The organism is Streptomyces albofaciens JCM 4342 (assembly GCF_008634025.1).
GTDB lineage: Bacteria > Actinomycetota > Actinomycetes > Streptomycetales > Streptomycetaceae > Streptomyces > Streptomyces albofaciens.
Genome location: NZ_PDCM01000001.1, coordinates 3,336,807 through 3,450,092, shown reverse-complemented (window position 1 = coordinate 3,450,092; position 113,286 = coordinate 3,336,807). Strand labels below are relative to the sequence as shown.

Below are 113,286 nucleotides of genomic sequence, written 5' to 3'. Positions count from 1 at the left end.
ACGACCACCTCTTCCTGCGCAGCCCGCAGCTCCCCGGCCAGGAACTGGCCGACACCGGCGCGGCGGCTGCCGAGCTGCGGGCCTTCCGGGAGGCGGGCGGCGGCACCGTGGTCCAGTGGACGCCGTACGGGATGGGGCGGCGCGCGGCGGAACTGCCGCGGCTGGCCGCGGAGTCGGGCGTACGGATCGTCGCCGCGACCGGGCTGCACCAGGCGGTGCACTACGCGCCCGAGGTGCTGGAGCGGGTGAGGGGGACGGCGACCGGAACCGCCGCCGCCTGCGATCTCGCCGGGTTGTTCGTGGCGGAGCTGACGGCCGGGATCGGCACGGGGCGCGGGGGCTCGGGCGGTTCCGGGCGTACCGGCCCGGGAACGGCGGCCGGGGGCGCCGTGCGGGCCGGGATGATCAAGGTCGCCGGCGGTTTCCACGGCCTGGACGCGCACGCCCGGTACACCATGGCCGCCGCGGCCGAGGCCCACCACGCCACCGGCGCCCCCATCGGCGTCCACCTGGAGCTGGGCACCGGCGCCGCGGACGTGCTCGACCTGCTGTGCGGGGAGTCGGCGGTACCGCCGGAGCGGGTGATCCTGGGTCACCTCAACCGCTCGCCCGACCTCGTCGTCCACCGGCAGGCCGCCGCGGCCGGGGCCTACCTGGCCTTCGACGGGCCCTCGCGCGCCCACCACGCCACGGACTGGCGGCTCCCGGACGCCCTGGCCGCGCTCGCCGACGCCGGGTACGGGGACCGGCTGCTGATCGGCGGCGACACGACGACCGCGGCGGCCCGCTCGGTGAACGGCGGTCCCGGCATGCCCCACCTGCTGCGCCGGCTGCGTCCGCGGCTCGAACTCGCCCTGGACGCGGCGCTGGTACGGCGCCTCTTCACGGCGAACCCGGCGCGCGCGTTCGCGGTGGCGTGGAAGTGAGCGGACGGACGGGAAGTGTCGGCGGAAGCGCGGGGAGTGTCCTGGTGCCGCGGTCCGGGTGACAATGGCGGCGGGCACACCCACCGGCCCCGGGCCGACGGGCACCCCCACCGACCCCGGGAGGCAGCGTGCGGCACCTCGGCATCCTCGCGCACAGCACCGAAGGCGCCGCCCTGTGCTTCCGGGCGTTCTGCCAGGAGGGCTTCGCCGAACTGGGGCCGTACGACCATCCGGACGTGACGCTGGACTGCATCAGCATGGCCCGCTCCATGCCCGCCTGGGAGACCGGTGATCACCATGCGGTCCGCGGGATCCTCCTGGAGAGCGCGGTGCGGCTCGCCCGCGCGGGCGCGGACTTCTTCGTCTGTCCCGACAACACCGCCCACCTGGCCCTCGGCCTGCCCGGCGCGGAACTGCCGCTGCCCGGCCTGCACATCGCCGAGGTGGTCGCCGAACGCGCCGCCCACGAGGGGTACCGGCGCGTCGGCGTGCTGGGGACCGCGTACACCATGGAAAGTCCGCTCTACCGGGACGCGCTGGGCGCCCGGGACATCACGGCCGACGTACCGGACGAGCGCGACCGCCGCACCGTGCACGGGATCATCTTCGCGGAGCTGGTCAACGGCGTGTTCTCCGCGGCCGCGCGCGAGGAGTACGTCCGCGTCATCGAGCGGCTGGCGGCACGCGGGTGCGACGCGGTCGCCCTCGTCTGTACGGAGATCCCGCTGCTGGTGCCCCCGGAGGCGGCGCCGCTGCCGACGCTGGACTCGACGCGGCTGCTGGCGCGCGCCGCCTTCGAAGCCGCCGCCGGCCGGCGGCCCGCGCCGGTGTGGCGCGGGGGGCCGCTGGGCGGGTGAGGCGCCCGCTCAGCTTTTCCCGGCGTCCGTCCCCTCTCCCTCCAGAACCACCAGCGGATCGTCCAGCACCGGCTGCCAGGCCAGCTCCGCCGCGCCGACCAGGCTGTTGTGGTCGAGCGTGCACGGCAGGATCGGTACGCCGCCGCTGCGTCCCCACAGGCTGCGGTCGGCGACCACGGCCCGCAGCCGTTCCGGGTCGGCCGCCAGGAGTTCGCGGTGCAGGCCGCCGAGGATGATGCGGTCCGGGTTGAGGATGTTGACGAGCCCGGCGATCCCCAGGCCCAGCCGGTCGATCAGCAGGTCGGCGGCGGCCCGTACGGACGGGTCGTGGTACTCCTCGCGCAGCAGGTCGGTGGCCTGGCGCAGCAGCGAGCCCTCCGGTCCGGGCGCGCGGCGCGCGGCGCCGAGGAAGGCGAGCGGGTCCGCCTCGACGTCCAGGCAGCCGCGGCTGCCGCAGTGGCAGGGTGCGCCTTCCGGGTTGACGGTCAGGTGGCCGACCTCCAGGGCCAGGCCCGAACTGCCGCTGTGCAGCCGCCCGTCCAGCACCAGCGCGCCGCCGACGCCCCGGTGCCCGGAGGCGACGCACAGCAGGTGGCGGGCGCCGCGGCCGGCGCCGTGCCGGTGTTCGGCCAGGGCGACGAGGTTGACATCGTTGCCCGTGAAGCCGACCGCCGGGGTGACCCCGGGGATGCGGGCCTCGGCGAGCGCGCGCCGGAAGAGGCGGCGTACGGGGGCGCCCGTGGGCCAGGCCAGGTGCAGCGGGTTGAGCGCCTCGCCGTCGGGTTCGGCGACGGCGGACGGGATGGCGAGCGCCGCGCCCAGGCAGCGCCGCCCGGTCCGTTCGAGCATCCCGGCCCCGGACGCCACGACTTCGGCAAGTACGTGGGCCGGGTCGGCGGGGATGGTGTCGCAGCCGCTCTCGGTGGCCACGATCCGTCCGCCGAGGCCGACCAGCGCGGTGCGGTAGCCGTCGGCGTGGATCTGCGCGGCGAACACGACCGGGCCGTTCCCGTTGAGGAACAGCCGGTGCGAGGGGCGGCCTTGGGACCCCGCCGAGGCGGTCGGGCGGGAGTCGACGGTGATCAGTCCGAGCGCTTCCAGCTCCGCCGCCACCGCGCCCGCGGTGGCCCGGGTCACGCCGAGTTCCGAGGTCAGCACGGCACGGGTGGGCGCGCGCCCGGTGTGTACGAGCTCCAGTGCGGGGCCGAGCGCGCTACGGCCCCGTTCCAGCCTGGTTGTCCGAGTGTGGGTCACGCCCCCATTCTTGCTTTGTACCGAGGGTGAACAAAACACGGGCCGACCTTCCGCGTGCCCGGAGGCGGGCGGCCGGCCCGCGCACGGGGGCGCGGCGGGTAGCGCGTACGGCCGGGAGCGGGGCGGCGGCTACCGCCGGTGGCCGGGTACGGCTACCGCAGGGCGCGTACCGCCCCGTACGCGGGAGTCGATACGCGGATGCCGGGTACCCGGCCTGCCGAAAGGGACCGACGGCGGACCATAATGGGCTACTTGGTCACGGATTCGGCCAGGGCATCCGGCCGGAGGGCGCCGGCGTGCGCGGCGCGCGCCACCCGGCCACCCGACACCTGGGGGCGGCATGAACACCACACCCCGGCTGCGCGGCCTGGCGCGGCTGACGTTCGGCAATCCGGTTTCGCTGGTCTATCTGGCCCTGGTGGTCGCGGCGGTGCTCTTCGCCTTGGTGGACATGGTCTTCGTCAAGCACCAGGACGCCTCCTTCGCGGGCATCTGGGCGGTGCTGCTCACCGCGCCCACGGTCTTCCCGCTGTGGATCGCCGGTGACGCGCTGTGGGACGGAAGCGGCACCCCCTCGTGGTACCTGGTCCTGACCCTGGTCGTCGCCGCGCTGGTCAACGCGCTGCTCCTCGGGCTGCTCCACCGGGGACTGCGCGGCCGGCCGGCCCACCGCGGGGCCGTTGTCAGTGGCGGCTGGCACACTCAGCGGCATGGAGACCACTGACCTCATCGACGCGCTCGCCCACGACGGCCAACTCCTCGCCGACGCCGCCGAGAAGGCCGGGGCGGACGCCCCGGTCCCCACCTGCCCGGAGTGGCGGGTGCGCGATCTGCTCGTCCACACGGGCCGGGTGCACCGCTGGGCCACGAACTTCGTGGCGAACGCCGTCCAGGAGAGGGTGACGCCGCCCGAGGCCCCGCAGCCGTCCGACGAGGCACTCGCCGACTGGCTGCGCGACGGCTGCCGGACGCTGGTGTCGACGCTGCGCGCCGCCCCGGCGGACCTGTCCTGCTGGACCTTCCTCCCCGCCCCGTCGCCCCTGGCCTTCTGGGCGCGGCGCCAGGCCCACGAGACGGCGGTCCACCGCGCCGATGCCGAGTCCGCGCTCGGCGCGGGCATCACCCCCTCCGCGCCCGCCTTCGCCGTGGACGGCATCGACGAACTGCTGATGGGCATGGTCGCGCGCAGGCACGAAGCGCTGCGGACGGACGCGCCGCGCACCCTTCGCATACGGGCCACCGGCGAGGCCACCGGGGACTGGACGATACGCCTGTCGGACACCCAGCCACACGTCGAGCGCACGGCGGACGCCCCGGCGCCGGACACCACCGCACCGGACTGCGTGATCGAGGGCCCCGCACCCGACCTGTACCTGGCCCTGTGGAACCGCCGCCCGCTGGAGGACCTCACGATCACGGGCGACACCGCCCTGGCCCGGCTGTGGCGGGAGCGCTTCACGATCTGAGGCCACACCGGCAACCGGACGTGACACGGCAGCACATGACTCGCTGTCACCCGTCCGGCGGGTGGTGCGCGTGCTGCGCCGGTTCACCGGGCGGCGGGCCGGGTAGCGCGCCGCTGCCCGGCGGTTGCGTCCTGCCGGGCGGTAAGGCCCTGACCGGAGGAACGTAACCGCCGGGCAGAACGTAACCGCCCGGCAGGTCCGCCCGCCCCGCCCGGCAGTTGCGCCCCGCCCGTCGGCCGCGCGGCCCCCCCCATTCGCTCGCCGCTACCCCAGCCACCCCGGCCGTACCAGCCCCGACTCGTAGGCCAGTACCACCAGTTGGGCCCGGTCCCGGGCGCCCAGCTTGGTCATCGTGCGGCTGACGTGGGTCTTGGCGGTGAGCGGGCTGACGACCAGACGGCGGGCGATCTCCTCGTTGGACATCCCGAGGCCGACGAGCGCCATCACCTCCCGCTCCCGCTCGGTGAGCACGGAGAGCGTGCCGTCCGCGGCCGGCTCCTTGGAGCGGGCGGCGAATTCGGCGATCAGCCGTCGGGTGACCCCCGGCGAGAGCAGCGCGTCGCCGTCGACCACGGCGCGTACAGCCCGTACCAGTTCCTCCGGTTCGGTGTCCTTGACGAGAAAGCCGGCGGCGCCCGCGCGGATCGCCTCGAAGACGTACTCGTCCATCTCGAAGGTGGTGAGCATGACGACCTTCATGGCGGACAGCCGGGGGTCCTCGGAGATCTGCCGGGTCGCGGCGAGCCCGTCCAGCACCGGCATCCGGATGTCCATCAGCACCACGTCGGGGCGCTGCTCGCGCAGGGCGATCAGCGCCTCCTCCCCGTCCGCCGCCTCGCCGACGACCTCGATGCCGGGCTGGGCGTCCAGCAGGGCCCGGAATCCGGCGCGGACCAGCAGCTGGTCGTCGGCGAGCAGTACCCGGATCACGACTCCTCCTCGGTGGCGGTGGACTTCACCGTATCCGCAGCGCGGGCGGAGCCGGGGGCGCCCGGCGCCGGTGTCGCCGGGCCCAGCGGGAGGCGGGCGTGCACCCGGAATCCCCCGTCCGGGCGGGGGCCCGCCTCGACGGTGCCGCCGAGGGCGGCGGCCCGTTCCCGCATGCCGACCAGGCCGTTGCCGCCTCCGGCGACCCCGGCGGTGCCCACGTCCCCGGCCCGCCCGGCGGCGGTCGCGGGCCCGTCGTCGTCGACCGTGATCTCCAGCGCGCCGGGGAGGTGGACGAGGCCGACCCGGGCCGTGCGCGAGCCGGAGTGCCGGACGATGTTGGTCAGTGCTTCCTGGACGATCCGGAAGGCGGCGAGGTCGGCACCCGGCGAGAGCCTGGGGCGGCGGCCCTGCTCGGTGACCCGTACGGCGAGTCCGGCCCCCTTCGCCTGCTCGCACAGTTCGGGCAGCCGGTCCAGTCCGGGCGCCGGGGAGCGCGGGGCGTCGCCCGGGGCCCGCAGCGTGGCGAGGACCTGCCGCACCTCGCCCAGCACCTCCTTGCTGGCGGCCTTGATGGTGGTCAGGGCCGTACGCGCCTGCTCGGGGTCCTCGTCCAGCAGGGCGAGTCCGACGCCCGCCTGGACGTTGATGACGGAGATGCTGTGCGCCAGCACATCGTGCAGCTCGCGGGCGATCCGCAGGCGCTCCTCGTCGGCCCGCCGCCGCGCGGCGGCCGCCCGCTCGGCGCGCATGCGGGCGAACTGTTCACGGCGTACGCGCGCCAGCTCGGAGACCGCCACGACGGCCACCACTAGGACCGTGATGAACAACTGCTCGCCCCAGGGCGCGGGCCCGTCGCCGGTGGGCGGCAGCCAGCGGTAGAGCACGTGCCCGACCAGCAGATGGCTCGCCCAGACGAGGCCGACGGCGGTCCAGGCCGTCACGCGCCGCCCCGCGACGACGGCCGCGAAGCAGCCGAGGGCGGCGGAGAGCAGGAAGGGGCCGTACGGATATCCGGCGGCAAGATAGCCGCTGGCGGCGACCGCGGTGCCGAGGGCGACCGTACGCGGGAAGCGGTGCCGCCAGAGCAGCGGCACCGTGCCCACGAGCAGCAGGGTGTACGCGAGCGCGTCGAGATCGGCGCGCTCCGGCTGGTTCCGCCCCGCGAACCGCATGCCGACCAGCACGAACACGGTGAGGACGGCCGTGGAGGCCCAGGGCAGCCGCGTACCGGCCGGGGAATCCCCGAGCAGCCGCGCGCCGAACCGGCGGCCCGGCAGCGGGTCGCCGTCGTCGTCCCGGGACCGCCACCGGTCCGGGCCGAGGCCGTGACGGGAGCCGTGGCCGTGACAGAGCCGCGCCCACGGCGGCCGTCCGTTCTCCATCCCGCCACGCTAGACCGGGACGCCGTACGGGCGCGTCAGCCCGACGCGGTGGCCGGGCGTACTCCACCGGGAGTAGCCGACGGCGGGGGCTCCGGGCCGCCGGCCCCGTGCCGCCCGCTGCTCACGGCCGGTCCATCGCCCCCAGCGCCCGCCGCGCGACCGGGTGCGTCCGGACGATCTCGGCCAGCGTCGTCGTCCCCCGGACGATCTTCGCGAAGGCGTGCCAGGCGGGCCGGAAGCCGGTCAGGGCGGCGTGGATCATGCCGGGGCGGCGGGAGAAGACGGTGAGCATCCGGCGGCCCACCCCCATCTCCACGCCCAGCCCCGCCTTGATCGCGAAGGCGTAGTTCAGCGCCTGGCGCCGCGCGTCCACCGCGTCGTGGGCCTCGGAGACGCGGACCGCCCACTCCCCCGCGAGCCGCCCGGAGCGCAGCGCGAAGGAGATGCCCTCACGGGTCCACGGCTCCAGCAGCCCGGCCGCGTCGCCGCACACCAGGACCCGGCCGCGGGAGAGCGGCGAGTCGTCGGCGCGGCAGCGGGTCAGGTGGCCGGAGGAGATGGCCGGCTCGAAGCCCGCCAGGCCGAGCCGGCCGATGAAGTCGTCCAGATAGCGCTTGGTCGCGGCGCCCTCGCCGCGGGCCGAGATCACGCCGACGGTGAGGGTGTCGCCCTTGGGGAAGACCCAGCCGTAGCTGCCCGGGATCGGGCCCCAGTCCACCAGCACCCGCCCGGACCAGTCCTCGGCGACCGTCGGCGGGACCGGGATTTCCGCCTCCAGGCCCAGGTCGACCTGGTCCATCTTCACGCCGACGTGTGCCCCTATCCGGCCGGCGCTGCCGTCCGCGCCGACCACCGCGCGGGCCAGCACCACCTCGCCGTCGCCCAGCACCACGGCGACGGTCCGCCGGTCCGGCACCTCCGGGCCGTGCTGTTCGACCCGGGAGACCGTGACGCCGGTGCGCAGCTCGGCGCCGGCGTCCTGGGCGGTCTTGACCAGCTGGGCGTCGAACTCGGGGCGGTTGATGAGCCCGAAGAGCATGTGCTTCGAGCGGCGGGTGCGGGTCAGCTTCCCGTTGAGCGAGAAGGTGACCGCGTGGACCCGGTCGCGCAGCGGCAGGTCGAAGCCGGGCGGCAGGGCGTCGCGGGACGGCCCGATGATGCCGCCGCCACAGGTCTTGTACCGGGGCAGTTCGGCTTTCTCCAGGAGCAGGACGCGGCGTCCCGTACACGCCGCGGCATAGGCGGCCGAGGCGCCTGCGGGCCCCGCGCCCACCACCACGACGTCCCACACCTGCTGGTTCCCCTCGGCTGCGTTGTCGCTGCTCACCTGTGCTTCTGCTCCCGTTCGATGCCGTGCCGCGTACCGCCCGCATCCTACGGGCCGCCCTTCGGCGAGCGTCCTGTGGGAAGATCGGCCCCACAATCGCCCGTACGTACGGTTGGTCCGGTGCGGTGCGCCGGACGGACCCGCACGTGAACCCACGTGTACAACGCCGCGCCCACAAGGAGCGTTCCATGCCCGACAGCCCGCTCGCGCACACCGTCGCCTCGCTGCAGTCCCGGGCCAGGTCCGAACTGGCGGAACTGGTGGCCTTCAAGTCCGTCGCGGATCCGGCGCAGTTCCCCCGCAGCGAATGCGAGGCCGCCGCCGGGTGGGTGGCGGGCGCGCTGCGGGCCGACGGCTTCACGGACGTGCAGCTGCTGGACACCCCGGACGGCACCCAGTCGGTGTACGGCTTCCTGCCGGGCCCGGCGGGCGCGCCGACCGTGCTGCTGTACGCCCACTACGACGTGCAGCCGCCGCTGGACGAGTCGGCCTGGATATCGCCGCCCTTCGAGCTGACCGAGCGGGACGGCCGCTGGTACGGACGCGGCGCCGCCGACTGCAAGGGCGGCCTGATCATGCACCTGACGGCGCTGCGGGCGCTGAAGGAGCACGGTGGCGTCCCGGTCAACGTCAAGGTGATCGTGGAGGGCTCGGAGGAGCAGGGCACCGGCGGCCTGGAGCGGTACGCCGAGGCCCACCCCGAGCTGCTGGCCGCGGACGCGGTCGTCATCGGGGACACCGGCAACTTCCGTGTCGGCCTGCCGACGGTCACGGCGACGCTGCGCGGCATGTCGCTGGTCCGCGTCCAGGTGGACACCCTGGCCGGCAACCTGCACTCCGGCCAGTTCGGCGGCGCCGCCCCGGACGCGCTGGCGGCGCTGATCCGCATCCTGGACTCGCTGCGCAGCGAGGACGGCTCGACGACGATCGACGGGCTGGCGGCCGACGCGGCCTGGGAGGGGCTGCAGTACCCGGAGGAGGAGTTCCGCAAGGACGCCAAGGTGCTCGACGGCGTCGGCCTGACCGGCAACGGCACGGTCGCCGACCGCATCTGGGCCCGGCCCGCCGTCACCGTCCTCGGCATCGACTGCCCGCCGGTGATCGGCGCCACGCCGTCCGTGCAGGCGGGCGCGCGGGCGCTGGTGAACCTGCGGGTTCCGCCGGGCACCGACACGGCGAAGGCGACCGAACTGCTGACCGCCCACCTGGAGAACGCCGCGCCGTGGGGCGCGCGGGTCTCGGTCGAGCAGGTCGGGCAGGGCCAGCCGTTCCGCGCGGACACCAGCAGCCCGGCGTACGCGTCGATGGCGTCGGCGATGCGTGAGGCGTACGACGGCACGGAGATGCAGACGGCCGGCATGGGCGGATCGATCCCGCTGTGCAACACCCTGGCGGCGCTCTACCCGGAGGCCGAGATCCTGCTCATCGGCCTCAGCGAGCCGGAGGCGCAGATCCACGCGGTCAACGAGAGCGTCTCGCCGCAGGAGCTGGAGCGCCTCTCGCTCGCCGAGGCGCTGTTCCTCCAGCGGTACGCCGAGCAGGCCGCGGCCGCCCGCGGCTGAGGCCCCGTACGGCACCGGCCGGGAGCGCTCCCGCCGCCCCCGGCCGGTGCCGCCGTCCCGGAGCCGGTGGCCGCCACCACGGCCCTCATCCCACAGGGACGCCCGCCTCAAGATTGAGCGGGCGTCCCTGTTCGCGTGCGCGCAGGGCCCAGCGGAGCCGGTTCCAGCGCACCGGGGGCAGCATGTCCGCCGCCTCCTCCTCGGTGGCGAACCGCCAGTCGCGCAGTTCGGGTCCCGGCAGGAGCAGGTCGCGGATCTGCTCGCCGGCCAGCCGGCCGCCGTCGAAGAGCATCCGCAGCCCGCCGAAGCCGGGCGGCCGGGGCGGCTCCCAGTCCAGCACCAGCAGGCGGGGCGCGCTGTCCAGCCGGATGCCCAGTTCCTCGGTCACCTCGCGGAGCCCGGCACGGGCCGGCGGCTCGCCGGGCTCGACCACACCGCCCGGGAACTCCCAGCCCGGCTTGTACGTCGGGTCCACCAGCAGCACCCGGTCGGCGTCGTCGAAGAGCAGCACCCCGGCCGCCAGGGTCTCCGCGGTGGGTTCCGGTGTCTGCACGATGTCGCAGGCCCCGGCCCCGGCGCGGACCGCCTCCGCGACCCGCTCGGCGGTCTCCCGGGGCGTCAGCCGGGCGGTGTCGATGACGTGCGCGTCCTGTTTGAGCCAGCCGAGGGCGTCCTCGTACGACTCCAGGTGCGCCAGGGCCCGTTCCCGCGCGGCCGGGTCGTCCGCGCCGTCCCGGGCCCGGTCGGTACGCCGCGCCAGACGCGCTCGGAGGATCGTTTCCTCGGCGTGCAGCAGAACGTGGCGCACGGGCACCCGGCGCGAGGCGAGGCCGCCGAATATCTCGTCCCGGTACTCCTGGCGCAGCAGCGGCATCGGTGTCACCAGCGGCCCCGGCACCTCGTGGAGCAGGGCCGCCGCGGTGTCCACGACGAGCCGGCGCCAGGCCGGCAGGTCCTGGTAGTCGCCGATCTCCTCCAGCCGCGCGGCGGGCAGCATCAGCCGCAGTTCACTTCCGACCAGCTCGGGGTCGTAGAGCGTGCTTCCGGGAAGCAGGTCCAGCAGGTACCGGGCCGCGGTGGACTTTCCCGCACCGGACGCGCCGTTCAGCCAGACGATCACATTGCCCCCTTGTCCCTAGACCCCTGTGAGTTGCCCGTAACACCCTGCCACGGAAACTTTTGCGGGGTCCCGGCCTAGCCGCGGGCGGCCGGGGACGTGGCCTTTTCCACCTTCGGCGCGATCCCGGCAGGTTTGAAGACGCCCTTGTACGCGCTGATGGCGGCGACGGCGGCGACCAGGACGCAGGTCACCACGTCCTTTCCGGCGAAGTCCCCGGCGAACAGCGCGCTCCCCAGGCCCACCAGCACCGACACCACCACCTGCACCAGTGTTCTGGCGGCCTGCGACCACTCGGGCCGGTTGATGACCGAGATGAGCACGGGCGACGCGAATCCCACGATCAGCGCCCACATCTGTGCGTTCGTCATGACGCTCCCCTTCCCGCTCGGGATGTAGCCGGAGCGTCGCCGCCCCGGCCGTGCCCGGCAAGGGCCCGCGCACGGATTCACCGCCCGCGCGCGGATTTCCCGTACGCGGGCGCGCGCGTTCCCGCACCGTCGCGTCACCCTTTGTTCGCGCCCAGGGTGAGCCCCGCGATGAAGTGCCGTTGCAGGAGGAGGAAGACGACGATCGTGGGCAGGGCGACGAGGACCGAGCCCGCGGCCAGCAGGTTGTGGTCGGTGAAGAACTGCCCGCGCAGATTGTTCAGGGCCGAGGTGACCGGGAGTTTGTCGCCGGTGGACAGGAAGACCAGGCCCCAGAGGAAATCGTTGTACATCCAGGTGAATTGCAGGGTTCCCAGGGCGGCGAGGGCCGGGCGGCACAACGGGAGCGTCACGTGCCGGTAGCGGGTCCACACCCCGGCGCCGTCCACGATCGCGGCCTCCAGAATCTCCGGTGGCAGGGTCCGCATGAAATTCGCCAGGACGAACACGCAGAAGCCCAGCTGGAAGGCGACCTGTACGGCGAGCACCGCCCACAGCGAGTCGTAGAGCGTCAGCGAGTCGGACATCCAGTACGGCAGCGGCACCTTGTTGAAGAGCGCGTACAGCGGGGTGACGATGACCTGTTGCGGCAGCAGGTTCCCGGCCGTGAAGACCATGAGCAGGACCAGGGAACCGCGCAGCCGCAGCCGGGCCACCGCGAAGGCGGTGAACGACGCCAGGAAGAGGGTGATCAGCACGCCCGGCACCGTGATCAGGAGCGAGTTCAGGAAATGCCGGCCCATGCCGGAATCGGTGAACGCCTGCCGGTAATAGTCGAAGGAGAGCCGGTCCGGCAGGGAGAAATAGCCGTCCCGGGCGGTCTCCTCGTACGGGCGCAGCGACGCGTAGACCGCCAGCAGCAGCGGGGCGAGGAAGGCGAGCGAGACGGCGAGCAGAAAGGCGTGCACACCGAAACGGCCGCGGCGGCCGGGCGGGCCGCCGGGCCGTGGCGGGCGCCGGACGCGTACCGCGGAAACGGTCATCGCCGCTGTTCCCCCCTCAGTTCCTGGACGAGATAGGTGATGATGAATCCGAGGGAGACCAGCAGCAGGACGACCGCGATGGCCGAGCCGAAGCCGATCCGGCTCGCCTCGCCGATGATGTTGTCGGTCACCAGCACGGACAGCAGTTCCAGGCCGTTGCGGCCCTTGTTGACGGCGTAGACGATGTCGAAGGCGCGCAGTGCCTCGATGACGGTGATGACGCCGACGATGACATTGACCGGGCGCAGCGCCGGCAGAACCACCCGGAAGAACGCCTGGCGTTCGTTCGCGCCGTCGATCGCCGCGGCCTCCTTGAGTTCCGGGTCGACGGATTTCAGCCCGGCGAGATAGAGGATCATCACATAGCCGGTGTGCCGCCAGCAGGCGGCCAGCAGGACCATCCAGATATTGAGATCCGGGTCGCCGAGCCAGTCGACGGGGTTGTCCTGACGGCCCAGCAGGGCGTTCAGCGCGCCCTGGTCGCGGGAGAGGATCAGCTGGGCGATGAAGCCGACGACGGCGAGCGAGAGCACCACCGGCATGTAGAGCGTGGACTGGTAGAAGCGGCTGAACCGCACCCCGCGGTCGATGAGGACGGCGAGCAGCAGCCCGAACGGCGTGGCGAGCAGCCCGAGGGCGGCCAGCCACAGCAGGTTGTTGCGGACCGCCGGCCAGAATCGCGGGTAATCGGCGAAGAGGTCCGCGTAATTGCCGAGGCCCGCCCACCGGATGTCGCCGACGCCGTCCCAGGTGGTGAAGGACAGGGCGACGGAGGCGAGGGTGGGCCCCCAGACCAGCGCGAGGTCGAGCAGGACCGGCAGGCCGAGGAGTACGCACAGGACGGCGAGGTCGCGGCGGGTGTGGCGGCGCGGGCCCCGGCGTCGCGCGGGGCGCGGGGCCACGGTCTTCGGCGGGGTCACCGGCCTGCCGCCGGTCGTCCGGTTCACGGTGGTCACGGCGTCAGTCCGCGGCGAATATCTGTTTCTTCTGCCGTTCGATGCCGTTCACCAGCCCGTCGATGTCGTCCGGGTCGCCGATGAACTGCTGGATCGCCTGGATCAGTACGGTCGAGGCGAAATCGGGGCGGGTGTCGCGGTCCATGAACTGCGATATCTGCCGGGCCCCGGACACCAGCCGGGCGGCTTTCTTCTGCAACGCGTCGTACGAACCGGTGCCGGCCCGGCTGTTGACCGCCACGTTGTTCGGGTCGCTTTTGAGGTAGATCAGCTCGGCCTGTGGGGTGGCGAGGTATTTCAGCAGGTCCTCGGCCGCCGCCCGGTTCCGCGCCTTCTTCGCCATGAGGAATCCGTCCACCGGTGCCTCGACCGCCTCCTTCCCGAATGCCGGATCGATCTCGGGGAACGGGAAGAAGTCCAGGTCCGCGCGGTTCTCGGCGGTGAACTGCTGGCCCGGGTGCGGCAGTCCGAGCACCGCCATGCCGGTCTTCTTCTGCTGGAGGGACTGCGCCGCCTCCTGCCAGGTCCGTCCGTTCGCGCCTTTCTGGTGGTACGGCAGCAGGCCGCGCCACAGGTCGAAGACCTGGCGTACCTGGGGGCTGGTCCAGGATTTCTCCCCGCGCATCAGGGCGATGTGGAAGTCGTAGCCGTTGGCCCGCATGTCCAGGTAGTCGAAGGTGCCCATGGCGGGCCAGCCCTCCTTGTCGCCCAGGGCGAATGGGGTGAGGCCGTCCTTCTGCATCCGCCGGGCGAGTGCGCGGTATTGATCGAAGTTCTCCGGGATCTCGTAACCCCGCGTCCGGAAAACGCTCTTACGGTGGAAGACCGCCCACGGGTAATAGTAGTACGGCACGAAGTACTGCTTGCCGTCCTCGCCCGTGGACTGTTTCCGCACCGCCTCGGAGAACCCGTCGAATCCCCTCCAGAGATCACTGATGTCGGCGAGCAGGCCCTTTCGCGCGAAGTACTGCATGCGGTAGCCGGCGAACCACGTGAAGACGTCATCGGGCGTGCCCTGGAGGTAGCGGTTGATGTTCTCCTGGAAGTTCTCGTGGTTGACCGTGTTGACCTTCACGTCCTTCTTCGACTTCTTCTCGTACGCCGCGAAGGCGTCGGCGTACGCCCGTTTCGGCACCGCGTCGGAGGCATTGGACCCGAGAGTGACGCCGTCGCCCGGCCCGTCGCCGCACGCGGTGAGCAGCGCCGGTACGGCGACCGCCCCCGCACCGGCCGCCGCGCCGCGCAACAGGGACCTCCGGGACACCCCGCGTACCGCCCGGTGCGCGCACCCGCCCGGACCGTTGTCCGATGAGTGGACCATGTCTCCCCCTCCTCAGCGATGGAACCGAACAGAACCGAACGCGAGTGCTGGGATCTCACTCCCAACGGGGTGGTTCGTCAAGGCTTTTGGCGGGCTGGTCCCCGACCGCCGCCTTTTGTCTTCCAACACAGTCCAACAAGCCTTACCGTAAACACTCGCTATTGACCGGTACATGACTTCACAGCTCTCTCCGAGAACGGAGGACGCGCATCATGCACCCGCACGCCCCCCTCACCACCCGGCGCGCCCGGCGAAGAGTCGTCGGAGCGCTCTCCGCGGCCTTCCTGTGCGCGGCGGGGGTGACGGCCCTGCCCGCCGCGGCCCGTACGGCCGGCACCGGGGCCGCACCCGCCGCCGAGCCCGCCGCCCGGCCCGCCGGAGCAGCCGCGTCCGCCGCCCCGCGGCTGCCCGACGGCCTGGCCAGGACGCCCCCGATGGGCTTCAACAACTGGAACTCCACCCACTGCGGAGCCGACTTCAACGAGGCGATGATCAAGGGGATCGCCGACCTCTTCGTCGAGAAGGGCCTCAAGGCCGCGGGCTACGAGTACGTCAACCTCGACGACTGCTGGGCCCGGAAGGACCGGGACGCGAACGGCAAACTCGTCCCGGACACCACCCGCTTCCCCAACGGCATCAAGGCACTGGCCGACTACGTCCACTCCAAGGGGCTGAAGCTCGGCATCTACACCAGCGCCGGCACCACGACCTGTGCCCGGGCCATGCCCGGCGCGCTGGGCCATGAGTACTCCGACGCGCGGCAGTTCGCCGACTGGGGAGTGGACTACCTGAAATACGACAACTGCAACAACCAGGGGGTGGACGCGAAGCAGCGCTACACCACCATGCGCGACGCCCTCAAGGCGACGGGCCGGCCCATCGTCTACAGCATTTGCGAGTGGGGCGAGAACAAGCCGTGGGAGTGGGCGGCGGACGTCGGGCACCTGTGGCGCACCACCGGCGACATCGGCGACGTGTGGGACAGCGTGGTGGGGATCTTCAAGGAGAACGCGCCGCTGGCCAAGTACGCCGGTCCCGGCCACTGGAACGACCCGGACATGCTGGAGGTCGGCAACGGCGGCATGACGGACACCGAGTACCGCAGCCACTTCTCCCTGTGGTCGATGATGGCCGCGCCGCTGCTGATCGGCACCGATCTGCGCAAGGCGTCCCAGGCGACGTACGACATCCTCGGCAACCGCGAGATCATCGGGCTCGACCAGGACCCGCTGGGCAAGCAGGCCGAGGTGCTGAAGTCGGCGGGCGGCCGGTGGGTGCTGAGCAAGCCGCTGGCCGACGGCGACCGGGCGGTGGCGCTGTTCAACGAGTCCGACCGGCCGCAGCGCATCACCACCACGGCCCGGGAGGCGGGCCTGCCGCAGGCGAGCGGCTACCGGCTGCGGGACCTGTGGAAGCACGAGGACACCCACACCGCCGGTGAGATCGCCGCGACCGTACCGGCGCACGGCACGCTGGTGTACCGCGTCTCCCCCGACCGCCGCTGGGCGCACTACCCACCTGCCGTCGAGACCGGCGCGGACGGCATCGAGCCGATCGAGGTCGGCAAGGAGGCCCGGGTCGCCACGCTCACCCGCAACCTCGGCCGGACCCCGGCGTTCGACGTCACGGTCTCCCTCAAGGGTCCGCAGGGCTGGCGGGTCGAGCCGGTCACGTCCACCGGGTCCCCCGCCCTGCCGCCGGACAAGGAACTGGTCACCGCCTGGAAGATCGCGCCGCTGGCGGGGACGAAGCCCGGCGCGTACGAACTGACGCTGACCACCGACTACCGGTCGGCGCGCGGGCAGCGGGTCACCCATACGCTGCCGCTGCCGGTCTTCGCCGTGCAGGCACCGCCCGCCGGGACCTCGTACGCCAGCGACCTGCCCTGGATCACCGCCACCAACGGCTACGGGCCGGTCGAACGGGACATGAGCGTGGGCGGGCCCCGGGCCGGCGACGGCACGCCGATCCGCATCGGCGGTGCGACCTACACCAAGGGGCTGGGCGCCCACGCGCCCAGTGAGATCACGTACTACACGGGCGGGCAGTGCTCGGCGTTCAGCGCGCAGGTCGGCGTGGACGACGAGACCGGCGACCAGGGATCGGTCGGCTTCGAGGTGTGGGCCGACGGGCAGCGGGTCGCCGAGAGCGGCAAGCTGACCGGCAAGGACCCGGCGAAGGCGATCAGCGCGCAGGTCGCCGGGGCGAGCACCGTACGGCTGGTGGTGCGGGACGTCGGTGACGGGCTCCAGTACGACCACGCCGACTGGGCCGACGCCAGGTTCAGCTGCTGACACACCGTCACGGCCGGCCGGGCGGGCCTCCGGGTCCGCCCGGCCATCGGCGTAAGGCCACCGGCGTACGGCCGTCCGCGCCAGGCCTTCCGCGCGGGACCCTCCGTATCAGGGCTTCCGTGCGGGACCGTCCGCGTCAGGCCTTCCGTGTCAGCAGGTCGGCAGCCCGGGCACCGGCCCGTCGTTCTTGCCGCCCTTGACGTACACGACGCTGACGTAGACCCCGGAGTTGCCGCTGTCGTCGTCCGTCTTCGCCCACCAGGTGTTCGTCCAGCGGCTGAAGGTCTCCCGGCGGCCCAGGTCCACCTGGCAGTAGAAGTAGTTGGTGCCCGCGTTCAGTGTGCCGACGCGCTGGAAGGAAGCGTCGTACGAGGCGGCGGTGCGCCACACCTGGCAGTCGAACTTGCCCCCGCCGATGGACGCGCACGCGCGGGGCTCTGGCCCGCCGCCTCCCGGAGCGGTGGCGCCACCGGTACCGCCCGGCCCGGCGGGAGCGCTGCTGCCCGCACCCTTTCCGGGGCTGCCGCCGCCGCTGGGCTTCCCGGACGGGGCGCCGCGCGTCGGCCCGGCGGAGGCGGCAGGCGCGGCACTCTCCTTCTCCGCACCGCCTCCGGCCGCTTTCCCCTTCCCCTCCGTTTTCGCCTTCCCCGTCTCCTCCGGGGCACCCGAGACCCCGGCGTGCGCGGCCTGTTCCTCCGGGGAGCCGGTCGACCGCCGCTCGGCGACCGTACGGCCGGAGTCCTGATCCATCAGCGCGTACGTCACTCCGCCGCCCGCCAGCAGGACGGCCACGGCGGCGGCGAGCACGGCGGGACGGCGCCCGCGCCCGGCCGGGCGCGGGCGGTCACCCGGCGCCGGGACGGCGCTGGTCTCCCGCTCCCCCAGGCTCGCCGCGGCGGGCGTCGGCACGCCGACCGGCCCTGGGGACACGGGACTTGAAGCCACACCGCCGGGCGGCGGAGGCAGCGGCGCGGACCGTACGTCCGGCGCGGTCGGTGTCCGCGTCGCGCCCAGCGCCATCGTGTCCCGCCCGTCGGCCACCGCCGTCAGCATCGCCCGCGCCTCGGCCGCGCTCGGCCGGGCGGCCGGGTCCTTGGCCATCAGCGCGTGCAGCACCGGCGTCAGCGGGCCGGCCCGGCGCGGCTCGGGCAGCGGTTCGGAGACGATCGCCGTCAGGGTCGACCACACCGACGTCCGGCGGAACGGCGCGCCGTTGCCCTCCACCGCCGCGTACAGCGTCATGCCGAGCGACCAGATGTCCGAGGCGGGCGAGGGCGGCTGCCCCTGGGCCCGCTCCGGCGGCAGGTAGTCGAGCGAGCCGACCAGTTCGCCGCTGCGGGTCAGACGGGTGGTGTTCCCGTCGTCCGGCGCCTCGATGCTGGCGATGCCGAAGTCGGTGAGCACCACGCGGCCCACCCCGGCGTCCGGGCGGCCCGCCCGCCGCGCCCAGCCCTCCAGCAGGACGTTGCCGGGCTTGACGTCCCGGTGCAGCACGCCCGCCTGGTGCGCGGCGTCCAGCGCGTCCATCACCTTGGCGCCGATGGCGGCGATGTCGCGCGGGCCGATGGCGCCGTACCGGTCGAGGGCGTCGTCCAGCGAGGGCCCGTCGACCAGCTCCATGACGATGACCGGGCGCCCGTCCTCGTCGATCACGTCGTGCACGGTGACCACGCCGGAGTGCCGGATGCGGGCGGCGGCACGCGCCTCGCGCTGCATACGGGTGCGCAGGTCGGCCAGCTCCGGCGGGGACGCGTCGGTGTAGGCCCGCAGCACCTTGACGGCGACCTCCCGGCCGAGCACCTCGTCCACGGCCCGGCACACGACGCCCATGCCGCCGCGCCCGATCTGCCCGGTGACCCGGTAACGCCCGCCGAGCACCCGCCCTGTCAGGTCCCCGCCGCCGGAGCCTCCGCCACGGGCGCCGCCGCCCACGTCACCCGGCTCGTCCACACCGTCCACGCCACTCGCCCCGTTCGCACCACTCGTCCCCGGTCATGGTCGGCAACAGCCTAGAGGCGGCACCGGGCCGTGCGAACCGTTCAGACCGTGGGGGCGAAGGCATCGAGACGGGACTGTTGCGCGGCCGCCGCCGCGGCGCCCACCACCCCCGCGTCCGTTCCGGTCTGTGCCGGTACGACCGTGATGCCGCGGACGAAGGAGAGCGTCGCGTAGTCGTCCAGGGCGCGGCGCAGCGGGACGAAGAGGGTGTCGCCCGCACCGGCCACGCCGCCGCCGATCACCGCGATCTCGATCTCGACCAGCGCCGCGGTGGCCGCGATCCCGGCGGCCAGCGCCTGCGCGGCCCGCTCGAAGGAGTGACGGGCCACCGGGTCACCCGCGCGGGCCGCCGCGGCCACGGCGGCGGCGCTGGTGTCCCCGTCGGGGCCGGGCCGCCAGCCGTTCTCCAAGGCGCGGCGGGCGATGTTGGGACCGCTGGCGAGACGCTCGACGCAGCCGCGGGCGCCGCACGGGCACGGGTCGCCGTCGAGGTCCACGCTGATGTGGCCGATGTGGCCCGCGTTGCCGGTCGGGCCGGGGTGCAACTGTCCGCCCAGCACCAGGCCGCCGCCGACACCCGTGGAGACCACCATGCACAGGGCGTTGGCGTAGCCGCGGGCGGCGCCCTGCCAGTGTTCGGCGGCGGTCATCGCCACACCGTCGCCCACCAGGACGACCGGGAGCGCGCCGACCAGCGCCTGGACTTCCGCGACGACCGGGAAGTCCCGCCAGCCGGGGATGTTGACCGGGCTGACCGTGCCGCGCCGGGCGTCCACCGGTCCCGCGCTGCCGATGCCGACGGCCGCCACCCCGGCCCACTCGGGGCGCGCGGTCAGGTCCGCCACCACCTCGGCCAGCGCGCGCAGGACGGTGGCGCCGTCCTGGTCGGCGGGGGTGGGCCGGGTGGTCCGTACGAGCAGTCTGCCGCGCCCGTCCACCAGCGCTCCGGCGATCTTGGTGCCGCCGATGTCCAGCGCTGCGCTGAGGTCCGTCTGCATCGGTGTCGAATCTCCTGGTGGGCGCGGGGGCCGGGGTGCGGGGCCCGGCACGGGAACGCCAGTCTCGTCGCCTTTGACAACGTTGTCCAGAGGTTATGCTCGTCGCCGTACCGCGCACCGTCGCACGGTACGGCCGGGCGTCCCGCCCGGCCGGCCCCACACGCCGGTCGCTCGGTCACGCCGAGACCCATCATCGGCGTACCGGACCGGGAACCGCCACACCGGTCCCGCCCGTCTCTCCAGCAACAGCCGGAGCGAGCGCCGGAGCCGCCGTGGCCGCACCGGGGCCGCCCGCCGCGCCCGCCCGACCGCCGCCACCGCCGACAGAATCAGGACCGCGCACCGTGACCGACACCGCCCGGGGCACCTCCCGCCGCTACGGCAGCCGGCCGACGATGAAGGATGTCGCGGCGCGCGCCGGCGTCGGCCTGAAAACGGTCTCCCGGGTGGTCAACGGCGAACCCGGCGTCACCCCCGACACCGAACGCCGCGTCCAGGATGCCATCACCGCCCTCGGCTTCCGCCGCAACGACTCCGCGCGCATCCTGCGCAAGGGCCGCACCGCCAGCATCGGCCTGGTCCTGGAGGACCTCGCCGACCCCTTCTACGGGCCGCTGAACCGCGCCGTCGAGGAGGTCGCCCGCGACCACGGCGCGCTGCTGATCAACGGGTCCAGCGCCGAGGACCCCGCGCGCGAACAGGAACTGGTGCTCGCGCTCTGCGCCCGCCGGGTGGACGGGCTGGTGATCATCCCGGCCGCGGACGACCACCGCTATCTGGAGCCGGAGATCGCGGCGGGCGTGGCGACCGTCTTCGTGGACCGCCCGGCGGGCCGGATCGAGGCGGACACGGTGCTCTCCGACAGCTTCGGCGGGGCCCGCGACGCGGTCGCGCACCTGATCGCGCACGGCCACCGCCGCATCGGCTTCCTCGGCGACCAGCCCCGCATCCATACCGCCGCCGAGCGGCTGCGCGGCTACCGCACCGCGATGGCCGAGGCCGGGCTCCCGGTGGACGAGGCGTGGGTGTCCCTCGGCTCGACCGCGCCGGACCGGGTGCGCTTCGCGGCCACCGCCATGCTCGACGGGCCGCGGCCGGTCACCGCGCTGTTCGCGGGCAACAACCGGGTGACGGTCACCGCGGTCCGGGTGCTCGCCGAACGCCCGCGCCCGGTCGCCCTGGTGGGCTTCGACGACTTCGAGCTGGCCGACCTGGTCTCCCCCGCGATCACGGTGGTGGCGCAGGACGCGGCGCGGCTCGGCCGTACCGCGGCCACGCTCCTCTTCCGCCGCCTCGACGGCGCCGACGGGCCGCCGCGGCGCGAGGAGATCCCCACCCGCCTCATCCCGCGCGGCTCGGGCGAACTGCCGCCCCCGGAGGGCGGCTGACCCCGTCGCCCTCGGGCGTCAGCCGTCGTCGTCCGGATCGTCCCGGGAGGCGCGCCGCCCCCGCGTGAACGCCAGGACGCTGCCGACGACGGCGATCAGGGCGATGGCCAGGGCGATGCTGACGCCGCCCTCGGTGTCCCAGTACACGTCCTCCAGGCTGATCAGCAGCGCGGCCTCGTCGACGACCAGGGCCAGGCCCACCCCGTAGGCCAGCCCCAGCCAGGCGCGTGCCCGCGCCGAGCGTTCGGCCAGGCTCGCCGCGCCCACCACCGCGAGCAGCAGGATCCCCCATACGTAGTGGTGCAGGTGCACCCCGCCGGCCTGTACGTCGCCGACCCCGGCCACGTCGATGTGGATGAGCCAGGTCAGCAGGCGCATCCCGCCGAAGGTGAGGGCGAAGCCCCACCAGGCCAGGACGAAGCCCCGGCGCTTCGGGGAGATGCCGGGCAGCAGGCGCAGCCACAGCGAGCGGCGCTCCTGGTGCCCGGTCGGTGCCCGGCCGGACGTCTTCGCGGAGTTCATCCGGCCTCTCCCACCGTGGATCTTCCGGGCTCTCCCACCGTGAACTTCTCGATCAGCGCCGCCATGGCGTCCGGCGCGCCGTAGTGGGCGGCGTGGGCCGCGCCCGGGATCTCCCCGGCGCGCCCGTCGGCGACCAGTCCCGCCACACGCCGGGTCCAGGTGCCGGAGGCGATGGTGTCACCCGCTCCCCGTACGACGAGCGTGGGCGCGCGGACGCGGGACAGGTTCCCCTCGAATGCCCCGGCCGCGTCCCGCAGCGCGTGGCCGAAGGAAGCGGCGCAGCGCAGGGGGCCGGTCACCAGGTAGTCGAACGCGGCCAGGCCGAGCAGGCCGAGGGGTTCCCTGGGGGCGTCCGCGACGAGCCGGGCGCACTGGCGCCATCCGGAGACCCCCGGTTCGAGCGCCGGGCCGACCAGCACCAGGCGCCCGACCAGGCGGGGGTGGCGGGCGGCCAGGGCCGCGGCCACCTGGCAGCCGACCGAGTTGGCGACCAGCACGCTCGGCCCCAGGGACAGCCGCCGGTGCAGCCGGGCCAGGGCCTCGGCGCACTGTCCGACACCGGGTGCGCGGTGCTCGGCGGCCCGCGAACGCGCGTTGCCCGGCAGGTCCGGCACCACCACGGTCGCCCCGCCCGCGGCCAGCCGGCGCGCGAGCGGCACGAAGTACCGTCCCGAGAGTCCGAGTCCGTGGACGAGCACCATGGCCGGGCGGCCCTCGCGTGGCGGCGGCCCGAAGCTGCGGGCGAAGAATCCGATGTCGGTCATGTGATCCGCATGCCCGCCATGACCTCCGGTACAACCTGGTCGCAACCGGGCGCAATCACCCCGGGCCGTCACTCCGCCCCGGCACCGAACCGCCGCACGAACACGTCGTACGCGCCATTGGTGTCCCCCGGCACCAGGTCCGGCAGGACCGAGCCGAAGACCACGCTCCGGCCGTCCCGGCTCAGCGCGTGCTGGGCGGCGTGGTTCAGATAGCCGTCCGCGACCGGGTGCTGCTCGCCGGTGCGCAGGTCGTGCAGCGTCAGCCGGCCGTCGTGGTTCTCCAGCACGCGCCGGCCGTCGCCGCTGACGGCCGTGGGGAAGCCGCGCTCCCGGCCCACCTGCCGGGTGTGCCGGGCGCGCAGGTCGTGTACGTAGCCGAACCAGCCGGGCGCTGCGGACCGGGCCGGTGCGCGAGGGGTGTCCGCGCCGAACGTCACGGCTCGGCCGTTGGCGCTCAGCTCGCCCAGGCGCAGGCGGCGGTCTTCCATCGGCGTACCGTCGGCATTCAGGTCGGCCCGGCGCACGGCGCCCGTCCGGCGGTCCCGTACGAAGAGGTCCTGCCCGCCGCCCTCCGCCTCGTCGAGCACGTACGCGATCCACCGGCCCGTCCCGCTCAGCGAGACACCGCGTACGATCCCGTACTTGGCGTTGCCCCCGGGCGCCTTGGGGGTGATCAGCTCGGTGCGGCCGGTGACCAGGTCGTGTACGTAGTCGAGCGCCGGGCCGTCCGGTGCGGGGCCGGTGGCCCGGAAGGCCACCGAACGACCGTGCGCGCTCAGCGAGGTGACCTCGCCGCTCCCGCCGCCGGCCGGGGAGCCGGGCGGCGGGACCAGGTGGGTGGTGCGGCCGGTGCGGCGGTCGTGCAGGTACGCGGAACGGTGCCCGACGTATCCGGTGGAGTACGCGACGAAGCGGCCGTCGGCGCTGACGCGCGGGACGTTGTCGATCCCGGCCCCGTCCTCGCGCCGGGCGTCCGGAATCCGCCCGACCCGCCCGGTGCGCAGGTCCTTGACGGCCAGTACGTGCGTCGAACCGCCTCCGCCGCCCAGCTCCGGCGCCCCCGTCCAGAAGGCGACGTACCGGCCGCCGGCGCTGATCGAGGCGATGTGCGACGGGCCGGTCAGCTGGCCGCCGTCCGCCGCCGTGCTCACCCGTACGACGGTGGACGCGGCTGCCTCACCGGCTCCTTCACCGGCCCACGCCGCCTCCCCCGACAACAGCACCCCGACCGCCACGGCCACGCCCAGCCCCGTACGTATCCGCTTCGCCATGCTTCCCCCTGGTCTCCGTCACCCCGCCCGTACGCGGTACGCGCATACAAGCGCGCCCGAAGGGACACCGGCAATCAGCCGTTCTCCGTACAACGTCCGGTGCGGGTGGAGCGTCCGCGACCCGGTCCGGCCGCCCGGTCTCAGGAGCTCGTCAGGATGACAAGTTGCTGCGTCGCGCGCGACATCGCGACATAGCGGTCGACCGCTCCCTGGACACCGTCGCCGAAGTTCTCCGGGTCGACGAGGACGACCAGGTCGAACTCCAGGCCCTTCGCCAGCTCCGGGGACAGCGACCGGACGCGCCGCGTCGCCCGGAACGTGGGGTCGCCGATGACGCAGGCGATGCCGTCGTCGTGGGTGGCGAGCCAGTCGCCGAGGACCGTGTCGCGGTCGGCGACGGAGCCGTGGACCACGGGAACGCCGCCGCGGCGGATGGAGACCGGCACGTTGGCGTCCGGGAGCGCGGCCCGGATGACCGGCTCGGCCGCCGCCATGACCTCTTCCGGCGTGCGGTAGTTGATGTTCAGGCAGGCCACGTCGATCCGGTCCAGGCCGATCCGTTCGAGCCGTTCCCGCCACGACTCGGTGAACCCGTGCCGGGCCTGGGCGCGGTCGCCGACGATGGTGAAGCTCCGGGACGGGCAGCGCGACAGCAGCATCTGCCATTCCGCGTCGGTCAGTTCCTGGGCCTCGTCCACGACGATGTGCGCGAACGGGCCGGCCAGCCGGTCCGGTTCCGCGACCGTCAGCTCGGCCTCGTCGACCAGGCTGACCTGGGCGTCCTGGCCGCGCAACATCGTCACCAGGCCCTCACCCTCGTCGAGGTCCGCGCCGGAGGCGGCCGCCGCGTCGATGAGGTTGTCGACCACCTGCGTCATGCGCTCGCGCTGGGCGGCGAGCACGGCCGCGTGCCGGCGCCTGGTGCGGGCCGCCTCCGGGTCGCCGAGGCGCTGCCGCGCCGCGTCCAGGAGCGGCAGGTCGGACACCGTCCATGCCTGGGGCGCGTCCTTGCGCTGGAGCCTGCGCACCTCGTCCGCGCTGAGCCAGGGGACGCACAGCCGCAGATAGGCGGGAACCGTCCACAGGTCCGAGACCAGGTCGGTGGCTTCGAGCAGCGGCCAGGCGCGGTGCAGGGCGGTGACCAGTTCCCCGTCGTACCGCAGCGACCGCTCGAAGGCGTGGCCGGGGACGTCGCCGTCGAGCTTGTCCAGCAGGATCGCGACGAGTTCCTCCCAGATCTGCTCGCGCGCCTCGTTGTGCGGGGTGCCGTGGTCCGGCGCGTCGAACGCCTCGGCCCAGTCGTCGGCGGTCAGCCGGACGTCGCCCCAGTCGGTCGAGACCGTCATCCCCCTGGTGGGCGGCTCCTCGTAGATGCCGACGGCCTTCTCGATGGCCTTCACCATGTCCGCGGAGGACTTCAGGCGGGCCACCTCCGGGTCGCTCTCGTCCGCCGCGTCCGCCCCCTCGGCGACGAGGTCGCGCAGGACGCAGGTCTGCACGCCTTCCTCGCCGAGGCTGGGCAGGACGTCGTCCACGTAGGCCAGGTAGGGCCGGTGCGGGCCGACGAACAGCACGCCGCCGCGGCCGTGTCCGAGGCGGGGGTCGGAGTACAGGAGGTAGGCGGAGCGGTGCAGGGCGACGACGGTCTTGCCCGTGCCCGGCCCGCCGTCGACCACGAGGGCGCCGCGGGATCCGGCCCGGATGACGGCGTCCTGGTCGGCCTGGATGGTGCCGAGCACGTCCCGCATCCGTGCCGACCGGTTGCCGCCCAGGCTGGCGATGAAGGCGGAGTGGTCGTCCAGCGCGGCGTGCCCTTCGAGCCCGTCGGCGGTGAAGACCTCGTCCCAGTAGTCGGTGATCCGGCCGTCGGTCCAGCGGTACCGGCGGCGGCTCGTCAGACCCATCGGGTCGGCGTGGGTGGCGCCGAAGAACGGCTCGGCCGCGGGGGACCGCCAGTCGACCAGCAGCCGGCGGCCCGTGCTGTCGGTGAGGCCGAGCCGTCCGACGTACACGGGCTCGGTGCCGTCCGCTCCGGCCATGCGGCCGAGGCACAGGTCGAGGCCGAAGCGGCGCAGAGCGCGCAGCCGTCCGGTCAGCCGGTGGACCTCCGCGTCGCGGTCCATCGCCTGCCGGCCGGTGCCGCCGGGCGCCTTGAGTTCGGCGTCGAGGCGGTCGGACAGTTCGGTGATCGTCCGGTCCAGGCTCTCCGCGATGGCCGCGAAGTGCCGTTCGTCGGCCGCCGTCAGCTTGGGGTCGGCCTTGGCGGCGAGGCGGTCGGGAAGGTCGAACACGCCGGTGGTCAGGGAATGCATGGTGTCAGCTCCGATCCTGGGCCGTCCCGCGGGGTGCTGCCGCGCGTACGCCCGCGCCGCGGCGCGTGCTGCGCGTGTCTCCCGTTCCCGCAGGTCCTGGCCTCGGCGAGCGATTGTGCGGCACGACCGGGGCCTTGCCGCAAGCCCCCCTGTGCGCTATATGTTGAGAGTGGCAAGGAGTGTGCGAACTCCTTGCTTCTTCTTTTTTCGGGACGGGCATCTCGGGGGCGGGCATGGGGTGGGGCATGTCGCGGTCGGTCCGCGCGGTCGCCGGAGCCAGTGCGGTGGGCGCGGTCGTGGCGGGGCTGTGCGCCCCGGGCCGGGCGCAGGCCGCCGGGCCCGCATCCGCCCGCCCCGCGTCCTCGGTCCAGCGGGTCAGCACGGCCTCCGACGGCACACAGGCCGACGGGGCGTCGGGGCCCGCCGCCGTCAGCGCGGACGGACGGTACGTCGTCTTCTGGTCGGCCGCCCCGAACCTCGGCGCCGGCTACTTCCCCGCGCTGCTGGTCAAGGACACGGTCACCAGGAAGCTCACCCAGGTGCCGAGGCCACAGGGGTACGGCGGCGGCCCCCTGGCGATCAGCGCGGACGGCCGGTACGTCGCGTTCTCGACGGGGACGCGCTATCCGCTCCCGTACGTCCACGACCGCCGCACCGGGACGACGGAGCAGGTCCGTCCGAAGGACCCGCCGATCGGCGGCGAGATCAGCGACGTCGCCGGGCTGAGCGCCGACGGGCGGCACCTCGCGTACACGATCACCAACCGGCACGGCAACGCCCCCGTCCTGCTGTACGTCCGCGACCTGGACAGCGGCACCGACGAACTCCTCACCCCCGCCGGCCCTTCGGGGTACCCGCTCGCCGACGGCGGCTCGCTCTCCCGGGACGGCCGGGTGGCGGCGTACGGCATCCGGCAGCGCGGCGGCAGCGGCCCGGACACGGGCGATGTGTTCGTCCGCGACCGGGACACCGGCGAGGTCGGGCAGGCGGACATCACGCACGACGGCTCCCCGGCCGACGGCCCGGCGCGGCTCGCGCAGCTCAGCGCCGACGGCCGGTACGCGGCCTTCACGTCCACCGCCACCAACGTCGTGCGCGGGGGCACCGCGGCCGGCTCGCACGCCTACGTCCGCGATCTGCGCGCCGGGCGGACCTGGCGGGTGGCGGGCGACGGCGCGGTGGCGAAGGCGGTCAGCGGGGACGGCCGGTGGGTGCTCGTCGCGGAGGGCGGCCGGCTGGTCCTCGTGCACGCGCGGAGCGGACAGCGCCGGGACGTGGGCCCGGGCGACCGGGCGGGCGGCGGGGCCGTCGACGGCGGGGGCCGGGCGGTGGCGTTCGCCTCGGACGCGGCCGATCTGGTGCCCGGGGACACCAACGCGGCGTACGACGTGTTCGTACGCCGCTGGTGACGGGGCGTCAGGCGGCCGGGGCGGGGCGGCCCGCGAGGGCGTCCAGGTCGGCGCGGGTGAGCCCGGTCAGGCGGGCGACCTCGGCCGGGTCCACGGCGCCGCAGTCCAGGCCGCGCAGCAGGTAGCCGCTGAGCGCCCTGGCCGTGGCGGGCTCGTCCAGCACGTCGCCGCCGGCCTTGGAGACGTACGCGGTGAGCCGGGCGGCGGCCTGCTCCAGGCCGCCGCGGTAGAAGGCGTAGACGGCGGCGTAGCGGGTGGGCAGGTGGGCCGGGTGCATGTCCCAGCCCTGGTAGTACGCGCGGGCCAGCGCGCGGGTGACCAGGCCGTGGTGCAGCCGCCAGGCGTCGTGCACCCGGGTGGTCGCGCCGATCGGCAGGACGTTGGTCGAGCCGTCGGACAGGCGCACGCCGGTGCCGGCCGCGGCGACCTGCATGACGGCCTTGGCGTGGTCGGCCGCCGGGTGGTCCGGGGCCTGGTGGGCGGCGCTGACGCCGCAGGAGGCGCTGTAGTCGAAGGTGCCGTAGTGCAGGGAGGTGGCGCGGCCCCCGGCGGCCTCGATCATGCGGGCGACGGTGGCGCGGCCGTCGGCGCCCAGGATCGACTGGGTGGTCTCGATCTGGATCTCGAAGCCGAGCCGGCCGGCCGGCAGGCCGTGGGTCTTCTCGAACGCCTCCAGCAGCCGCGCCATGGCGGCGACCTGCTCGGCGTAGCTGACCTTGGGCAGGGTCAGGACCAGGCCGTCGGGGAGGCCGCCGGCCGCCATCAGACCGGTGAGGAAGATGTCGAGGGTGCGGATGCCGCGGTCGCGGACGGCGGCCTCCATGCACTTCATGCGGATGCCCGTGTAGGGCGCCGCGGTGCCGTCCGCGCAGGCGGCCGCGACGAGGGCGGCGGCGCGGGCGGCCGCTTCGTCCTCCTCGGCGTCCGGGCGCGGGCCGTAGCCGTCCTCGAAGTCGATGCGCAGGTCCTCCACGGGCTCGCGCTCCAGCTTGGCCCGGACCCGCTCGTACACCGGCTCCGCCAGGTCGTCCGGGAGGCCGAGGACGCCGGCGAACGCCTCGGCGTCGGGTGCGTGCTCGTCGAGCGCGGCGAGGGCGGCGTCGCCCCACTCGCGGAGGGTGCCGGCGGTGACGGCGTCGCCGGGCACGTAGACCGTGTGGACCGGCTGCCGGGTGCCGGGATCGCCCGGGTAGCGCCGCGCGAGGTCCGCGTCCACGTCCGCGAGAGCGGCTCCGATCTCCTCGCGTACGGTGGGCGCGAGGCTCGTCGCCACCGTCTCGTGCTGCCCCATCCGACACCCTCCCAGTGGTCCGCACCCGCTCCGCGGCTTTTCCGTGTCGCGGAATCAACAATCCGTAGAGCGAAGCTATCCGGGCCGAGATCGCAGGTCAACACCCTTCGGGCCCCGGACCGGGCGGGCACCGCACGGGGAGCGTTCCCCATCGCGCGCGCCGTGCGCCCGCGCACCCGGGTATCCCGTTTCATCCCTTTCGGTAGTTCCCCGCCGATCGGCGGCCGGGCCCGAACCGCCGTGCGTAGCATCACCGGCGCGGTGCGGGCGGCCGGGAGCCCGGCCGCCCGCACGAGGCGTGGGGGGGGGCTGCATGCCGGAGGAGTTCGGGGACGCGCTGCGGCGGCTGCGGCGGGAGCGGGAGATCTCCCTCCGGTCTCTCGCCCAGCTGGTGCACTACAGCAAGGGCTATCTCAGCAAGATCGAGAACGGTGAGAAACCGCCGACCGCCGACGTGGCCCGCCGCTGCGACGCGGCCCTGGCGGCACAGGGCACGCTCGGCCGGCTGCTGGCCGCCCGTACCCCCGGCGACCGCTGCCCGTATCCGGGACTCGCCGCCTACACCGCCGCCGACGCCCCCTGGTTCTTCGGCCGGGAGCGGGCCACCGCCGCCCTGGTCGGCCGCCTCGCCGAGCGCGTGGACAGCGCGGGCCCGCTGGTCCTCGCGGCCCCGTCCGGCGCCGGCAAGTCCTCGCTGCTGCGGGCCGGGCTGCTGCCCGCCCTGCGCGCCGGCGCCCTGCCCGGCTCCCGGCACTGGCCGGTCCGCGTCCTGACACCCGGCGCGCGTCCGCTCACCGAACTGGCCGCGGCGCTGGCCGGACCGGGCGCCCCTGCCGCCACATCCGCCTCCGCGTCTGCCTCCGCCTCCGCCGAGGAACTGGCCGAAGCCCCCGAGCGGTGCGCCGCCGCCGTCCGCGCCGCGCTCGGCACCCGTTCCCGCCTGGTCCTCGTCGTCGACCAGTTCGAGGAGATCTTCACCGTCTGCGAGGACTCCCACGAGCGGCGCGCCTTCGTCACGGCGCTGTGCGCGGCCGCCCGGGACGCCCCCTGCGCCGTGGTCCTCGGTGTCCGCGCTGACTTCTACGGGCAGTGCCTGGACCACCCCGCGCTCGCCCCGGCCCTGTCCGCCGGGGTCTTCGCGCTGCGCCCGATGTCCGTACGGGAAGTCCGCGCGGCGATCACCCGCCCCGCCCGGGAGGCCGCGCTGGAGCTGGAGCCGGGCCTCGAAGAGCTGCTCCTGTCCGACCTGGGCATCCACGGGGACGACGAGCCGGTGGCCGGCGGCACGCTGCCGCTGCTGGCGCACGCCCTGCTCGCCACCTGGCAGCAGCGCTCCGGCCGCACCCTCACCGTCGCCGGCTACCGCCTCACCGGCGGCCTGCACGGCGCCGTCGCCACCACCGCCGAGCGGGTGCACGACGGGCTGGACCCGGCGGAGCGGCGCACGGCGCGGCAGGTGCTGCTGCGGCTGGTCCAGGTCGGCGAGATCGCGGGCGAGACGCGCCGCCGGGTGCCGCGCGAGCGGCTGCTGGAGCACCTGCCGGACCCGGAGAAGACCGCCGCCGTGATCGATGTCTTCGTCCGCGCCCGGCTGCTGACGCTCGACGCGGACACCGTGGAGATCACCCACGAGGCGCTGCTGCGGGCCTGGCCGCGGCTGCGCGGCTGGATCCGCGCCGACCGGGCCGGGCTCGTCGTCCACCAGCGGCTGACGGAGGCGGCCGGGGCCTGGAAGCGGGAGGGGCGGGACTCGGCGGCGCTCTACCGGGGCACACGGCTGGCGGTGGCGCGCGAGTGGGCCGGGCAGCAGGGCGAGAACGCCGGACTCAGCCCGCTGGAGGAGGAGTTCCTGCGCGCCTCGCAGGAGCGCGAGGCGGCCGCGGCCCGGGCCGCCCGGCGCCGGGTGCGGCGGCGCCGCAGGCTCGCGGGCACCCTCGCCGTGCTGCTCGTGCTCGCCGTGTGCGCGGGGGTGCTGGCGGTGCAGCAGTGGCGTACGGCGGAGGCCGGGCGACGTGACGCGTACGCCGGTGAACTGGCCGCCCGCTCCGGGCAGGTGGCCTCCGGGCAGCCGGAGGCGGCCATGCTGCTCGCCGCCGAGGCGTACCGGCTGCACCCCTCCCCCGCTTCCCGCAGCGCGCTGCTGAGCACCCAGGCGCGGCCGTTCGCGGGGCGCCTGACGGGGCATCAGGGCCCGGTCAACGGCGCCGCGTTCAGCCCGGACGGCAGGCTCCTGGCGGGCGGCGGTTCGGACGGCACGGTCCGGCTGTGGGACCCGCGTACCCGCCGCCCGCCGGTCACCGCGCTCACGGCCGGTACGACACGGATGCGCGGCGTCGCCTTCAGCCCGGACGGCCGCCTCCTGGCCGCGGGCGCCGCGGACGGCTCCGTACGGGTCCGGGACGCCGCCCGCCGTACGCCCGCCGTGACCGTGCCCGGCGGCGGTGACGGCGGCGAGGTGGCCTTCGCGCCCGCGGGCCGCGGCGGTCCGTCCGGTGGCGACGTGCTCGCCGCCACCGGCCCCGGCGGCAGCGTGACCCTGTGGGACGCGCCCCGGATGCGGCCGATGGCCCGGCTGCCCGGCCTCGGCGGCGCCGGGACCGGCAAGGTGGCGTTCAGCCCGGACGGCCGGCTGCTCGCCCGCGGTGACGCCAACGGCCGGGTCCGGGTCTGGCGGCTGCCGCCGTCGCTGACCGCGTCCGCCCCCGGCACCGCCCTGTCCGCCGCCGCCCGCCCCGCCTCCCCCACCGTCCTCGCCGACCGCTCCGGCCTCGGCGACGGCGTCGTGGCCGTGGCCTTCAGCCCGGACAGCGCGACGCTGGCCGTCGGCGGCACGGACCGTACGGTCACCCTGTACGACACCCGGCGGATGACCGTCCGGGCCCGCCTCACCGGCCACAACGACGACATCAACGCGCTGGCCTTCAGCCCCGACGGCGACACCCTCGCGTCCGCGTCCGGCGACGGCTCCGCGCGGCTGTGGGAGGTCGCCACCCTCCGTACCGTCGCCGCCTTCACCGGGCACAGCGACTACGTCCTCGCCGTCGCCTTCTCCCCGGACGGCCGCACGCTGGCCACCGGCAGCTTCGACCGGACGATCGCCCTGTGGAACCCGGCCGGCGCCGCGCTGACCGCCCGGCCGGTGTCCGGCCGGTCCGCCGTCGCCTTCGCCCCCGACGGGCGGCGGCTGGTCGCGGCGGGCGTCGACGGCACGGTCCAGCGGTGGGACGTCCGCACGCACACCCAGCTGGGGCCGCCGCTGCGCGCCCACCACGGGCCGGTCCGGGATCTGGCCTACGGCCCGGACGGCCGGACGTTCGCCACCGCGGGCGCCGACGGGACGGTGCGGCTGTGGGACGCGGCGAGCGGCGCCCGTGACCGGCTGCTGACGGGGCCGCGCGGCTCGGTGTTCGGGGTCGCCTTCGCCCCCGGCGGGGGGCTGCTGGCGGGGGCGAGCGAGGACGGCACGGTACGGCTGTGGGATCTCGCGCGGAGCCGTTCCACCGCCCTGACCGGCCACGACGACTTCGTCAACGGTGTGGCGTTCAGCCCGGACGGGCGGCTGCTGGCCAGCGCGAGCGACGACCGGACGGTCCGGCTGTGGGAGGTCGCCACGCACCGTCAGGTCGGGGTGCTGCGCGGGCATTCGGGCGCCGTGTGGGCGGTGGCGTTCAGCGCGGACGGGCGCACGCTCGCGTCGGCGGGCAACGACCGGACGGTGCGCCTGTGGGACGTGCGCGCCCTGAAGGCCGCCGGAGTGCTGCGCGGCCACACCGGGTCGGTGCGGGGCATCGCCTTCGCGCCGCACGGGCAGCAGCTGGCCACGGTCGGCTTCGACAGCACCGTACGGATCTGGGACACGGCCGCCCGTACGCAGACCGCCACGCTGACCGGGCACACGGACGTGGTGTGGTCGGTGGCCTACGCGCCGGACGGCAGGACCCTGGCGACCACCGGCGCGGACGGTTCGGTGCGCCTGTGGGACCTGGACGCGGGCCGGGTGGCCGGGCGCATCTGCCCGCTGGTGGGCAGTACCGGCCCCGCACGCTGGCGGGAGCTGCTGCCCGATGTGCCGTACGAGCCGATCTGCGACCGCTGAGAGTTTGTGCGCACCGCTGAATCCGGTGTGCCCCCTGAATCTGCGTGCACCTCTCCATCCCGTGTGCTCCCTGAATCCGGTGTGCACACCCGACCCGGGCCAGGTACCCAGGCTTTGACGCCACGGCAGCCCGGCTACCCCGGAAATAACGTGTAGCGCTCCCGGCGTCTGCCGGGTGACACTCCCCGGCATGACATGGACCGCACCGAAGACCGACCGCCGCACCGCACCGTACGTGGCGGACGAACGCGCGATGCTCCAGGGCTGGCTGGACCAGCACCGCGACACCCTGCTGAGCAAGTGCGCCGGCCTCACGCCGGAACAGCTCGTCCGGCCGAGCGCCGAACCCTCGAACCTCACGCTGCTCGGTCTCGTCCGGCACATGGCTGAGGTGGAGCGCAGCTGGTTCCGCTTCCGGGTCGCGGGCCAGAAGATCGGGCCCCTGTACTACTCCGAAGAGCAGCCCGACGCGGACTTCGAGGTGCTCGACACCGCCACCGCCGAGGCCGCGTTGGCCACGCTGCGCGCCGAGATCGACGCCGCCGACCAGGCCGTGGCCCACCGCGGTCTGGACGACACCTTCACCACGACGGACGGCCGGACGATCAGCCTCCGGTGGGTGTACGTCCACATGATCGAGGAGTACGCGCGGCACAACGGGCACGCGGACCTCCTGCGCGAGCGGATCGACGGCGCGACCGGCGAGTAGCGCCCGGACCGGTACGGGCGGGCCCGCTCACCCGGGGATCCGCTCGACGACGAGCAGCGCCGCGTCGTCGCGCAGCTCCCCGCCCGTGTGCCGGACCAGGTCCGCGCGGAGCCCGTCCACCAGATCGTCCAGGGGCGCGGCGGCCCGTTCCGCGACCCGCTCGGCGAACGGCTGGAAGCGCCCCGCCGCGTCCCGCGCCTCGGTGAACCCGTCGGAGTACAGCACCAGCCGCTCCCCCGCCCGGAACGGCAGCGTGTGCTCCGCGTGCCCGGCCCCCACCAGGTCGGCCATGCCGATGGGGGCGCCGGGCCGCTCCGGCGGGCAGACCCGTACCCGCCCGTCCCGGACCAGCAGGGGTTCCGGGTGCCCGCAGTGGACCACCCGGGCCACCGGCCCGGCCGGGACCTCCACCAGCAGGGCGGTGGCGAACCGTTCGGGCGTCTCCGCGCCCGGCAGCCCCGCGATGTGCCGCCGCGCGTCGTCCTCCAGCCGCCGGGCCACCCCGGTCAGCGTCTCCTCCTGGTACGCCGCTTCGCGGAACGAGCGCAGCAGCACCGCCGAGGCCTCCACCGCGAGCATCCCCTTGGCGCGCACGTCGCCGATGAGCAGCCGGGTGCCGTACGGGCTGCGCACCGCGTCGTAGAGATCGCCGCCGCTGCGGGGCGCGGTCCGGGCCGGGAGGTAGGTGCCGCGCAGGCGCAGGTCCCCGATCCGGCCGGGGAGCGGCCGCAGCAGGACCCGCTGCGCGGTCGCGGCCGAGGTGTCCGCCCGGTTCAGGGCGCGCCGCCGCCGCTGCCGTACCGCCTCGCCGACGACGGCCGCCGGCGCGGCGGCCAGTGCCGCGCTCACCGCCGCTCCGGAAACCGGCCCGGCGGCGAGCCGGCTCGGCGAGCCGGTCGACACGGCCACGACGGCCAGGACGAACAGGGCGAAGGCGAGGACGAACAGGGCGCGCGGCAGCAGCGCACACCGGTCGCACGCGGCCCGGGGGCATCCGGTCCGGCGGCGCCCGGTCCCGGTGGGGCGTTCAGCGGTGCTGGGCGGCTGCTCGCGCATGGGCTTCTTCCCCGGCGACGGCGGTGAGTTCGGTGATGGCGGTGCGGTTCCGGACGGTCTGCGCCGTACGGTGGCGGCCGCCCGCCACGTGCCGGAGCGACCGGTCGATGAGCATCAGGAGGCGGCACTCGGCCAGGCGCGCGTCCAGGCGGTCGTGCCGGTCGCCACAGCGTTCGGCGAGTTCCCGCCACACGCGGCGGGTGGCGGGCAGGACCGGGTGCGGGCTGCCGCCGCGGCAGCCGCGGACGCACAGCGCCAGACAGGTCAGCAGCCGCGCGCAGCCGGCCCGGAACTCCTGGTCCCAGGCGTCCGCCCCGGCGGCTCCGTCCGCGGCGTACGGGGCGGACTCCGCGCGGGGCGGCGGGCGTTGTGCCGCGAGGTCGTCGAGCGCGGCGACCACCGCTTCCGTGTCGTGCGCGACGCGCTCCAGGTTCTCCAGGACCCGCCGGTCCAGGTGCCAGACGGTGTGCCGCCTCGGAGCGCGTACGTTCCAGCGCAGGCTCTCGTGTGCCTGGCCGAGGGCGCTGCGCGCCTGGGCGATGAGGTCCGCCAGGCGGTCGCGCCAGTCCGGGTCCAGCACCTCGTCCGGGTGGCGGACCGCGCGTACCGCGTCGGCCACACCGTCCAGCACCCCGGCCAGTTCCGCGCGCAGCCGGTCGAGGGCGGCCTCGGCGGCGCGCAGCCGCAGCGGCGGGGGCAGCAGGGCGTTGAAGAGGACCGCGACGCAGATGCCCACCCCGATCTGGAGCAGGTGCGGCCCGATCTCCCGCGCGTGGCTCGGCCCGAGCAGCAGGACGAAGACCGCGGTGATCGGGACGTGCAGTCCGTGCGCGCCCAGCCGTTCGTGCCCGGCGGCCAGCAGGGACAGCAGCAGTACCGCACTCATGCTCAGCCAGGTCGGGCCGACGAGGACGGCGGCGGGCAGCGCGATCAGCGCGCCGAGCGTGCACCCGGCCGCGTACTGGAGGCCCGCCGCGCACGACCGGAACACCGTCGGGTGGACGACGAGCAGCGCGGCGACGACCGCCGGGGCGGGCCGCGGCGTCCCCCACACGCCGGCGCACAGCTGCCAGGCCAGGGCGGCCGCGACGCTCGCGCGGACCGCCACCAGCCACCGCACGGCCCAGGGCCCGTCCCGCAGCCGCGCCGGGCGCACGGCCGCGAGCGCGGCGCCGGCCCGGCGCACGGCCGCTCCCGTGGTCTCCTCCCGCACCTGCTCCCCTTCCGTTCGCCGCACCGGCCGATTCCGGTCTGTGACGGCCGCCGAAACCTTGTGATGTCCGTTACGGACACCGGTTATGCGGCCCTGGGAGACGAAATTCGGGCGCGGTGGAAAAAGGGGCCGTTGGGCCGCCCGGGACCGGCGGAAGTCCCGTACACCCGAGGCCGGAAGTCCCGCCGCTTCCCCACCCAGCGGGGCACCGGAAAAGCAGCGGGCGAATGGATCGGCATTCCCCGCGACGACCCCCGGTTCTCCGCACGGAAAAGGCCACCCCATGCGACTGATCAATTACCAGGTGCTGCGCGACCTCGTCCACGAACACCAGCGCCTCACCCGGGACGGCACCCCGGAAGCCGCCCGGCTCGACGACATCTCCTACACCCTCGGCGTCTACACCGGCCGCCGCGACCCGGCCGCCGCTCTGCACGAGGCCCGCCGCCTGCTGCGCGCGCATGACGCGGAGTACCGGCGGGCGGCCTGAGCGGACGGGAAAGGCCCGCCTTCCGCCGGACAGCAGGCGGAAGGCGGGCCTTTCCCGTGACGGGCGCGGCGCCTTTCCCGTGACGGGCGCGGCGCCTTTCCCGTGACGGGGCGCGGCGCCTTTCCCGTGACGGGGCGCGGCGCGCGTCCCAGAATGGGGCGCGTCCCTCAATTCGCCTCCAGCATCCCCTCCCGCAGGCTCGCGAGAATGCGGGTCAGCAGTCGCGACACCTGCATCTGGGAGATTCCGAGGGCCTGGCCGATCTGTGTCTGGGTCATTTCCGCGCCGAAGCGCATGTGCAGAATCCGCCGGTCGCGTTCTTCCAGGCCGTCCATCAGCGGTTTGAGCGCCTGGATGTTCTCGGCCTTTTCCAGGGCGGGGTCATCGCCGCCCAGGCGGGCGGCCAGGGTGCCGCCCGCGGACTGCGTATCGCCCTCCTCCGGCGGTGCGTCCAGGGAGTCCGCCGAGTAGCCGTTTCCGGCGTACAGGCCCTCGATGACCTCTTCCTCGTCGATTCCGAGGTGCCGGGCCAGTTCCGCCGCGGTGGGCGCGCGGTTCAGTTCGTGGGCGAGCCTTTCGCGTGCCCTGGCCAGGTCGATGCGCAGTTCCTGGAGGCGGCGCGGTACGTGGACCGCCCAGCTGGTGTCCCGGAAGAACCGCTTGATCTCACCGACGATGTACGGGACGGCGAAGGCGCTGAACGGGGTGCCGCGCCCGAGGTCGTACCGGTCGATCGCCTTGATCAGCCCGATGGTGCCGACCTGGACCATGTCCTCGGTCTCCTCGGCCCGGCCGCGGAACCGGCGGACCGCGTAGTGGACCAGGGACAGGTTCATCTCGATCAGGCAGTCGCGCGCGTACCGGTGGGCGGCGTCACCTTCCGGCAGCCCGGCCAGCCGCTCGAAGAAGAGCCGGGACACCTCGCGGGCGTCCTCCGGGGTGACCGCGCCGGCGTCCTCCAGCAGGGGCAGCCCGGCCGGTCCGGTCGCGGGTCTCGCGCGTGCGGACGTGAGGGCGGTGTTCACGCGGCCACCTGCCCCTCGGCGGCGTCCGAGCGCGGGTGGCGCACGCGGAACCACACCCACTTCCCGGAACGCGTCCGGTCGAAGCCCCAGCCGTCCGCGAGGGCTCCCAGGACCTCCAGGCCCCGGCCGTCCTCGCAGAGCGCTCCGTCCCCGGTGCCGGTGGTCATCGGCACCGCGCGGGCGGTGTCCTTGACCGCCGCGAAGAAGCTGCCGTCCGCCTCGCCGATCAGCATCAGCGGGATGTCGGGGGCGGCGGAGTGCCGGACGGCGTTGGCCACCACCTCGGACAGGCAGGTCTCGCCGTCGCCGAGCGCGTAGCGGTCGGGGTCCACGACGGCGCAGACCGATTCGCGGGCCAGGCGGGGCGCCTGGGGGCTCATCGGCAGGCGCATGCGCAGGGCGCGTACGGAGGGGTCGGCCAGGGCTGCGGGCAGGGACATCGTGCGGGCCTTCCTTCGGGTTCCGCGGACTCCGTTCCGGGTTCCGCGGTCGGTATCCGGCACCCTCGGTGTGCCCGCCGGGGCACGCGAAACCCGGGGCTTAGGTCCCCGCGTACGGGACGTAGGCCCCGGCCGGGAAGCTTCCCGGCACGCGGACGCGCCCGGGGCCCGTACGCGGTGTGCGTACGGGCCCCGGGCGCGTCACGGGTGCGGCACGGCCCCACCGTGCCGCACCCCGCGGGGTCAGCCCTTGCGGGACTTGACCTCGTCGGTGAGGGCCGGGACGACCTCGAACAGGTCGCCGACCACGCCGTAGTCGACCAGATCGAAGATCGGCGCCTCGGCGTCCTTGTTGATGGCGACGATGGTCTTCGAGGTCTGCATGCCGGCGCGGTGCTGGATCGCGCCGGAGATGCCCGCCGCGATGTACAGCTGCGGGGAGACCGACTTGCCGGTCTGGCCGACCTGGTTGGTGTGCGGGTACCAGCCCGCGTCCACCGCGGCGCGCGAGGCGCCGACGGCCGCGCCGAGCGAGTCGGCGAGCGCCTCGATGACCGGGAAGTTCTCGGCGCCGTTGACGCCGCGGCCGCCGGAGACCACGATCGCGGCCTCGGTCAGCTCGGGGCGGCCGGTGGACTCGCGCGGGGTGCGCGAGACGACCTTGGTGCCCTTGGAGGTCTCCGCCACGGTCACCGCGAGCTGCTCGACCGTACCGGCGGCCGGCGCGGCCTCCGGGGCGGCGGAGTTGGGCTTGACGGTGATGACCGGGGTGCCCTTGGTGATGCGGGACTTGGTGGTGTACGAGGCCGCGAAGACGGACTGGGTGGCCACCGGGCCCTCGTCGCCGGCCTCCAGGTCGACGGCGTCGGTGATGATGCCGGAGCCGATGCGGACCGCGAGGCGGGCACCGATCTCCTTGCCCTCGGTGGAGGACGGCAGCAGCACCGCGGCCGGGGACACGGCCTCGTAGGCGGCCTGGAGCGCGTCGACCTTCGGCGCGACCAGGTAGTCGGCGAACTCCGGCGCGTCGGCGGTCAGGACCTTGACCGCGCCGTGCTCGGCGAGCGTCGCGGCGGCGGTGTCGGCGCCGGGGCCGAGGTGCACGGCGACCGGCTCGCCGATGCGGCGGGCGAGGGTGAGCAGTTCGAGGGTGGGCTTGCGGACGGCGCCGTCCACGTGGTCGACGTAGACAAGGACTTCAGCCATGGGATTGCTCTCCTGCGGGAAGAATGAGGGCGGTGGGAAGAACGGGATTCCTGAGGCTCAGATGAACTTCTGGCCCGCGAGGAACTCGGCGAGCTGCTTGCCGCCCTCGCCCTCGTCCTTGACGATCGTGCCCGCGGTGCGGGCCGGACGCTCGGCCGCCTCGTCGACCTTGGTCCAGGCGCCCGCCAGGCCGACCTCGTCCGCCTCGATGTCCAGGTCGTCCAGGTCCAGGGACTCCACCGGCTTCTTCTTGGCGGCCATGATGCCCTTGAAGGACGGGTAACGGGCCTCGCCGGACTGGTCGGTGACCGACACGACGGCCGGCAGCGACGCCTCCAGCTGCTCGGTGGCGGTGTCGCCGTCCCGGCGGCCCTTGACGGTGCCGCCCTCGACGGAGACCTCGGACAGCTGGGTCACCTGCGGCACGCCCAGGCGCTCGGCGAGCAGCGCGGGCAGTACGCCCATCGTGCCGTCGGTGGAGGCCATGCCGCAGACGACCAGGTCGTAGCCGGTCTTCTCGATGGCCTTGGCGAGGACGAGGGAGGTACCGAGCGCGTCGGTGCCGTGCAGGTCGTCGTCCTCGACGTGCACGCCCTTGTCGGCGCCCATCGACAGGGCCTTGCGCAGCGCGTCGTTGGCGTCCTCCGGGCCCACCGTGAGCACCGTGATCTCGGCGTCGCCGTCGGCGGCTTCCTTGATCTGCAGGGCCTGCTCGACCGCGTACTCGTCGAGCTCCGAGAGCAGGCCGTCCACGTCGTCGCGGTCGACGGTCAGGTCCTCGGCGAAGTGCCGGTCGCCGGTGGCGTCGGGCACGTACTTCACACAGACAACGATCCTCAGGCTCACGCCGGCTCTCCTACCTGCTTCGACTCTTCCGAACTGCCTTGTGCTGGCAGCATAGGCGCCTGTTGGGGCGGCTTCCGGCCGGACGGGGTTCCCGCGCCGACCGAAATATTACTCGCCAGTACACCCACCCCTTTCCCCGGAAGCAAGGCCGTTGAACTGTGACGTTGCCAACGGATACGCAGGGGACGCGCGTGCCGCCGGCGCGGAACCGGCGGGCCGTGCGAAGCGTTGAGAGGGCCGCGCGGCGCGGGCCCGGCGGGGCTCAGTCGCGCAGCGCGTTGAAGCGGCCCTCGTGGTACAGCAGCGGGCGGCTGCGCCCGGCCGTCCCGGCGTAGCCCTCCGGGTCGCCCTCGACGACCTGCCCGAGCACGATCCGGTGGTCACCGGCCGGGACCCGGGCCACCACCCGGCACACCAGCCAGGCCAGCACCCCGTCCAGCAGCGGCACCCCGTGCGGCCCCGGACGCCAGGAGGTCGGCGGCGCGAAGCGGTCGGCGCCGCTCCGCGCGAAGGTGGTGGCCAGCTCCTGCTGGTGCTCGCCGAGTATGTGGACGCCGATGTGCTCGGCCGCGGAGACCGCGGGCCAGCAGGAGGAGCCGGTGCTGATGCCGAAGGAGAGCAGGGGCGGATCGGCGGCCACCGAGGTCAGCGAGGTGGCGGTGAAGCCGGCCGGACGGGGGCCGGGCGCGGTGATCACGGCGACGCCGGCGGCGTGCTGCCGGAAGACGGAGCGCAGCAGGTCGGGGGTGGCGGCGCGGGGCGTACCGAAGTCGGTCGGTACCGTCATGGTGGTGTCCTTCTGCCGTGGGGTCCGGGCCGGCGCGGCGCCGTCACCGGCACCGCGGGAGTCGTCGCCGCTCACGTACGCGGACAGTGCTCGCCGGCGGCGCACGGAGGGTCCGCGGGCGCGCGTCCGTGAAGAAGGGGTCCTGGCCGCATGACGTCACCCTGACGACGCGTGTGGCGGACAGTCAAGCAACGCCGGAAATCTGGGAGATCAATCACGGACGGCGGCCCCCAGCGCGGCGATGACGTCGGCCTTGCGGGGCTGTCCGGCCGCGCGGCGCACCAGCGCGCCGTCGCCGTCGAGCACCAGCACCGTGGGCGTGCGCTCGATGCGCAGCGCCCGTACGAGGTCGAGGTGCGCCTCGGCGTCGATCTCGACGTGGGTCACCCCGTCCACCATGTCCGCCACCTCGGCCAGGGTGCGCCGGGTGGCCCGGCAGGGCTGGCAGAAGGCGCTGGAGAACTGCACGAGCGTGGCCCGCTCCCCCAGCTCCGCGCCCGCTCCGGCGGCGGCCAGCCGCGTCCCCACGTCCTGCCCTCGCAAACCTCACCCTCCCGTTCGCGGCCGGTGCGCGGTGCCGGAGCGGCCCGCTGCCACGGGCCCGGGCTCCGCGTACCCCCGGTTGTGTCGTCGACGGGTGCAGCGTCCACGGGACCGCAATCATTCCCGCCGCCGGGGTGCCGGTGTACCGCCCGGAGTGCCCGGTGTACCGTCCGCGGTGAGGGGAAATCGCTCCAGGTGACCATCACGTGACGAGGATCTCCCGGCGGCGGGGGCCCGCACGGTGGCCCCGGGGCCGCCGATCGGGCACGATCTCCCGAAAGCCGCATACTTACGGCTGCGTAACGTCTTCGCCGGGAGAACCCTCCCCAGGCACAGAAAAGGGGTCCCCGACATGGCAGAGCTCGTCTACCCGCCCGTCATCGGCGCCGCCCGCGCGGCGTTCAAGGCACTCGACCTGAAGTTCGACATCGCCGGGGCCGACCACATACCCCGGCGCGGCGGCGCGGTCCTGGTGAGCAACCACATCGGGTACCTGGACTTCATCTTCTGCGGCCTGGCCGCCCGCCCGGCCAAGCGCCTGGTGCGGTTCATGGCGAAGGAGTCGGTCTTCCGGCACAAGGTGTCGGGGCCGCTGATGCGCGCGATGAAGCACATCCCGGTGGACCGCGCGCAGGGCGTCCACGCCTACAAGCACGCGCTGAGCGCGCTGCGCGGCGGGGAGATCATCGGGGTCTTCCCGGAGGCGACGATCTCGGAGTCCTTCACGCTGAAGACGTTCAAGTCGGGCGCGGCCCGGCTGGCGCAGGAGGCGGGCGTGCCGCTGCTGCCGATGGCGCTGTGGGGCACCCAGCGGCTGTGGACCAAGGGCCACAAGCGGGACCTGGGCCGCAACCACTTCCCGATCACCATCCGGGTCGGCGAGCCGGTGGAGGCGTCGCCGGACGAGCAGACGGAGAAGATCACCGACCGGCTGCGGTCCCGTGTGCAGGACCTGCTGGAGGCGGCGCAGCGCGCGTATCCCGTACGCCCCAAGGGCCCGGAGGACACCTGGTGGGTCCCGGCGCACCTCGGGGGCACGGCACCGGCCCCGGGGGCCACGGCCTGAGTCCGGCCACGGCCTGAAGGGGCCACGGTCCGGCCGTCCGGGCCGCGCCTCAGTCGAAGAGGCGCGGCTCCCCCACCACCACGCGGGCGCCGGGGCAGGTCTTCTCCAGCGTCTCGGCGAGTTCGGCCGCAGCGGCGGCCAGTTCCGCGGCGGTCATCGGCGCCATCCGCTCCAGCAGGAACAGCGCGTTCACGGACGTGTCGGTGAGCCGCGTCCGGACGCCCTGGCGCCAGTTCCAGCGGCGGCAGGTCACGCCCTCGTCGTCGCACCACACCACCTCGCCGGGCTCCGGGTGCTCGGTGACCCGCTCGCCGCCGGCCGCGGTCACGAACGGCTCCGCGCCGGTGGCCCGCACCAGCCGCATACCGCCCCGGATGTGGTCCAGGTCCTCGCCGCCGACCGGGATCAGGTGGGCCACGCTGATGGCGTTGTAGAGGTCGACGAGGCGGTTGATGCGCGGCAGCCCGCCGTCCGCGAGGGCCCGCTTGGCCAGCGCCTCGGCCGAGTTGCGGGTACGGGACGGTTTGGTGCCGAAGGCGGTGTACGCGGCGCGCCAGGCGGCGATGTGCGGGTCGTCCTGCGGCGCCCGGCCGTCCAGCCGCTCCGCGAGCCGGCGGGCCGCGGCGTCCAGGAGGGCCGCGGAGGCCTCGTCGCTGGGGCCGTTGGTCAGGCCGTGCGCCTCCACGGCGACGTAGCCGAAGCCGGGCGCGAGGGCGCGGACCTCGTCGGAGACGTGCAGGGGGAGAGTCATCGTCGCGTGCCTCGGGGTTCGTCGGGCGAAAGCGCCGGACGGCGGCGATGCGGCCGTCTCGGGCTCCGGGACCGGTCGGCGGCCTCCGCCAGGCATTGGAGCACAGCGGGTCCGGGTTCAGCAAACCGTACTGGGGAGTCCAACGCAGTGCACTACCTGTCGCACGGGAACGCGCCTGGCGGACGACCGTGGTCATCCGCCAGGCGCGGCACTCAGCGTGCGGCCTACCGCCCCATCTCCTCCCGCAGGGCGTCCACCAGCCCGTCCACGTCCTCCACGGTCGTGTCGAAGGAGCACATCCAGCGGACGTCGCCGGCCGCCTCGTCCCAGAAGTAGAAGCGGTAACGCTTCTGCAGGCGCTCGGTGACATCGTGCGGCAGGCGCGCGAAGACGGCGTTGGCCTGCACCGGGTAGAGGATCTCCACACCGTCGACCGCGCGGACGCCGGCGGCGAGCCGCTTCGCCATCGTGTTGGCGTGCCGGGCGTTGCGCAGCCACAGGTCACGGGCGAGCAGGGCCTCGAACTGCGCCGATATGAAGCGCATCTTGGAGGCCAGCTGCATCGACATCTTGCGGATGTGCTTCATCGCGCGCACCGCGTCCGGGTTGATGACCACCACGGCCTCGCCGAACAGGGCACCGTTCTTGGTGCCGCCCAGGGAGAGCACGTCCACCCCGACCGCGTTGGTGAACGCCCGCATGGGAACGTCCAGCGACGCCGCCGCGTTGGCGATCCGCGACCCGTCCAGGTGCACCAGCATGTTGCGCTCGTGGGCGTGCTCGCAGATGGCCCGCACCTCGTCGGGGGTGTAGACCGTGCCCAGCTCGGTGTTCTGGGTGATCGAGACGACCTGCGGCATGGCGCGGTGCTCGTCGTCCCAGCCGTACGCCTGCCGGTCGATCAGGTCGGGCGTGAGCTTGCCGTCCTCGGTCGGTACGGTCAGCAGCTTCAGCCCGCCGACGCGTTCGGGGGCGCCGCACTCGTCGACGTGGATGTGCGCGCTCTCGGCGCAGATCACCGCGCCCCAGCGGTCGGTCATCGCCTGGAGGGCGACCACGTTGGCGCCGGTGCCGTTGAAGACCGGGAACGCCTCGGCGGTCTGTCCGAAGTGGCTGCGGACGACGCGCTGGAGGTGCTCGGTGTACTGGTCCTCGCCGTAGGCGACCTGGTGGCCGCCGTTGGCGAGCGCCACGGCCGCCAGGACCTCCGGGTGCACGCCCGCGTAGTTGTCGCTGGCGAAGCCGCGCACCGCCGGGTCGTGGCGCCGCTGGGCGTCGGTCTTCCGTTCGGTCACACTTCGGGGGTCAGCCACAGACGCTGTCCATTCACTTCCTGGGCGGGCCGCTCCCAGACGCCGCTGACGGCCTGGGCCAGGTCCTTGACGTCCGTGAAGCCCGCGAACTTGGCATGCGGGCGCTCGGCGCGCATCTGGTCGTTGACGAGCGCCTTGACCACCAGGATGGCAGCCGCCGCCTTGGGCCCCGCCTCGCCCCCGGCCTTGCGGAAGGCGTCGCCGAGGGCCAGGGTCCAGGCCTCGGCGGCGGCCTTGGCGGCCGCGTACGCCGCGTTACCGGCCGTCGGCTTGCTCGCGCCCGCCGCGCTGACCAGCAGGAACCGCCCGTTCCCGGAGCGCTCCAGCGGGGCCTGGAAAGCCAGCGAGGTGTGCTGGACCGTACGGATGAGGAGCTTTTCCAGCAGGTCCCAGTCGCCGAGGTCGGTCTCCGCGAACGACGCGGAGCCGCGCCAGCCGCCGACCAGGTGCACCAGCCCGTCGATCCGGCCGAACTCCTTCTCCGTACGGCCGGCCCAGGCGCGCGTCGCGTCGAGGTCCAGCAGGTCGACGGTGTCGCCGGTGACGGTCGCGCCGCCGTGCGCGTACCGCGCGGCGTCCACGGCCTCCGCCAGCCGTGCGGCGTCCGCGTCCGCGGCCACCACGGTCGCGCCCGCCTCGGCCAGCCGCAGCAGCGTCGCCCGCCCGGCGGGGCCCGCCGCCCCGGCCACCGCGACGACCGCGCCTTCCAGTGGCCCCTGGCCGTTGGTCGCAGTACTCATGTCCCTCGTCTCCTCGTGCTCCGGCCTGCCCTGGGTGCCGCCGGCGCTCACACCGCCACCGGCACGTCGCTGTGGGCCGTGATGCCCTTGGTGGAGGCAATCACGCCGCGCAGTTTCTTGGCGAGGGCCTCGTAGAACATGCTGAGCGGAAATTCGTCCGGCAGGACGTCGTCGACGAGCTTGCGCGGCGGCTTGTCGAGGTCGAGCGCGTCCGGTCCCTTGGCCCAGACGGAGCCGGGGTGCGGCGCGAGGTAGGTCGAGACGAGGTCGTAGGCGGCGAACCAGTGGACCAGCTTGGGCCGGTCGATGCCGTCCCGGTACAGCTTCTCGATCTCGCCGCACAGCTGGTTGGTGACCTGCGGGGCCCGCTCCCAGTCGATGTGCAGGGTGTTGTCCGTCCAGCGTACGACGTCGTGCCGGTGCAGGTAGGCGAAGAGCAGCTGGCCGCCGAGGCCGTCGTAGTTGCGCACCCGGTCACCGGTGACGGGGAAGCGGAACAGCCGGTCGAAGATGACCGCGTACTGGACGTCGCGGGCCTGGCGGACGCCCTCCGCCTCCAGCTTCACGGCCTCCTTGAAGGCGGTGAGGTCGCAGCGCAGCTCCTCCAGGCCGTACATCCAGAACGGCTGCCGCTGCTTGATCATGAAGGGGTCGAAGGGCAGGTCGCCGTGGCTGTGGGTGCGGTCGTGGACCATGTCCCACAGGACGAACGCCTCCTGGCAGCGCTGCTGGTCGGCGAGCATCGCGCGGACGTCCTCGGGCAGTTCGACGCCCAGCGTCGCCACCGCGGCCTCGCTGACCCGGCGGAAGCGGGCGGCCTCCCGGTCGCAGAAGATGCCGCCCCAGGTGAAGCGCTCGGGCGCCTCGCGCACGGCGATGGTCTCGGGGAAGAGGACCGCGGAGTTGGTGTCGTACCCGGCGGTGAAGTCCTCGAAGGTGATGCCGCAGAACAGCGGGTTGTCGTAGCGCGTGCGCTCCAGCTCCGCCAGCCACTCGGGCCAGACCATGCGCAGCACGACCGCCTCGAAGTTGCGGTCCGGGTTGCCGTTCTGCGTGTACATGGGGAAGACGACCAGGTGCTGGAGGCCGTCGGAGCGCTGCCGCGCGGGCTGGAAGGCCAGCAGGGAGTCGAGGAAGTCCGGTACGGCGAAGCCGCCGTCGGCCCAGCGGCGCAGGTCGGCGACGAGCGCCCGGTGGTAGTCGGCGTCGTGCGGGAGCAGCGGCGACAGCTCCTCGATGGCCGATATGGCGCGCTCGACCTCGTGCCGGACGGTGCCGGCGGCGGGCGCGCCCTCGGCGGCGAGGTCGATCGAGCCGTCCTTGGACTGCCACGGGCGGATGGTCTCGATGGCGTCCTTCAGCGTCGGCCAGGCCGGATGCCGCACCACACGCTCTGCGGTGGCGGTGGCGCCTGGGGCACCCACAGGCGAAAGAATTTCCGTCATGACTACCCTCCGGCAGGAGATCCTGTTGTGCGGCCACGGTATCCAGGGGGTCTTCGACTTCTCAAGAGTTCCAGAGGAAATTGTTCTGCCAGACCCCCATGGTCACGCACTTTTTTCCTGCCCGCCGGAGGAGATGCGGAAGTTTCTGCCCGATGGGACCATGACCGCCGCGCATCCTGCGGCACATACCCAGGATCGGCCGACGTATACGGGGCGCAGCGCGGCGACCATGGACGCGGAACGTCCGGCCGTGGTCGTGAAGCGGCCGGATCCGGTCGGATTCCGGCCGTCCGGCGGGCGGCCGCCCCGGCGCCCGGCCGGTGTCCCTGACCGGTTCCGTGCACCCGGGTGCGCGGGAAGCCTCCCGGGACCGCGTCGGCACGCCGCCGTACCGGCTGCCGTGCCGGCGCGTCAGCACCCGCCGGACTCGCCCACGCACGGGTGACCCCGACGCGTCACCGGACACCCCGGACGGATCGGGCGGCACCGCCCGCCGCACGGCGGCCGCGGCGCGCGAACACCCGTGACCGGCACCGGATTTCCGGAGCTTCCCCGGCGCCCGCCCCGGGCGTGGCAAGCCCCCGTTCCGGCCATGTCACGGGGCTGTCCGACACCGTTTCGGCGCTTTGGGACGCCCGTTAGGCTGTGCGCCGTTTCGAGCAGCCGGTGGTCCGCGCGCGGCGCAGGCGGGGCAGCTGTGGCCGGCGGACGGCACCGGTCCGGCAGCACACCGACAGAAACGAGGCAGCCTTGTCCTTTCTCACCATCGGACACCGCGGGATGATGGGCGTCGAGCCGGAGAACACCCTGCGCTCGTTCGTCCGCGCCGAACGCGAAGGTCTCGACGTCATCGAGCTGGACCTGCACCTGAGCAAGGACGGCGCGCTCGTGGTCATGCACGACGCGGACGTGGACCGCACGACCGACGGGACGGGGCCGGTCGCCGACCGCACCCTCGCCGAGCTGCGCGACCTGGACGCGGGCTACGGCGAGCGCGTCCCGGTGTTCGAGGAGATCGTGGACGCGGTGCGGGCGCCGCTCCAGGCGGAGATCAAGGACGTGGCCGCCGCCCGGGCGCTCGTGGACGTGCTGCGCGCCCGCGACCTGACCGCCCGGGTCGAGGTGATCTCCTTCCACGACGCGGCGCTGGCCACGGTCGGCGAGCTGCTGCCCGGCGTACGGACCGCGCTGGTCGCCGAGCACTACGGCATCGACGTGGTGGACCGCGCGCTGGCCGTCGGCGCCTCGACGCTCTCCCTCGACATCCGCCGGCTCACCCTGGAGCTGGTGGAGCGGGCCCACGCGGCGGACCTGCGCGTCCTGGGCTGGACCGTGAACACCCACGACGAGCTGCGGCTCAGCCGCGGACTCGGGCTGGACGGCGTGGTCACCGACTTCCCCGAGATCCGGCGGGCGGTGCGGTTCACGGCGTGAGGCGGGCCGGACGGCGCCCCGCCCGGCGGGCCGGCCGCGGACCCCGGCAGCCCTAGTCCAGCGTCTTGATCAGCAGCTCGAATTCCAGGTCGGGGCGCCGCGGAATGCCGAACCGCTCGTCGCCGTACGGGAACGGGAACATCGTGCCGGTACGCCGGTAGCCGCGGCGCTCGTACCAGGCGATCAGGTCGGAGCGCTGCCGGATGACGGTCATCCGCATCTCGGCGGCGTTCCACCGGGCGCGGGCGGTGCGCTCCGCCTCGGCCATGACGACCTTGCCTAGGCCGCCGCCCTGGAGGGTCGGGCGGACCGCGAACATGCCGAAGTACACATGGTCGCCGCGGTGTTCGAGCTGGCAGCAGGCGACGGGTTCGCCCGCGTCCTCGGCGACCAGCAGCACGCTGTCCGGGGCGCCCACGACGGCCGCGACGCCCTCCGGGTCGGTGCGCTGCCCCTCCAGCAGGTCCGCCTCGGTGGTCCAGCCGGCCCGGCTCGCGTCGCCGCGGTAGGCGGACTCGATCAGCGCGACCAGCGCCGGGACGTCGGCCTCGGTGGCGGCTCGGTAGGTCAGCTCGACGGTCGTCATGGGCGGATGTCCTTTCCGGTGGCCCGGCGCGGCGGTACGGACCGGGGTGCGGGGGCTGCGCACGCGTTCGGCCGTACCGGAGGCTAACAAGAGCCACGGGCCCGCCGTACGGGCCGGTCCGCGCGCGATGGCTCTGGCGGGCCGGACACGGCCCCGCGGCCATGGCCCGCGGGCCCGGCGGCGTAGGGTCCGCACCATGGTGCATGTACTGAGCAGCAGGGTGCTGGTGCGGCCGTCCGACCCCGAGCGGTCGCGGGAGTTCTACGGGCGCGCGCTGGGCCTGGAGGTCTACCGCGAATTCGGTACCGGTCCCGAACGCGGCACGGTGTACTTCCTCGGCGGCGGCTTCCTGGAGGTCTCCGGCCGCTCCGCAGAGCCACCGACCGCCACGCTCCAGCTGTGGCTCCAGGTCGCCGACGCCGCCGCCGCGCACGAGGAGCTGAAGGCCGGCGGCGTGGAGATCCTGCGCCCGCCCGTGCAGGAGCCGTGGGGGCTGATCGAGATGTGGATCGCGGACCCGGACGGCCACCGGATCGTGCTGACGGAGGTCCCGGCGGACCACCCGCTGCGGTACCGCCCCGGCATCTGAGGGCACCCGGCGCCCGGGGACACCGTCGGGACCCGCCCGTACCCACCCGTGGCCACGGGCCCTCCCCGGCCGCCGTGCTCCCCTCTTGCGCCCGTGCGCTCCCCGTTCCCGGTTTCCGGCGGGCGTTCGCGGACCGCCCGCGGGGCACCATGCGGCTGTACCGGGCCCCGTGTGGCGCCGCGCGCCGCGTGCGCGGCCCGCACGCGACCGCCGTACGGGCTTGCGGGGAGGACGCCGTGCACGGACCGCCATGGGTCGGCTGGCTGCTGGTGCTGTTGTGTGCCGGGGCGGGCGCGTACTGCCTGTCGAGTGTGCGCCGGGGCACGGCCGCGCAGCGCCGGGAAGCACGCGGCGAGGCGCTGATGGCGCTCGGCATGGCGGTGATGGCCCTGCCGGCCTCCACGGTCGCGCAGCCGTCCTGGACGCCGTGGGTGTTCGCCGTCGTCTTCGGCGCGGCGGGCCTGTGGGCGCTGCTGCGGCGGCACCCGCACCACGCGGTGGGTGCCGCGGCGATGGTCTACATGGCGCTGGCGATGGTGACCGTCCCCGGCGGCGGCCCGCTGAGCGGCGGGCACGCGGCGCACATGGAAGGCATGGAGCGGACGGCTTCCATGGGGCCGGGCGGGCTGCCGCTGCTCACCGGGCTGCTGCTGGCGTACTACGCGGTGTACGTCGTCGCCGCCGGGGTGCGGCTGGCCCCCTCGACCGCACCGGGTACGCCGGGCGCCGCGGTCACACCCGTACGGGCCGCGTGGCCGGAGGTGGTGGGCGCGTGCCGGGTGGCGATGGGCATCGGGATGTTCGCGATGCTGTTGACCCTTTGACGTTCCGCCGCCGACTGCGGCGCCCCGACCCGGCGCGCGCCAGGGCCGGTTGGGCGGCCATCCGTCCCTCGCGCACCACCCGCACCCCCGGCGCCGGTGGTATACGTCACTTCCGGTGCGGTTCCGTACCTGGCGGCGGCCGCGCGCTCATAGGCTGACGCCCATGATGGTCCCCCTCGCGCTGATGGTTCTCGGCGCGCTGGCTGCGGCGATGGCGCCGCGCCTGATGGCCCGCGCCGACTGGCCCGACCGCGAACCGGTGCTCGCCCTGTGGGTGTGGCAGTGCGTGGTCGCCGCCGTTCTGCTGTGCTGTGTCCTCGCGATGTCGCTCAGCGGCGCCGCCGCCTGGGAAGCCGTGCGCAGCCACCTGTTCGGCCACGCGCCGCGCGTCGTCGTCGAGGCCTACGCGCTCAAGGCGTACGGGCCCTGGTCCGGCGTGCTGGCCGGGGTGCTGGCGGGCGGCGGCGCCTGGACGGCCGTCATGCTCACCCGGGAGGTGCGCGGCGCCCGCGCCCGGCGGCGGCAGCGGCGTACGGACCTGGTGCGGCGTGCTCCGCTGCTGCCCGGCGAGGAACGGACCGGGGACCGGCTCGTCGTCCTGGAGGGCGACCGCCCCGAGGCGTGGTGGCTGCCCGGCGCCACGCCCCAACTGGTCATCACCACCGCGGCGCTGCGCCGCCTGAAGGGGCGTCAGCTCGACGCCCTGATCGCCCACGAGCAGGGCCACGCGCGGGCCCGGCACGACGTCCTGCTGCACTGCGCGTCGGCCCTGGCGGCCGGTTTCCCGCAGGTCCCGGTCTTCGCCGCGTTCCGCGACCAGGTGCACCGGCTGGTCGAGCTGGCCGCCGACGACGTGGCCTCGCGCCGCTTCGGGCGGCTGACGATCGCCCTGGCCCTGGTCGAACTCAACGAGGACCGCGGAGTGTTCGGGCCGTGTCCCGCCCAGTGCACCGAGGTCCCGGACCGCGTGCACCGGCTGCTGGCCCCCGCGCCCCGCTTCACGCCGGGCCGGCGCCTGCGGATGACGGCGATCGCGACGCTGGTCCCGGCGGTTCCGCTGCTGGTGACGTTCATGCCGGGGCTGAGCGCGCTGACGTCCTGAGGAGTGCGGGAGTCCCGGGGCGGGAGACGCGCGTACGGACGTACGAACGCATCTTCCCCCGGGACTCCCTGGCCCTCCCCGCTCCCCTCGGCGAAGATTTCCCCATGCCCTCCAGGCCGTCCCCCGCACCGCTCCGCCCCGCTCCCTCCTCCGTCCTCCTGCCTCTCCTCCCCCTCCTGCTCCTCCCCTTCACCGTCCTTCTCGCCCTCGTCGCCGCCCGCTGGAGTCCCCTGCTCGCGCTCGACCGGTCGCTCGCCGCGCGCTTCCACCGCACGGCCGTCGCGGACCCCGGCCTGACGCGGGTCAACCGGATCCTCTCCGACTGGATCTGGGACCCCTGGACCCTGCGCGCCCTCCTGGCCGTCGCGGTGATCACGCTCCTGTGCCGCCGGCAGTGGGTGCTCGGCTGCTGGGTCACGGTCACGGCGGCCCTGGGCACGGCGCTCCAGCAGACGGTGAAGGCCCTGGTCGGCCGCCCCCGCCCGGTGTGGCCGGACCCCGTCGACTCGGCGGGTTACGCGGCCTTCCCCTCGGGCCACGCGATGACGGCCGCGGTCGCGGGCGGCCTCGCCCTGTGGCTGCTGTGGCTGCACGGCACGCGCCGGGGCCGGTGGTGGGCCGCCGCGGCGCTGGTCGCGGTGTCGGTGGCGGGCGTCGGCCTGACCCGGGTGTATCTGGGGGTCCACTGGGCCACCGACGTGCTCGGCGGCTGGCTCCTGGGCGGCGCCCTGGTCGCGGCCGCGGCGCTGGCGTACCTCCGGCGGTACGGGGCACGCCGATGACGGCGGGCCGCCGGCACGACAGGATGGCGGTATGACGATCAAGGGTGTGCTCTTTGACTTCTCCGGGACGCTGCTGCGCATCGAATCGCCGGAGAGCTGGCTGCGCGCGACGCTCGCGGAGACCGGAACGCGGCTCCCGGAGGCGGAGACCGTCCGTCTCGCGGCGGAGCTGGGCCGGGCGGGCGCGCTGCCCGGCGGCCCCTCGCCGGAGCGGCTGCCGCCCGGCCTGGCCGCCCTCTGGGAGGTCCGGGACCGCAGCGCGGACCGGCACCGCGAGCTGTACACCGGCCTCGCCCGGCAGGTGCCGCTGCCCGACGACCGGCTGTACGACGCGCTGTACGAGCGCCACAAGACCGCCGCCGCGTGGGCGCCGTACCCGGACGCCGCCGAGGTCCTGGGCGGGCTCCGGCAGCGCGGTATCCGCGTCGGCGTGGTCAGCAACATCGGCTGGGACCTGCGCCCGGTGCTCCGCGCCCACGGCCTCGACCGCTTCGTCGACAGCTACGTCCTGTCGTACGAGCACGGCATGCAGAAGCCGGACCTGCGGCTCTTCGAGATCGCGTGCGAGGAGCTGGGGCTGGCGCCCACCGACGTGCTGATGGTGGGCGACGACCGGACGGCGGACGGTGCGGCGACGGCCCTGGGCTGCGCGTACCTGCCCGTCGACCACGTGCCGGTGACCGAGCGCCCGGACGGCCTGCGCCCCGCGCTCGGCCTGGCCGACTGACCCGCCTCCCCTACGGCCGCACCACGTCCGTGTGGATCGCCAGCTTGAACTGCGCGTGCGTGATCGCGGTCGGCACCTTGGCGTCCCCCGGTCCGCGCGCGGAGATCTTCAGCCCGAGCGGCGTGCCCCGGTGGACGAACAGCTGCCACATGTACGTCTTGTACTGGCCGCCGCCGGTCTTCCACGTGTCGGTGGTGGCCGTCGAGTCGTATCCGGGCCCGAGCGGATCGCGCACGAACCGGGCCCGGTACTCGTTCGGCCGGTCGTCCGTGTCCCAGAACACCATCGCGGACAGCACGCCCCAGCCCTCGTGGCTCGGCCAGATCAGCCCCGACCGCGCGTCGGGGAACGTGGACGGCGTGCCGCCCCCGTTGGCCGGATCGTGCATCTTCCACGGGTCGTAGGACTCGGCGTCCGCCGCGTACGGGAAGCGCACGAGGTGGTAGCCGTCGCTGTCGTACGAGATCTTCTGCGTCCCCGCCCCGTGCTTCGCCGCGTCCCAGAGCAACGAACACACCGCTACGGACATGGGCCCCTCCCCCAACTCCCGGTCCGCGGGACCCCGTCGGCCCCGCCGGTTCCATTGCGCCACAGGTTTCGCGGGACCGGTAGACGGCGGACGCGGGGCGGCGGAGGGGCACGGCGGGGTCAGCTGACCCCCACCGCCGCCAGCGCGGCCCGCTGAACGGCTGTGATCTCGGTCGGGAAGTACACGTAACAGATTCCGCCGGTGCCGCTGACGACCTTGCCCTCGGCGTTCTTGCGCTTGGTGCGGAGCCAGATGTTCTCGAACTGGCGGCGTTTGTAGACGCGGCGGACGGCGGCGTTGGCGGGCGAGTTGGGGTCGTTGGCGATCACGTCGCCGGCCTTGGTGAAACCGATGACGGTCATCAGGTGGCCGGCCGTGCCGTAGCCCGCGCCGGTCAGTTCGGCCGCCAGGAAGGACTGCGAGGTGATGACCGGGATGCCGGCGCGGATCAGGGTCTCGGCGTCGGAGAGGGTGCCGAGGCGGGTGACGGCGGCCTCCATGTCGCGGTAGGTGGCCGCGTAGGCGGTGTTGAAGGGCCAGTTGCCGCAGCCCTGGTACTGGTAGTCGTAGGTGAAGCGGGCGGCGTGGCAGACCTGGGGGTCGGCGTAGGCCGGGTTGACCCAGGCCAGGTCGGCGGCGGTGGGTTTGCGGCCCCAGTACTCGATGATCATCTGGGAGGAGGTGGGGCTGCACCACGCCTCGCCGCCGTTGTCGTACTCGGGGTACTGGCCCTTGTGGATCTCCTGCGAATAGCGCGGCACGGTGAGTTCGCGGCCGGTCGCGACGCCCGGCTTGGAGGCCGGCACGTCGAAGCGGTCGGGGACGGCCGACCCCATCAGACCCAGGCGCCACACGGTGGGGGTGAGGGTGGTGCCGGGCTTGCGGTGGAGGGTGACGCGCAGCTCGTAGGAGGACAGCCGCAGACCGCTCGCCGGGTTGTCGATGGCGAAGGTGTCGGTGGAGATGTTGCTCCTGCCGTCCTTCTGGCCGTCGACGGACGTACGGCGGATGTCGCCGTCACCGGCGGCCCAGCGGCCCATCACGTACCACGGGGTGCGCCCGCCGTCGCTGTACGTGCCGCGCATCTCGACGGTGATCCAGGTGCCGGCCGGGGTGTGGGCGTTCCAGGAGACGACGGCTTCCGTGGACGGGACCTTCAGGGTGCGGGCCGGGGAGGTCCAGACCGCGTACTCCCAGGTGGCGGTGGTGCCGGTGTGCGGGTCGCGGTACTCGGCCGAGCCGGCGGGGCGGTCGATGACCACCCCGGGGCGGCCCCCGTTCACCACGCGGGTGCCGTTCGCGACGCCCTGTTTCCAGTCGGCTGCGGTGTGCCAGGCCCGGTAGTCCACGAGACGCTTCGCCTTCGGTGCGGCGGACGGTACGGAAGGGGAGGCGGCGAGCGCCGACGGGGCGGCCGCGCCCGCCGCTGCGGCGAGGGCGGCGGCCAGAACGGTACGCCGGGGCGTGGGTCTGTTCATCGGTGGGTCCCCCAGTCGGTTGCGATGGAGTGAGCCGGCGGAACGGTGGAGCGGTCGGGCGGGCGGCCGGTGGGGCCGGGCCGCCGGTCGGGCGGGGAGCGGACGGTGCGGTGGGCCGGGCACGGGCGGTCCGGGGGCTGCCCGTACGGCGGCCGTGGCTCAACTATTGCCCCGCGCACGCCCTTCGGCCAGCGGTTCGTCGCGCGTCGCGGAAGGGATCATCTGATTGCGGCAGCCGGGGGGCGCCCGGGGCGGGGTGCGCGGCCGGGACGCCCCCGGGCCGGAAGCCCCGTACCGGTAATCTTGCCGCGTTCCATCAGCCCCGTCAGACAGGCAGCAGCGTGAGTCAAGAGCCGTTCCGGCCGTTCCCGTCCGGGGCGGCGCCGTCCCGCGTGCCGGACGGGCTGGACGCCCTCGCCGCCCGGCTGCGCGCGCTGCCCCCGTCCTGCGGCCCGGTGCGGCTGATCGCGGTGGACGGGCACGCCGGGTCCGGGAAGAGCACCTTCGCGCGGCACCTGGCCGCGGCGCTGGACCACGCGCCGGTCGTCCAGCTGGACGACATCGCCACCCACGACGAACTGTTCGCCTGGACGGACCGGTTCCGGGCCGAGGTGCTGGCGCCGCTGTCGCGCGGGGAGCGCGCGCGGTACCGGGTGTACGACTGGGAGCGCAGGGAGTTCACCGCGCGCCGGGAGCTGGAACCGGCGCACGCCGTCGTCGTGGAGGGTGTGGGCGCGGGCCGGCGCGCCCTGCGCCCGTACCTCGCGTGCCTGCTGTGGATGGACCTGACGGCTGGTCACTCCTGGGAACGGGGACGGCTGCGGGACGGACCGGCCCTCGAAGGGTTCTGGGATGACTGGATCCCTGCGGAACGCGCCCATTTCGCGGCGGACCCCACGCGTCCGCACGCCGGCCTGCTGGTGCGCGGGTGCGCCGAGGGGTACGAGGTGCTGCCGGGGCCGGGTGAGGCGGGCGGTACCCCCTGAATTGTCACCGTCCGTGACGAACCACCGGCCGTACGCAGATCGTCGCCGTGCGCGTACCACCGACTGCCTCAACTCGGCTTGACCTGGGGGGCGTACAGGTCTTACGTTCTCAATGTGCGGTTCTGACGGACCGCCCGCAGACGCGAAGCCCCCGGTTGTTCCCCCGTGATCGGGGGCTTCGTTCTGTGCCGCGCGCTCGGCGCACGGCACAGGCCGTCCGTCCCTCACCCTATGTCACCGCTTCCTTCGCGCCGCGGAGCCTCGTCTTCCCCCCTGCCGCCCTCTTCGGCCTGCGCCGATACCGCAGGTACGATGCGAGTCCGTGCCACCGAAGGACGCACATCGAAGAGCCCGGACGGCGAGCAACGCCCGTCCACGGTACGACGGTTCGAACACGCTGCGGCCTGGCACTCGCCCGGCGGCACACCACGGGGGACGTTTTGTGGGGGACGTGATGGATTTCGGCACCCAGGGCACACACGCCCCGGCCGAACTCGCCTGGCTGCGCGCGGTGGACGCCTACACGGTGGGCGCGTACCCGCAGGCGGAGGAGGAGTTCCGGGCCGCGGTGCGGATGGATCCGACGATGGCCGACGGCTGGCTCGGCCTGCACGCGCTGCGTGCGGACACCTCGACCGCGCTGCTGCGCATGCACCGGCACCGTGATCGTTTCGGGGAACAGCGGGCCAGGCACCGGCGCACGCTCAATTCCTGGTACTGGCTGGGCTGGTGGGTGCAGCCGGTGCTGGAGACCGGCCGCGACCTGCTGCTGGCGCACGCCTCGCACTGGCTCGACGGCCGCCATGTGGCCGAGCTGGACCAGGCGTTGGCGGGCTGCCCGCCGGTGGACACCGACCCGCAGGTGCGCTTCCTGCACGCCTGCCGCGCCTATCTCGTCAAGGACTGGGACCAGCTCGTCCGACATACCGAGCCGCTGCTGGACGACCCGCTGCTCGGCATCGAGGCCGGACTGTTCGGCGGCATGGCGCGGGTGCGCCAGGAGATGTACGGCCAGGCCGAGCCGCTGCTGGCGGCCGCCCTGATGCGCTGCCGCAGCGAACAGCCGCAGCGCAAGGAGCTGCGGTACTGGCTCGCCCGGGCCCACGAGGGCACCGGCCGCAGCGCGGCGGCGCTGCCGCTGTACCGCGCGGTGCACCGCGTGGACCCGGCGTTCATGGACACCTCGGCCCGGCTGGCGGCCATAGCCGAGGGCGACGGCCTGGAGGAGGGCGCCGACCTGGCGGCCGTGTCCGCCTCCGGCCTCGGCCAGGAGGCGGGCGGCGATCTCGACCCGCTCTCCCCGCTCGATCCGGTGGACGGGCGGGAGCTGCTGGCCACGACCGAGCCGGAGGGCCCGGACAGTGACCTGGCGGGCGGCTCCCCGGGGGACGCCGGTCCGGCCGTACGGGAGAAGGCCGCGCTCGGCGGGCCGCGCGGCGCCGACCAGCTGCCGGCCGGCCCGTCCGACCCGGTGCTGCTGGAGAAGGCGCTCGCCGAGCTGGAGCGGATGGTCGGGCTGGAGCCGGTGAAGCGTCAGGTCAGGGCGCTGTCGGCGCAGTTGCGGATGGCGCGGTTGCGGGCGGGCCAGGGCCTTCCGGTGCAGCCGCCGAAACGACACTTCGTCTTCTCCGGGCCCTCCGGCACGGGCAAGACCACCGTGGCCCGGATACTCGGCCGGGTGTTCTACGCGCTCGGCCTGCTGGGCGGCGACCACCTCGTGGAGGCACAACGCGCCGACCTGGTCGGCGAGTTCCTGGGGCAGACCGCCGTGAAGGCGAACGAGCTGATCGACTCGGCGCTGGGCGGGGTGCTGTTCGTGGACGAGGCGTACAGCCTGTCGAACTCCGCGTACAGCAAGGGCGACGCGTACGGCGACGAGGCCCTGCAAGTGCTGCTCAAGCGGGCCGAGGACAACCGTGACCGGCTCGTCGTCATCCTCGCCGGCTACCCGGAGGGCATGGACCGCCTGCTGGCCGCCAACCCCGGCCTGTCCTCCCGCTTCACCTCGCGCGTCGACTTCCCGAGCTACCGGCCGCCGGAGCTGACCGCCATCGGCGAGGTGCTGGCCGCCGAGAACGGCGACCACTGGGACGAGGAGTCGCTGGAGGAGCTGCGCAGCATCAGCGGCCATGTGGTCGAGCAGGGCTGGATCGACGAGCTGGGCAACGGCCGCTTCCTGCGCACCCTGTACGAGAAGAGCTGCGCCTACCGCGACCTGCGGCTGTCCACCTGGTCCGGCACCCCGTCCCGCGACGACCTGGCCACCTTGCGCCTGCCGGACCTGATGCAGGCGTACGGCGAGGTCCTCTCCGGCCGCGGCCCGGCCGTCGGACCGGGCCCGGACATGCCGCCGCCGCTCTGACGCCACCGGGCGCCCGGCATCGCGGGCGCCCTAGGCCCCGCCCTCGAAGCCTGCCAGCAGTGCCCGTACGGCGTGATCGAAGCGCGCCGCGTCGTCGGCCCCGTGGCCGCCCCGCCCGGCCTCCACGAGCAGCGGGAAGCGGTCCGCGTCCAACTGCGCAAGGTACGCCGTTGAGCCGGGCGCGCCCTGCTCGTTGACGCGGGCGGTGGCCGCTTCGACGGCGGCGTGGCCGATGACGAAGACGGTGAGCGCGTTCAGTACGTCCAGCGCCCGGCCGAGCGGGAATCCGGCGTCCCGGAGCATCCGCAGGCCGCTCTCCACCGCGCCGAGGGTCTGCGGCGTCACCGCGGGGCGGCTCATCGCCAGGGGCAGTACGGCGGGGTGGCGCAGCAGCGTGCGGCGCAGCGACCCGGCGTACTGCTCCAGCGCGGGCCGCCAGCGCGCGCCGTCGGCGGTGAGCGGCGCCGCCTGCTCGAACACCCGCTCCACCAGGCCGTCCAGCAACGCGTCCTTGTTCGGGACGTAGTGATAGAGCGTCATGGCCTCGACGCCGAGGTCGGCGCCGAGGCGGCGCATCGAGAGGGCGGCGAGGCCGTCGCGGTCGACCAGCGCGAGTGCCGCGTCCAGCACCCGCTGCCGGGACAGCCCCGCCCGTTCGCCCCGCGCCCGCTTCCGCCCCTCGGCCACGTCCACCCCTCCTTGACTTTCTTACGGCGTAAGGGCGATTCTACCCGGCAGTTCGTTACTTACAGCGTAAGAAAAGAGAGGCGCCGGGGCATGGACACGACCCGCACGGACCGGAACAAGCAGCTCGTCACCGGCCTGTTCGCGGCGATCAACGCACGGCGGACGGCGGATCTGCCGGCGTACCTCGCGGCGGACGTGATCGACCACAACAAGATCATCCATGGCGAGCCGGACGCGCCGGGCGCCGCCTTCGACGGCTTCCGGCAGCAGCTCGACGCCTTCTCCGCGGTGCGGACGGAGCCGCGCGAGCTGATCGCCGAAGGCGACCGCGTGGTGGCCCGGCTGCTGGTCAGCGGGGTGCACACGGGGGCACACCCGCGGATGCCGCGGCCCACCGGCCGGCGGTTCGCGGTGGAGCAGATATAGATCTTCACCGTACGGGCCGGGAAGATCACGGAAATCCGGGCGGTCAGCGACCGCCTGGGCATGTTCGCGCAGCTCGGCTGGGACTGGCCGGAAACGGCGTGAGCCCGCGGACCGGCCGCGGGCTCACCCCTTCCGTCACGGGCGGCTCACCCCGCCAGCGCCCGGTCCTCCCGGGCGGGGCCCGGCTCGCCGCGCGGCCCGGACAGCCGGTCGCCCGGCCCCTCGGAGAGCCCCGGTGTCTCGGAGAGCCCCGGCACCTCGGGGACCCGGGTGCCCTGCGCGCCGAACGCCGCCACGGGCGGCAGATCGTCCTGCCGGTGCGACGGGTCGCGCACCTCCCCCACCAGCTTCTCCAGTACGTCCTCCAGCGCGACCAGGCCCAGCACCCGCCCGGTCGCGTCGGCGACGGCGGCCAGGTGGGAAGCGGACCGGCGCATCGCGGTCAGCGCGTCGTCCAGGGGGAGTTCGGCGCGCAGCGTCGTCATCGGGTGCCAGATGTGCTGCGGCACCGCGCGGTCGCCCTCCTCCAGGTCCAGTACGTCCTTGACGTGCAGGTAGCCCATGTACGCGCCGCCGGGCGCGGACACCGGGAAACGGGAGTAGCCGGTCTTGACGGTCAGCTCCTCGACCTGCCGCGGGGTGACCGCCGGACCGACCGTGACCAGCCCGGCCGGGTCCAGGAGCACGTCGGTGACCGGGCGGCTGCCCAGCTCCAGCGCGTCGGACAGGCGCTCCTGCTCGGCCGGGGCCAGCAGCCCGGCCTGCTTGGAGTCCTCGACGAGGTGGGTGAGCTGTTCGCTCGTGAAGACCGCCTCCACCTCGTCCTTCGGCTCGACACGGAACAGCCGCAGCACACCGCGCGCGCACGCCCCGAGCAGGGCGGTGACCGGGCGGCACAGGCGGGCGAAGGCGACCAGGCCCGGACTGAACCACAGCGCGGTCTTCTCCGGCGCGGCCATCGCCAGGTTCTTCGGCACCATCTCGCCGATGACCAGGTGGAGGAAGACCACCGCGGCCAGGGCGATGACGTAGCCGAGCGGGTGGATCAGCGGCTCCGGCAGGTGGGCCGCGTGGAAGAGGGGCTCCAGGAGGCGGGCCACGGTCGGTTCGGCGACCGCGCCGAGCGTCAGGGAGCAGACGGTGATGCCGAACTGGGCCGCCGCCATCATCTGCGGCAGGTTCTCCAGGCCGTGCAGCACCTTGCGGGCCCGCTTGGAGCCCGCGGTGGCCAGCGGCTCGATCTGGCTGCGGCGCACCGAGACGAGCGCGAACTCGGCGCCCACGAAGAAGCCGTTGACCAGGACCAGGAAGGCGGCGAACAGGAGCTGGAGGAAACTCACCGGGCCACCTCCGCGAGCAGCGGGGCGGGGGCGGCGGCGCCGGCCGTCCGTATGATCCGGACCCGTGCGGCGCGGTGGTGGGACACCAGCCGCACCCGCAGCCGCCAGCCGTCCAGCTCGGCGGTGTCGCCGGGGGCGGGCACCCGCCCGAGTATGTGCGCGACCAGTCCGGCCACGGTCTCGTACGGGCCGTCGGGCGCGTCCAGGCCGATCCGGCGCAGCGTGTCGACCCGGCAGCCGCCGTCCGCGTCCCAGGCCGGACGGCCGTCCTCGGGCGGCGCCTGCGCCAGCTCGGGCAGGGCCGCCCGGTCGTGCTCGTCGCGGACCTCGCCGACCAGTTCCTCGACGATGTCCTCCAGGGTGACCACGCCCGCCGTGCCGCCGTACTCGTCGACGACCACGGCTATCGGCTGCTCGCTGCGCAGCCGCTCCAGCAGCGGCTGCACCGGCAGCGTCTCGGGCACCAGGAGCGGCGGTACGGCGATCCGCCCGGCGGGGGTGCGCAGCCGCTCGTGCTCGGGCACCGCGAGGGCGTCCTTGAGGTGCACCATGCCCACCACCTCGTCGAGCCGGGTGCGGTAGACGGGAAAGCGGGACAGGCCGGTGGCGCGGGTGAGGTTGAGGACGTCCTCGGCGGTCGCGGACGCCTGGAGGGCGCTGACCCGTACCCGCGGGGTCATCACGTTCTCGGCGGTCAGCCCGCCGAGGGAGAGGGTGCGCACGAACAGGTCGGCGGTGTCCTGCTCGATCACCCCGGCGCGGGCCGAGTGGTGGGCGAGCGAGACCAGTTCGCCGGGGGTGCGGGCGGAGGCCAGCTCGTCGGTCGGCTCCACGCCCAGGGCCCGGACGAGCCGGTTGGCGACCGTGTTCAGCAGGGAGATCACCGGGCGGAAGAACCGCGAGAAGGCGCCCTGCGGACCCGCGACGAAGCGGGCGACCTGGAGCGGCTTGGAGACCGCCCAGTTCTTGGGCACCAGCTCGCCGAGGACCATCTGCACGGCGGAGGCCAAAAGCATCCCGATGACGACGGCGATGCCCGGTACGGCGCCGGCCGGCAGCCCCACGGCGGTCAGCGGCGCGGACAGCAGATGGGCCAGGGCGGGCTCGGCGAGCATGCCGACCACCAGGGAGGTGATGGTGATGCCGAGCTGGGTGCCGGAGAGCTGGAAGGAGAGTTCGCGCAGCGCGGAGACGACGGTGCGGGCGCGCCGGTCGCCCTCGGCGGCGGCCCGTTCGGCCTCCGCCTTCTCCACGGTCACCAGGCCGAATTCGGCGGCGACGAAGAATCCGTTGGCGAGGATCAGGACGAGTGCCGCCGCAAGCAGCAGCAGACTGGCGGTCATGCCGCCGCCTCCGTGCGGGAGCGGAAGGCCCGCGGATGCGGGGGTTCCGCGGGAGGGGCGGCGCAGGTACTACCGGACGATCCGTCCATTGCTGGAGGGAGTCACTCCTCAGGTCGCTGGGGCCCCGGGCCGGGGCGGGGCGCGGGCGCGCCCTGGGCACCAGGGTAATCAGCCGGGCCCCGGTGCGGGCAGGTCACCCGTTGGGCTGACTGCCCGTGCCGTGGCTGTCGGCGAGCGCGCGGAGCGTACGGGCGTCCCGGATCGCCTGGTCGCGCGCGATGCCGGGCTGGATGCCCATCGCGGGCAGGCTGGTGCCGTCGGCCAGGTCGAGGTGCACCCACGGGTCGCCCTGGCGCAGGTTGACGCGAAGCACCTGGGCCCAGGCCAGCTCGCGCTTGGTGGTGAGGTTGACGACCGTGACGCCCTTCTGGTGGGCGACCACCTTGGGGCGGGCGAGCAGCAGGAGCACGCCGAGCACGAGCAGCCCCGTGAACACGAAGCTGATCCGCTCGCCGGGGCCCAGCTTCGGCAGCAGCACGGCGATCACCGTGAGCACGGCGAGCTGGGCGATGCCGACGCCGTACAGCACGGCCCGGGTGCGGGCGGGCCGGAACGTCACCGGGAGGGCGGGCAGGGGCGTGGATGCGGGCGCGGACACGTCGCTGGGCTCTTTCGTACGGGCCGCCGGCGCGGGCCGGCGGCGGAGGCGGCCGCCGCCCGTCGGCGGCGGCCGGACCGCCGGGTCAGAGGCGGCAGGCGTGGATGCCGGTGGTCAGGATGGCGCGGGCGCCGAGCTCGTACAGCTCGTCCATGATGCGCTGGGCGTCCTTGGCGGGGACCATCGAGCGGACCGCGACCCAGCCCTCGTGGTGCAGCGGGGAGACGGTCGGCGACTCCAGGCCCGGGGTGAGGGCGACGGCCTTCTCGACGTGCTCGACGCGGATGTCGTAGTCCATCATCACGTAGCGCCGGGCGACCAGGACACCCTGCATGCGGCGCAGGAACTGGCGGACCTTCGGGTCGTCCTCGGGCGCGTCCTTGCCGCGGATGACGACCGCCTCGGACTTCAGGATCGGCTCGCCGATGATCTCCAGGCCGGCGTTGCGCAGGGTGGTGCCGGTCTCCACCACATCGGCGATGATCTCGGCGACGCCGAGCTGGATGGCGGTCTCCACCGCGCCGTCGAGGTGGACGACGGAGGCGTTCACGCCGTTGTCGGCGAGGTGCTTGGTGACCAGGCCGGAGAAGGAGGTGGCGACCGTCATGCCGTCGAAGTCGGTGACCTCCTTCGCCGTGCCCGGACGGGTGGCGTAGCGGAAGGTCGAGCCGGCGAAGCCGAGCTGCATGATCTCCTCGGCCTGCGCGCCGGAGTCCAGCAGCAGGTCCCGGCCGGTGATGCCGATGTCCAGCTTGCCGGAGCCGACGTAGACCGCGATGTCGCGCGGGCGCAGGAAGAAGAACTCGACCTCGTTCTCCGCGTCGACCAGGACCAGTTCCCTGCGGTCCTTGCGCTGGCGGTAGCCGGCCTCATGGAGCATCGCCGACGCAGGCTCGGACAGTGAACCCTTGTTCGGGACGGCGATGCGCAGCATGAGAGGTGACTTCCTTCGTACGAGGGGTGACAGGGAAAGGGGTGGTGCGGGGTGAGCCGGGCGGCTCAGAGGTGGGCGTAGACGTCGTCGAGGGTCAGGCCCTTGGCGACCATCATCACCTGAAGGTGGTACAGGAGCTGGGAGATCTCCTCGGCGGCGGCCTCGTCGGATTCGTACTCCGCGGCCATCCACACCTCGGCGGCCTCCTCGACGACCTTCTTGCCGATCGCATGCACGCCGGACTGGACCAGTTCGGCGGTGCGGGAGGTGGCGGGGTCGCCGGAGGCCTTCTGCTGGAGCTCGGTGAACAGCTCCTCGAACGTCTTCTTGGACATGATGGGCCCCACCCTACGCGGTCGCGGAGCGCCGCTCAGCGCCAGGGCTCGGCGACGGTGCGCAGCGTCGCGGCGGTGGCGACGGCGGCGGTCACCGCCTCGTGGCCCTTGTCCTCGGTGGAGCCGAAGATCCCGGCCCGGTCCAGCGCCTGCTCCTCGGTGTCGCAGGTCAGCACGCCGAACCCGATCGGTACCCCGGTGTCCACGCTGACCTGGGTCAGGCCCTGGGTGACGCCCTGGCACACGTAGTCGAAGTGCGGGGTGCCGCCGCGGATGACGACGCCGAGCGCCACGATCGCGTCGTAGCCGCGGCCGGCCAGCACCTTGGCGACCACCGGCAGCTCGAAGCTGCCGGGCACGCGCAGCAGCGTCGGCTCGTCGATGCCCAGCTCGGACAGGGCGCGCAGGGCCCCGTCCACCAGGCCGTCCATCACCTTCTCGTGCCACTGGGCGGCGACGACGGCCACCCGCAGGTCGCCACAGTTCTTCACGGACAGTTCGGGTGCGCCTTTGCCGCTCACGGCTCTCCTCGTGGTGTTCGGGTACGTAACGGGTGGGACGGCCGGGGGTCCGGCCGGGGTGTGGGTGCTACTGGTTGCCGCAGGCCGACGCGCGCTCCGCGTCGAGCCAGGGCAGGTCGTGCCCCATCCGGTCCCGCTTGGTACGCAGGTACCGCAGGTTGTGTTCGCCCGCCTGTACGGGCATCGGCTCGCGGCCGGTGACCTTGAGCCCGTACCGGACGAGCGCCTCGGTCTTCTCCGGGTTGTTGGTCATCAGCCGCAGCGACCGCACGCCGAGGTCGGCCAGCATCTGGGCGCCCGCGCCGTAGTCCCGGGCGTCGGCGGGCAGGCCCAGCTCCAGGTTGGCGTCGAGGGTGTCGCGGCCGCGCTCCTGGAGCTCGTACGCGCGCAGCTTGGACAGCAGCCCGATGCCGCGCCCCTCGTGGCCGCGCAGGTAGATCACCACGCCGCGGCCCGCCTCCTGGACGCGGCGCAGCGACTCCTCCAGCTGGGGGCCGCAGTCGCAGCGCAGCGAGTGGAAGATGTCGCCGGTCAGGCACTCCGAATGGACCCGTACGAGGACGTCCTCGCCGTCGCCGATCTCCCCGGCCACCAGCGCGACGTGCTCGACGCCGTCGACGGTCGAGCGGTAGCCGTACGCGGTGAACTCGCCGTGGCGGGTGGGCAGCCGGGTGGTCGCCTCGCGGCGGACCGTCGGCTCCGAGCTGCGGCGGTAGGCGATCAGGTCCTCGATGGAGATGATCGACAGGCCGTGCTTGCGGGCGAACGGCACCAGCTCGGGCAGCCGCAGCATCGTGCCGTCCTCACCGGCGATCTCCACGATCGCGGCGGCGGGCCGCAGCCCGGCCAGCCGGGCGAGGTCCACGCCGGCCTCGGTGTGGCCGTTGCGCTCCAGCACACCGCCGTCGCGGGCGCGCAGCGGGAAGATGTGTCCCGGCCGTACGAAGTCGGCGGGGGCGGCCTCGCCGGAGGCGAGCAGGCGCAGGGTGGTGGCGCGGTCGGCGGCGGAGATGCCGGTGGTCACGCCGTGCGCGGCGCTCGCGTCGACGGAGACGGTGAACGCCGTGCGCATCGACTCGGTGTTGTGCTCGACCATCTGCGGCAGCGCCAGGCGGTCCAGCTCGGCACCGTCCATGGGGGCGCAGATCAGACCGCGGCACTCGCTCATCATGAAGGCGAGGATTTCCGGGGTGGCCCGTTCGGCGGCCACCACGAGGTCGCCCTCGTTCTCCCGGCTCTCGTCGTCCACGACCACGACCGGACGGCCCGCGGCGATGTCGGCGACGGCCTGCTCGACGGGGTCCAGGGCCAGGGCGGCGTCAGGGGCCACCGCGCCCTCGTGGTCGTACCAGCTCTGCAGTGCGGTCATGCCGCCGCTCCTTCCAGGACGGGCTGCGGATTCGTACGGGAACGCAGCCACCAGTCGCGCATGCCCCACAGGACGAGGCCGAGATAGACGACGTAGACCAGGCCGGAGAAGGCCAGGCCGCTGCTGAAGGCCAGGGGGACGCCCACGATGTCGACGAGCAGCCAGGCGAACCAGAACTCGACCAGGCCGCGGGCCTGGGCGACCATCGCCGCCAGGGTGCCGACGAAGATGTACGCGTCGGGCCAGGGGTTCCAGGACAGCTGCGGGACGAGGGCGAACAGCGAGCCGACGGCGACGGTGCCGGCGGCGGTGCCCGCGATGAGCAGGATCCGCTCGCGCCAGGTGGCGAAGCGCACGGCGATGGAGCCGTCCTGGGCCTGCCGCCGGCCGCGCTGCCACTGCCGCCAGCCCCACAGCGCCACGCCGATGACCAGCAGTTGCTTGCCGACGCCGCCGCTGAGGTGGGCGTAGGCGTACGCGGAGACGAGGATCAGGCCGGAGAGGAACTGGGCGGGCCAGGTCCATATGGAGCGCCGCCAGCCGAAGGCGAGGGCGGCCAGGCCGATGCTGTTGCCGATCATGTCGGACCAGATGACCTGCTGCCCGAACGCGGTGAAGGCCGGGGCGTTCAGCCAGTCGAGGGGGTTCACCGCAGGCTCTCTTCCACGGCCGCGGCGGCCGTCCCGGCGCTCCGGCCCTGGTCCAGCAGCCGTTCCACGTACTTCGCCAGCACGTCGACCTCCAGGTTGACCGGGTCGCCGGGCTGCTTGGTGCCGAGGGTGGTCAGGGCGAGGGTGGTGGGGATCAGGCTGATGGTGAAGAAGTCGTCGGCCGCCTCGACCACGGTCAGGCTGACGCCGTCGACGGTGATGGAGCCTTTCTCCACGACGTAACGGGAGAGGTGGGCGGGCAGCGCGACCTTCACGATCTCCCAGTGCTCCCCGGGCGTCCGCGAGACGATCGTGCCGGTGCCGTCCACATGGCCCTGGACGAGGTGGCCGCCCAGACGCCCGCCGAGCGCCATCGGCCGTTCGAGGTTGACGCGGGAGCCCGCGGCCAGGGCGCCGAGGCTGGAGCGGTTGAGCGTCTCGGCCATCACATCGGCGGTGAAGGTGCCGTCGCCGGTGTCCACGACGGTCAGACAGACGCCGTTGACGGCGATCGAGTCGCCGTGCTTCGCGTCCTGAGTGACGAGCGGGCCGCGCAGGGTGAACCGGGAGCTGTCGCCGAGGTGCTCGACGGCGGCGACCTCACCCAGTTCTTCGACGATTCCGGTGAACACGTCAGTTCTCCTCGTTCAGGGCGTGGCGGGCCGGGACGGCGGTGATCCGCAGGTCGGGGCCGAGCCGGTCGGTGGCGGTCACATCGAGGCGCAACGCCTGGTCGATCGTGCCGATTCCGGCGTCGCCGAGGGCGGCGGGACCGGCGCCGAGCAGGACGGGCGCGAGATAGCCGACGACCTTGTCCACGGCGTGCGCGGCCAAGAAGGAACCGGCCAGGGTCGGGCCGCCTTCCAGGAGCACGGACCGCACGTCGCGTGCGTACAGGGCGTCGAGCAGGGCGGGGATGTGCAGTCCGGTGCCGCCGGCGGTGCGCGGCAGGCGGACGATCGGTGCGAGTCCTTCGAGGTGGGCGGCGTCGGCGTCCTCGGCGACCGCGATCAGGGTGGGCGCGGTGCCGTCCAGGACACGGGCGCCGGGCTTGACGACGGCGGCGCCGGTGTCGACCACGACCCGCAGCGGCTGGCTGACCTCGGCGTCCGTCAGGCCCGCGAGCCGGGCGCCCAGGTGCGGGTCGTCGGCGCGGGCGGTGCCGGAGCCGACGATCACCGCGTCCGCCTGGGCGCGCAGCCGGTGCACGTCGGCGCGGGACTCGGCCGAGCTGATCCAGCGGCTGGTGCCGTCGGCGGCGGCGATCCGGCCGTCGAGGGTGGCGGCGTACTTCCACAGGACGAACGGTCGGCGGCGCAGTACGGCGGTCAGCCACGCCTCGTTGCCGGCCGCGGCCTCGTCGGCGAGCAGCCCGCCCTCGACCTCGATCCCGGCCTCGGCGAGGGTGGTGGAGCCGCCGGTGGCGGTGGGGTTGGGGTCCGGGACGGCGTAGTGCACCCGGGCGATGCCCGCCTCGATGAGGGCCTGCGCGCACGGGCCGGTGCGGCCGGTGTGGTTGCAGGGTTCCAGGGTGACGAAGGCGGTGCCGCCGCGGGCCCGGTCGCCCGCCTCGCGCAGCGCGTTGACCTCGGCGTGCGGACCGCCGGCGCGCTCGTGCCAGCCCTCCCCCACGATGTGCCCGGCGGCGTCCAGGACGACACAGCCGACGACGGGATTGGGGCTGGTGTGCCCGAGACCGCGGGCGGCAAGCTGGATGGCTCGGCGCATCGCCGCGGTCTGCGCGGGTGCTGGGGTGGCCACCGGGTCCTCCTGCCTGTGAAGGCACGGACTCCGGGGCTGTCACGCAGGACAGGAAAACGGGAACGGAACAACGGGGACACCGAGGCCGGAAAGGGGGCCGCCACGCGTGTACGCGAGGACGACCGCCGGCGGCGGTGTACCGCTGCTCGCCCGCCGCGCACTGCCTCCCATCCGGACTTTAACCGTCGGTGCAGGAATTCCACCTGCTCAACCGACCGCTGGAGGCGGCCGGGTCGCGGACTGTTACCGCCGGTTCGGACTTTCACCGACCCCGGAGTGCGCTGCGTATGTCAATTCAGTACGGCTTCAGTCTGCCACGTCTGATCGTCGGCCATGCGAACGGCGGCCTGTGGGGTGCCTCACAGGCCGTCGCGCGTCTGTGACGCTCCGGCCCGCCGTGCGTCTGTCACGTTCCGGTCCGGCGTCCGGTCGGCACGGTGCCGGGCCTCGTGGATCCGTCCGGCAGGCACGGCGCCGGACCCCGAGGGCTCGCCCGGCCGGCACGGCGCCGGACCTCGCGGATCCGTCCCGACGCCCCTCCCCTGCCTGCCCCTGCCCGCCCCTACCTGCGAGGACTGATCGCGATGACGACGATTCTGGTGACCGGCGGCACCGGCACGCTCGGCCGCGCCGTGGTCGAGCGGCTGCTCGCCGGCGGCCATGACGTCCGCAGCCTCAGCCGCCGCCCCCGCACCGGCGCCGAGCGGCCCCGGCTCGACTCGTACGCGGTGGACCTGCGCGACGGCTCGGGGCTGGCCCCGGCGCTGGCGGGCGTGCACACAGTGATCCACTGCGCGTCGTCGCCGACCGGCGACACCGAGGCGGCGGGGCGGCTCATCCAGGCGGCGTCGGCGGCCGGGGTGCGGCATCTGGTCTACATCTCCATCGTCGGCGTGGACCGCGTACCGCTGGGCTACTACCGCGCCAAGCGCGACGTGGAACGGCTGGTCGCGGACTCCGGCCTGGGCTGGACCGTGCTGCGCACCACCCAGTTCCACGATCTCGTGCTGCGGATGGTCAAGGCCGGGGCGCGGCTACCGGTGATCCCGGTGCCGGCCGGTGTCCGGCTCCAGCCGGTGGACGTACGCGAGGTCGCCGACCGGCTGGTCGCGCTGGCCACCGGCGAACCGGCGGGCCGGGTGCCGGACATGGGCGGCCCGGAGGCCCGTAGCGCCCACGCCCTCGTACGGGACACGCTGCGGGCCGGCGGGCGGCGGCGCCTGCTCGTACCGGTCTGGCTGCCGGGCAGGCTGTTCGGCGCCCTGCGGCGGGGCGGGAACCTGGCGCTCGACCACGCGGACGGGACGGTGGGGTACGGGGACTTCCTGGCGGAGCGCGGTGGGAAGGTCGGGGAGACGGCCGCGGGACGGTAGGCGGCCGGACACCGGCCCCGCTTTCCGCTCCGCTCGCCGCCCCGCTCAGGCCGCTGGCCCCCACAGGTCGCCCTGCGCGGCGTCCATCGCGGCGAGCACCGCGCCGCGCAGCACCGCCCGGCCGCCGACCGTGCCCGCGCGCACCTCGGTGTGCAGCGGGGACATCCGGGCGAGGTGATCCGCGACCCGCTCGGCCAGCGCGTCGCCGCCCGCGCGGCCGGTCTCGCCGCCGAGGACGACACAGCCGGGGTCCAGTACGGCGCAGACGGCCGCGGCCCCGAGGGCGATCCGGGCGGCCAGCGCGTCCAGGAAGGCGGCACCGGCCCCGCCCGCGCGGACGGCGGCGCGGACCAGCGCCTCGGCGGGGGGCGCACCGGGGTCGGCGGGTTCGGGCTGTTCCGCCCCCCGTCCCGCCTCGATCCCGTGCTCGGCGGCCAGTTCGCACACCGCCGCCGAACCCGCCAGCGAGTGGAAGCCGCCGTCGCAGCCCGCGGCGGTGGGCAGTCCGCCCGTACCCGGTACGGGCAGAAAGCCGATCTCGCCGGTGCCGCCCGAGGCGCCGCGCCGCAGCCGGCCGTCCAGGACGACGGCGGCGCCGGTGCCGTGGCCGAGCCAGAGCAGGACGAAGGTGTCGCGGTCGCGCGCGGCGCCGTCACGCTGCTCGGCGATGGCGGCGAGGTTGACCTCGTTCTCCAGCAGGACGGGCGCCGCGGACAACGCGCCGAGCGCCGTGACGAGCGCGGCGTGCCAGGCGGGCACCCATGCGGTGCCGCGGAACCGTCCGGTGGCCGGGTCGACCAGGCCGGGCGCGCCGACGGCGACGGCGTGCGGCGCCGCCGCCCCGGCCGCGGCGAGCAGTTTCTCCAGGGCGGCGACGCCGTTCGCCGCCGCCTGCTCGGGGTCGGTGTCCGGGCCGGCCGGGACGGCGGTCTCGGCCTGCACCCGGCCGAGCAGGTCGGCGACCGCGACCGTGGCACTGTCCGTACGCAGGTCCACCGCGGCCAGGTGGGCCCGGTCGGCGACGATCCCGTACAGCCGGGCGTTGGGCCCGCGCCGCCGCGCGCCGGACTCGCCGACCACCGCGATCAGCCCGGCTGCCTGGAGGCGCTCGACGAGGTCGGCGACGGTCGGCCGGGACAGCCCGGTGCCCGCCTTCAGCTCCCCCGCGGTCAACGGGCCTTCGGTGTGCAGGAGTTGGAGGGCCAGACGGTCGTTGATCGCCCGTGCGGTGCTGGGTGAGGCGGTGCGCGGGGTGGCGCGTGCGGGGGCGGGTGCGGTGGCGCGTACGGAGGCCGGCGCGGGGCCCGATGCGGTGGCGCGTACGGAGGCCGACGCAGGGCCCGACGCGGCGGCGCGTACAGCGGCCGGCGCGGTGACCGGTTCGGTGTCCGGCGCGGTAGCCGGTCCGGTGTCCGGCGCGGTAGCCGGTTCGGTGACCGGTGCGGTGGCACGTACGGCGGCCGGTGCGGCGGGGCGGCCGGGGGCGGTTCCGCGCGTCTCGTCCATGACCGGATCCTTCCAGACCCCTCCGGGCGGGCAGCACTGCGGTGCGGTGCGGTGCGCACGGACCGGAGGAATCTTCTTTTTATCAGGCAGGGTTCCTGATAATTTAACGCGCATGGATGGCACCGGCGTTCCCGACGCGGCTCCCGCGGCCGCCCCACCCCCCGAACCGGCCTCCGGCCGGCGCTTCACCCCGGCCCGGCTCCGCCGCGCCCGCTGGTCCGTGGCCGCGGTCTTCCTCGTACACGGCTCGGTGGCCGGCAGCTTCGCCACCCGCGTCCCCTGGATCCAGGACCACGCCCGGATCAGCGCCGGCCAGCTGGGACTGGCCCTCGCCTTCCCGGCGATCGGCGCGTTCCTCGCCATGCCCCTGGCCGGCCGGATCAGCCATCGCCTGGGCGCCCGCACCGCCCTGCGTCTCCTGCTCGCCCTCTGGACGCTCTCCCTCGCCCTGCCCGCCCTCTCCCCCAACCTGTACGGCCTGTGCGGCGCCCTGCTGGTGTACGGCGCGACCTCGGGCACAGCGGACGTGGCGATGAACGCGCTGGGGGTGGAGACCGAGAACCGGCTCGGCAAACCGATCATGTCGGGGCTGCACGGCATGTGGAGCGTGGGCGCCCTGCTCGGCTCGGCGGCCGGTACGGCCGCCGCGCACGCCGCCACCGACGCGCGGCTGCACCTGGCCGTCGCCGCGCTGGTCTCCACCACGCTGGGCGCCCTGGCCTGCCGGGGCGTGCTGGACCTGCGGCGCGCCGCCGACGAGCACCCGCCGCCGCGCTTCGCGCTGCCCCCGAAGTCCGCGCTGATCATCGGCGCGGTCGGGTTCTGCGCGGTGTTCGCGGAGGGCGCCAGCCTGGACTGGTCGGCGGTCTACCTGCGCGACGTGCTCGGCACCGACGCGGGCCTGGCGGCGGCCTCGACCACCGCCATGACCTGCACCATGGCCGTGGCCCGGCTGGCGGGGGACGCGGTGGTCGCCCGGTTCGGGCCGGTCCGCACCGTACGGGCCAGTGGCGCGCTGGCGACGGCGGGCGGCCTGCTGATCGTGCTGGCCCGGCACCCGGCGATGGCGGTGGCCGGGTTCGGGCTGATCGGACTGGGCATCGCGGTCGTGGTGCCGCTGGCGTTCGCCGCGGCGGGACGCAGCGGCCCGGCGCCCAGCCAGGCCATCGCGGGCGTCGCCACCGTCACGTACACCTCCAGCCTGATCGCCCCGTCCGCCATCGGTTCGATCGCCCAGGCCACCTCACTGACCGGCTCGTTCGTCCTGGTCACGGCGCTGGCCTGCGGACTGGTCCTGGGCGCCGGGGTACTACGGGCGCCGGGCCGGGACGCTAGGGCTCCCGAAGCCGTACCGACCGGCAACCTGGACCGGTGAACCCGACGACTCAGGCGGCCTGCGCCTCCGGATGCAGCAGCTCCGCGGCTATCTCGCGGGCGCGCTCCGACCAGGGCGTGGGCCGCAGCGCCTGCGGGTCGACGCGCACCAGCACACGGTGGCCGCGCGCGTAGGTCTGCTCCCCGTCGGCCGAGCAGAGCCGGAAGCCGTACGTCAGCCCGGTCCGCCCCAGCCGCTCGACCCACAGGTGGGCGGCGTAGTACCCGGGCCGCGTGACCGGCTGCTCGTACGAGACCTTCATCTCCTTGATCACGTTGCACATGTCCCCGGCCGCGGCCCAGTCCCCGTCGAACCCGAACCCACGACCGTGCCAGAACTCGGCCCAGGCCCGCTCGACGAGCAGCGGATACCGGGAGTTGTGCAGCATCCCGAGCGCGTCGAGATCGTCGAAGTGCACGGTAACGGGAACCAGCTGTCCATACGGGACGGCCGGGGCGGCCTCAAGGGCTTCGACGCTCACGGGGTGCTGCTCCTGGTTCTGTGGCGGGCGGCGGCGCGGCGGGCGCCACCCGACGCTGTTGCTGTTGATCGTTCAAGAAGTGAACCCAGCCATCGTAAGCGGGAGCTTCGAGTGCTGCGGGGGCCGGGGCGGGCGGCGCCTGCCGCAGCGCGGTCCGCGGGCCACGAACGGCCTTGCCCCAGACGCCGAGAAATCCGGCGACCGGTCCAAAGCCGTGGACTGCGGGGTTCTCATCGGCCGGCATCCCGACCACGGTCATCCGGCCGACGCCCACCGGAAGCGAGGCCACACGATGATTCCCGGGTAGGCGGAGAAGGCCGTCACCGTCGGAGGCGACCTGCTTTCGGCGAGTAAAGCTTGTCCCGCATAAGGGTGTGAACTGGGGGTTTGCCTCACGGTACGGTCGCCGGGTGGAGTCGGAGAGGTTGGGCGAGTGCCCCTTGCACGGGGCCGGAGAGCGTCCTGAGTACCTGGTCGGGCGGCGTCTTGAGCAGGTGGTCGCTTCGTGGCACCGGTACGGCGCGGAGGCTCCGTCCGGCCCGTTGGACGTGTGGCTGATCGACAGCGAGAAGGTCGCCACGCACGTCACTACCGGTGCGGACTGGTGCCTGACCGTGGAGGTGTCGGCCCCCTCCGAGGGGTACGACATGGCGGAGTGGGGACACATCGAGGTGGCGCCGATCAGCAGCGGGACCCCGTTCGCGGACCATCTCGGCGAGACGGTACTGGCGGTCAGCGAAGAAGGAGACCCGGACACCGGGCGGCTCGCGCTGGAGATCACCTTTGGCTCAGGCCGCGTCCGGTGCGAAACCTGGTCCGGGGATCTTCACCTGTCCAGCAAGTGATCACCACGTCAGCATCTGCGGGAACCGTGTGAGGACCTCACCGTAACCGGTGTGACCGCGGCGTCGCAGCCGTCCTGGACAGCCCCGTCCACCGGGCTGCGCCCGCGCTGTTTCGGCGAGCTGGTGACGATGCTGCGGCGCGAAGGCGCGGATGCGGCCCGCCGGGGCCGACCGCGGTGCCTGCCGCTGGAGGACCACGTGCTGCTGGCCGCAGCGTACTGGCGCACAAACTCGACACTGCACCGGCTCGCCCCGCTCTTCGGCGTCTCCAAGTCCGCGGCCGGCCGCATCGTTCACCACCTCGGCCCCCTCGTTGCGCTCGGTTCCGCGCGGACACCGCGCTCGCGCTACTCGTCGTCGTGGTCGGCCGGCCACTGCCCGGCAACCGCAACGACTGCAGGGCATGGGCTCTGCCCGGAGCCAAGAACGCCGTCGGCCGCACCACAGTGATCGCCACAGTGATCGCCGACGGCGGCTACCGGGGACCGGACTGCCGTCCCACACCGCCGCGAAGGCGGGCAGAACGACCGGCCGCCTGGAAGGAAGAACACAACACTTCCCACCGCAGGATCCGCGCCCGCGTCGAGCACGCCTTCGATCGTTTACAGGACCGGCCTTAGCCCGCTCCAGGGCCGCTTACCCCAGCGGCCCGTCAGGTTACCCGGCAGCGATCCATCAGGCCTTCACTCCGAGGCCCCGCCCCCGCCCGGACGGTCGTAATCACTCGTACCACCGTCCAGCAGCTGCCCTTCCCGCCGCTTCGACGCCTGCGAAAGCCAGCGCAGTACGTGGTAACCCGTGAGCACGATCAATGTGCCCAGCGCGATGCCGCTCAGTTCGAAGTGGTCGGTGAATTTGAGCGATACCCCGCCGATGCCGACGATGACGCCGGCGGCGGTCGGCACCAGGTTGAGGGGCTGGGCGAAGTCGACCTTGTTGCGTACCCAGATCTGCGCGCCGAGCAGGCCGATCATGCCGTAGAGGATGACGGTGATGCCGCCGAGGACGCCGCCGGGGATCGCGGCCACCACCGCGCCGAATTTCGGGCACAGGCCGAAGAGCAGCGCGAAACCGGCCGCCGCCCAGTAGGCGGCGGTGGAGTAGACGCGGGTCGCGGCCATCACGCCGATGTTCTCCGCGTACGTGGTGGTGGCCGGTCCGCCGACCGCGGTCGACAGCATGGTGGCGGTGCCGTCCGCGACGATGGCCGTGCCCAGTTTGTCGTCCAGGGTGTCGCCGGTCATTTCGCCGACCGCCTTCACGTGCCCGGCGTTCTCGGCGACCAGCGCGACCAATACGGGCAGGGCGACCAGAATGGCCGACGCGGAAAAGGTGGGGGCGTGCAGGTTGGGCAGGCCGATCCAGTCCGCTTTGGCGACGCCGGAGAAGTCGATGCGCCAGTGGTCGACGACCTGGCCGGCCCCGTTCGCCGAATGGATCTTCCCTGTCGTCCGGTCCAGGACCCAGGAGAGTACGTAGCCGAAGACCAGACCGAGGAAAATCGCGATCCGCGACCAGAATCCCCGCAGCACCACGAGGGCCAGCCCGGTGAACAGCATGGTCGCGAGAGCGCTCCACTGGTCCTGCGGCCAGTAGGTGCCCGCCGCCACCGGAGCGAGGTTGAAGCCGATCAGCATGACCACGGCGCCGGTGACCACCGGCGGCAGCACCGCGTGGATCACCTTGGCGCCGAGGGCCTGGATGATGAGGCCGCAGACCGCCAGCGCGGCTCCGACCACGAGCAGTGCGCCGGTCAGGGTGCCGGCGTCGCCGCCTTGGCCGGCGATGACCGCCGACACGCCCACGAAGGACAGTGAAGAGCCCAGGTAGCTGGGGATGCGCCCGCGCGTCAGCAGCAGGAAGAGGATCGTGGCGACACCGGAGGCCATGAGGGCGAGGTTCGGGTCCAGGCCCATGAGCACCGGAGCCACGAAGCAGGCGCCGATCATCGAGACGACGTGCTGGGCGCCGAGGCCGATCGTCCGCCCCCAGTTCAGCCGCTCGTCCGGCTTCACCACCTCTCCCGGCCTCAGGTGTTTACCGTCGCCATGCAGCTTCCACCCGAAGCCCGCCATGATCACTCTCCAGCTGTTCGACGCCCCGCACGTCACAGGGCCGAAGTGATTAGTAGTTCAACACTTCGACGGGGGCAAACCGAGCCGGCCGGGCCCATGGCTGCCCTGGGCGGGTGAAAGAACGGTCGGCGGTCATACGGCGGGCATGATTCGCACGTTCGTTCGCATATGGCGCGTCGTACACGTCGCACGTACGCGTCACACACGTCGCACGCGTCGCACGCGTCGCACGCGTCGCACGCGTCGCACGCGTCGCACGCGTCGCACGGCCAAGGGGTGGCGCGCCCTGGAACCAGGGACGGCCACCCCGGGCCCCGGCTCAGCCGAGCTTCTTAACCGCCTCGTAGTAGGTCCACGCGAGCGCGTTGCACGAGGTCTTCTTGGCGCCGCTGTACTTGGCGCAGACCCGCTTGAGGTCTTCGTGGAGCGCGCTGTCCAGGCGCGGCTTGTTCGCCGGGAAAGTGCCGGCCTTCTTGTAGTTGCGGTAGCCGAAGTCGTGGCGGGCGCAGGACGTCTCGAAGGGGAAGCCGAAGGGGTTGTCGGGCGACTTGGAGCAGTAGTCCGTGCTCCAGTCGAAGCCGTACGCGGCCCACTTCGCCTGGTTGCCGCGGGCCGCGAGCCAGTTGCCGTAGCTGCCGGCGTCGGTCTGCGTCCAGCCGGCCAGCACCTTGGCCTTGTCGGCGGGGACGGCCTGGGCCGGAGCGGCGGCCGCCGCCAGCGCGGTGACGGTCATGGCCGAGGCGGACAGGGCTGCGGCGAGTCTTCGGGACATCCTTCAACCTCCGGGGACACGGCGGCCCTTCGGCAGGATCGGGCCGCCACTCGAAGGCTGAAAATAATCACTTCGGACGACTCGCGGTGGGGTTTTGGTTGAACAGTGATCAGCGGACGGGCGGCGCGCGGACAAGGGGGCGCGCCGCCGGTTACCCCGATCCGGTCATCCGCCGCCGGGCCGCCTCTGCCGTGTGTGCCCGGCTGTCACGCTGTGCGCATGACGACGACTCACCAGGACCCGGGCGGCCCGGCGGTGCGCACGGACGCGGCCCGGCCGGACCCGGCCGCCGAGCGGTTCCCCGCGCCACCTGCCCCCACGCCACCGGCCCCGGTGGCCGCGGTCCTGGCGCGGATGCGCGTGGTGGAGGCGACGCTGCCGCCCGCCGACGGCATCGCGGTGTTCAACCGGGTCTACCTCTCCGTCACGGAGGAGATCGCCCGGTGCCTCGGCACGGGCGGCTTCCAGGATTCCGCTACGGCGGGCGAGTTGGACGCGGTGTTCGCCCGGCGCTACCTCGCCGCGGTGGACGCGGCCGGCGCCGGTCTGACCGTCCCGGCCTGCTGGCGCCCGCTGTTCCAGATGCGCCGCCACCCGGGCGTACGGCCCCTCCAGTTCGCGCTGGCCGGGATCAACGCGCACATCGGGCACGACCTGGCGCTGGCCGTGGTGGACACCTGCCACGTACTGGGGTGCGAACCGGGCGCGCTGGCCGCCGACTTCGACCGCGTCGGCGATCTCCTGACAGGGCTGGAGGAGCGCATCCGGGAGAGCCTGATGCCCGGCCCCGACCTGCTGGACGTCGCCGACCCGCTCACCCACCTGGCCGGTTCCTGGAGCCTGGAGATGGCCCGGGACGGCGCCTGGGCGGCGGCCCGGGTGCTGTGGAGCCTGCGCGGCCTGCCCGAGACGGCCGCGGAGTTCACCGAACGGCTCGACTCGGGCGTGGGCCTGGTCGGCCGCTGCCTGCTGACGCCGCTGGGCTGAGGGGTGGGCGGCTCCCGTACGAGGCTGCCGACGGCCCCCGTACCACGTGCCGGCGGGTCCCATACGGAGCTGCCGGCGGGTCCCGTACTACGTGTCGGCGAGTCCCGCACGGAGCTGCGGACGGGTCCCGTACCCACGTGCCGGCAGGTCCCATGCGGAGCTGCCGACGAGCCCCATACCGCCCGCCGACGGGTCCCGTACCACATGCCGTGATGCCGGGCTGCCGGGATGCAGTGATGCCGTACGGGACCCGTTCTCGTCAGTCCTCCGGCAGCTCCACCGGCGCGATCTCGTCGTACACGTCGCCGGGGCCCGGGTTGGCCGCGTCCGTGCTGCCGCCGAAGTGGGTCATCACGCCCCACACCGCGTTGAGCGCGGTCTGCACGGCGCCCTCGGCCCAGCCGGCCGTCCAGGAGATGTCGTCGCCCGCGAGGAAGAGGCCGCGCTTGTCCTCGGGCAGCCGGTCCTGCATGAAGTGGGTGAACAGCCGCCGCTGGTAGCGGTAGTGGCCGGGCAGGTTGGCCTTGAACGCGCCCATGAAGTAGGGCTCGTTCTCCCAGGAGATGGTCACCGGGTTGCCGATGATGTGCTTCCTGATGTCGACCTTCGGGTAGATCTCCGAGAGCGACTTGAGCATGACCTCCATGCGGTCGTTGGCGTTCAGCGGCAGCCACTTGAGGCTGTCGTCGCACCAGGTGTAGGAGAGGCAGATGACGGCCGGCTTGTCGGGGCCGTCGTCGAGCAGGTAGGTGCCGCGGGTCATCCGGTCGGTGAGCGTCATGCTCATCACGTCCCGGCCGGTCTCCTCGTCCTTGTCCAGCCAGAACGGCCGGTCGACCGGGACGAAGAGCTTGGAGGACTCCATGTAGTGGGTGCGCTCCATCGCCGTCCAGTGGTCGATGGGGAACAGCTCGTCGTCGCAGGCGATCTTCGACAGCAGCATCCAGGACTGCGCGGTGAACACGGCCGCCTCGTACGTACGGATGTCGCCGTCGGCGTCGGTGACGGTGATGCGGTTGCCGGCCGTACGGTGCAGCCGGGTGACCGCCGGGCGCGGCGTGCCGTCGTGCAGGGAGGACAGCGAGGTGCCCGGCGCCCAGTGGACGAGCTTCTCCGGCTCGCGCTCCCACAGGCGCAGCGGCAACTGCTGGCTGCCGCCGACGATGCCGCGGTGGTGGTCGTCGGCCTCGGTGTAGACGACGCGCAGGATCTCCAGGATGGAGTTGGGGAAGTCGGTGTCCCAGCCGCCGGTGCCGAAGCCGACCTGGCCGAAGATCTCGCGGTGCCGGAAGGACTTGAAGGCGGTGGAGTCGCAGAGGTACCCGTAGAAGGTCTGGTTGTCGAGCTTCTCGACCAGGCGCGACCAGATCTCCCGGATGCGCGGCACATCGCGCTCACGGATGGCGCGGTTCATGTCGGAGAAGTCCGCGCCCTCCTCCAGGCAGGCGTTCCAGGCGTCCATGACCTGGTGGTAGACCTCGGGCAGGTCCTCGACGGTGCGCGCGTAGTGCGTCTCGCCCTTGAGGTCGACGACGGTCGACGGGGTGTCGGGCGCGAGCGGGTTGGGGAACGGCTTCGTCTTCAGGCCGACGAGGTCGATGTAGTGCTGGAGCGCCGTGGAGGACGGCGGGAAGCGCATCGCGCCCATCTCGGCGGTCAGCCCGGGGTCGCAGCCCTCGAAGCCGACCGTACGCAGTCGGCCGCCTATCTGGTCGGCCTCGTAGACGACGGGCCTGAGGCCCATCTTCATCAGCTCGTAGGCCGTGATGATGCCGGACAGGCCGCCGCCGATGACGGCGACCTCCTTGCCGTGCTCGGTCGCGGGGACCTGGCCGAGGCCCGCCGGGTGGGCGAGGAAGTCGTCGTACGCGTACGGGAAGTCCGGCCCGAACATGGTGATGGGCGGCTGGGCGTCCGCGTGCTGGGCGGCGGTGGGCACAGTCATCGGTACGGGCTCCTTGCAGGCGGTACTGAGGGGGGTGGACGCGCGCGGGCGCGCGGGCAGGCGTGCGGGCGGCGTGGTGGCGCCGCTGTGGGGGCTTCGGGCCGGATGCGGGCCGGCGGGTGTCAGGTCAGCAGGTCAGCGAGCCGTAGAGGCCGGGGCGCCGGTCGGCGAGGTACGGATTGTCCTCCCGCGACCGCTTGAGGAGACCGGCGTCCACCTCGGCGAGGACCAGCTCCTCGCCGCGCCCTGCGCGGGCGCGCACGGTGCCGTCCGGCCCGGCCAGGCAGCTCAGGCCGACGAACTCGAACTCGCCTTCCGGGCCGGTCCGGTTGACGTAGGCGATGTAGAGCTGGCTCTCGAAGGCCCGGACCGGAATCAGCGACTCGGCGACGAACTGGAAGGGGTGCAGCTGGGCGGTGGGCACCAGCAGCAGGTCGGTGCCGGCCAGCGCGTGGGCGCGGACGTTCTCCGGGAACTCCACGTCGTAGCAGATCATCAGGCCGATCCGCAGGCCGCCCAGCTCGGCCTGGACGACCGGCTCGTCGCCCGGCGTGAACCACTCGCGCTCGAAGCAGCCGAAGAGGTGGGTCTTGCGGTAGTTGGCCGACGGCTGCCCTTCGGGTCCGATCAGCTGAGCCGAGTTGTGGACCGTCGCGCCGTCGCGCTCCGGGTAGCCGTAGACCACCGCGATGCCGTGCTCGGCGGCTATTCGGGCCACGGTCCGGGCGGCCGGGCCGTCGGCGGGCTCGGCCAGCCTGTGCAGGTCCTCACCAATAGCGTAGCCGGTCAGGAACAGCTCCGGGCAGACCAGCAGCCCCGCGCCGCCCGCCGCCGCCTCGCGCGCCGCGTCCTCGATGGCCCGCAGGTTGTGCGCGACGTCGCCGGGCCGTCCCGAACTTTGGAGCAGGGCGGTGCGCAGCGACGACATGGGACCCCTCGGAGGACACGTGCGGACGACCGTCGGCCGGCCCGGCACCGTGGCGGTGCGGCCGTGGCCCGGCGATCGGCGGGACGCCTAGACGGTACGGTCCGCCGAACCGCCCGTACAAGGCGTCACCATTGCGTGCCGATGGCTGTTTCGTTGCGTGTTGTACGGCTGATACGGCGATTCGTTGCGCCTGGCGTTGGCCGTGCCGCGGGGCGGGCGGCGCCCGTCCCCGGTACGCCTCCGGGCGCAGGGCGGTTCCTCCGCGCGGCGGAACGGGGATCGCTCCCGGGCCCGATGTGGCGCACCCGGCCGGACGGCATCGTACGAGGCGTCCGGAGAGTCCGGGTGAACGCTCACGATCCCGTCGGGGGGAGATCCGTCATGAACCGTTCGGACCGCCGTCACAGCACCCGCACCACCCACACCAGTCGAACCACCGGTACCACCCGTACCACCGCCCGCAGATACGTCCGGCTCGCCGCCGTCTCGGCCGCGGTCCTGCTGGCCGCGGGGGCGGGCGGCTCCGCGCTCGCCGTACCCCCGCCCGACGCGGCACACCCGGCGCCGCGCGCCGCCGCCGCGCAGAGCGCCCGCCACCAGCCCGACGACGCGCGGCTGTCCGGGTCCGCCAAGCTCCGCCGGACCGACGGCGACGACGTCCGCTTCTCCTTCGACGCGCGCTTCCGCCAGGACGAGACGCCCGACAAAGCGCGGGGCACCTTCGCGTTCCGGCACGTCGGCAAGACGAGGAGCGGCTGGGCGAAGGGCCGTATCGACTGCCTGGTGACGGGTGGCAAGGTCGCGGTGGCCAGCGGCATCGTCACCGCGACCGATGTCGCGAACCTCAAGGGCAAGCGGGTCGGCTTCAGCGTGCACGACCTGGGACCGGGCCGGGCGGACCGGCTCGGCTACAGCTGGGCGTCCACCAACGACCCGACGGTCACCAAGGACCTGCCCAAGTGCGTCAGTTCGGCGCCGTTCGAGACGGTGGAGCGCGGGGACTTCACCGTCGTGCCGTGGGCGGCGCCGGAGAGCTGACCGCGTCCCGCCGCGGGCACACCGGTCGCTGCCCGCGGCGGGCGACGCCGGTCACATGATCGTCCCGCCTACGATGTGACCATGCTCGCGTACGCCCTGCCGGCCCTCTTCTTCGTCCTGTTCCTCGTCGGTGTGCTGCGCGACCGGCGCCGCTTCAGCAACGCCGTCCACCTGGGGCTGACCGTCGTCTTCCTCGTCCCGGTCCTGCTCATGCAACTGCACCGGACACCTACGGCGGTGGCATTGGCGGCCGCCGTGCTCGTCCTCCTGCTGCCCACGGTCGGCGTCCTCGTCCTCGGCGTCTTCCTGATCCTCAACGGCGTGAAGATGGTCCGCAAGGAAGGCCGCAGCCTGGCGAACCTGCTCTCGCTGCTGGCCGGGCTGGGGATCTTCGCGGTGACCGCCCTGCTGATCACCGCCGCCGGCACCGGGTCGCGCACTTTGATCGTGATCTCCGCCACGACCCTGCTGGTCCTCGGCTACATCTCCTTCCTCTTCCTGTGCTTCGTCGGCTACGCGTTCCTCTACGGGCGGCTGCGGGTGCGCCGCAACGCGGACTTCGTGGTGGTGCTGGGCTCCGGGCTGATCGGCGGCACGCGCGTACCGCCGCTGCTGGCCAACCGGCTGGAGCGGGCCCGCGCGGTGTACGAGCGCCAGGCGCGCCGCGGCAACCCGCCGCTGCTGCTCGCCTCCGGCGGCCAGGGCCCGGACGAACAGCTCCCGGAGTCCCGGGCGATGGCGGCCTACCTGACCGAGCGCGGCTTCCCCGCGGACCGCGTCCTGTGCGAGGAGCAGTCCCGCACGACGGAGGAGAACCTGGCGTACAGCAAGGAGATCATGGACCGTACGGTGCCGGACCACCGCTGTGTGATCGTCACGAACAACTACCACGTCCTGCGCGCCGCGATCCTGGCCCGCCGCGCCGGCATCAACGGCCAGGTCGTCGGCGCCCCCACGGCCGCCTACTTCTGGCCGAGCGCCACCATCCGCGAATTCGCCGCGGTCTTCCTCTCCTACAAGCTCGTCAACCTGGGCATCTGCGCCCTGCTCGTCCTGGGCGGGGTGCTGGCGTGGTGGAGCGGCCGGGGCTGAGGGGGCCGCGTGCCGGGGCCGTACGGGATCAGCCGCCGGGCGTCTCGTCGAGGGCGGGCATCGGGGCGCCGCCCGGGTGCCACCGGTCGGGGAACGCGGGCTGCCGGCGTCATGCCGCCATGATCGGGCACTGCGGTCCACCGGCCCGGACAGGGGAGCCCGGACCCGGGGCCCGGGGCCCGGACGGCCGGCGCCGGTTCGCCGGTTCCGGGAGCCGGTGCTCCCTCACCCCGGCGACCCCGAGCTGAACCGGCGCAGCAGCGGTGAGAGGACCAGGACCGACTTGGTGCGTTCCACGAACGGCTCGCCCGCGATGCGTTCCAGTACCCGTTCGAAGTGACGCATGTCGGAGGCGAAGACCTGGACGATGGCGTCCGCCTCACCGGTGACGGTGGAGGCGGACGCCACTTCCGGGTAGCGCGCCAGACCCCGGTGGATGGCGTCCGGCGAGGTGTTGCGGCGGCAGAACAGCTCGATGAACCCCTCGGTCTCCCAGCCCAGCGCCGCCGGGTCCACCCGGACGGTGAACCCGGTGATGGCGCCCTCGGCCCGCAGCCGGTCCACCCGGCGTTTGACCGCCGGGGCGGAGAGTCCGACCTCCGCCCCGATGTCGGCGTAGGAGCGGCGGGCGTCCTCCGCCAGGGCGTGGACGATGCGCTGGTCGAGTTCGTTCATCTGTCGCACTGCGGGTGGATCACTTCTCTGCGGTGGCCAATCGGGAACGGCGCATGCCGTAGACGAAGTAGACCACGAGCCCGACGACCATCCAGACACCGAAGACCACCCAGGTGACCGGGCCGAGGCTGCTCATCATGTACAGGCACAGCAGGAAGCCGATCGCGGGGAAGACCGGCGCCAGCGGCGTGCGGAAGGAGCGCGGCATGTCCGGCTTGGTGAAGCGCAGCACGATCACCGCGATGTTGACCAGCGCGAAGGCGAAGAGCGTGCCGATGCTGGTGGCGTCGGCGAGCTGGCCCAGCGGGATGGCGGCGGCCAGGATGCCGCAGAACAGCGAGACGAGCACGGTGTTGGTGCGCGGCGCGCCGGACTTCGGGTGGACCTTGGAGAACACCTTCGGCACCAGGCCGTCGCGGGACATCGCGAACAGGATGCGGGTCTGGCCGTAGAGGACCGTCAGGACGACGCTGGCGATGGCGATGACGGCGCCGGCGGCCAGCAGCACGGACCAGAAGCCCTGCCCGGTGACCTCCTTCAGGATGCCGGCGAGCGCGGCCTCCGAGCCCTCGAAGTTCTTCCAGGGGCGGGCGCCCACGGCCACGGCGGCGACCAGGCAGTACAGCGCGGTGACGATGATCAGAGAGAGCATGATCGCGCGCGGCAGGTCCCGCTGCGGGTCCTTGGCCTCCTCGCCCGCGGTGGAGGCGGCGTCGAAGCCGATGTACGAGAAGAAGAGCGTGGCCCCGGCGCCGCTGACGCCGGCGATGCCCAGCGGCATGAAGTTGGCGTAGTTGCCGGAGCTGATGCCCTGGGCGGCGACACCGCAGAACAGCAGCAGCGCGACGATCTTGACGCCCACCATGATCGCGTTGGCGCGGGCGCTCTCCTTGGCGCCGCCCAGCAGGAAGACCATGGCCAGCATGACGACGATCAGCGCCGGGAGGTTGAAGACCCCGCCGTCGCCGGGCGGCGCGGACAGCGCGTCGGGGAGGGTGACGCCGATGGTGCCGGACAGCAGCTCGTTGAGGTACTGGCCCCAGCCGACCGCGACGGCCGCGACCGAGACGCCGTACTCCAGGATCAGGCACCAGCCGCAGACCCAGGCGACCAGCTCGCCGAGCGTGGCGTAGGCGTAGGAGTACGACGAGCCGGAGACCGGGATGGAGCCGGCCAGCTCCGCGTAGGACAGCGCGGAGAACAGGGCGGTGACACCGGCGATGACGAACGAGAGGATCACGGCGGGGCCGGCCTTGGGCACCGCGTCGCCGAGGACGACGAAGATGCCGGTGCCCAGCGTGGCACCGATGCTGATCATGGTCAGCTGCCACATGCCCATCGAACGGCGGAGGGTGCCGCCCTCCCCCTGGCCGCCCTCGGCCACCAGCCGTTCGACGGGCTTGCGCCGCATCAGCCGGGCACCGAGGCCCCCGGGGGGAGAGGGTGGCCGGGGGTCGCTGCCCGCCGCGGGCGGGGCTGCGCCGTGCTCCAACACAGGGGTGGCTCCTTCATCGCTGCCGGTCATGGTGGCGGACGACCGACAGCGGTCCCCGTGCGCGGGTACGACGAAACAACCCGCGACAAGGAAGGGGGAACCGCCGAGCAGGCGGTCCCCGCCACTCCACGTACAGCGCATGACTGTACGGGGCGGTTATGAGCTGCCGTAATGCAGGTTCCTTGCGCAACCGTGAACATTTGTTGCGCACCTGGTCCGCGAGCGGTCGTTCGTTGCACACAAACGACAAATCTCATCGGGTGGACGTTCCCGCACAACCCGCCGCACAAACGCGTCCGGCCCCGCACCGAGACGATCGGTGCGGGGCCGGACGGCCGTGCTTCCCCCAGGTCCGGGGCGGTGGGGGATCAGCTCCAGCTGGCGTGCAGCGGCTTGCCCTCCGCGTAGCCCGCGGCGCTCTGCACGCCGACGACGGCCTTCTCCGCGAACTCCTCCAGGGAGGCCGCGCCCGCGTACGTGCAGGAGCTGCGGACGCCCGCGATGATCGAGTCGATCAGGTCCTCGACGCCGGGGCGGGCCGGGTCGATGAACATCTTCGAGGTGGAGATGCCCTCCTCGAAGAGGGCCTTGCGCGCCCGGTCGTACGCCGATTCCTCACTCGTACGGTTGCGGACCGCACGCGCCGAGGCCATGCCGAAGCTCTCCTTGTACGGACGGCCGTCGGCGGTGTGCTGGAGGTCGCCGGGCGACTCGTACGTACCGGCGAACCAGGAGCCGATCATGACGTTGGAGGCGCCGGCGGCCAGCGCCATCGCCACATCGCGCGGGTGGCGCACGCCGCCGTCCGCCCAGACGTGCTTGCCGTACTTCTTCGCCTCGGCGGCGCACTCCAGGACGGCGGAGAACTGCGGGCGGCCCACGCCGGTCATCATGCGGGTGGTGCACATGGCACCCGGGCCCACGCCGACCTTGATGATGTCCGCGCCGGCCTCGATGAGGTCGCGCACGCCGTCGGCGGCGACGATGTTGCCGGCCACGATCGGCACCTGCGGGTCCAGCGCCCGTACGGCCTTGACCGCGCTGATCATCGACTCCTGGTGGCCGTGCGCGGTGTCCACGACGAGGGTGTCCACGCCGGCCGCCAGCAGGGCCTTGGCCTTGCCGGCCACGTCGCCGTTGATGCCCACGGCGGCGGCGATGCGCAGCTTGCCGTCGGCGTCCGTGGCGGGCTTGTAGAGGGTCGCGCGAAGGGCGCCCTTGCGGGTCAGGATGCCCGCCAGCATGCCGTCCGCGTCGACCGCCGGGGCCAGCTTGCGGTTGGCGGCGTCGAGCCGGTTGAACGCCTCGCGCGGGTCGATGTCCGCGTCCAGGACCAGCAGGTCCTTGGACATGACCTCGGCGACCTGCGTGAAGCGGTCCACGCCGGTCAGGTCGTGCTCGGTGACGATGCCGACCGGGCGGCCGCCCTCGACGACGATCCCGGCGCCGTGCGCCCGCTTGGGCAGCAGCGCCAGGGCGTCCGCGACGGTGGAGACCGGGGACAGCACGATCGGCGTGTCCAGGACCAGGTGACGGCGCTTGACCCAGCCGACGACGTCGGTGACGACCTCGATCGGGATGTCCTGCGGGATGACCACCAGGCCGCCGCGGCGGGCCACGGTCTCGGCCATCCGGCGGCCGGCGATGGCGGTCATGTTGGCGACCACCAGCGGGATGGTCGTGCCGGTGCCGTCCGGCGAGGCCAGGTCCACGCCCTGGCGGGAGCCGACCGCGGAGCGGCCGGGCACCATGAACACATCGTCGTACGTCAGGTCGTACGGCGGCTTGGCATCGTTCAGAAACTTCATACTGGCTCTCTCACCTGCGGATTCACTGCTCGGGCGGGTGGGGAGTCAGCTAACGGACCGGCACCGGCCAGGCAGCGGCTCCTAGGACATCATCCCTGATGAGTACGGCTCGGGGCGAACCGGTGTTCCCACCGACCCTCCTTCCCGCCCCCGCCGGAGCGCCGTCGAGGCCCGCGGTGGGAACTCTCACACACCGCGATTTCGTTACTCTCCGTAGCGGAGATTGCCGGTCTTCCATGGTGCGGACGGCCGGTCACCTGCAGTTCGACAGCGATCCGACCATATGACAGATCCGTAGGTTCTCCCTGGCCAGCAGGTGGGTAGAACCGTGTACAGGCCGCTTCGGGTGTCGATCCGCCGGGGCCACCGGGCCGACGGGAGCCTGGGCGATCACTTCGCAAATGAATACGTACAGTAACCACGATGCGTGATGGCGCCGGCCGGCCGAGGCGGGCCCGCCTCGGCCGTGGGGGAAGGGGAGGACATGCGCGAAGTCCGACAGGGCGCCCTGCTGCTGTTCACGGCCCTGGCCGGGGCCGCCGTCGCGGCCGGGGACCTGGCGCTGGGACCGGACGTCAGCCTGGCCGGGCTGCTGATGATCGGCCCGCTGGTCGCCGCCACGAGACTCGAAGGGGCGTGCACGGCCGCGGTCTCGTTCGCCGCCCTGCTCCTGGGCGTGGCCGTCGCCGCACACGAGCACACCGTCGGCCGCCCCGGCCAGCTGCTGTCCCTGACCGTGCTCGCCGCCGCCGCGGCCTACGCGACCTGGGCCTCCGACCGGCAGGCCGCGCTGGACAGCCAGCTCGCCGGGGTCGCGGCCGCCGCGCAGCGCGCGATCCTGCGGCCCACCTCCTTCCGGGTCAGCGGCGCCTCGGTGTGCGCCCGCTACCGCTCCGCCGCGCCGCGCGCCGTCATCGGCGGCGACCTGTACGCCTTCGCCGACACCCCGAGCGGCCTGCGGGTGCTGATCGGCGACGTCCGCGGCAAGGGCCTGGAGGCGGTCCGCCTGTCCGCGGCGGCCATAGGGCACTTCCGCGACTGCGCCTACACCCGCAGCAACCTCGCCGAGGTGGTCGAGGAGGCGGACCGGCGGCTGATCGACGACCTCGGCCCGGAGGACTTCATCACCGCCGTGATCGCCGAGATATCCCCGGGCCGGCTGCGGCTGGTCAACTGCGGGCACCACCCGCCCCTGCACCTGCCCGCCGCCGGCCCGCCGGTCCTGCTCACCCCGGCCGAACCGACCACGCCCATCGGGCTGTATCCGATGCCCCGCGTCCAGGAGGTGGAACTGTCCCCCGGCGACCGGCTGCTGCTCTACACGGACGGCCTCGCCGAGGCCCGGGACCCCGACGGCACGATGATCGACCTGGCCGGCCTGCTGCCGGCCTGCTCGCTGCCCGATCTCAACGACGCGATCGAGGCGGTGCTGTCGACGATGTGCCGGCACACCCACGGCGCCCAGGACGACGACGTCGCCCTCGTCTTGGTCGAGCTGGAGCCGAGCCTGCCCCGGCAGCACCACGCCCGCACCCCGCCCGCCGTCACGGCCACCAGCGCCGAGCGCCCCGGCGGCGCCCGTGAACCGGCCTGCCCCTCGCCCTCGGCCGCGGTGTCCGACTGACGCGCGGCCACTGCCCTGCCTCTGCCCGGCCCGGCCCTGCCTCTCCCCCGCCTCCGCACCGCCGCTGACGCCGGCCGCCTTTTGCCGCCTTCTGCCGCCACCTGCCGCCACCTGCCGCCATGATCCGCTCGCTGTTCTGCTCGCTGACCCGCTCACCGACCCGCCCCTCGGGCCGTTCCCCTCCCCCGGTCCGGGGCGGGCGGGCCCACCAGCTCCCCCAGTACGTCCGTCATGGTGACGAAGCCGAGCACCGCGCCCTGTTCGCCGCCGACCGCGGCCAGTTGCGTGCCGGCCGCCCGCATCGTGGTCAGGGTGTCGTCCAGCGGGGTGTCGCGGTGTACGCGTGGCACCGGGCGCAGTGCCTCCCGGGGGAACGGCCGGTCGCGCTCGGCGACGCCGAGGGTGTCCTTGATGTGCAGGTAGCCGAGGACCGTACCGGCCGGTCCGGTGACCGGGAGCCGGGAGAACCCGGCGCGGGCCGCGGTCCGTTCCAGCTCGTCCGGGGTCACCCGCTGATCGACGGTGACCATCTCCGACAGGGGGACGAGCAGATCGCCGACCGGCCGCTGCCCCAGTTCCAGCGCGTCCCGCAGGCGCTCGCCGCCGGTGTCGGACAGCAGCCCGGCGTGCCGGGAATCCTGCACGATACGGGCGAGTTCCTCGTCCGTGAAGGCGGCGGCGACCTCGTTCCGGGGCTCGATCCGGAAGAGCCGCAGCAGCGTGTTGGCAAGGGCGTTGATGCTCACGACGACGGGGCGCAGCGCGCGGGTGAGGGCCACCAGCGGTGGCCCCAGCAGCAGCGCGGAGCGCTCGGGCGCGGCCAGCGCGACGTTCTTGGGAACCATCTCCCCGACGAGCATGTGCAGATACGTGGCCAGGGCCAGCGCCAGGACGAACGCGACCGGATGCACGAACCCGTGCGGGACGCGCACCGCCGTGAAGACCGGCTCGGCGAGGTGCGCGATGGCGGGTTCGGCCATCGCGCCGAGCAGCAACGAGCAGGTGGTGACGCCCAGTTGGGCGGTGGCAAGCATCTCGGAGAGGTGCTCCAGGCCCCACAGCACCCGCTCGGCCCGCCGGTCCCCGCCCCTGGCGCGCGGCTCGACCTGACTGCGCCGTACGGAGATCATCGCGAATTCGCCGCCGACGAAGAAGGCGTTGCCGACCAAGGTCAGCGCGGCGACGGCCAGTTGGACGGCGGTCATGCCCGCTCCCTCCCGCCGTCGTCGGCCCGGGCCACCGGCGAGGACGAAGCGGCAGGCGCGGCCAGCCGTACCCGCTCGGCCCGGTGTCTGCGTACGTCCAGCACCGTCAGCCGCCAGCCCCCGGCGCCCACCTCGTCACCGGGCTCCGGAATCCGCCCCAGCCGGGTCGCCAGCAGTCCGGCCAGCGTCTCGTACGGCCCTTCGGGCACCTCCAGGCCGATCCCGGCCAGCCCGTCCAGGCGCACCCCGCCGTCCGCCTGCCAGGACCGCGCCCCGGTCCGCAGCAGGTCCGGGCCCTCGACCGGGTCGTGCTCGTCCCGCACGTCGCCGACCATCTCCTCGACGATGTCCTCCAGGGTGACGATCCCGGCCGTACCGCCGTACTCGTCGATCACCACGGCCATCGTCCGGACGGTGCGCAGCCGGTCCAGCAGCCGGTCGACGGGCAGCGACTCCGGCACCAGTACCGGGTCGGTGGCCAGCTCCGCGACGCTGGTGGCGGTCCGCCGCGCGGGGTCGAGGGCGAGGACGTCACGGATGTGGACGGTGCCGATGACCTCGTCCAGACCGCCCCGGTACACCGGGAAGCGGGACAGGCCGGTGGCCAGGGTGAGCGTGGCCGCGTCGGCGGCGGTGGCCCGTGCCTCCAGGGCGCGCACGTCGACGCGCGGCGTCATGACGTTCTGGGCCGTCAGCTCGCCCAGGTGCAGTGTGCGTACGAACAGTTCCGCCGAGTCGGCGGGCAGGGCACCCTCCTGGGCCGAGTACCGGGCGAGCGCGACCAGTTCGGCCGGGCTGCGGGAGGACTCCAGTTCCTCGGTGGGCTCCAGACCGAAGCGCCGGACGATCCGGTTGGCGGCCCCGTTCAGGTGGCGGATGAACGGCGCGAAGACGGCGCTGAAGACGCGCTGCGGGCCGGCCACCAGCCGGGCCACGGCCAGCGGCCGGGAGATCGCCCAGTTCTTGGGCACCAGTTCGCCGACGACCATCAGCACCACGGTGGACACCCCCACCCCCAGCGCCGACGCGACACCGGGTGCCACCGTGCCCGGCAGCCCGGCCGCCGCCAGCGGGCCGCGCAGCAGCGCCGCCAGTGACGGCTCCGCCAGCATGCCGATGACCAGCGAAGTCACGGTGATGCCCAGTTGGGCGCCGGACAGCTGGAACGCGAGCGCGCGCACCGCGCTCAGCACCCCCTCGGCGCCCCGCTCCCCCGCCTCCGCCGCGCGCTCCACCTCGCTGCGTTCGACCGTCGTCAGCGAGAACTCCGCCGCCACGAAGACGGCGCAGGCCAGCGTGAGCGCCCACGCCACCAGTAGGAGCAGCACCTCGGCCACCGCGTCACCTCCCGCCGCACCTCGGTGCCCGGAGGGGGGCGGGTGAAACCTCGGAGGGGAGGGGACGGAACGGGGAGCGTTCGAGGGGTGGCGGGTTCGTCGGTGCCGGTTCGGGCATGGTCGTACGTCCGTATCGGTTCGGGGCGTGGCCGTACGTCCGTAACGGTTCGGGGCGTGGCCGTACGTCCGTAACGGTTCAGGATGCGGCCGTACGTCCGCATCGGTTCGGGGCGCGGCCGTACATCCGCATCGGCTCACGTTGCGGCCGTACATCCGCACCGCTTCAGGGCGCGGCCGTACATCCGCATCGGTTCGGGGCGCGGCCGTACGTTTGCACCGCCGTTTGCACCGCTTCAGGATGCGGCCGTACGGCTCCGCCCCCGCAGCCACCCGTGCACCGCCCAGGCGCACCCGGCGCCCACCGCGTACCAGATCAGATCCGGCGCGTTGAAGGTCGAGCCGAGCACCAGGCGTGCCACCGCGCTGCGCCGGGACAGCTCCGCCGGTACGCCGCTGAGCTGCGCGAACTCCACCGCCCAGCTGAAAGCCAGGGCCACCCCGGCCGCGACCGGCGGCCGGACGCGCGGCGCGGCGAGTACGACCAGCGTCTGCACCAGCACGGTGTACAGCGCGTCCCCCGCGTACTTGGCGACCTCCGGCCCCAGTCCGGCGCGCGCCGCCCCGGCCCGCACACCGAGCCCCGCGGCGACCGTCAGCAGCGCCGCCACGCCCGCCACCAGGCGCGTCCGGGCCACGCCGTACCCCCGCGCTCCCCCGTTCGTCACTCCGCCGGGGCCCCCGGCTCCCGGCCCCGCGCCATCACGACGGCCAGCCCGGTGTCGGTGTCGCGCCAGAAGCCCACCGCATCCGCGATGACCTCCTCCGCGATGCTCCAGTCGTCCGGTGCGGCAGCCGCGTACCCCTGCCAGCCGCACACCACCAGCACCCGGCCGCGGTCCGCCGGGCACCACGACAGGTCGGTCAGGCAGTCCGCGAGCGCGTCCCAGTTACGGCCGAACCAGTCGGGCAGCCTTAGCGCCCGTGCGCAGCGGTCCATGAAGTCCGCCTTGTCCGTCACCCCTTCGAGGTCGAGCAGCGCACCGTGCCACCCGGCGGCGCGCGCCGCGTCCAGCGCTTCCCGCGCGGGCCGGTCGTGCGGCCAGGGCACCACCCCGGGGGGCGTACGGCCGTCGAGGACCGCCGCGAGCGGCCGGGGTACGGGAGCCGTCATCGGAGCACCGCCTTGAAAGTCCGGTAGTGGTCATCGGTGTAGTACGTCTCGTGGCTGTCGCCGGTCACGATCCGGCGCGCGCCGCGGTCCTTCGAACCCGGGGTGGGAACCGTGTACTCGTGGTAGTAACCCCGCTTCTGCGGGGGCAGCCGCCGCTCGTGGTTGCCGAAGACCGTGCCGTCCTTCGGGTACGGGAACGGGCCCTTCGCGTCGATCAGCCGCAGTGTCTCGCGGGCCTGCGCGGGCAGCCGTCCGGCCGGTACGGTCGCCATGCCGCGCGCCCACTCCGGCGCGGTGGCGCTCCCCGAGGGCGCCCCGTGCGTGGGCTTCGCGCTCCCCTGCCCGCCACCGCCTCCGGAGCAGCCGGACACCAACAGCAGAACGCAGGCCAGCAGCGCGGCGAGCACGCCGACGGCCGCACGGGAAGCGGAACGGATCACCATGCGCCGATGCTGTCACAGGGCGGCACGGGGTGCGCGCCCGCGTCCGTACAAGATCATATTCTGGCGCGCGAAGGGCTCGGGAGACGTCCGGGTCCGCCTGCTCGGGAGCCGTCCGGGTCCGTTCGCTCAGCAGCGGGTCCGTCCGATCAAGAGCCGTCCGATTCCGCCTGTTAAGGAGCCGTTCGGGTCCGCCCGATCAGGAGCCGTCCGGATCCGCCCGCTCAGGAGCCGTGCGGGTCCGCCCGCTCAGGAGCCGTCCGGGTCCGTCCGCTCCAGCGCCGGGCGCGGGCCGGGGCCCGTTTCCAGCAGCAGATGATCGGCGGCGGCTGTGTCCGTCACCAGGCTGGTCACCAGCCCGGAGCGCAGCACCGCGCCGATCGCCGCCGCCTTGCGCCGGCCGCCCGCGATCGCCACGACCTCGGGAATGCGGCGCAGCCGGTCCGCCTCGACGGTGATGCACCGCTCGCCCAGGTCCCGCCCGATCCGGCGGCCCTCGGCGTCGAAGAGGTGCGCGGACATCTCGGCGGCGGCGCCCAGCGAGGCGTAGTGCTCCCGCTCCTGCTCCGTGAGCATGTCGTAGACGGTGGAGATGCCCGGCGCCCAGGAGCCGATGGAGACACAGGCGACGGTGACCTTGTCGAAGTACTCGAAGGCGCGGGCGATGCCGGTCTGGCCGCGCAGCGCGGCGGCGGTCGCCGGGTCGGGCAGCAGCATCGGCGCGTAGATGGGGTGCGCCTCACCGCCGGAGACGTCGGCGGCCCGGCGCACCGCCTCGACCGAGCCGCGGTCCGCGGTGCCGGCGTCGTACACGCCGGTCAGCTGCACGACCGTGCACGGCGGGAGGCGGTGCAGGGCGGCCGCCATGTGGATCGTGGACCGGCCCCAGGCGAGACCGAGAACGTCCCCCTCGGTCACCAGTTCTCCCAGCAGGTCGGCCGCGACCTCGCCGAGGTTCTCCGGGTCCGGGGCGTCGTCGGCCGCGTCGGCGGGCGACTCCACCACGACCGCGTGCCGCAGGCCGTAGCGGGCCCGCAGCGCGTCGGAGCGTTCGGCGTCCAGCTCGGCCGGGACGCGGATCTCGATCCGTACGAGGTCACGCTCCAGCGCCGTCTCCAGCACCCGGGCGACCTTGAAACGGCTGACGCCGAACTCCTCGGCGATCTGGATCTTGGACTTGCCCTCTAGGTAGAAGCGGCGGGCCATGGCCGCGGCCTGCACCAGCTCGGCGGGGCCCATTGCGGACTGTGGGCGGCTGGCAACCACGAGATTCTCCCCTTGTGCGCACCTGATCGAGTCTTTGCTCATCCTTGCAGAAACCCGAGGTGGTCGGGGACCATCACCGCCCTGGTCATCGTGAACGCTCGATGGCGGTGACACCAAGAAACACCGGCGTGCGGGTCCGTGCGCGCGGCCCGGGCACACCACGTGAGGCGCCGGCGCCCGCGGCCGGCCGAACCGCGGGCGCACCTGTGTCAGTGGGCCACGTCAGCGGGCCGCGTCAGTGGGCGCAGGCCCAGTCGGCCTTGGCCGTCGCGGACTCGGCCTGCGCGCGCAGCTCGCGCACCGCCTTGGCCGGGTCGTCCGCCCCGTACACCGCGGAACCCGCCACGAAGACGTCCGCGCCGGCCTCCGCGCACCGCTCGATCGTGGACGCCGAGACACCGCCGTCCACCTGCAGCCACATCTCCAGGCCGTGCTTGGAGATCAGCTCCCGCGTCCGGCGGATCTTCGGCAGCATGATGTCCAGGAACGCCTGCCCGCCGAAACCGGGCTCCACGGTCATGATCAACAGCATGTCCAGCTCGGGCAGCAGATCCTCGTACGGCTCGATCGGCGTGGCCGGCTTCAGCGCCATCGAGGCCCGCGCCCCCTTGGCCCGGATCTCCCGCGCGAGCCGTACGGGCGCGGCCGCCGCCTCCGCGTGGAAGGTCACCGAACCGGCACCGGCCTCGATGTACTGCGGCGCCCACCGGTCCGGGTCCTCGATCATCAGATGCAGATCGAGCGGAGTGTCCGTCGCCTTGCTCAGCGCCTCGACGACCGGAGCACCCAGCGTCAGGTTCGGCACGAAGTGGTTGTCCATCACATCGACATGCAGCCAGTCGGCGCCCTCGACGGCCTTCGCCTCTTCGGCGAGCCGGGCGAAGTCTGCGGACAGGATGCTGGGGTTGATCAAGGCCATGCCTCCAGTATGTCCTGCCGCCCACGCGGAGCCGAAGCGGGTGGGCGGGGCGGGGCGCGAGACGGGGCGGGGCTCGCGGGGGCGGGCCACCCGCCGGGCGCGACCGGCCGCCCCGCGATCGACCGGCTGCCCCGCGATCGACCGGCTGCCGGGCTGCCGGGCCAACGGGCTACCGGCCGATGGGCCATGAGTCACCGGCCCACCGGCGCACCGGTAAAAAACCATCGGCTTCCCGCGCATTTCACCCGCTCCGGACGGACCGATCGCGGCTATCTCAGCAATTTGAGGAAATCCGCCTGCCCCGTCCCGGGATACCTGTTGTCGACGACGGGCTCGGAAGACATGTGCTCAAGGCCGGGATCGTCGTCCGGGGCTTCGTTCCCCTGCTTGTTGCCCGGGAGGTCGGCACTGCCGCAGTGATTGAGCGGACTGCCGAAGGGAATTTGGCCGAGCAGGCCGGCGGCGCTGCCGGTGCCGTGCGTGGCGGCCCCGTGTGCGGCGGTGCTCGGCCCGTTCATGCAGGTGTTGTTGTGCGACGGCGACCCGATGACGATGATTCCGCCCGCCGCCGCGGGGGCCCCGGTCGCGAACGTGGTCCCGACGGCTGTTGCGGCGACGGCGAGCGGCGTGACGATCTTACGAGCGATCATGCTCCTACGAACGAAGACGCAGGTAGCAGGTAACGCACATTCATCGCGCCCGGAAACGGCTTACCGGAAAGTCCCCGGCCCCCGCTCAGCGTTTTTCCTGTTTCCGCCCGCCCATTCCCGGCCGTTCAATTGCCGCGCACGCCTCCGCTGAAGCACATATCGGCGATCGCGACAGTCCCGTCGCCTTACGCCGTCCGCCGCAGCAGCGCCAGATACATCGCGTCCGTACCGTGCAGATGCGGCCACAGCTGTACGTCCGGGCCGTCGCCCAGCGCGGGTACGTCCGGCAGCAGCGGGCGGGCGTCGATCCATTCCACGGTCACGTCCGGGCCGCCCCGCCCCTTGAGGACGTCCTCGACCACGGCGCGCGTCTCGGCCAGGTGCGGCGAGCAGGTCGCGTAGCCGACCACACCGCCGACGCGGACCGAGACCAGGGCCTGGCGCAGCAGTTCACGCTGGAGCGGGGCGAAGCCGTCCAGGTCCTCCGGGCGGCGGCGCCAGCGGGCCTCCGGGCGCCGCCGGAGGGCGCCGAGGCCGGTACACGGGACGTCCATCAGGACGCGGTCGAAGGAGCCGGGGCGCCACGGCGGGCGGGTGCCGTCGGCCGCGATGACCTCGTACGGGCCGGGGTTGCCCGCCAGCGAACGCGCCACCAGGCGGGCGCGGTGCGGCTGCTTCTCGGAGGCGAGCAGCCGGGCGCCGCGCTGCGCGGCGAGCGCGCCCAGCAGCGCGGCCTTGCCGCCCGGCCCCGCGCAGCCGTCCAGCCAGGCGCGGTCCGTGCCTTCGAGGGGCGCGTTGGCCAGGGCCATCGCGACGAGCTGGCTGCCCTCGTCCTGGACACCGGCCCGGCCCTCCCGTACCGCGTCCAGGGCGCCGGGCTCACCGCCCTCGGCGAGCCGTACCGCGTACGGGGACCAGCGGCCCGGCAGGGCGCTCTCCTCCCCCACGGCCTCGATCAGTTCCTCGGGGGTGGACCGCCCGGGCCGGGCCACGAGCGTGACCTCGGGCCGGTCGTTGTCGGCCGCCAGCAGGTCCTCCATGCCCGCGCGCCCGCCGCCGAGGGAGTCCCAGAGCGCCGAGACGACCCACCGGGGGTGCGCGTGCACGATCCCCAGGTGCTCCTCCGGATCCTCGTCGTACTCCGGGGCGACCCGCTCCAGCCACCCGTCCAGGTCGTCCGCGGCGATCTTCCGCAGGACGGCGTTGACGAACTTCGCGCGCCCGTCGCCCAGCACGACGCGGGCCAGCTCGACACTGGCGCTCACCGCGGCGTGCGTCGGGATGCGCGTGCCGAGCAGCTGGTGCGCGCCGAGCGAGAGCACGTCCAGGACCGGCGGGTCCACCTCCCGCAGCGGCCGGTCCACGCACCGCGTGATGATCGCGTCGTACGTGCCCTGCCACCGCAGCGTGCCGTACACCAGCTCGGTGGCCAGCGCCGCGTCCCGGCCGTCGAAGTCCCCGTTCTCCCGCGCCTTGCGCAGCATCGGCGGCAGCACCAGGTTCGCGTACGCGTCCCGCTCGTCGACGGCCCGCAGCGCCTCGAAGGCGAGTATCCGGACCGGGTCCTTACGGGGGCGGCGATAGGGCTTGCTGGGACGACGCGACTGGCCACTCACGGGAAATGTGCTCCGCTGCTGTACGGGAAGAGGTTCGAACCCCAGCCTACGTGGCGACCCGGAAGGCCGCGGCGGCCGGCGGGGCCGTGACGCCGGGGCCGCCGGGACCGTGACCGGCGGGGCCGCCGGGGCCGTGACCGCCGGGGCCGCCGGGACCGTGATCGGCGGCCGGCCCCCTGCCCCTCGGCCCCCGCGTACCTAGTCCCTGCCCTGCCTGCCCTGCCCCCGGACCCCTGCGTACCTAAGTCCCTGCCCCCGGGCTCCTGCGTACCTAAGTCCCTACTCTCGGGCCCCTACTTACCTGAGTCCCTGCCCTCGGGCCACTCCTTACCCGAGCCCCTGCTCTCGGGCCCCTGAGTGCCTGCCCCGGGCTCCTGAGTCCCTGCCCCAGGCCATAAGTCCCAGCTCTCGGGCGATTGGGTTCCGGGATCCCCGCCCTGATCCCCTCCCTCAGTCCCCCAACCGCTCCGCGTCCCCGATCCGCACCCCGCGCGCCCAGTCCGCGCCGCGCATCGGCTTCTTGCCCTGCGGCTGCACCCACAGCAGTTCCACCGCGTGGCTGCCCGTACCGGCGTACACGGCCTTCTTGGTGACGGCCAGTTCGCCCGGCGCCAGATCCGTACGGTCGGACACCTGACTCACCGACATCAGCTTCAGCCGCTCACCGCGGAACAGCGTCCACGCGCCGGGCGCGGGGGCGCACCCGCGCACGACCCGGTCCACCCGGAGGGCGGGCGCCGTCCAGTCCACCTTCGCGTCCTCGACCTCAAGTTTGGGCGCGAGGGTGACGCCCTCGGACGGCTGCGGCACCGGCTGCAGCGTGCCGTCCTCGATGCCGTCCATGGTGGCGGCCAGCAGCCCCGCCCCGGCGAGGGACAGGCGGGTCAGCAGGTCGCCGCTGGTGTCGGTCGGCCGTACCTCCTCCGTGATCACCCCGAAGACCGGCCCGGAGTCCAGCCCTTCCTCGATCCGGAACGTGGAGGCCCCGGTCATCTCGTCGCCGGCCAGCACCGCGTGCTGCACCGGCGCCGCGCCGCGCCACGCGGGCAGCAGCGAGAAGTGCAGGTTGACCCAGCCGTGCGCGGGGATGTCCAGGGCCACCTTGGGCAGCAGCGCCCCGTAGGCGACGACCGGGCAGCAGTCCGGCGCGATCTCCCGCAGCCGGGCGAGGAAGTCCTCGTCGCGCGGCTTCGCGGGCTTGAGCACCTCGATGCCGGCCTCCTCGGCGCGCTGGGCGACCGGGCTGGCGACCAGCCGGCGCCCTCGGCCGGCGGGGGCGTCGGGCCGGGTGACGACGGCGACGACCTCGTGCCGGTCCGAGGCGATCAGGGCATCCAGGGCGGGTACGGCGACCTCGGGGGTGCCGGCGAAGACGAGCCTCATGGGTGGCGTACTACCTCTCACACGCTGCGGAACGGCGCTCCAGTCTTGCGGAACGGCGCTCCAGTCTATGGGCCACCCCTTCGAAGGAACGCGAGGCTCCGAGCCACCCCTTCGAGGGGGCGCGCGAACAGACGCGCTCCCCACATTGGAGCCTGTACGCCCCCATACCGTGACCAGAGCCACTGCTGTTGCGTTGGTCAAGCAGCATTGACCGAGCCGGGCCGCCCTCGCGGCCCGCTCGTTTACCTGCTTTGTCACGTTCCTATGCACATCCAACGCCGGTTCGAGAGGCTTGTTCATGGCCGACCACGCAACCCACGACGCCCAGGCGCGCGCCAGCCTGCACCTACTGGTACGGGACATCGAGCGGGTCCGCCGGCAGGTGGACGCCCTGCGCACCCTGACCGCTCAGCTCGGCAACGTCTACCGGCCGCGGCGCACCGGCCCGTCCGCCGGCTTCGTCGTCTACGGGCGCGCCCCCGCCCCGACCGTACGTCTCGCCCAGGAACTGCGCGACAGCGTCGAAACCCTCGTCACGGCGGCGGTGGACTTCGACCGCTCGCTGGGCTTCTCCTGGGATGCGGTGGGATCGGCCCTCGGCGTCACGAAACAGGCCGTACACCGCCGTTACGGCGCCCGCCGCTCCGCCACCCAGCCCGGCACCGAGGCGGGCGAAGGCGTCCGTACGGCCGAGCCGTCCGCCGCCCGCCCCCTGGCCGTCTCCCCCGGCCTGCCGAGCGCGCCGTCGGTGCCCGCTGCCCGTACGCTCCCGGGCCAGTCCCCGGTCCCGTCCCGGGAAGAGGCCCGCCCCGGCGCCTTCCCCGGCCCCCGCAACGGCTGACCATCCCGTACCCCGCCCCGGCCCCTCCCCCGGGGCGGCTCCGTTCCTCACCTCACCTCACCTCACCCATACAGCCGCGCACGCACAGCGCAGTGCACCGCTGGCGGCGCTTGCCGCAGTGCCCCGCTGACGGCGCTTGCCGCAGTGAACCGCTGACGGCGCTTGCCGCAGTGAACCGCTGACGGCGCTAGCCGCAGTGCATCGCCGGCCGCGCTAGCCGCAGTGAACCCCCGGTGGCGCTTGCAGCCCGACGGCACTTGCAGCCCCGGCGGCTCCACCCCCGGGCCAGGGTCCCTCACCCAAGATCCGGCGGATCCACCCGTACCCAGACCGCCGCCCCCTCCCGCTTGACCAGCCGCGCCGCCTGCGCCGTCTTGAGGGCCGCCGCCAGTGCGGCGCCCTGGCCGGGGCGGACCCGTACCAGCGCCCGGTCCCATTCCTCCCCGGGCGGCGGGTCCCCCGGCCGGCGCGGGCGCCCCGCGTCGGGCGCCGGTACGGGTACGGGACCCAGCACCTCGGCGCCCTCCGGGAGCCGGGCCGCGGCCAGCATCTCCGCCACGTCCTCGGGACGGCCCGTCACCGACGCCATCCGGGACACCGGCGGAAAGCCCAGCTCGGCGCGTTCCGCCAGCTCGCGCACCGCGTGTCCGGCCGGGTCCCACCGCACCAGCGCCTGTACGGGGCGCAGCGTCGCCTCCGCGATGACCGCGACCGTGCCGCCCTCGGCATGGCCCCGTACCAGCGACGCGGCCTGGAGCCAGCGCCGCAGCGCCTCCTCCCCGGCCCGCAGGTCAGGCCGGCTCAGCAGCGCCCAGCCGTCCAGCAGCAGCGCGGCGGCGTACCCGCCCTCGGCGACCGGCTCCGCGCCCGGCGTACTCACCACCAGAGACGGCGCACCGGGCACCGTGTCCAGGACATGATCACGCCCCGACGTCCGCACCGGCACGGCCGGGAACGCCCGTCCCAGTTCCTCCGCCGTCCGCCGCGCACCCACGACCTGGGCCCGCAGCCGGGTGCCCCCGCACTCCCCGCAGTGCCAGTCAGCCTCCTCGCGCCCGCACCAGCCGCACCGCAGCTCGCCCGCGTCGCGTGCCTCCAGCGGCCCCGCGCACGCCCGGCACCGCGCGGGCTCCCGGCAGCGCTCACACGCCAGGCGCGGTACGTAGCCCCGCCGCGGCACCTGCACCAGCACCGGCCCGTGCTTGAGCCCCTCGCGCACCACCTGCCACGCCAGCGTCGGCAGCCGCGCGGCCCGCGCCGCCGCGTCCCGGGCCTCGTCGGCGTCGCCGACCGTACGCACGAGCGGCGCCGCGGCCCGTACCTGCTCCCGATCGGCCGTCAACGGCCGCGCCCACCCCGTCTCCACCAGCTGCGCCGCCTCGACCGTGCAGCTCAGCCCGCCCAGCAGGAACCCGGCCCGCTCGGTCACCGCCCGCTGCAACAGCACTTCCCGCGCGTGGGGCTGCGGCGCGTGCGGATCACTGTGGCTCCCGTCCCCGTCATCCCAGATGACGGCCAGCCCCAGATCCCGCACCGGCGCGAACATCGCCGCCCGCGTCCCGATCACCGCCCGCACCGCGCCGCGGCTGACCGCCAGCCACCGCCGATACCGTTCCTCGGGCCCGGCGTCGGCACTCAGCACCACATGCCGCCCGGCCCCGACCAGCTCCTCCAACGCCGCGTCCACCCGCGCGGCGGCCCGTCCGTCCGGCAGTACGGCCAGCGCCCCGCGCCCGGACGCCATCGCGGCGGCCATCGCCCGCGCCAGCTCCTGCGGCCAGTGCGGCCCCGGCAACGCAGTCCACACGGCCCGCGGCGACTCCCCGCGCCCCAACGCCGCCAAAAAGCCGGGACCCGCCGCGTACCTCCCCCAACTCCCGGTTTCGGGCATGGCGTTCGGCGGCAACGGGGCCCCGGACTCCTCCCCCTCCACCTTCGCCCGCCGCGGCGGCACCGCCAGCTGCACCACATCCGCGAGCGTGCCCGCATACCGGTCGGCAACGGCCCGGCACAGCCCCAGCAACTCCGGCGTCAGCACCCGCTCGGGCGACAGCACCTGCGCGATCGGCGCGAGCACCCCCCGGAACTCGCTCTCCGCCACCCGCTCCACCACGAACCCGTTGACCAGCTTCCCCCCTTCCCGCCGGCCCCCCTTCTCCCCGGCCCCGAACCGCACCCGAACCCGCACCCCGGGCTGCGCCTCCGCGTCCATCGCCGCCGGCACCGCATAGTCGAAATACCGGTCGAGATGCACCAGCCCCTTGTCCACCAGCACCCGCGCCACCGGCAGCTCCTCCGCCAACTCGGCCCCCCGCCAAGTCCGCGGCCGCGCCCGCTCCGCCTTCCGCCCCCGCACCGCCTCCCGAATCAGCGCAAGCTGCTCAGCGCCCGCGCTGTGGTCATCGTCTTTCCTGGTCACGGGATCAGGTTTAGCAGATGGGGGTGACAGTACGACCTGACCGAACGACCACGCCCGGCCCTTCTCGCCCCGATCCTGGCCGTGGCCAGGGCCGCACACTCACCGCTCCGTCTGCAGGGCCGCCGCCCTTGCCGACTGTCCCCCCGCCGCATCACGTTCCCGCCTCCGCCATCTCCCGGCACCATGTACTCGTGCATACGGGGAACTCAGGGCGCAGCCGCAAGAGCACATCAGCGTGGGGAGAGAGCGAGGTTCCAGCACGATGCTGGCCGGAAGCCACCTTGCTCGGCCGACTGCCGGAACGCTGTCGCAGAGACCTGCTGCAACTGGGCACTGTCGTGCCCTATCCGGCCCACCGCACCCTGCTGCGGCAAGGGGACGGCGGCCGGCACGTGCTGTTGCTCACCCAGGGCGTGGTCAAGGTCGAGTCCCACTCGGAAGACGGTTACGCGATGCTGCTGGCCGTCCGGGTCGCCGGAGACTTGGTGGGAGAAATGGCCGCCTTTGAGGGCCGCCCCCGTTCCGGTTCCGTGATCGCGTGTGGAGACGTGACAGCCCGCGTCATCCAGAGAGAAGCACTGACCGCATACCTGACGCGACACCCTGACGCGATGGTGGCCGTGCTCGGCATGCTCAGTGCCCGCCTTCGCTGGGCGAACAGGCGCCGGCTGGACTTCCGGGCCTACCACGCGTCGATCCGGCTGGCCCGGGTCCTCGTGGAGACGGCCCAGACCTACGGACACACGACACAATCCGTCCCTCAGCGATGGCTGCTCGGCGTGACGCTCACCCAGGCAGAACTCGCCTCACTGGCCGCCCTCGGGCTGGCCACCACGGAGAAGGCACTCGCCGACCTCGCCAAGAGAGGCCTGGTGGAACGCGGATACCGCGAAATCACGATCAGCGACATCCGACGTCTGCGCGCATTCGCAAAAATCAGCAGCGAGAATCCGTACTGATACGGAATCGCCTGCGCAACGTCCTCCTAACCTCGCCGTCAGCGCTTCGCCGAAGCGTCCGCGCTACACCGAGGAAGAGGGGAATCGTCACGTGTCCGTACGGACCGGGTACCACCACAGCATCTGTCTCGCCTTGGACGTGCAGGCGTACGGGGGCAACAACGATCGCCGGCAGTCGGAGATCCAGCACGACCTGCCGCAGCTGCTCGACCACGCGGCCCACAAGGCCGGCCTGGACCGCTCACGTTGGCACGTCCAGGCCAAGGGTGACGAGCAGTTGGCCGTCCTCCCCGCGGACGAAAGCGAGCCACGTGTCATCGACGACTACATCCGGCACGTCGCCTCCGGGCTCCAGCAGTACAACCGGCTCCGTATCGAAGAGGCATGGTTGCGCCTGCGTGCCTCGGTCCACCACGGACTGGTGGAGATCGCGGACAACGGATACGCCGGCCGAACCGTGGTGACCACGTCCCGCCTGCTGTCTTCCGCCGTTCTGAGCCACGCCCTGCGGGCCGCGACCAAAGCCGATCTCATCCTGGCGCTTTCCAACGATGTGTACGACGCGACAGTGGTCGGCGGCCACACCACACTTTCTCCCGACGCCTTCCGGCCCGTGTTGATCCACGAGAAGGAACTCCGGACAGTGGCCTGGCTGTGGGCTCCCGGGGACGATGTGCACCGCCTGGACCTCGGCGAGAACACCGAATCACGCGTGGATCCACAGGTGCCGACGTCCCACAGCCCACGGCAGCGAAAGGCGGATCGCCCAACCTGGAGCACCGCAGAACCGTCGGTGCCGTCGTATGCCGCGGATGCAGCACCATCGTCAGCGGACGCTACCGAGCCTGACGACACAACAGCGAACGGCCGCCGGGTGCCGCTTCCCGCTCAGGGACAGCAGGTCAGCCAGAGCAACTACCACGGCACGGTGCATGCCCCCGGAGGCGTCTTCGGCATCAGTAATTCCCATGGCTGAGTTCGCAGACCGCCCTCCCTTTGTCGCGGAATCGAACGCACAGGACGCGATCGGGGAAGAGCGGCCCGCAGACAGCCACCCAGCACACGACGAGCCCGGCGTGGGGCCGGACGCGCCCGAACCAGGCAGAGCGGACGCCTCCGGCCGTCGGGAAGACCTCCAGCGTGCCAGTCACGAACAGGAGCAGGACGAACAGGGATACCGAGAACTCGACAACGCTCTGGGTCAACGCGTCAGCAACTACTTCTACGGCCAGGTACACGCCGCCGACGCGACCTTCGGTTTCGGTTTCCCTTCCTCACCCGGGCACGCTCCGGGCCTGGTGGAGCCGGACGAGGTCAGCCTGTTGCTGCGCGACTTCCTGCATCCGGACGGGTACGACGTCGCCGCTGGAAAACTGCAGACCAAGAACCTGCTGGTCATAGTCGGTGAAGAGGGGAGCGGGCGGCGCGCAGCAGCCTTCTCGCTACTGCGCGATCTCTTGGGGGAGCATGTCGCCTTCCGTAGCCTGTCTCCGGCCAACTCGCTGGCCCAGCTGGCTTCCCCTGGTTACCTGAAGGCGCGTTCCGGATACGTCATACTCGACTACCTCGGCGAAACCGGGACGACTGCAGTGCAGGACTTCGACATCCGGCGCTTGCGTGCGGAACTTCGCCGTCATCGATCGTTCTTGGTGATCACTGCTTCTTCGGCCGCACAGCAGCGACTGGCTCTCAAAGAATTCTCCGTACCCTGGCGCCCACCGGAACCGCTCCACCTCTTCGACCACTGTGCCGAGCATCTGCTCCGTCCTGACGTGCCGGAAGCCGTTACGGCAGAACTGCGGACACGCGTGAGCGAACTTCGGAGGCCTGCTGATGTTGTCGCTGTGGCGAGCAATCTCAGCGAGGGCCCGGATGCGGCACTGGAAGCGCTGCGTGACAGCACAAAAGAGTGTGTACGGAATTGGTTCGAGGCTGAACCCAGAACAGAAGACTTGCTGCCGGTAGCGGCTCTCGCCTTCGCGAACAGGCTTCCTGAGCGGACCTTTGAAGAGCTCGTGGTTTCTTTGGATACCTGTGTCCAAAACGTCGGCAAGTCCAACGGCGATCCGCCGGAGGAGGACGAACGGCCGCCGCAAGCGGCAGCAACGATCGGCCAGACGCGTGCACGCTGGAAGTGGCGAGCCGTGGGCATCGCCGAAGCGGTACAGCGGACCGACAACGCCGAGGACCACTGTCGCAGCGAGCGGCGCGTCGAGTTCACGTCTCCGCGCGTCCGTGATCTCGTGCTCAGCAACCTGCACGAACTGTACGGATACGAACTGTGGTATCCGCTGCGTCAGTGGCTGGATCAGCTCAGCCTCGAAGGCAGTCTGGCAGTTCGGGAGGAGGTGGCACGCGGCGTCGCCCTCCTCGCCCGGTACGCACTCGCCGAGGTGGAAGAAAAGCTGCTGGAGGTGTGGGCCGGCGGTCTCAGCAGTCAGCGCGTCACCGCGGCTTTGGTCCTGCAGTTCATGTGCGCTGATGAACAGCTCGCACCACACGCTCTGAATTTGGCCTTGAGCTGGACGGAGGGCCGCGGGCAGGAGCGGGCCATCACTGCCACCATGGCGTTCGCCGGAGACCTCGGATCGATCTACCGTCTCGATTCCCTCCACCACCTGTGGTTCCTCACGTCACGCGGTGAACGGATCGCGAGCGCGGCCAGGCGTGCGCTGGTGCTGCTCCTGGCTACCACCGAGCGGGAACCGGAGCGGGCACGTCTCGTCCTGCGTTACCTCCGCACACGAGCACAACACGCACCGGCTGGTAAAGACCGGGGAATCGCGCTGGGCATCATCATTCAAATCCTCGGCGCCAGACGGCTGAACTCCGCAGAACCACTTGCCGCTTTTCTGCTGCGCAAGGACCCCGGCCTGTCCAGGCAGTTCGGTGCGCTGTGGCGGGTCGTGCTGCACAGCCCCTATCGAGCGAACGCCATCGCTGAATTGTGCCGGACTCTGGTCGCCTTGCGTGACGACGAGTCGGCTTCATCCCTGGCTCGTCTGCTCGGTGAGGCCATGCAGGGCGATATGGACGACCGGCAGCGGGCGGCACTGCGCAACGATCTTCCCGCAGCACTGCACAACCCTCGTTATTCCTTGCCCGGGATCAAGCAACTGGCATATCTGCTGCTCGATTGCAGCGCATTCACGACATGACGGTGCCGACTGACCAGGAGGTCAACCAAGTGGCATATCCAGTGATGGCGGAGCAAGCACTGAGCCCGATCCCCCGGGGGTGGTTCTCCCGACGGCGGCGCACAGACGTCCCCCAGCTGCCTCCGGGTGCGGTGTACGTCTTCCAAGTAGGTGGACGACACAGCGTCTACCCCGAAGGAATCGTTTTCGACCCCGCGGATGCGGAGGCCGTCGATGCCACCTCGGTCAGCCTGGTCGATATGCGTGCCCGGCTGATCGAGGCCGAACGGGTCATTCCCTCGGTGAGCGAGGCTGACGCCTTCACCGTCAAAGCCACCTTCACCTGTCAGGTGACCGATGCCGCCACCGTCGCCCGGCAAGGCGTCGACGACGCAGCGGTCCCCCTGCGCGCCTACCTGTCAGGAGAAGACCAATTGGCACGCATGAGCGCGGCGCACCGCATCGAGGAAGTCAACGCGGTACGCGAGCAGGTGACACACAGAATGAACGCCTACACGACCATCATGCCGCCGCGCATTGCCGGGATGACTGTGGAGTACGTCGGCATCGAGGTGCTGACACCTGATGACTTGCGCACCTGGGAACAGGAGGTGCGGGACGAGCGCCGAATGCGCGAGATGGTACGAGGTCAACGCGAGTTCGAAACGGACGACGTGCATCGCATCGCGGAGCTGCTCTCACAGGGCAGTCACTACGTGGACGCGTTCGGTGTGGCTCGGGAAGACATCAATATCCACGCCATCGCCACGCGCATCCACCAGGAATCCGCCGACGACAAGGCATACAGCCGGCAGGTCGCGGCACATGACAAGCAACGGGCTCATGAGCGCGAAACAGCCGAACGAGACATGCGCCAAGCTCTATTGCTGGCCGTACTGGGGCAGGCACGGGAATCCGGCTATGTCGATCACCAGTTGCTCCAGCAGTTGCTGGACCTCGGTAAGCGGAAGGCACCGAGCAACTCACAGGCAGGAGCCCTTCCGAGCGCCGGCACCACGCAGCGGCCCGCGGAGGACGGCTCTCGCGGCGATCATCGCGGCTTCATCAAGGACGAGGACGATCTCCTTGACTGACCTTTTCAAACCGCCGGACGGTATCGGCAGGACGGAATCCCAGCGGGTTCACGATCGGATTTCCCGTAGGTTGCGGGCTTTGACCGGTGTGGATGAAGAACTGCTCGCCTGGGTCTGGCACGAGCGCAGCAAGTACACGGCGCTGGGGGGTGTCGTGCTGGGCACCTCCGTCATCGCCGCCTTCTCGATGTGGAACTTCGCCAACGAGGCAATCGGTGAAGGCACCTTTCTGGCGTTGCTGCCCGCGGCGCTGTGGATGCTGTTCGTACTGAACCTGGACCGCTGGCTGATCGCTCCGCAGCCCAACCTCAAGCGGCGTACGGCTCCGCTCCTACTGCGACTGCTCATCGCTTTCTTTCTGGGAACCGTGGTGGCCGAGCCGCTGGTTCTCCGCGTCTTCCAGACCGCGGTGGAGGAGCATGTGCGGGACCAGCGGCACGCAGCGGTGGACCGCTTGCGCAGCGATCTGCTGCGGTGCAACACCGACCCGTCGCAACCGAGCCGGAGTCGACCGGCGGACTGCGCAGACCATCTGCTCTCGTTCGGCGCATCACCAGCGAGTGGGTACGACGCGATCAACACACTGCGCAAGGACGCGGCCATGCTCCAGAAGCGGGTCGACCGGGACACCAACCGCCTGGAAAGGCTCGATGCCCAGGTCCGGGACGAGTGCCGACGGCTGATCCGCGACATGCGCACCGGGCTCCTGCAGCGGACGTCGGAGTGCCTGCGGTTGCGCGAGAAGGCCAGGGACTATCGGAGCGCGCACGATACGGTCGCCAACGAGCGACGGCTGGCGGAGATGTACAAGCAGATCAAAGACGGTGGCGGCCGACTGGCCGACTCGCGGGACGCTTTCCTCAAAGCCCGTGACAAAGAAATCGCTCGGCGGGTCGCCCAAGAACGCGCGAAGCAGCGTGGCATCGGCGTCCTGGAGCGCATGCAGGCACTGGAAGAACTCGCCGGCAAGAATGCCACACTGCTGACCGGAGTCTGGGTGGTGCGGCTCCTTTTCATCTTCGTCGATGTCCTACCGGTTCTCGCCAAGCTGCTCAGCAGTGAGAACAGTTACGACCGTTTGCTGTCCGCCAGGAGCCAGAGCGCGGTGACGGTCCATGAGGAAGCCGTACGGACGGCCGAGCGACAGGCCATGGCGTCCTCGGAGATCGTTCGTGAGGAGTGCGAAGACCGGGTCAGGCGGCGGAAGGCCGAGATCGACGCTGACCGTCGCGAGCACGTGGCGGCCATGCACATCCGGGTCAGCCAGGCAGTGAACGCGCTGGAGGACGAGATGCGGCGCGCTTCTTCAGCCTGATCCCCCGCCGGGCCCGACGGATTTTCAGCGGGCATCAGGTGCATACGTGTTGCTCAGTGCTCCTGTCATTGCACGTTCACAGGGAGGGAAACGGTGTGGTTGCACTTAGCGGAGAGGAAAGAGCCGAAAACGGAACCCGTCTCGCCCGGACACTGCTGTCCGAAACACGTGAGGAATTGTTGAAGGCGGACCACAAGGCCAATGTGGTTCTGACCGTCCTGGGCATGGCCCTGACCGCCCTGGTCGGCGCAATCGGTGCAGGCGGCGTGATGCCATTGACCTATGCCGCGAGCGCCCAGTCGCTTTTCTGGGCCGGCTGCGCGGCCGCCGCACCGTCATTCCTGTTGCTGGGACTTGCCATCGTCCCGCGTACGGGAACCGGTCGCCGGGACCGCACCTACTACTTCGGTGACGTGGCGTCCGGTACATCCGTGCGGGAACTGAGCACCAGGATGCGGCAAACAGATCCCAGGGAGCGGGACGTGAATCAATTCGCAGTGTTGTCCGTGCTGGTCATCCTGAAATACCGGTGCATCCGACGCGCCATAATCTGGATCGGCGTGTTCTTGCTCTTGACCACGGCCGGGATTCTGCTTGGGATCTCGTTACGTTGACGATATGGACGTGACCTGGCGCAGAGCCTGTCCGGACTCGATGGTCTCTGCTCCCCGTCCGAACTGATGACGGGTGAGAGGAAGACGTCCGCTCCCCAAAAAGCTCCGGCCCCGCCCCGCCGAAGCGGGCCGGGGCCGGAGCCTCACAGCGTGGGCGGACGTCTACAGCCCCGCAGCCTTCTTGAGCGCCTCCACCCGGTCCGTCCGCTCCCAGGTGAAGTCCTCCAGCTCGCGGCCGAAGTGGCCGTATGCGGCGGTCTGAGAGTAGATGGGGCGGAGGAGGTCGAGGTCGCGGATGATAGCGGCCGGGCGGAGGTCGAAGACCTCGGTGATGGCGGTTTCGATCTTTTCGACGTCGACGGTGGCGGTGCCGAAGGTCTCGACGAAGAGGCCGACCGGCTCGGCCTTGCCGATGGCGTAGGCGACCTGGACCTCGCAGCGGGCGGCCAGCCCGGCCGCTACGACGTTCTTGGCGACCCAGCGCATGGCGTAGGCGGCGGAGCGGTCGACCTTGGACGGGTCCTTGCCGGAGAAGGCGCCGCCGCCGTGGCGGGACATGCCGCCGTAGGTGTCGATGATGATCTTGCGGCCGGTCAGGCCGGCGTCGCCCATCGGGCCGCCGATCTCGAAGCGGCCGGTGGGGTTGACCAGGAGGCGGTAGCCGTCGGTGTCCAGCTTGATGCCGTCCTCGACGAGCTGGTTGAGGACGTGCTCGACGACGAACTCCCGGATGTCGGGAGCCAGCAGGGAATCCAGGTCGATGTCCGAGGCGTGCTGGGAGGAGACGACGACGGTGTCGAGGCGGACGGCCTTGTGGCCGTCGTACTCGATGGTGACCTGGGTCTTGCCGTCGGGGCGCAGGTACGGGATGGTGCCGTTCTTGCGGACCTCGGACAGGCGCCGGGACAGGCGGTGCGCGAGGTGGATCGGGAGCGGCATCAGCTCCGGGGTCTCGTCGCAGGCGTAGCCGAACATCAGGCCCTGGTCGCCCGCGCCCTGCTTGTCCAGCTCGTCCTCGTCGCCCTCGACGCGCTTCTCGTAGGCGGTGTCGACACCCTGGGCGATGTCCGGGGACTGCGCGCCGATGGAGACCGAGACGCCGCAGGAGGCGCCGTCGAAGCCCTTCTTCGACGAGTCGTAGCCGATTTCGAGGATCTTGTTGCGTACGAGGTTGGGGATGTCGGCGTACGCCTTCGTCGTCACCTCGCCGGCCACGTGGACCAGGCCGGTGGTGATCAACGTCTCGACGGCGACCCGGGAGGCCGGGTCCTCCTTCAGGAGGGCGTCGAGGATGGTGTCGCTGATCTGGTCAGCGATCTTGTCGGGGTGACCCTCGGTCACGGACTCCGAGGTGAACAGGCGGCGGGACACATCGCTCCCTGGGGTTGCAGCGGCTGCTGGCTGATCATTGGCGGAAGGGCCGAGAGCTGCGCTCGGCACGATCCGCGGCCAGTTTATCGGTCATGAGAGGCGTTCGGGCACGCAGTCTCGATTTCTGGACCCGCCGTGACCTGGGACACCGTGCCGGGGAGAGGAAGATCTCGTTCCGGCGGGGCCCGGGCCGGCGGGTCCCGATCATGAGGTGGGAGGGGTGGAAGGGGGCTGCGGGGCGGTCAGACGGGGCGCCACGAGGTCCCAGACCGTGTCGGCGAGGGCCTCCTTCGGTCCGTACGGTACGGGTGTCTCGGCGCCGTCGGCGGCCAGGATCACCGCCTCGTTCTCCGCCGAGCCGAACGCCTTGTGGTCGCCGACCTCGTTGACGACCAGCAGATCACAACCCTTTCGAGTGAGTTTCGAGCGTCCGTTGGCGAGGACGTCGTCGGTTTCGGCGGCGAAGCCGACGATCACCTGGCCGGGGCGGGGGCGGTCCGCGGAGATCTCGGCGAGGATGTCCGGATTGCGGACGAGGGCCACCGGCTCGGGCTCCTGGCCGTCCTTCTTCTTGATCTTTCCGGTGGCGTACGCGGCGGGGCGGAAATCGGCCACGGCGGCCGCCATGACCACCGCGTCGGCGTCCGCCGCCGCCTCCAGCACGGCTTCGCGCAGTTGGACGGCCGTACCGATGTGCACCACGTCCACCCCGGCCGGGTCCGGCAGCTCACTGTTGCCGGCGACGAGGGTGACGCGGGCGCCGCGGGCCACGGCGGTGCGGGCGAGCGCGTACCCCTGCTTGCCGGAGGAACGGTTGCCCAGGTAGCGGACCGGGTCCAGGGGCTCGCGGGTGCCGCCGGCGCTGATGACGACGTGCCGGCCCGCGAGGTCCTGTGTCAGGCCGAGCGGGCCGCGGGCCAGGACGCGGCGGCAGGTCTCGAAGATCTCGGACGGGTCGGGGAAGCGGCCCTTGCCGGTGTCCACGCCGGTCAGCCGCCCGACGGCGGGCTCGATGACGATGGCGCCGCGGCGGCGCAGCGTGGCGACGTTCTCCTGGGTGGCGGGGTGCTCCCACATCTCGGTGTGCATCGCCGGGGCGAAGACCACCGGACAGCGCGCGGTGAGGAGGGTGTTGGTCAGCAGGTCGTCGGCCAGGCCGTGGGCGGCCTTGGCCAGCATGTCGGCGGTACAGGGGGCCACCACGACCAGGTCGGCGGACTGGCCGATGCGGACGTGCGGGACCTCGTGGACCGTCTCCCACACCTCGGTGGCGGCCGGGTTGCCGGACAGCGCGGACCAGGTGGCCTCGCCGACGAAGTGCAGGGACGCCGCGGTCGGCACGACCCGGACGTCGTGCCCGGACTCGGTGAGCCGGCGCAGCAGCTCGCACGCCTTGTAGGCGGCGATGCCGCCGCTGACCCCGAGGACGACCCGGGGGCGGCGCGCCGGGCCGTGCCCATCTGCCGCCTCGGCCCGTACCGCCGCCGCGGCCCCGCCGCCCGCCGTCCCGGCTGAAGCTCCGCCCGCCGCCTCGGCTCCGTCCACCTGCCCGGCGGCCCGCTGCGGCTCTGTCGGCTTGCCCATCGTGTTCTCTCCCCACTCCGTGGGTTCCGCCCCTGGGGTGCGGACCCCGGTCGGCCGGATCGGCCCGGTCGTTACTCCCCCATGACACACCAAGGGCCCGGCAGCGGCGCTGCCGGGCCCTTGGTCAAGACGCCGTGCCGGGGTCCTCGGGACGCCGGGACGCCCGGATGCTCACTGAGCCGGGCCCTCGACGGCCTCGGAGGTCAGCAGACCCGCGTTGATCTCGCGAAGCGCGATGGACAGGGGCTTCTCGTGGACGTGGGTGTCGACCAGCGGGCCGACGTACTCCAGCAGGCCCTCGCCGAGCTGCGAGTAGTACGCGTTGATCTGACGGGCGCGCTTGGCGGCGTAGATCACGAGGCTGTACTTCGAGTCGGTGGCCTCAAGCAGCTCATCAATCGGCGGGTTGATGATGCCCTCGGGCGCGGTGATGGAAGAGGACACTCTCTGCCTTCCGAAGGGGGGTGTAAACAGGTGTAAAGATCAAAGAACCTTCATCAAGGCTAGCAGCTCACGGCTGACGTCCTCGACGGAGGTGTTGACCAGGGTCTCGTCGAACTCGGGCTCGGCGGCCAGCTCGACCTTGGCGGCCGCCAGGCGGCGCTCGATGACCTCGGGCGCCTCGGTGCCGCGGCCGGTGAGCCGGCGGACCAGCTCGTCCCAGCTCGGCGGGGCCAGGAAGACCAGCTGTGCCTCCTTCATGGACTCGCGGACCTGCCGGGCCCCCTGGAGGTCGATCTCCAGCAGGACCGGCTCCCCGGCCTCCAGGCGGTCCTGGACGGCCTTGCGGGGAGTGCCGTAGCGGTTGCCCGCGAATTCGGCCCATTCCAGCAGTTCGCCGTTGGCGACGAGCTTGTCGAATTCCTCGTCGTCCACGAAGAAGTACTGGACGCCGTGCCGCTCCCCGGGGCGCGGCTTGCGCGTGGTGGCCGACACCGAGAGCCAGACCTCGGGGTGAACCTTGCGCAGATGGGCGACGACCGTGCTCTTGCCGACCCCGGAGGGGCCGGAGAGCACGGTCAGCCGCGGACGGGCGTCCGGGGATACGGGGGACGTCCCCCGGGGTGTTGCAGCCATGGGGCGATTATTCCAGTTCCCCGGCGCTGCCAGGAAACTCAGCCGGCTTTCTCGCCGAACTCGCGCTCCAGGGCGGCGATCTGGTTCGTGCCCAGACCGCGGACCCGGCGGCTCTCGGAGATGCCCAGCCGCTCCATGAGCTGCTTGGCGCGGACCTTGCCCACGCCGGGCAGGGACTCAAGGAGGGCGGAGACCTTCATTTTGCCGATGACGTCGTTCTCCTGGCCCTGCTTGATGACGTCGTGAAGGGAGGCGCCGGAATTTTTGAGCCGATTCTTGACCTCGGCGCGCTCCCGGCGAGCCGCGGCGGCCTTCTCGAGCGCGGCTGCGCGCTGTTCAGGGGTAAGGGGCGGAAGAGCCACGCCTACGTCACCTCGGATGTCGAACTGTCGGATACGGACCGGTGTGGAACCTAGTCGCCCCGCACCTGCGGGGCAACGAGCAACGCGCTTACGTGCACTGCTCTCGTCGGAGACTAGCGGCCAAGGCGCTCGGAGTCAGCGAGAACAGACGAAAAGTCCTGGTCAGACTCAGCTGACCAGGACAAATCGGGACTAAAGTCCTCGCCGTTCGACCGCTGTCCGCACCTCGTCGGCACATCGGAGGGCGGCCTCGCGAAGTGCGGCGACGTCCGGACCGTGCCGCAGCACCCCCCGGCTGACGCTCGGCACGACGTCCCGGACCGCGTCCCCGAAGACGCGCGGGAGGTCCGCGGGGGCCGCGCCCTGGGCTCCGATGCCGGGTGCGAGCAGCGGCCCGCCGATGGCCAGGTCGTACGCGGACAGGTCGCCGAGGGTGGCCCCGACGACGGCCCCGTACGAGCCCAGCTCGCCCCGGGCGGCGGCCTCGGCGTTCGCCGCCTTGAGATGACCGAGTACGGTCGCGGCGACGCTGCGGCCGTCGG

At 73.0% G+C, this 113,286-nt stretch carries 103 protein-coding genes, 1 pseudogene and 1 riboswitch (2 of these 105 running past the window's edge); of the genes and pseudogenes, 36 read left to right on the top strand and 68 right to left on the bottom strand.

The window, feature by feature from the left end; genetic code table 11:
* Both CP973_RS15545 and CP973_RS15540 read left to right on the top strand, forming a co-directional pair.
* Positions 1 to 926 carry the 3' portion of a phosphotriesterase family protein gene (locus CP973_RS15545; protein ID WP_244409506.1) on the top strand. Its footprint begins 100 nt before the window's first position, so 926 of the gene's 1,026 nt are visible here — the last part of the coding sequence; the start codon falls outside the window, past its left edge; it ends in the stop codon at positions 924 to 926.
* 128 nt (positions 927 to 1,054) lie between these two features.
* On the top strand, positions 1,055 to 1,783 hold the full coding sequence (locus tag CP973_RS15540; protein WP_150241132.1) for an aspartate/glutamate racemase family protein: 729 nt from the start codon (positions 1,055 to 1,057) through the stop codon (positions 1,781 to 1,783).
* A 9-nt stretch (positions 1,784 to 1,792) separates the two neighbouring features.
* Here CP973_RS15540 and CP973_RS15535 read toward each other — a convergent pair whose 3' ends face one another.
* Positions 1,793 to 3,037 carry an ROK family protein gene (locus CP973_RS15535; RefSeq protein ID WP_150241130.1) on the bottom strand — a complete coding sequence of 415 codons (1,245 nt, stop codon included), beginning with the start codon at positions 3,035 to 3,037 and terminating at the stop codon, positions 1,793 to 1,795.
* Positions 3,038 to 3,377: 340 nt separating this feature from the next.
* Between CP973_RS15535 and CP973_RS15530 the strand changes: the two genes are divergently transcribed.
* Both CP973_RS15530 and CP973_RS15525 read left to right on the top strand, forming a co-directional pair.
* Positions 3,378 to 3,761, top strand: a complete 384-nt coding sequence (locus CP973_RS15530; RefSeq protein WP_150241128.1) for an SCO4225 family membrane protein — start codon at positions 3,378 to 3,380, stop codon at positions 3,759 to 3,761.
* Positions 3,748 to 4,503 carry a maleylpyruvate isomerase family mycothiol-dependent enzyme gene (locus CP973_RS15525; protein ID WP_150241126.1) on the top strand — a complete coding sequence of 252 codons (756 nt, stop codon included), beginning with the start codon at positions 3,748 to 3,750 and terminating at the stop codon, positions 4,501 to 4,503. The genes CP973_RS15530 and CP973_RS15525 overlap by 14 nt, the downstream gene beginning before the upstream one ends.
* 264 nt (positions 4,504 to 4,767) lie before the next feature.
* Here the strand turns inward: CP973_RS15525 and CP973_RS15520 are convergent, their stop codons facing one another.
* From CP973_RS15520 to CP973_RS15510, 3 genes are all read right to left on the bottom strand, one after another.
* Positions 4,768 to 5,433 (bottom strand): response regulator transcription factor, encoded by a 666-nt coding sequence (locus CP973_RS15520; RefSeq protein ID WP_150241124.1) that lies wholly within the window; start codon positions 5,431 to 5,433, stop codon positions 4,768 to 4,770.
* Positions 5,430 to 6,815 (bottom strand): sensor histidine kinase, encoded by a 1,386-nt coding sequence (locus CP973_RS15515; RefSeq protein WP_150241122.1) that lies wholly within the window; start codon positions 6,813 to 6,815, stop codon positions 5,430 to 5,432. The genes CP973_RS15520 and CP973_RS15515 overlap by 4 nt, the downstream gene beginning before the upstream one ends.
* A 121-nt stretch (positions 6,816 to 6,936) precedes the next feature.
* On the bottom strand, positions 6,937 to 8,142 hold the full coding sequence (locus tag CP973_RS15510; protein WP_150241120.1) for a geranylgeranyl reductase family protein: 1,206 nt from the start codon (positions 8,140 to 8,142) through the stop codon (positions 6,937 to 6,939).
* Between the two features lie 188 nt (positions 8,143 to 8,330).
* Here CP973_RS15510 and CP973_RS15505 point away from each other — a divergent pair, with 188 nt between their 5' ends.
* Positions 8,331 to 9,704 carry a dipeptidase gene (locus CP973_RS15505; RefSeq protein ID WP_150241117.1) on the top strand — a complete coding sequence of 458 codons (1,374 nt, stop codon included), beginning with the start codon at positions 8,331 to 8,333 and terminating at the stop codon, positions 9,702 to 9,704.
* A gap of 85 nt (positions 9,705 to 9,789) precedes the next feature.
* Here the strand turns inward: CP973_RS15505 and CP973_RS15500 are convergent, their stop codons facing one another.
* The 5 genes from CP973_RS15500 to CP973_RS15480 all read right to left on the bottom strand — a co-directional run bounded on the left by CP973_RS15500 (position 9,790) and on the right by CP973_RS15480 (position 14,509).
* Entirely contained in the window at positions 9,790 to 10,824 is a 1,035-nt protein-coding gene (locus tag CP973_RS15500) for an NUDIX hydrolase (protein WP_150241115.1), read from the bottom strand.
* A 74-nt stretch (positions 10,825 to 10,898) separates the two neighbouring features.
* Entirely contained in the window at positions 10,899 to 11,192 is a 294-nt protein-coding gene (locus CP973_RS15495) for a hypothetical protein (RefSeq protein WP_150241113.1), read from the bottom strand.
* A gap of 134 nt (positions 11,193 to 11,326) precedes the next feature.
* Positions 11,327 to 12,232 carry a carbohydrate ABC transporter permease gene (locus CP973_RS15490; protein ID WP_150241111.1) on the bottom strand — a complete coding sequence of 302 codons (906 nt, stop codon included), beginning with the start codon at positions 12,230 to 12,232 and terminating at the stop codon, positions 11,327 to 11,329.
* The gene (locus CP973_RS15485) at positions 12,229 to 13,179 is read right to left on the bottom strand and encodes a carbohydrate ABC transporter permease (RefSeq protein ID WP_425282002.1); all 951 of its coding nucleotides are present in this window, start codon (positions 13,177 to 13,179) and stop codon (positions 12,229 to 12,231) included. Before CP973_RS15485 ends, CP973_RS15490 begins: the two co-directional genes overlap by 4 nt.
* 13 nt (positions 13,180 to 13,192) lie before the next feature.
* On the bottom strand, positions 13,193 to 14,509 hold the full coding sequence (locus CP973_RS15480) for an ABC transporter substrate-binding protein (RefSeq protein WP_425281968.1): 1,317 nt from the start codon (positions 14,507 to 14,509) through the stop codon (positions 13,193 to 13,195).
* A gap of 212 nt (positions 14,510 to 14,721) precedes the next feature.
* On the opposite strand from CP973_RS15480, the gene CP973_RS15475 reads away from it, so the two are divergent.
* Complete coding sequence (locus tag CP973_RS15475) at positions 14,722 to 16,803, top strand: NPCBM/NEW2 domain-containing protein (RefSeq protein ID WP_150241109.1); 2,082 nt, start codon at positions 14,722 to 14,724, stop codon at positions 16,801 to 16,803.
* Between the two features lie 150 nt (positions 16,804 to 16,953).
* On the opposite strand, the gene CP973_RS15470 is transcribed toward CP973_RS15475, so the two are convergent.
* Positions 16,954 to 18,762 (bottom strand): serine/threonine-protein kinase, encoded by a 1,809-nt coding sequence (locus tag CP973_RS15470; protein WP_425281967.1) that lies wholly within the window; start codon positions 18,760 to 18,762, stop codon positions 16,954 to 16,956.
* 80 nt (positions 18,763 to 18,842) lie between these two features.
* On the bottom strand, positions 18,843 to 19,799 hold the full coding sequence (locus CP973_RS15465) for an ROK family protein (protein ID WP_150241107.1): 957 nt from the start codon (positions 19,797 to 19,799) through the stop codon (positions 18,843 to 18,845).
* 344 nt (positions 19,800 to 20,143) lie between these two features.
* Here CP973_RS15465 and CP973_RS15460 point away from each other — a divergent pair, with 344 nt between their 5' ends.
* Positions 20,144 to 21,187, top strand: a complete 1,044-nt coding sequence (locus CP973_RS15460) for a LacI family DNA-binding transcriptional regulator (RefSeq protein ID WP_150241105.1) — start codon at positions 20,144 to 20,146, stop codon at positions 21,185 to 21,187.
* Positions 21,188 to 21,205: 18 nt separating this feature from the next.
* Here the strand turns inward: CP973_RS15460 and CP973_RS15455 are convergent, their stop codons facing one another.
* The 4 genes from CP973_RS15455 to helR all read right to left on the bottom strand — a co-directional run bounded on the left by CP973_RS15455 (position 21,206) and on the right by helR (position 26,056).
* The gene (locus CP973_RS15455; RefSeq protein WP_208853189.1) at positions 21,206 to 21,709 is read right to left on the bottom strand and encodes a hypothetical protein; all 504 of its coding nucleotides are present in this window, start codon (positions 21,707 to 21,709) and stop codon (positions 21,206 to 21,208) included.
* Positions 21,706 to 22,473: an alpha/beta fold hydrolase gene (locus CP973_RS15450; protein ID WP_150241103.1), complete on the bottom strand. Its 768-nt coding sequence runs from the start codon at positions 22,471 to 22,473 to the stop codon at positions 21,706 to 21,708. The genes CP973_RS15455 and CP973_RS15450 overlap by 4 nt, the downstream gene beginning before the upstream one ends.
* A gap of 68 nt (positions 22,474 to 22,541) precedes the next feature.
* Positions 22,542 to 23,744, bottom strand: coding sequence for a TolB-like translocation protein (locus CP973_RS15445; RefSeq protein ID WP_150241102.1), 1,203 nt, complete (start codon positions 23,742 to 23,744; stop codon positions 22,542 to 22,544).
* 140 nt (positions 23,745 to 23,884) lie between these two features.
* Complete coding sequence (gene helR, locus CP973_RS15440; RefSeq protein WP_150241100.1) at positions 23,885 to 26,056, bottom strand: RNA polymerase recycling motor ATPase HelR; 2,172 nt, start codon at positions 26,054 to 26,056, stop codon at positions 23,885 to 23,887.
* A 245-nt stretch (positions 26,057 to 26,301) separates the two neighbouring features.
* On the opposite strand from helR, the gene CP973_RS15435 reads away from it, so the two are divergent.
* On the top strand, positions 26,302 to 27,465 hold the full coding sequence (locus CP973_RS15435; RefSeq protein ID WP_150241097.1) for a TolB family protein: 1,164 nt from the start codon (positions 26,302 to 26,304) through the stop codon (positions 27,463 to 27,465).
* A gap of 7 nt (positions 27,466 to 27,472) precedes the next feature.
* Here CP973_RS15435 and CP973_RS15430 read toward each other — a convergent pair whose 3' ends face one another.
* Positions 27,473 to 28,756: a DUF6986 family protein gene (locus tag CP973_RS15430; protein WP_150241095.1), complete on the bottom strand. Its 1,284-nt coding sequence runs from the start codon at positions 28,754 to 28,756 to the stop codon at positions 27,473 to 27,475.
* Between the two features lie 313 nt (positions 28,757 to 29,069).
* On the opposite strand from CP973_RS15430, the gene CP973_RS15425 reads away from it, so the two are divergent.
* Together CP973_RS15425 and CP973_RS15420 are read left to right on the top strand one after the other, a co-directional pair.
* Positions 29,070 to 32,852 (top strand): nSTAND1 domain-containing NTPase, encoded by a 3,783-nt coding sequence (locus tag CP973_RS15425; RefSeq protein ID WP_150241094.1) that lies wholly within the window; start codon positions 29,070 to 29,072, stop codon positions 32,850 to 32,852.
* Between the two features lie 190 nt (positions 32,853 to 33,042).
* On the top strand, positions 33,043 to 33,561 hold the full coding sequence (locus CP973_RS15420) for a DinB family protein (protein WP_150241092.1): 519 nt from the start codon (positions 33,043 to 33,045) through the stop codon (positions 33,559 to 33,561).
* A gap of 27 nt (positions 33,562 to 33,588) precedes the next feature.
* Here CP973_RS15420 and CP973_RS15415 read toward each other — a convergent pair whose 3' ends face one another.
* On the bottom strand, positions 33,589 to 34,617 hold the full coding sequence (locus tag CP973_RS15415; RefSeq protein WP_150241090.1) for a PP2C family protein-serine/threonine phosphatase: 1,029 nt from the start codon (positions 34,615 to 34,617) through the stop codon (positions 33,589 to 33,591).
* Positions 34,589 to 35,830, bottom strand: a complete 1,242-nt coding sequence (locus tag CP973_RS15410; protein WP_167538340.1) for an FUSC family protein — start codon at positions 35,828 to 35,830, stop codon at positions 34,589 to 34,591. Before CP973_RS15410 ends, CP973_RS15415 begins: the two co-directional genes overlap by 29 nt.
* 283 nt (positions 35,831 to 36,113) lie before the next feature.
* On the opposite strand from CP973_RS15410, the gene CP973_RS40000 reads away from it, so the two are divergent.
* The gene (locus CP973_RS40000; protein WP_167538339.1) at positions 36,114 to 36,320 is read left to right on the top strand and encodes a DUF5133 domain-containing protein; all 207 of its coding nucleotides are present in this window, start codon (positions 36,114 to 36,116) and stop codon (positions 36,318 to 36,320) included.
* Between the two features lie 167 nt (positions 36,321 to 36,487).
* Here CP973_RS40000 and CP973_RS15400 read toward each other — a convergent pair whose 3' ends face one another.
* From CP973_RS15400 to CP973_RS15375, 6 genes are all read right to left on the bottom strand, one after another.
* On the bottom strand, positions 36,488 to 37,345 hold the full coding sequence (locus CP973_RS15400; protein WP_150241084.1) for an RNA polymerase sigma factor SigF: 858 nt from the start codon (positions 37,343 to 37,345) through the stop codon (positions 36,488 to 36,490).
* Positions 37,342 to 37,785 (bottom strand): ATP-binding protein, encoded by a 444-nt coding sequence (locus tag CP973_RS15395; RefSeq protein WP_150241082.1) that lies wholly within the window; start codon positions 37,783 to 37,785, stop codon positions 37,342 to 37,344. The genes CP973_RS15400 and CP973_RS15395 overlap by 4 nt, the downstream gene beginning before the upstream one ends.
* A 243-nt stretch (positions 37,786 to 38,028) precedes the next feature.
* Positions 38,029 to 38,991, bottom strand: coding sequence for an electron transfer flavoprotein subunit alpha/FixB family protein (locus tag CP973_RS15390; RefSeq protein WP_150241080.1), 963 nt, complete (start codon positions 38,989 to 38,991; stop codon positions 38,029 to 38,031).
* Between the two features lie 57 nt (positions 38,992 to 39,048).
* On the bottom strand, positions 39,049 to 39,837 hold the full coding sequence (locus CP973_RS15385) for an electron transfer flavoprotein subunit beta/FixA family protein (RefSeq protein ID WP_150241078.1): 789 nt from the start codon (positions 39,835 to 39,837) through the stop codon (positions 39,049 to 39,051).
* 262 nt (positions 39,838 to 40,099) lie between these two features.
* Positions 40,100 to 40,624: a flavin reductase family protein gene (locus CP973_RS15380; protein ID WP_150241076.1), complete on the bottom strand. Its 525-nt coding sequence runs from the start codon at positions 40,622 to 40,624 to the stop codon at positions 40,100 to 40,102.
* A 210-nt stretch (positions 40,625 to 40,834) separates the two neighbouring features.
* Entirely contained in the window at positions 40,835 to 41,167 is a 333-nt protein-coding gene (locus CP973_RS15375; RefSeq protein ID WP_150241074.1) for a thioredoxin family protein, read from the bottom strand.
* A 352-nt stretch (positions 41,168 to 41,519) separates the two neighbouring features.
* Here CP973_RS15375 and CP973_RS15370 point away from each other — a divergent pair, with 352 nt between their 5' ends.
* Positions 41,520 to 42,233, top strand: a complete 714-nt coding sequence (locus CP973_RS15370; RefSeq protein ID WP_053699915.1) for a lysophospholipid acyltransferase family protein — start codon at positions 41,520 to 41,522, stop codon at positions 42,231 to 42,233.
* 49 nt (positions 42,234 to 42,282) lie between these two features.
* Here CP973_RS15370 and CP973_RS15365 read toward each other — a convergent pair whose 3' ends face one another.
* The 4 genes from CP973_RS15365 to CP973_RS15350 all read right to left on the bottom strand — a co-directional run bounded on the left by CP973_RS15365 (position 42,283) and on the right by CP973_RS15350 (position 46,482).
* Entirely contained in the window at positions 42,283 to 42,984 is a 702-nt protein-coding gene (locus CP973_RS15365) for a B3/B4 domain-containing protein (RefSeq protein ID WP_150241072.1), read from the bottom strand.
* 224 nt (positions 42,985 to 43,208) lie between these two features.
* Positions 43,209 to 44,279 carry a threonine aldolase family protein gene (locus CP973_RS15360; protein ID WP_341874819.1) on the bottom strand — a complete coding sequence of 357 codons (1,071 nt, stop codon included), beginning with the start codon at positions 44,277 to 44,279 and terminating at the stop codon, positions 43,209 to 43,211.
* On the bottom strand, positions 44,276 to 45,037 hold the full coding sequence (locus CP973_RS15355; protein ID WP_150241068.1) for an SDR family NAD(P)-dependent oxidoreductase: 762 nt from the start codon (positions 45,035 to 45,037) through the stop codon (positions 44,276 to 44,278). Before CP973_RS15355 ends, CP973_RS15360 begins: the two co-directional genes overlap by 4 nt.
* Positions 45,038 to 45,084: 47 nt before the next feature.
* A complete protein-coding gene (locus CP973_RS15350) occupies positions 45,085 to 46,482 on the bottom strand; it encodes a DUF6421 family protein (protein WP_150241066.1) in 1,398 nt (465 codons plus the stop codon).
* Between the two features lie 750 nt (positions 46,483 to 47,232).
* On the opposite strand from CP973_RS15350, the gene CP973_RS15345 reads away from it, so the two are divergent.
* Positions 47,233 to 47,916, top strand: a complete 684-nt coding sequence (locus tag CP973_RS15345; RefSeq protein WP_150241065.1) for a glycerophosphodiester phosphodiesterase — start codon at positions 47,233 to 47,235, stop codon at positions 47,914 to 47,916.
* A 52-nt stretch (positions 47,917 to 47,968) separates the two neighbouring features.
* Here the strand turns inward: CP973_RS15345 and CP973_RS15340 are convergent, their stop codons facing one another.
* A complete protein-coding gene (locus CP973_RS15340) occupies positions 47,969 to 48,502 on the bottom strand; it encodes a GNAT family N-acetyltransferase (protein WP_150241063.1) in 534 nt (177 codons plus the stop codon).
* Positions 48,503 to 48,698: 196 nt separating this feature from the next.
* Here CP973_RS15340 and CP973_RS15335 point away from each other — a divergent pair, with 196 nt between their 5' ends.
* The 5 genes from CP973_RS15335 to CP973_RS15315 all read left to right on the top strand — a co-directional run bounded on the left by CP973_RS15335 (position 48,699) and on the right by CP973_RS15315 (position 52,526).
* On the top strand, positions 48,699 to 49,091 hold the full coding sequence (locus tag CP973_RS15335) for a VOC family protein (RefSeq protein WP_150241061.1): 393 nt from the start codon (positions 48,699 to 48,701) through the stop codon (positions 49,089 to 49,091).
* 236 nt (positions 49,092 to 49,327) lie between these two features.
* Positions 49,328 to 49,915, top strand: coding sequence for a DUF5134 domain-containing protein (locus CP973_RS15330; protein WP_150241060.1), 588 nt, complete (start codon positions 49,328 to 49,330; stop codon positions 49,913 to 49,915).
* A 163-nt stretch (positions 49,916 to 50,078) separates the two neighbouring features.
* Positions 50,079 to 51,017 (top strand): M56 family metallopeptidase, encoded by a 939-nt coding sequence (locus tag CP973_RS15325; RefSeq protein WP_150241058.1) that lies wholly within the window; start codon positions 50,079 to 50,081, stop codon positions 51,015 to 51,017.
* A gap of 104 nt (positions 51,018 to 51,121) precedes the next feature.
* Positions 51,122 to 51,799 carry a phosphatase PAP2 family protein gene (locus CP973_RS15320; protein WP_150241056.1) on the top strand — a complete coding sequence of 226 codons (678 nt, stop codon included), beginning with the start codon at positions 51,122 to 51,124 and terminating at the stop codon, positions 51,797 to 51,799.
* A 31-nt stretch (positions 51,800 to 51,830) separates the two neighbouring features.
* Positions 51,831 to 52,526 carry an HAD family hydrolase gene (locus CP973_RS15315; RefSeq protein ID WP_150241054.1) on the top strand — a complete coding sequence of 232 codons (696 nt, stop codon included), beginning with the start codon at positions 51,831 to 51,833 and terminating at the stop codon, positions 52,524 to 52,526.
* 10 nt (positions 52,527 to 52,536) lie between these two features.
* On the opposite strand, the gene CP973_RS15310 is transcribed toward CP973_RS15315, so the two are convergent.
* Both CP973_RS15310 and CP973_RS15305 read right to left on the bottom strand, forming a co-directional pair.
* Positions 52,537 to 53,055: a hypothetical protein gene (locus tag CP973_RS15310; protein WP_150241053.1), complete on the bottom strand. Its 519-nt coding sequence runs from the start codon at positions 53,053 to 53,055 to the stop codon at positions 52,537 to 52,539.
* Between the two features lie 119 nt (positions 53,056 to 53,174).
* Positions 53,175 to 54,533 carry a peptidase C39 family protein gene (locus tag CP973_RS15305; protein WP_150241051.1) on the bottom strand — a complete coding sequence of 453 codons (1,359 nt, stop codon included), beginning with the start codon at positions 54,531 to 54,533 and terminating at the stop codon, positions 53,175 to 53,177.
* 392 nt (positions 54,534 to 54,925) lie between these two features.
* Here CP973_RS15305 and CP973_RS15300 point away from each other — a divergent pair, with 392 nt between their 5' ends.
* Positions 54,926 to 55,519, top strand: coding sequence for a uridine kinase family protein (locus CP973_RS15300; RefSeq protein WP_150243611.1), 594 nt, complete (start codon positions 54,926 to 54,928; stop codon positions 55,517 to 55,519).
* Between the two features lie 454 nt (positions 55,520 to 55,973).
* A complete protein-coding gene (locus CP973_RS15295) occupies positions 55,974 to 57,881 on the top strand; it encodes an AAA family ATPase (RefSeq protein WP_150241050.1) in 1,908 nt (635 codons plus the stop codon).
* A 30-nt stretch (positions 57,882 to 57,911) separates the two neighbouring features.
* Here the strand turns inward: CP973_RS15295 and CP973_RS15290 are convergent, their stop codons facing one another.
* The gene (locus tag CP973_RS15290) at positions 57,912 to 58,568 is read right to left on the bottom strand and encodes a TetR/AcrR family transcriptional regulator C-terminal domain-containing protein (protein WP_425281966.1); all 657 of its coding nucleotides are present in this window, start codon (positions 58,566 to 58,568) and stop codon (positions 57,912 to 57,914) included.
* A 90-nt stretch (positions 58,569 to 58,658) separates the two neighbouring features.
* On the opposite strand from CP973_RS15290, the gene CP973_RS15285 reads away from it, so the two are divergent.
* Complete coding sequence (locus CP973_RS15285; RefSeq protein ID WP_244409504.1) at positions 58,659 to 58,994, top strand: ester cyclase; 336 nt, start codon at positions 58,659 to 58,661, stop codon at positions 58,992 to 58,994.
* A 146-nt stretch (positions 58,995 to 59,140) separates the two neighbouring features.
* Here CP973_RS15285 and CP973_RS15280 read toward each other — a convergent pair whose 3' ends face one another.
* The 10 genes from CP973_RS15280 to ribD all read right to left on the bottom strand — a co-directional run bounded on the left by CP973_RS15280 (position 59,141) and on the right by ribD (position 67,905).
* A complete protein-coding gene (locus tag CP973_RS15280; RefSeq protein ID WP_150241046.1) occupies positions 59,141 to 60,334 on the bottom strand; it encodes a hemolysin family protein in 1,194 nt (397 codons plus the stop codon).
* The gene (locus CP973_RS15275; protein ID WP_150241044.1) at positions 60,331 to 61,677 is read right to left on the bottom strand and encodes a hemolysin family protein; all 1,347 of its coding nucleotides are present in this window, start codon (positions 61,675 to 61,677) and stop codon (positions 60,331 to 60,333) included. Before CP973_RS15275 ends, CP973_RS15280 begins: the two co-directional genes overlap by 4 nt.
* Before the next feature lie 193 nt (positions 61,678 to 61,870).
* On the bottom strand, positions 61,871 to 62,335 hold the full coding sequence (locus tag CP973_RS15270) for a PH domain-containing protein (protein WP_150241042.1): 465 nt from the start codon (positions 62,333 to 62,335) through the stop codon (positions 61,871 to 61,873).
* An 85-nt stretch (positions 62,336 to 62,420) separates the two neighbouring features.
* A complete protein-coding gene (hisG, locus tag CP973_RS15265) occupies positions 62,421 to 63,269 on the bottom strand; it encodes an ATP phosphoribosyltransferase (protein ID WP_150241040.1) in 849 nt (282 codons plus the stop codon).
* Positions 63,270 to 63,334: 65 nt separating this feature from the next.
* Positions 63,335 to 63,604, bottom strand: a complete 270-nt coding sequence (locus CP973_RS15260) for a phosphoribosyl-ATP diphosphatase (protein WP_150241038.1) — start codon at positions 63,602 to 63,604, stop codon at positions 63,335 to 63,337.
* Between the two features lie 35 nt (positions 63,605 to 63,639).
* A complete protein-coding gene (gene ribH, locus CP973_RS15255) occupies positions 63,640 to 64,125 on the bottom strand; it encodes a 6,7-dimethyl-8-ribityllumazine synthase (protein ID WP_150241037.1) in 486 nt (161 codons plus the stop codon).
* 67 nt (positions 64,126 to 64,192) lie between these two features.
* Positions 64,193 to 65,494, bottom strand: a complete 1,302-nt coding sequence (locus CP973_RS15250) for a bifunctional 3,4-dihydroxy-2-butanone-4-phosphate synthase/GTP cyclohydrolase II (protein WP_150241035.1) — start codon at positions 65,492 to 65,494, stop codon at positions 64,193 to 64,195.
* A complete protein-coding gene (locus CP973_RS15245; protein WP_150241033.1) occupies positions 65,491 to 66,144 on the bottom strand; it encodes a nicotinamide mononucleotide transporter family protein in 654 nt (217 codons plus the stop codon). Before CP973_RS15245 ends, CP973_RS15250 begins: the two co-directional genes overlap by 4 nt.
* Positions 66,141 to 66,776, bottom strand: a complete 636-nt coding sequence (locus CP973_RS15240; RefSeq protein ID WP_150241032.1) for a riboflavin synthase — start codon at positions 66,774 to 66,776, stop codon at positions 66,141 to 66,143. The genes CP973_RS15245 and CP973_RS15240 overlap by 4 nt, the downstream gene beginning before the upstream one ends.
* A 1-nt stretch (position 66,777) precedes the next feature.
* A complete protein-coding gene (gene ribD / locus CP973_RS15235) occupies positions 66,778 to 67,905 on the bottom strand; it encodes a bifunctional diaminohydroxyphosphoribosylaminopyrimidine deaminase/5-amino-6-(5-phosphoribosylamino)uracil reductase RibD (protein ID WP_244409503.1) in 1,128 nt (375 codons plus the stop codon).
* A 153-nt stretch (positions 67,906 to 68,058) separates the two neighbouring features.
* Positions 68,059 to 68,189: riboswitch (FMN riboswitch) on the bottom strand.
* A gap of 300 nt (positions 68,190 to 68,489) precedes the next feature.
* Between ribD and CP973_RS15230 the strand changes: the two genes are divergently transcribed.
* The gene (locus CP973_RS15230) at positions 68,490 to 69,278 is read left to right on the top strand and encodes an SDR family oxidoreductase (protein WP_150241030.1); all 789 of its coding nucleotides are present in this window, start codon (positions 68,490 to 68,492) and stop codon (positions 69,276 to 69,278) included.
* Between the two features lie 45 nt (positions 69,279 to 69,323).
* On the opposite strand, the gene CP973_RS15225 is transcribed toward CP973_RS15230, so the two are convergent.
* The gene (locus CP973_RS15225; RefSeq protein ID WP_150241028.1) at positions 69,324 to 70,784 is read right to left on the bottom strand and encodes an ROK family transcriptional regulator; all 1,461 of its coding nucleotides are present in this window, start codon (positions 70,782 to 70,784) and stop codon (positions 69,324 to 69,326) included.
* Between the two features lie 112 nt (positions 70,785 to 70,896).
* Here CP973_RS15225 and CP973_RS15220 point away from each other — a divergent pair, with 112 nt between their 5' ends.
* Positions 70,897 to 72,159 (top strand): MFS transporter, encoded by a 1,263-nt coding sequence (locus tag CP973_RS15220; RefSeq protein WP_208853187.1) that lies wholly within the window; start codon positions 70,897 to 70,899, stop codon positions 72,157 to 72,159.
* A gap of 10 nt (positions 72,160 to 72,169) precedes the next feature.
* On the opposite strand, the gene CP973_RS15215 is transcribed toward CP973_RS15220, so the two are convergent.
* On the bottom strand, positions 72,170 to 72,640 hold the full coding sequence (locus CP973_RS15215) for an acyl-CoA thioesterase (RefSeq protein ID WP_150241027.1): 471 nt from the start codon (positions 72,638 to 72,640) through the stop codon (positions 72,170 to 72,172).
* Positions 72,641 to 73,050: 410 nt separating this feature from the next.
* On the opposite strand from CP973_RS15215, the gene CP973_RS15210 reads away from it, so the two are divergent.
* Together CP973_RS15210 and CP973_RS15205 are read left to right on the top strand one after the other, a co-directional pair.
* Positions 73,051 to 73,485, top strand: coding sequence for a hypothetical protein (locus tag CP973_RS15210; RefSeq protein ID WP_150241025.1), 435 nt, complete (start codon positions 73,051 to 73,053; stop codon positions 73,483 to 73,485).
* Between the two features lie 15 nt (positions 73,486 to 73,500).
* A pseudogene (locus tag CP973_RS15205) lies at positions 73,501 to 74,045 on the top strand (helix-turn-helix domain-containing protein); the annotation flags it as partial.
* A 123-nt stretch (positions 74,046 to 74,168) separates the two neighbouring features.
* On the opposite strand, the gene CP973_RS15200 reads toward CP973_RS15205, so the two are convergent.
* A complete protein-coding gene (locus tag CP973_RS15200) occupies positions 74,169 to 75,560 on the bottom strand; it encodes a uracil-xanthine permease family protein (RefSeq protein ID WP_150241023.1) in 1,392 nt (463 codons plus the stop codon).
* A 319-nt stretch (positions 75,561 to 75,879) separates the two neighbouring features.
* Positions 75,880 to 76,332, bottom strand: coding sequence for a phospholipase (locus tag CP973_RS15190; protein ID WP_150241021.1), 453 nt, complete (start codon positions 76,330 to 76,332; stop codon positions 75,880 to 75,882).
* A gap of 219 nt (positions 76,333 to 76,551) precedes the next feature.
* On the opposite strand from CP973_RS15190, the gene CP973_RS15185 reads away from it, so the two are divergent.
* On the top strand, positions 76,552 to 77,319 hold the full coding sequence (locus CP973_RS15185; RefSeq protein WP_280119006.1) for a DUF5995 family protein: 768 nt from the start codon (positions 76,552 to 76,554) through the stop codon (positions 77,317 to 77,319).
* A 259-nt stretch (positions 77,320 to 77,578) separates the two neighbouring features.
* On the opposite strand, the gene CP973_RS15180 is transcribed toward CP973_RS15185, so the two are convergent.
* Positions 77,579 to 79,264 (bottom strand): flavin monoamine oxidase family protein, encoded by a 1,686-nt coding sequence (locus tag CP973_RS15180; protein WP_150241019.1) that lies wholly within the window; start codon positions 79,262 to 79,264, stop codon positions 77,579 to 77,581.
* 127 nt (positions 79,265 to 79,391) lie between these two features.
* Complete coding sequence (locus tag CP973_RS15175; protein WP_150241017.1) at positions 79,392 to 80,192, bottom strand: carbon-nitrogen hydrolase family protein; 801 nt, start codon at positions 80,190 to 80,192, stop codon at positions 79,392 to 79,394.
* Between the two features lie 381 nt (positions 80,193 to 80,573).
* Here CP973_RS15175 and CP973_RS15170 point away from each other — a divergent pair, with 381 nt between their 5' ends.
* Together CP973_RS15170 and CP973_RS15165 are read left to right on the top strand one after the other, a co-directional pair.
* The gene (locus CP973_RS15170; RefSeq protein WP_244409502.1) at positions 80,574 to 81,230 is read left to right on the top strand and encodes a hypothetical protein; all 657 of its coding nucleotides are present in this window, start codon (positions 80,574 to 80,576) and stop codon (positions 81,228 to 81,230) included.
* A gap of 81 nt (positions 81,231 to 81,311) precedes the next feature.
* Entirely contained in the window at positions 81,312 to 82,322 is a 1,011-nt protein-coding gene (locus CP973_RS15165) for a YdcF family protein (RefSeq protein ID WP_150241016.1), read from the top strand.
* Positions 82,323 to 82,547: 225 nt separating this feature from the next.
* Here the strand turns inward: CP973_RS15165 and CP973_RS15160 are convergent, their stop codons facing one another.
* The 3 genes from CP973_RS15160 to CP973_RS15150 all read right to left on the bottom strand — a co-directional run bounded on the left by CP973_RS15160 (position 82,548) and on the right by CP973_RS15150 (position 86,300).
* Positions 82,548 to 82,997: an Lrp/AsnC family transcriptional regulator gene (locus CP973_RS15160; RefSeq protein WP_003982694.1), complete on the bottom strand. Its 450-nt coding sequence runs from the start codon at positions 82,995 to 82,997 to the stop codon at positions 82,548 to 82,550.
* Positions 82,998 to 83,016: 19 nt separating this feature from the next.
* Complete coding sequence (locus CP973_RS15155) at positions 83,017 to 84,492, bottom strand: amino acid permease (RefSeq protein WP_150241014.1); 1,476 nt, start codon at positions 84,490 to 84,492, stop codon at positions 83,017 to 83,019.
* A gap of 368 nt (positions 84,493 to 84,860) precedes the next feature.
* The gene (locus CP973_RS15150) at positions 84,861 to 86,300 is read right to left on the bottom strand and encodes a GuaB1 family IMP dehydrogenase-related protein (RefSeq protein ID WP_150241012.1); all 1,440 of its coding nucleotides are present in this window, start codon (positions 86,298 to 86,300) and stop codon (positions 84,861 to 84,863) included.
* A gap of 484 nt (positions 86,301 to 86,784) precedes the next feature.
* On the opposite strand from CP973_RS15150, the gene CP973_RS15145 reads away from it, so the two are divergent.
* A complete protein-coding gene (locus CP973_RS15145; RefSeq protein ID WP_150241010.1) occupies positions 86,785 to 87,924 on the top strand; it encodes a PP2C family protein-serine/threonine phosphatase in 1,140 nt (379 codons plus the stop codon).
* 152 nt (positions 87,925 to 88,076) lie between these two features.
* Here CP973_RS15145 and CP973_RS15140 read toward each other — a convergent pair whose 3' ends face one another.
* The 10 genes from CP973_RS15140 to fmt all read right to left on the bottom strand — a co-directional run bounded on the left by CP973_RS15140 (position 88,077) and on the right by fmt (position 97,971).
* Complete coding sequence (locus CP973_RS15140; protein WP_150241008.1) at positions 88,077 to 89,129, bottom strand: hemolysin family protein; 1,053 nt, start codon at positions 89,127 to 89,129, stop codon at positions 88,077 to 88,079.
* The gene (locus CP973_RS15135) at positions 89,126 to 90,466 is read right to left on the bottom strand and encodes a hemolysin family protein (protein ID WP_150241006.1); all 1,341 of its coding nucleotides are present in this window, start codon (positions 90,464 to 90,466) and stop codon (positions 89,126 to 89,128) included. The genes CP973_RS15140 and CP973_RS15135 overlap by 4 nt, the downstream gene beginning before the upstream one ends.
* Before the next feature lie 353 nt (positions 90,467 to 90,819).
* Positions 90,820 to 91,221 (bottom strand): ribosomal maturation YjgA family protein, encoded by a 402-nt coding sequence (locus tag CP973_RS15130; protein WP_244409500.1) that lies wholly within the window; start codon positions 91,219 to 91,221, stop codon positions 90,820 to 90,822.
* A 26-nt stretch (positions 91,222 to 91,247) separates the two neighbouring features.
* Positions 91,248 to 91,697, bottom strand: a complete 450-nt coding sequence (locus CP973_RS15125; RefSeq protein ID WP_150241002.1) for a barstar family protein — start codon at positions 91,695 to 91,697, stop codon at positions 91,248 to 91,250.
* Entirely contained in the window at positions 91,694 to 92,140 is a 447-nt protein-coding gene (locus CP973_RS15120; protein WP_150241000.1) for a guanyl-specific ribonuclease, read from the bottom strand. The genes CP973_RS15125 and CP973_RS15120 overlap by 4 nt, the downstream gene beginning before the upstream one ends.
* A 246-nt stretch (positions 92,141 to 92,386) precedes the next feature.
* Positions 92,387 to 93,376, bottom strand: coding sequence for a sugar-binding transcriptional regulator (locus CP973_RS15115; protein ID WP_150243601.1), 990 nt, complete (start codon positions 93,374 to 93,376; stop codon positions 92,387 to 92,389).
* Between the two features lie 262 nt (positions 93,377 to 93,638).
* A complete protein-coding gene (gene rpe, locus CP973_RS15110) occupies positions 93,639 to 94,322 on the bottom strand; it encodes a ribulose-phosphate 3-epimerase (protein WP_150240998.1) in 684 nt (227 codons plus the stop codon).
* A 269-nt stretch (positions 94,323 to 94,591) separates the two neighbouring features.
* Positions 94,592 to 94,972 carry a hypothetical protein gene (locus tag CP973_RS15105; protein ID WP_150240996.1) on the bottom strand — a complete coding sequence of 127 codons (381 nt, stop codon included), beginning with the start codon at positions 94,970 to 94,972 and terminating at the stop codon, positions 94,592 to 94,594.
* 185 nt (positions 94,973 to 95,157) lie between these two features.
* Positions 95,158 to 96,588, bottom strand: a complete 1,431-nt coding sequence (locus tag CP973_RS15100) for an RsmB/NOP family class I SAM-dependent RNA methyltransferase (RefSeq protein WP_150240994.1) — start codon at positions 96,586 to 96,588, stop codon at positions 95,158 to 95,160.
* Positions 96,589 to 97,038: 450 nt separating this feature from the next.
* Positions 97,039 to 97,971: a methionyl-tRNA formyltransferase gene (fmt, locus tag CP973_RS15095; RefSeq protein WP_150240992.1), complete on the bottom strand. Its 933-nt coding sequence runs from the start codon at positions 97,969 to 97,971 to the stop codon at positions 97,039 to 97,041.
* Between the two features lie 298 nt (positions 97,972 to 98,269).
* Here fmt and CP973_RS15090 point away from each other — a divergent pair, with 298 nt between their 5' ends.
* Complete coding sequence (locus CP973_RS15090; RefSeq protein ID WP_150240990.1) at positions 98,270 to 98,812, top strand: hypothetical protein; 543 nt, start codon at positions 98,270 to 98,272, stop codon at positions 98,810 to 98,812.
* A 295-nt stretch (positions 98,813 to 99,107) separates the two neighbouring features.
* Here the strand turns inward: CP973_RS15090 and CP973_RS15085 are convergent, their stop codons facing one another.
* The gene (locus CP973_RS15085; RefSeq protein WP_150240988.1) at positions 99,108 to 101,231 is read right to left on the bottom strand and encodes a primosomal protein N'; all 2,124 of its coding nucleotides are present in this window, start codon (positions 101,229 to 101,231) and stop codon (positions 99,108 to 99,110) included.
* A gap of 281 nt (positions 101,232 to 101,512) precedes the next feature.
* Between CP973_RS15085 and CP973_RS15080 the strand changes: the two genes are divergently transcribed.
* From CP973_RS15080 to CP973_RS15060, 6 genes are all read left to right on the top strand, one after another.
* On the top strand, positions 101,513 to 102,190 hold the full coding sequence (locus CP973_RS15080; protein WP_244409498.1) for a Crp/Fnr family transcriptional regulator: 678 nt from the start codon (positions 101,513 to 101,515) through the stop codon (positions 102,188 to 102,190).
* Between the two features lie 139 nt (positions 102,191 to 102,329).
* Positions 102,330 to 103,166, top strand: coding sequence for a hypothetical protein (locus tag CP973_RS15075; RefSeq protein WP_244409857.1), 837 nt, complete (start codon positions 102,330 to 102,332; stop codon positions 103,164 to 103,166).
* On the top strand, positions 103,159 to 105,348 hold the full coding sequence (locus CP973_RS15070; RefSeq protein WP_150240983.1) for a hypothetical protein: 2,190 nt from the start codon (positions 103,159 to 103,161) through the stop codon (positions 105,346 to 105,348). The genes CP973_RS15075 and CP973_RS15070 overlap by 8 nt, the downstream gene beginning before the upstream one ends.
* Complete coding sequence (locus CP973_RS40835) at positions 105,327 to 106,421, top strand: hypothetical protein (RefSeq protein ID WP_244409497.1); 1,095 nt, start codon at positions 105,327 to 105,329, stop codon at positions 106,419 to 106,421. The genes CP973_RS15070 and CP973_RS40835 overlap by 22 nt, the downstream gene beginning before the upstream one ends.
* Before the next feature lie 88 nt (positions 106,422 to 106,509).
* Positions 106,510 to 107,736 carry a DUF4407 domain-containing protein gene (locus CP973_RS15065; protein WP_244409854.1) on the top strand — a complete coding sequence of 409 codons (1,227 nt, stop codon included), beginning with the start codon at positions 106,510 to 106,512 and terminating at the stop codon, positions 107,734 to 107,736.
* Positions 107,737 to 107,831: 95 nt separating this feature from the next.
* Positions 107,832 to 108,350, top strand: coding sequence for a Pycsar system effector family protein (locus CP973_RS15060; RefSeq protein ID WP_150240979.1), 519 nt, complete (start codon positions 107,832 to 107,834; stop codon positions 108,348 to 108,350).
* A gap of 162 nt (positions 108,351 to 108,512) precedes the next feature.
* On the opposite strand, the gene metK is transcribed toward CP973_RS15060, so the two are convergent.
* The 6 genes from metK to pyrF form a co-directional block, all read right to left on the bottom strand.
* Complete coding sequence (gene metK / locus CP973_RS15055; protein ID WP_150240977.1) at positions 108,513 to 109,721, bottom strand: methionine adenosyltransferase; 1,209 nt, start codon at positions 109,719 to 109,721, stop codon at positions 108,513 to 108,515.
* A gap of 204 nt (positions 109,722 to 109,925) precedes the next feature.
* Positions 109,926 to 111,305 (bottom strand): bifunctional phosphopantothenoylcysteine decarboxylase/phosphopantothenate--cysteine ligase CoaBC, encoded by a 1,380-nt coding sequence (gene coaBC, locus CP973_RS15050; RefSeq protein WP_244409496.1) that lies wholly within the window; start codon positions 111,303 to 111,305, stop codon positions 109,926 to 109,928.
* Positions 111,306 to 111,476: 171 nt separating this feature from the next.
* A complete protein-coding gene (gene rpoZ, locus CP973_RS15040; RefSeq protein WP_003982715.1) occupies positions 111,477 to 111,749 on the bottom strand; it encodes a DNA-directed RNA polymerase subunit omega in 273 nt (90 codons plus the stop codon).
* A 39-nt stretch (positions 111,750 to 111,788) separates the two neighbouring features.
* The gene (gene gmk / locus CP973_RS15035) at positions 111,789 to 112,382 is read right to left on the bottom strand and encodes a guanylate kinase (protein WP_050506274.1); all 594 of its coding nucleotides are present in this window, start codon (positions 112,380 to 112,382) and stop codon (positions 111,789 to 111,791) included.
* Between the two features lie 38 nt (positions 112,383 to 112,420).
* Entirely contained in the window at positions 112,421 to 112,744 is a 324-nt protein-coding gene (locus CP973_RS15030; protein ID WP_003982717.1) for an integration host factor, read from the bottom strand.
* A gap of 192 nt (positions 112,745 to 112,936) precedes the next feature.
* A protein-coding gene (gene pyrF, locus CP973_RS15025) for an orotidine-5'-phosphate decarboxylase (protein WP_150240975.1) crosses the window boundary here: on the bottom strand, positions 112,937 to 113,286 show its 3' end. The gene runs 508 nt beyond the window's last position; the window shows 350 of its 858 coding nt (coding positions 509–858); its start codon lies off the right edge, out of view — the gene reads right to left on this strand; it ends in the stop codon at positions 112,937 to 112,939.

Excerpts from the sequence above, each read along its gene's own strand:
- CP973_RS15530 (WP_150241128.1), top strand. The coding sequence starts at position 3,378 with ATGAACACCACACCCCGGCTGCGCGGCCTGGCGCGGCTGACGTTCGGC.
- CP973_RS15525 (WP_150241126.1), top strand. The coding sequence starts at position 3,748 with ATGGAGACCACTGACCTCATCGACGCGCTCGCCCACGACGGCCAACTC.
- CP973_RS15515 (WP_150241122.1), bottom strand. The coding sequence starts at position 6,815 with ATGGAGAACGGACGGCCGCCGTGGGCGCGGCTCTGTCACGGCCACGGC.
- CP973_RS15505 (WP_150241117.1), top strand. The coding sequence starts at position 8,331 with ATGCCCGACAGCCCGCTCGCGCACACCGTCGCCTCGCTGCAGTCCCGG.
- CP973_RS15495 (WP_150241113.1), bottom strand. The coding sequence starts at position 11,192 with ATGACGAACGCACAGATGTGGGCGCTGATCGTGGGATTCGCGTCGCCC.
- CP973_RS15490 (WP_150241111.1), bottom strand. The coding sequence starts at position 12,232 with ATGACCGTTTCCGCGGTACGCGTCCGGCGCCCGCCACGGCCCGGCGGC.
- CP973_RS15480 (WP_425281968.1), bottom strand. The coding sequence starts at position 14,509 with ATGGTCCACTCATCGGACAACGGTCCGGGCGGGTGCGCGCACCGGGCG.
- CP973_RS15475 (WP_150241109.1), top strand. The coding sequence starts at position 14,722 with ATGCACCCGCACGCCCCCCTCACCACCCGGCGCGCCCGGCGAAGAGTC.
- CP973_RS15465 (WP_150241107.1), bottom strand. The coding sequence starts at position 19,799 with ATGCAGACGGACCTCAGCGCAGCGCTGGACATCGGCGGCACCAAGATC.
- CP973_RS15455 (WP_208853189.1), bottom strand. The coding sequence starts at position 21,709 with ATGAACTCCGCGAAGACGTCCGGCCGGGCACCGACCGGGCACCAGGAG.
- CP973_RS15450 (WP_150241103.1), bottom strand. The coding sequence starts at position 22,473 with ATGACCGACATCGGATTCTTCGCCCGCAGCTTCGGGCCGCCGCCACGC.
- CP973_RS15445 (WP_150241102.1), bottom strand. The coding sequence starts at position 23,744 with ATGGCGAAGCGGATACGTACGGGGCTGGGCGTGGCCGTGGCGGTCGGG.
- helR (WP_150241100.1), bottom strand. The coding sequence starts at position 26,056 with ATGCATTCCCTGACCACCGGCGTGTTCGACCTTCCCGACCGCCTCGCC.
- CP973_RS15435 (WP_150241097.1), top strand. The coding sequence starts at position 26,302 with ATGTCGCGGTCGGTCCGCGCGGTCGCCGGAGCCAGTGCGGTGGGCGCG.
- CP973_RS15430 (WP_150241095.1), bottom strand. The coding sequence starts at position 28,756 with ATGGGGCAGCACGAGACGGTGGCGACGAGCCTCGCGCCCACCGTACGC.
- CP973_RS15425 (WP_150241094.1), top strand. The coding sequence starts at position 29,070 with ATGCCGGAGGAGTTCGGGGACGCGCTGCGGCGGCTGCGGCGGGAGCGG.
- CP973_RS15420 (WP_150241092.1), top strand. The coding sequence starts at position 33,043 with ATGACATGGACCGCACCGAAGACCGACCGCCGCACCGCACCGTACGTG.
- CP973_RS15415 (WP_150241090.1), bottom strand. The coding sequence starts at position 34,617 with ATGCGCGAGCAGCCGCCCAGCACCGCTGAACGCCCCACCGGGACCGGG.
- CP973_RS40000 (WP_167538339.1), top strand. The coding sequence starts at position 36,114 with ATGCGACTGATCAATTACCAGGTGCTGCGCGACCTCGTCCACGAACAC.
- CP973_RS15395 (WP_150241082.1), bottom strand. The coding sequence starts at position 37,785 with ATGTCCCTGCCCGCAGCCCTGGCCGACCCCTCCGTACGCGCCCTGCGC.
- CP973_RS15390 (WP_150241080.1), bottom strand. The coding sequence starts at position 38,991 with ATGGCTGAAGTCCTTGTCTACGTCGACCACGTGGACGGCGCCGTCCGC.
- CP973_RS15380 (WP_150241076.1), bottom strand. The coding sequence starts at position 40,624 with ATGACGGTACCGACCGACTTCGGTACGCCCCGCGCCGCCACCCCCGAC.
- CP973_RS15370 (WP_053699915.1), top strand. The coding sequence starts at position 41,520 with ATGGCAGAGCTCGTCTACCCGCCCGTCATCGGCGCCGCCCGCGCGGCG.
- CP973_RS15365 (WP_150241072.1), bottom strand. The coding sequence starts at position 42,984 with ATGACTCTCCCCCTGCACGTCTCCGACGAGGTCCGCGCCCTCGCGCCC.
- CP973_RS15355 (WP_150241068.1), bottom strand. The coding sequence starts at position 45,037 with ATGAGTACTGCGACCAACGGCCAGGGGCCACTGGAAGGCGCGGTCGTC.
- CP973_RS15350 (WP_150241066.1), bottom strand. The coding sequence starts at position 46,482 with ATGACGGAAATTCTTTCGCCTGTGGGTGCCCCAGGCGCCACCGCCACC.
- CP973_RS15340 (WP_150241063.1), bottom strand. The coding sequence starts at position 48,502 with ATGACGACCGTCGAGCTGACCTACCGAGCCGCCACCGAGGCCGACGTC.
- CP973_RS15335 (WP_150241061.1), top strand. The coding sequence starts at position 48,699 with ATGGTGCATGTACTGAGCAGCAGGGTGCTGGTGCGGCCGTCCGACCCC.
- CP973_RS15325 (WP_150241058.1), top strand. The coding sequence starts at position 50,079 with ATGATGGTCCCCCTCGCGCTGATGGTTCTCGGCGCGCTGGCTGCGGCG.
- CP973_RS15320 (WP_150241056.1), top strand. The coding sequence starts at position 51,122 with ATGCCCTCCAGGCCGTCCCCCGCACCGCTCCGCCCCGCTCCCTCCTCC.
- CP973_RS15315 (WP_150241054.1), top strand. The coding sequence starts at position 51,831 with ATGACGATCAAGGGTGTGCTCTTTGACTTCTCCGGGACGCTGCTGCGC.
- CP973_RS15310 (WP_150241053.1), bottom strand. The coding sequence starts at position 53,055 with ATGTCCGTAGCGGTGTGTTCGTTGCTCTGGGACGCGGCGAAGCACGGG.
- CP973_RS15305 (WP_150241051.1), bottom strand. The coding sequence starts at position 54,533 with ATGAACAGACCCACGCCCCGGCGTACCGTTCTGGCCGCCGCCCTCGCC.
- CP973_RS15295 (WP_150241050.1), top strand. The coding sequence starts at position 55,974 with ATGGATTTCGGCACCCAGGGCACACACGCCCCGGCCGAACTCGCCTGG.
- CP973_RS15285 (WP_244409504.1), top strand. The coding sequence starts at position 58,659 with ATGGACACGACCCGCACGGACCGGAACAAGCAGCTCGTCACCGGCCTG.
- CP973_RS15275 (WP_150241044.1), bottom strand. The coding sequence starts at position 61,677 with ATGACCGCCAGTCTGCTGCTGCTTGCGGCGGCACTCGTCCTGATCCTC.
- hisG (WP_150241040.1), bottom strand. The coding sequence starts at position 63,269 with ATGCTGCGCATCGCCGTCCCGAACAAGGGTTCACTGTCCGAGCCTGCG.
- CP973_RS15260 (WP_150241038.1), bottom strand. The coding sequence starts at position 63,604 with ATGTCCAAGAAGACGTTCGAGGAGCTGTTCACCGAGCTCCAGCAGAAG.
- CP973_RS15250 (WP_150241035.1), bottom strand. The coding sequence starts at position 65,494 with ATGACCGCACTGCAGAGCTGGTACGACCACGAGGGCGCGGTGGCCCCT.
- CP973_RS15230 (WP_150241030.1), top strand. The coding sequence starts at position 68,490 with ATGACGACGATTCTGGTGACCGGCGGCACCGGCACGCTCGGCCGCGCC.
- CP973_RS15225 (WP_150241028.1), bottom strand. The coding sequence starts at position 70,784 with ATGGACGAGACGCGCGGAACCGCCCCCGGCCGCCCCGCCGCACCGGCC.
- CP973_RS15220 (WP_208853187.1), top strand. The coding sequence starts at position 70,897 with ATGGATGGCACCGGCGTTCCCGACGCGGCTCCCGCGGCCGCCCCACCC.
- CP973_RS15200 (WP_150241023.1), bottom strand. The coding sequence starts at position 75,560 with ATGGCGGGCTTCGGGTGGAAGCTGCATGGCGACGGTAAACACCTGAGG.
- CP973_RS15190 (WP_150241021.1), bottom strand. The coding sequence starts at position 76,332 with ATGTCCCGAAGACTCGCCGCAGCCCTGTCCGCCTCGGCCATGACCGTC.
- CP973_RS15185 (WP_280119006.1), top strand. The coding sequence starts at position 76,552 with ATGACGACGACTCACCAGGACCCGGGCGGCCCGGCGGTGCGCACGGAC.
- CP973_RS15180 (WP_150241019.1), bottom strand. The coding sequence starts at position 79,264 with ATGACTGTGCCCACCGCCGCCCAGCACGCGGACGCCCAGCCGCCCATC.
- CP973_RS15175 (WP_150241017.1), bottom strand. The coding sequence starts at position 80,192 with ATGTCGTCGCTGCGCACCGCCCTGCTCCAAAGTTCGGGACGGCCCGGC.
- CP973_RS15170 (WP_244409502.1), top strand. The coding sequence starts at position 80,574 with ATGAACCGTTCGGACCGCCGTCACAGCACCCGCACCACCCACACCAGT.
- CP973_RS15165 (WP_150241016.1), top strand. The coding sequence starts at position 81,312 with ATGCTCGCGTACGCCCTGCCGGCCCTCTTCTTCGTCCTGTTCCTCGTC.
- CP973_RS15160 (WP_003982694.1), bottom strand. The coding sequence starts at position 82,997 with ATGAACGAACTCGACCAGCGCATCGTCCACGCCCTGGCGGAGGACGCC.
- CP973_RS15150 (WP_150241012.1), bottom strand. The coding sequence starts at position 86,300 with ATGAAGTTTCTGAACGATGCCAAGCCGCCGTACGACCTGACGTACGAC.
- CP973_RS15145 (WP_150241010.1), top strand. The coding sequence starts at position 86,785 with ATGCGCGAAGTCCGACAGGGCGCCCTGCTGCTGTTCACGGCCCTGGCC.
- CP973_RS15140 (WP_150241008.1), bottom strand. The coding sequence starts at position 89,129 with ATGACCGCCGTCCAACTGGCCGTCGCCGCGCTGACCTTGGTCGGCAAC.
- CP973_RS15125 (WP_150241002.1), bottom strand. The coding sequence starts at position 91,697 with ATGACGGCTCCCGTACCCCGGCCGCTCGCGGCGGTCCTCGACGGCCGT.
- CP973_RS15120 (WP_150241000.1), bottom strand. The coding sequence starts at position 92,140 with ATGGTGATCCGTTCCGCTTCCCGTGCGGCCGTCGGCGTGCTCGCCGCG.
- CP973_RS15115 (WP_150243601.1), bottom strand. The coding sequence starts at position 93,376 with ATGGGCCCCGCCGAGCTGGTGCAGGCCGCGGCCATGGCCCGCCGCTTC.
- rpe (WP_150240998.1), bottom strand. The coding sequence starts at position 94,322 with ATGGCCTTGATCAACCCCAGCATCCTGTCCGCAGACTTCGCCCGGCTC.
- CP973_RS15105 (WP_150240996.1), bottom strand. The coding sequence starts at position 94,972 with ATGATCGCTCGTAAGATCGTCACGCCGCTCGCCGTCGCCGCAACAGCC.
- fmt (WP_150240992.1), bottom strand. The coding sequence starts at position 97,971 with ATGAGGCTCGTCTTCGCCGGCACCCCCGAGGTCGCCGTACCCGCCCTG.
- CP973_RS15090 (WP_150240990.1), top strand. The coding sequence starts at position 98,270 with ATGGCCGACCACGCAACCCACGACGCCCAGGCGCGCGCCAGCCTGCAC.
- CP973_RS15070 (WP_150240983.1), top strand. The coding sequence starts at position 103,159 with ATGGCTGAGTTCGCAGACCGCCCTCCCTTTGTCGCGGAATCGAACGCA.
- coaBC (WP_244409496.1), bottom strand. The coding sequence starts at position 111,305 with ATGGGCAAGCCGACAGAGCCGCAGCGGGCCGCCGGGCAGGTGGACGGA.
- gmk (WP_050506274.1), bottom strand. The coding sequence starts at position 112,382 with ATGGCTGCAACACCCCGGGGGACGTCCCCCGTATCCCCGGACGCCCGT.